This is a genomic window from Lentzea sp. NPDC004789, assembly GCF_053601075.1.
Genome location: NZ_JBSGBE010000007.1, coordinates 218,568 through 331,882, shown reverse-complemented (window position 1 = coordinate 331,882; position 113,315 = coordinate 218,568). Strand labels below are relative to the sequence as shown.

General features: G+C 69.3%; 106 protein-coding genes and 1 tRNA gene (2 of these 107 cut by a window edge). 48 read left to right on the top strand and 59 right to left on the bottom strand.

Annotated elements, in window-relative coordinates; genetic code table 11:
- On the top strand, positions 1-512 hold the end of the coding sequence (locus ACWEIJ_RS19135) for a YhgE/Pip family protein (RefSeq protein ID WP_449838497.1). It extends 1,414 nt beyond the left edge of the window; the window shows 512 of its 1,926 coding nt (coding positions 1,415-1,926); its start codon lies off the left edge, out of view; it ends in the stop codon at positions 510-512.
- Positions 509-1,084 carry a TetR/AcrR family transcriptional regulator gene (locus tag ACWEIJ_RS19130; RefSeq protein ID WP_449838496.1) on the top strand — a complete coding sequence of 192 codons (576 nt, stop codon included), beginning with the start codon at positions 509-511 and terminating at the stop codon, positions 1,082-1,084. The genes ACWEIJ_RS19135 and ACWEIJ_RS19130 overlap by 4 nt, the downstream gene beginning before the upstream one ends.
- Here ACWEIJ_RS19130 and ACWEIJ_RS19125 read toward each other — a convergent pair.
- The gene (locus ACWEIJ_RS19125; protein WP_449838495.1) at positions 1,047-1,646 is read right to left on the bottom strand and encodes a DUF4328 domain-containing protein; all 600 of its coding nucleotides are present in this window, start codon (positions 1,644-1,646) and stop codon (positions 1,047-1,049) included. The genes ACWEIJ_RS19130 and ACWEIJ_RS19125 overlap by 38 nt on opposite strands.
- 120 nt (positions 1,647-1,766) lie before the next feature.
- Here ACWEIJ_RS19125 and ACWEIJ_RS19120 point away from each other — a divergent pair, with 120 nt between their 5' ends.
- Positions 1,767-2,213, top strand: coding sequence for a hypothetical protein (locus ACWEIJ_RS19120; RefSeq protein WP_449838494.1), 447 nt, complete (start codon positions 1,767-1,769; stop codon positions 2,211-2,213).
- A 3-nt stretch (positions 2,214-2,216) separates the two neighbouring features.
- Here the strand turns inward: ACWEIJ_RS19120 and ACWEIJ_RS19115 are convergent, their stop codons facing one another.
- From ACWEIJ_RS19115 to ACWEIJ_RS19070, 10 genes are all read right to left on the bottom strand, one after another.
- Positions 2,217-2,729, bottom strand: coding sequence for a hypothetical protein (locus tag ACWEIJ_RS19115; RefSeq protein ID WP_449838493.1), 513 nt, complete (start codon positions 2,727-2,729; stop codon positions 2,217-2,219).
- Positions 2,726-3,298 carry an AAA family ATPase gene (locus ACWEIJ_RS19110; protein WP_449838492.1) on the bottom strand — a complete coding sequence of 191 codons (573 nt, stop codon included), beginning with the start codon at positions 3,296-3,298 and terminating at the stop codon, positions 2,726-2,728. Before ACWEIJ_RS19110 ends, ACWEIJ_RS19115 begins: the two co-directional genes overlap by 4 nt.
- Positions 3,299-3,373: 75 nt before the next feature.
- The gene (locus ACWEIJ_RS19105) at positions 3,374-3,577 is read right to left on the bottom strand and encodes a cold-shock protein (protein WP_086665400.1); all 204 of its coding nucleotides are present in this window, start codon (positions 3,575-3,577) and stop codon (positions 3,374-3,376) included.
- Between the two features lie 176 nt (positions 3,578-3,753).
- On the bottom strand, positions 3,754-4,269 hold the full coding sequence (locus ACWEIJ_RS19100) for a hypothetical protein (protein WP_449838491.1): 516 nt from the start codon (positions 4,267-4,269) through the stop codon (positions 3,754-3,756).
- Positions 4,270-4,303: 34 nt separating this feature from the next.
- Positions 4,304-5,350 (bottom strand): Gfo/Idh/MocA family protein, encoded by a 1,047-nt coding sequence (locus ACWEIJ_RS19095; protein WP_449838490.1) that lies wholly within the window; start codon positions 5,348-5,350, stop codon positions 4,304-4,306.
- 6 nt (positions 5,351-5,356) lie between these two features.
- Positions 5,357-5,833: a hypothetical protein gene (locus ACWEIJ_RS19090; protein WP_449838489.1), complete on the bottom strand. Its 477-nt coding sequence runs from the start codon at positions 5,831-5,833 to the stop codon at positions 5,357-5,359.
- The gene (locus ACWEIJ_RS19085; protein ID WP_449838488.1) at positions 5,830-6,657 is read right to left on the bottom strand and encodes a carbohydrate ABC transporter permease; all 828 of its coding nucleotides are present in this window, start codon (positions 6,655-6,657) and stop codon (positions 5,830-5,832) included. The genes ACWEIJ_RS19090 and ACWEIJ_RS19085 overlap by 4 nt, the downstream gene beginning before the upstream one ends.
- Positions 6,654-7,556 carry a carbohydrate ABC transporter permease gene (locus ACWEIJ_RS19080; protein WP_449838487.1) on the bottom strand — a complete coding sequence of 301 codons (903 nt, stop codon included), beginning with the start codon at positions 7,554-7,556 and terminating at the stop codon, positions 6,654-6,656. Before ACWEIJ_RS19080 ends, ACWEIJ_RS19085 begins: the two co-directional genes overlap by 4 nt.
- 4 nt (positions 7,557-7,560) lie before the next feature.
- Positions 7,561-8,808 carry an ABC transporter substrate-binding protein gene (locus tag ACWEIJ_RS19075; RefSeq protein ID WP_449838486.1) on the bottom strand — a complete coding sequence of 416 codons (1,248 nt, stop codon included), beginning with the start codon at positions 8,806-8,808 and terminating at the stop codon, positions 7,561-7,563.
- A gap of 70 nt (positions 8,809-8,878) precedes the next feature.
- Positions 8,879-10,144 carry a Gfo/Idh/MocA family protein gene (locus ACWEIJ_RS19070; protein ID WP_449838485.1) on the bottom strand — a complete coding sequence of 422 codons (1,266 nt, stop codon included), beginning with the start codon at positions 10,142-10,144 and terminating at the stop codon, positions 8,879-8,881.
- Positions 10,145-10,260: 116 nt separating this feature from the next.
- Here ACWEIJ_RS19070 and ACWEIJ_RS19065 point away from each other — a divergent pair, with 116 nt between their 5' ends.
- Both ACWEIJ_RS19065 and ACWEIJ_RS19060 read left to right on the top strand, forming a co-directional pair.
- Positions 10,261-11,166: a nucleoside hydrolase gene (locus ACWEIJ_RS19065; protein WP_449838484.1), complete on the top strand. Its 906-nt coding sequence runs from the start codon at positions 10,261-10,263 to the stop codon at positions 11,164-11,166.
- Positions 11,167-11,223: 57 nt separating this feature from the next.
- Positions 11,224-11,733 carry a hypothetical protein gene (locus ACWEIJ_RS19060; protein ID WP_449838483.1) on the top strand — a complete coding sequence of 170 codons (510 nt, stop codon included), beginning with the start codon at positions 11,224-11,226 and terminating at the stop codon, positions 11,731-11,733.
- A 56-nt stretch (positions 11,734-11,789) separates the two neighbouring features.
- On the opposite strand, the gene ACWEIJ_RS19055 is transcribed toward ACWEIJ_RS19060, so the two are convergent.
- Positions 11,790-13,262, bottom strand: coding sequence for a hypothetical protein (locus ACWEIJ_RS19055; protein ID WP_449838482.1), 1,473 nt, complete (start codon positions 13,260-13,262; stop codon positions 11,790-11,792).
- 61 nt (positions 13,263-13,323) lie between these two features.
- Complete coding sequence (locus tag ACWEIJ_RS19050) at positions 13,324-16,068, bottom strand: BTAD domain-containing putative transcriptional regulator (RefSeq protein WP_449838481.1); 2,745 nt, start codon at positions 16,066-16,068, stop codon at positions 13,324-13,326.
- A gap of 111 nt (positions 16,069-16,179) precedes the next feature.
- Here ACWEIJ_RS19050 and ACWEIJ_RS19045 point away from each other — a divergent pair, with 111 nt between their 5' ends.
- Both ACWEIJ_RS19045 and ACWEIJ_RS19040 read left to right on the top strand, forming a co-directional pair.
- Positions 16,180-17,130 carry an FAD-binding oxidoreductase gene (locus ACWEIJ_RS19045; protein WP_449838480.1) on the top strand — a complete coding sequence of 317 codons (951 nt, stop codon included), beginning with the start codon at positions 16,180-16,182 and terminating at the stop codon, positions 17,128-17,130.
- Entirely contained in the window at positions 17,127-17,822 is a 696-nt protein-coding gene (locus ACWEIJ_RS19040; RefSeq protein ID WP_449838479.1) for a hypothetical protein, read from the top strand. The genes ACWEIJ_RS19045 and ACWEIJ_RS19040 overlap by 4 nt, the downstream gene beginning before the upstream one ends.
- On the opposite strand, the gene ACWEIJ_RS19035 is transcribed toward ACWEIJ_RS19040, so the two are convergent.
- Together ACWEIJ_RS19035 and ACWEIJ_RS19030 are read right to left on the bottom strand one after the other, a co-directional pair.
- Positions 17,803-18,267, bottom strand: coding sequence for a hypothetical protein (locus ACWEIJ_RS19035; RefSeq protein WP_449838478.1), 465 nt, complete (start codon positions 18,265-18,267; stop codon positions 17,803-17,805). The genes ACWEIJ_RS19040 and ACWEIJ_RS19035 overlap by 20 nt on opposite strands.
- A 24-nt stretch (positions 18,268-18,291) precedes the next feature.
- Complete coding sequence (locus ACWEIJ_RS19030; RefSeq protein WP_449838477.1) at positions 18,292-18,804, bottom strand: N-acetyltransferase family protein; 513 nt, start codon at positions 18,802-18,804, stop codon at positions 18,292-18,294.
- Between the two features lie 76 nt (positions 18,805-18,880).
- On the opposite strand from ACWEIJ_RS19030, the gene ACWEIJ_RS19025 reads away from it, so the two are divergent.
- Positions 18,881-19,327 carry a winged helix-turn-helix transcriptional regulator gene (locus tag ACWEIJ_RS19025; RefSeq protein ID WP_449838476.1) on the top strand — a complete coding sequence of 149 codons (447 nt, stop codon included), beginning with the start codon at positions 18,881-18,883 and terminating at the stop codon, positions 19,325-19,327.
- A 7-nt stretch (positions 19,328-19,334) separates the two neighbouring features.
- Here ACWEIJ_RS19025 and ACWEIJ_RS19020 read toward each other — a convergent pair whose 3' ends face one another.
- On the bottom strand, positions 19,335-22,322 hold the full coding sequence (locus ACWEIJ_RS19020) for an AfsR/SARP family transcriptional regulator (protein WP_449838475.1): 2,988 nt from the start codon (positions 22,320-22,322) through the stop codon (positions 19,335-19,337).
- 28 nt (positions 22,323-22,350) lie between these two features.
- On the bottom strand, positions 22,351-23,298 hold the full coding sequence (locus ACWEIJ_RS19015) for an Lrp/AsnC family transcriptional regulator (protein WP_449838474.1): 948 nt from the start codon (positions 23,296-23,298) through the stop codon (positions 22,351-22,353).
- Positions 23,299-23,382: 84 nt separating this feature from the next.
- Here ACWEIJ_RS19015 and ACWEIJ_RS19010 point away from each other — a divergent pair, with 84 nt between their 5' ends.
- Positions 23,383-23,997, top strand: a complete 615-nt coding sequence (locus tag ACWEIJ_RS19010; protein WP_449838473.1) for a class I SAM-dependent methyltransferase — start codon at positions 23,383-23,385, stop codon at positions 23,995-23,997.
- Here the strand turns inward: ACWEIJ_RS19010 and ACWEIJ_RS19005 are convergent.
- Entirely contained in the window at positions 23,954-24,556 is a 603-nt protein-coding gene (locus tag ACWEIJ_RS19005) for a TetR/AcrR family transcriptional regulator (protein ID WP_449838472.1), read from the bottom strand. The two genes, ACWEIJ_RS19010 and ACWEIJ_RS19005, sit on opposite strands and share 44 nt — an antisense overlap.
- A gap of 63 nt (positions 24,557-24,619) precedes the next feature.
- Here ACWEIJ_RS19005 and ACWEIJ_RS19000 point away from each other — a divergent pair, with 63 nt between their 5' ends.
- Positions 24,620-25,048 (top strand): DUF1453 domain-containing protein, encoded by a 429-nt coding sequence (locus ACWEIJ_RS19000; protein ID WP_449838471.1) that lies wholly within the window; start codon positions 24,620-24,622, stop codon positions 25,046-25,048.
- Here the strand turns inward: ACWEIJ_RS19000 and ACWEIJ_RS18995 are convergent.
- From ACWEIJ_RS18995 to ACWEIJ_RS18975, 5 genes are all read right to left on the bottom strand, one after another.
- The gene (locus tag ACWEIJ_RS18995) at positions 25,045-26,076 is read right to left on the bottom strand and encodes an Hsp70 family protein (RefSeq protein WP_449838470.1); all 1,032 of its coding nucleotides are present in this window, start codon (positions 26,074-26,076) and stop codon (positions 25,045-25,047) included. The genes ACWEIJ_RS19000 and ACWEIJ_RS18995 overlap by 4 nt on opposite strands.
- Positions 26,077-26,120: 44 nt before the next feature.
- A complete protein-coding gene (locus ACWEIJ_RS18990) occupies positions 26,121-27,290 on the bottom strand; it encodes a glycosyltransferase (RefSeq protein ID WP_449838469.1) in 1,170 nt (389 codons plus the stop codon).
- Positions 27,291-27,385: 95 nt separating this feature from the next.
- On the bottom strand, positions 27,386-28,777 hold the full coding sequence (locus ACWEIJ_RS18985) for a helix-turn-helix domain-containing protein (RefSeq protein ID WP_449838468.1): 1,392 nt from the start codon (positions 28,775-28,777) through the stop codon (positions 27,386-27,388).
- Positions 28,774-29,208 carry a hypothetical protein gene (locus tag ACWEIJ_RS18980; protein WP_449838467.1) on the bottom strand — a complete coding sequence of 145 codons (435 nt, stop codon included), beginning with the start codon at positions 29,206-29,208 and terminating at the stop codon, positions 28,774-28,776. Before ACWEIJ_RS18980 ends, ACWEIJ_RS18985 begins: the two co-directional genes overlap by 4 nt.
- 62 nt (positions 29,209-29,270) lie before the next feature.
- Complete coding sequence (locus ACWEIJ_RS18975; RefSeq protein WP_449838466.1) at positions 29,271-30,614, bottom strand: Hsp70 family protein; 1,344 nt, start codon at positions 30,612-30,614, stop codon at positions 29,271-29,273.
- 366 nt (positions 30,615-30,980) lie between these two features.
- Between ACWEIJ_RS18975 and ACWEIJ_RS18970 the strand changes: the two genes are divergently transcribed.
- The 4 genes from ACWEIJ_RS18970 to ACWEIJ_RS18955 all read left to right on the top strand — a co-directional run bounded on the left by ACWEIJ_RS18970 (position 30,981) and on the right by ACWEIJ_RS18955 (position 35,421).
- Positions 30,981-31,547, top strand: a complete 567-nt coding sequence (locus ACWEIJ_RS18970) for a hypothetical protein (protein ID WP_449838465.1) — start codon at positions 30,981-30,983, stop codon at positions 31,545-31,547.
- A gap of 64 nt (positions 31,548-31,611) precedes the next feature.
- Positions 31,612-32,223, top strand: coding sequence for an IniB N-terminal domain-containing protein (locus tag ACWEIJ_RS18965; protein WP_449838464.1), 612 nt, complete (start codon positions 31,612-31,614; stop codon positions 32,221-32,223).
- 7 nt (positions 32,224-32,230) lie between these two features.
- Complete coding sequence (locus ACWEIJ_RS18960) at positions 32,231-33,994, top strand: dynamin family protein (RefSeq protein ID WP_449838463.1); 1,764 nt, start codon at positions 32,231-32,233, stop codon at positions 33,992-33,994.
- Positions 33,991-35,421, top strand: a complete 1,431-nt coding sequence (locus ACWEIJ_RS18955; RefSeq protein ID WP_449838462.1) for a dynamin family protein — start codon at positions 33,991-33,993, stop codon at positions 35,419-35,421. The genes ACWEIJ_RS18960 and ACWEIJ_RS18955 overlap by 4 nt, the downstream gene beginning before the upstream one ends.
- 172 nt (positions 35,422-35,593) lie before the next feature.
- On the opposite strand, the gene polA is transcribed toward ACWEIJ_RS18955, so the two are convergent.
- Complete coding sequence (gene polA, locus ACWEIJ_RS18950) at positions 35,594-38,218, bottom strand: DNA polymerase I (RefSeq protein ID WP_449838627.1); 2,625 nt, start codon at positions 38,216-38,218, stop codon at positions 35,594-35,596.
- 154 nt (positions 38,219-38,372) lie between these two features.
- Between polA and ACWEIJ_RS18945 the strand changes: the two genes are divergently transcribed.
- Positions 38,373-38,732 (top strand): hotdog fold thioesterase, encoded by a 360-nt coding sequence (locus tag ACWEIJ_RS18945; RefSeq protein WP_449838626.1) that lies wholly within the window; start codon positions 38,373-38,375, stop codon positions 38,730-38,732.
- A gap of 66 nt (positions 38,733-38,798) precedes the next feature.
- Here ACWEIJ_RS18945 and ACWEIJ_RS18940 read toward each other — a convergent pair whose 3' ends face one another.
- From ACWEIJ_RS18940 to ACWEIJ_RS18920, 5 genes are all read right to left on the bottom strand, one after another.
- Positions 38,799-39,515 carry an ABC transporter ATP-binding protein gene (locus ACWEIJ_RS18940; protein WP_449838461.1) on the bottom strand — a complete coding sequence of 239 codons (717 nt, stop codon included), beginning with the start codon at positions 39,513-39,515 and terminating at the stop codon, positions 38,799-38,801.
- A complete protein-coding gene (locus ACWEIJ_RS18935; protein WP_449838460.1) occupies positions 39,512-40,333 on the bottom strand; it encodes an ABC transporter ATP-binding protein in 822 nt (273 codons plus the stop codon). Before ACWEIJ_RS18935 ends, ACWEIJ_RS18940 begins: the two co-directional genes overlap by 4 nt.
- Complete coding sequence (locus ACWEIJ_RS18930; protein ID WP_449838459.1) at positions 40,330-42,030, bottom strand: branched-chain amino acid ABC transporter permease; 1,701 nt, start codon at positions 42,028-42,030, stop codon at positions 40,330-40,332. The genes ACWEIJ_RS18935 and ACWEIJ_RS18930 overlap by 4 nt, the downstream gene beginning before the upstream one ends.
- The gene (locus ACWEIJ_RS18925; RefSeq protein WP_449838458.1) at positions 42,027-42,941 is read right to left on the bottom strand and encodes a branched-chain amino acid ABC transporter permease; all 915 of its coding nucleotides are present in this window, start codon (positions 42,939-42,941) and stop codon (positions 42,027-42,029) included. Before ACWEIJ_RS18925 ends, ACWEIJ_RS18930 begins: the two co-directional genes overlap by 4 nt.
- A 77-nt stretch (positions 42,942-43,018) precedes the next feature.
- A complete protein-coding gene (locus ACWEIJ_RS18920) occupies positions 43,019-44,245 on the bottom strand; it encodes a branched-chain amino acid ABC transporter substrate-binding protein (protein WP_449838457.1) in 1,227 nt (408 codons plus the stop codon).
- 450 nt (positions 44,246-44,695) lie between these two features.
- Here ACWEIJ_RS18920 and ACWEIJ_RS18915 point away from each other — a divergent pair, with 450 nt between their 5' ends.
- Positions 44,696-46,108, top strand: a complete 1,413-nt coding sequence (locus ACWEIJ_RS18915) for a hypothetical protein (RefSeq protein ID WP_449838456.1) — start codon at positions 44,696-44,698, stop codon at positions 46,106-46,108.
- Here ACWEIJ_RS18915 and ACWEIJ_RS18910 read toward each other — a convergent pair.
- The 4 genes from ACWEIJ_RS18910 to ACWEIJ_RS18895 form a co-directional block, all read right to left on the bottom strand.
- Positions 46,089-46,700 (bottom strand): ANTAR domain-containing response regulator, encoded by a 612-nt coding sequence (locus tag ACWEIJ_RS18910; RefSeq protein WP_355436108.1) that lies wholly within the window; start codon positions 46,698-46,700, stop codon positions 46,089-46,091. The genes ACWEIJ_RS18915 and ACWEIJ_RS18910 overlap by 20 nt on opposite strands.
- Before the next feature lie 42 nt (positions 46,701-46,742).
- Positions 46,743-47,561, bottom strand: coding sequence for a hypothetical protein (locus ACWEIJ_RS18905; RefSeq protein WP_449838455.1), 819 nt, complete (start codon positions 47,559-47,561; stop codon positions 46,743-46,745).
- Between the two features lie 226 nt (positions 47,562-47,787).
- Positions 47,788-48,390, bottom strand: a complete 603-nt coding sequence (locus tag ACWEIJ_RS18900) for a hypothetical protein (protein WP_449838454.1) — start codon at positions 48,388-48,390, stop codon at positions 47,788-47,790.
- Positions 48,387-48,743, bottom strand: coding sequence for a PLDc N-terminal domain-containing protein (locus tag ACWEIJ_RS18895; RefSeq protein ID WP_449838453.1), 357 nt, complete (start codon positions 48,741-48,743; stop codon positions 48,387-48,389). The genes ACWEIJ_RS18900 and ACWEIJ_RS18895 overlap by 4 nt, the downstream gene beginning before the upstream one ends.
- Before the next feature lie 469 nt (positions 48,744-49,212).
- Here ACWEIJ_RS18895 and ACWEIJ_RS18890 point away from each other — a divergent pair, with 469 nt between their 5' ends.
- From ACWEIJ_RS18890 to ACWEIJ_RS18880, 3 genes are read left to right on the top strand one after another with little or no spacing between them, the layout of a single operon-like run.
- Positions 49,213-50,799, top strand: coding sequence for a thiamine pyrophosphate-binding protein (locus ACWEIJ_RS18890; protein WP_449838452.1), 1,587 nt, complete (start codon positions 49,213-49,215; stop codon positions 50,797-50,799).
- Between the two features lie 30 nt (positions 50,800-50,829).
- On the top strand, positions 50,830-52,209 hold the full coding sequence (locus ACWEIJ_RS18885) for an ArnT family glycosyltransferase (protein ID WP_449838451.1): 1,380 nt from the start codon (positions 50,830-50,832) through the stop codon (positions 52,207-52,209).
- A 22-nt stretch (positions 52,210-52,231) separates the two neighbouring features.
- On the top strand, positions 52,232-52,717 hold the full coding sequence (locus tag ACWEIJ_RS18880) for a DinB family protein (RefSeq protein ID WP_449838450.1): 486 nt from the start codon (positions 52,232-52,234) through the stop codon (positions 52,715-52,717).
- Positions 52,718-52,738: 21 nt separating this feature from the next.
- Here ACWEIJ_RS18880 and ACWEIJ_RS18875 read toward each other — a convergent pair whose 3' ends face one another.
- Together ACWEIJ_RS18875 and ACWEIJ_RS18870 are read right to left on the bottom strand one after the other, a co-directional pair.
- The gene (locus tag ACWEIJ_RS18875) at positions 52,739-53,467 is read right to left on the bottom strand and encodes a HEAT repeat domain-containing protein (protein ID WP_449838449.1); all 729 of its coding nucleotides are present in this window, start codon (positions 53,465-53,467) and stop codon (positions 52,739-52,741) included.
- A 7-nt stretch (positions 53,468-53,474) separates the two neighbouring features.
- Positions 53,475-54,392 carry a LysR family transcriptional regulator gene (locus ACWEIJ_RS18870; RefSeq protein ID WP_449838448.1) on the bottom strand — a complete coding sequence of 306 codons (918 nt, stop codon included), beginning with the start codon at positions 54,390-54,392 and terminating at the stop codon, positions 53,475-53,477.
- A gap of 82 nt (positions 54,393-54,474) precedes the next feature.
- Here ACWEIJ_RS18870 and ACWEIJ_RS18865 point away from each other — a divergent pair, with 82 nt between their 5' ends.
- From ACWEIJ_RS18865 to ACWEIJ_RS18845, 5 genes are all read left to right on the top strand, one after another.
- On the top strand, positions 54,475-55,959 hold the full coding sequence (locus ACWEIJ_RS18865; protein WP_449838447.1) for an aldehyde dehydrogenase family protein: 1,485 nt from the start codon (positions 54,475-54,477) through the stop codon (positions 55,957-55,959).
- Position 55,960: 1 nt separating this feature from the next.
- Positions 55,961-57,100 (top strand): NAD(P)/FAD-dependent oxidoreductase, encoded by a 1,140-nt coding sequence (locus tag ACWEIJ_RS18860; RefSeq protein ID WP_449838625.1) that lies wholly within the window; start codon positions 55,961-55,963, stop codon positions 57,098-57,100.
- 10 nt (positions 57,101-57,110) lie between these two features.
- On the top strand, positions 57,111-58,229 hold the full coding sequence (locus ACWEIJ_RS18855; RefSeq protein WP_449838446.1) for a Glu/Leu/Phe/Val family dehydrogenase: 1,119 nt from the start codon (positions 57,111-57,113) through the stop codon (positions 58,227-58,229).
- 124 nt (positions 58,230-58,353) lie between these two features.
- A complete protein-coding gene (locus ACWEIJ_RS18850) occupies positions 58,354-59,439 on the top strand; it encodes a CaiB/BaiF CoA transferase family protein (RefSeq protein WP_449838445.1) in 1,086 nt (361 codons plus the stop codon).
- Position 59,440: 1 nt separating this feature from the next.
- Positions 59,441-60,601, top strand: coding sequence for an acyl-CoA dehydrogenase family protein (locus tag ACWEIJ_RS18845; protein WP_449838444.1), 1,161 nt, complete (start codon positions 59,441-59,443; stop codon positions 60,599-60,601).
- A gap of 69 nt (positions 60,602-60,670) precedes the next feature.
- Here ACWEIJ_RS18845 and ACWEIJ_RS18840 read toward each other — a convergent pair whose 3' ends face one another.
- From ACWEIJ_RS18840 to ACWEIJ_RS18825, 4 genes are read right to left on the bottom strand one after another with little or no spacing between them, the layout of a single operon-like run.
- Complete coding sequence (locus ACWEIJ_RS18840; protein ID WP_449838443.1) at positions 60,671-61,372, bottom strand: peptidylprolyl isomerase; 702 nt, start codon at positions 61,370-61,372, stop codon at positions 60,671-60,673.
- A gap of 51 nt (positions 61,373-61,423) precedes the next feature.
- Positions 61,424-61,753 (bottom strand): hypothetical protein, encoded by a 330-nt coding sequence (locus tag ACWEIJ_RS18835; RefSeq protein ID WP_449838442.1) that lies wholly within the window; start codon positions 61,751-61,753, stop codon positions 61,424-61,426.
- A gap of 60 nt (positions 61,754-61,813) precedes the next feature.
- On the bottom strand, positions 61,814-62,440 hold the full coding sequence (locus ACWEIJ_RS18830) for a response regulator (protein WP_449838441.1): 627 nt from the start codon (positions 62,438-62,440) through the stop codon (positions 61,814-61,816).
- A complete protein-coding gene (locus tag ACWEIJ_RS18825; protein WP_449838440.1) occupies positions 62,437-63,510 on the bottom strand; it encodes a sensor histidine kinase in 1,074 nt (357 codons plus the stop codon). The genes ACWEIJ_RS18830 and ACWEIJ_RS18825 overlap by 4 nt, the downstream gene beginning before the upstream one ends.
- 108 nt (positions 63,511-63,618) lie before the next feature.
- Between ACWEIJ_RS18825 and ACWEIJ_RS18820 the strand changes: the two genes are divergently transcribed.
- The 4 genes from ACWEIJ_RS18820 (at position 63,619) to ACWEIJ_RS18805 (ending at position 69,096) form a co-directional block, all read left to right on the top strand.
- Entirely contained in the window at positions 63,619-64,302 is a 684-nt protein-coding gene (locus ACWEIJ_RS18820; protein ID WP_449838439.1) for an ABC transporter ATP-binding protein, read from the top strand.
- Positions 64,299-66,074 (top strand): FtsX-like permease family protein, encoded by a 1,776-nt coding sequence (locus ACWEIJ_RS18815; RefSeq protein WP_449838438.1) that lies wholly within the window; start codon positions 64,299-64,301, stop codon positions 66,072-66,074. The genes ACWEIJ_RS18820 and ACWEIJ_RS18815 overlap by 4 nt, the downstream gene beginning before the upstream one ends.
- Before the next feature lie 264 nt (positions 66,075-66,338).
- Entirely contained in the window at positions 66,339-68,354 is a 2,016-nt protein-coding gene (locus ACWEIJ_RS18810) for an NACHT domain-containing protein (protein ID WP_449838437.1), read from the top strand.
- A 52-nt stretch (positions 68,355-68,406) separates the two neighbouring features.
- Positions 68,407-69,096 carry a hypothetical protein gene (locus ACWEIJ_RS18805; RefSeq protein WP_449838436.1) on the top strand — a complete coding sequence of 230 codons (690 nt, stop codon included), beginning with the start codon at positions 68,407-68,409 and terminating at the stop codon, positions 69,094-69,096.
- A 49-nt stretch (positions 69,097-69,145) separates the two neighbouring features.
- On the opposite strand, the gene recQ is transcribed toward ACWEIJ_RS18805, so the two are convergent.
- Both recQ and ACWEIJ_RS18795 read right to left on the bottom strand, forming a co-directional pair.
- On the bottom strand, positions 69,146-71,140 hold the full coding sequence (gene recQ / locus ACWEIJ_RS18800) for a DNA helicase RecQ (protein ID WP_449838435.1): 1,995 nt from the start codon (positions 71,138-71,140) through the stop codon (positions 69,146-69,148).
- A 39-nt stretch (positions 71,141-71,179) separates the two neighbouring features.
- The gene (locus ACWEIJ_RS18795) at positions 71,180-73,030 is read right to left on the bottom strand and encodes a Xaa-Pro dipeptidyl-peptidase (protein WP_449838434.1); all 1,851 of its coding nucleotides are present in this window, start codon (positions 73,028-73,030) and stop codon (positions 71,180-71,182) included.
- 101 nt (positions 73,031-73,131) lie between these two features.
- Between ACWEIJ_RS18795 and ACWEIJ_RS18790 the strand changes: the two genes are divergently transcribed.
- The 4 genes from ACWEIJ_RS18790 (at position 73,132) to ACWEIJ_RS18775 (ending at position 80,005) form a co-directional block, all read left to right on the top strand.
- Positions 73,132-74,070 (top strand): maleylacetate reductase, encoded by a 939-nt coding sequence (locus ACWEIJ_RS18790; RefSeq protein ID WP_449838433.1) that lies wholly within the window; start codon positions 73,132-73,134, stop codon positions 74,068-74,070.
- Positions 74,071-74,160: 90 nt separating this feature from the next.
- A complete protein-coding gene (locus ACWEIJ_RS18785; RefSeq protein ID WP_449838432.1) occupies positions 74,161-75,456 on the top strand; it encodes an alpha/beta hydrolase in 1,296 nt (431 codons plus the stop codon).
- Positions 75,456-77,906: a phosphatidylglycerol lysyltransferase domain-containing protein gene (locus tag ACWEIJ_RS18780; protein ID WP_449838431.1), complete on the top strand. Its 2,451-nt coding sequence runs from the start codon at positions 75,456-75,458 to the stop codon at positions 77,904-77,906. The genes ACWEIJ_RS18785 and ACWEIJ_RS18780 overlap by 1 nt, the downstream gene beginning before the upstream one ends.
- A 71-nt stretch (positions 77,907-77,977) precedes the next feature.
- Positions 77,978-80,005, top strand: coding sequence for an ATP-binding protein (locus ACWEIJ_RS18775; protein ID WP_449838430.1), 2,028 nt, complete (start codon positions 77,978-77,980; stop codon positions 80,003-80,005).
- Here the strand turns inward: ACWEIJ_RS18775 and ACWEIJ_RS18770 are convergent.
- Both ACWEIJ_RS18770 and ACWEIJ_RS18765 read right to left on the bottom strand, forming a co-directional pair.
- Positions 79,927-80,535, bottom strand: a complete 609-nt coding sequence (locus ACWEIJ_RS18770) for a LysE family translocator (protein ID WP_449838429.1) — start codon at positions 80,533-80,535, stop codon at positions 79,927-79,929. The genes ACWEIJ_RS18775 and ACWEIJ_RS18770 overlap by 79 nt on opposite strands.
- Positions 80,536-80,604: 69 nt before the next feature.
- Positions 80,605-81,183, bottom strand: a complete 579-nt coding sequence (locus tag ACWEIJ_RS18765) for a DUF4232 domain-containing protein (protein WP_449838428.1) — start codon at positions 81,181-81,183, stop codon at positions 80,605-80,607.
- Between the two features lie 62 nt (positions 81,184-81,245).
- Between ACWEIJ_RS18765 and ACWEIJ_RS18760 the strand changes: the two genes are divergently transcribed.
- Positions 81,246-82,124, top strand: a complete 879-nt coding sequence (locus tag ACWEIJ_RS18760; RefSeq protein WP_449838427.1) for a hypothetical protein — start codon at positions 81,246-81,248, stop codon at positions 82,122-82,124.
- Here ACWEIJ_RS18760 and ACWEIJ_RS18755 read toward each other — a convergent pair.
- Positions 82,108-83,253, bottom strand: coding sequence for an acyl-CoA dehydrogenase family protein (locus ACWEIJ_RS18755; protein WP_449838426.1), 1,146 nt, complete (start codon positions 83,251-83,253; stop codon positions 82,108-82,110). The two genes, ACWEIJ_RS18760 and ACWEIJ_RS18755, sit on opposite strands and share 17 nt — an antisense overlap.
- Positions 83,254-83,336: 83 nt before the next feature.
- Positions 83,337-85,640 (bottom strand): chitinase C-terminal domain-containing protein, encoded by a 2,304-nt coding sequence (locus ACWEIJ_RS18750; RefSeq protein ID WP_449838624.1) that lies wholly within the window; start codon positions 85,638-85,640, stop codon positions 83,337-83,339.
- A 182-nt stretch (positions 85,641-85,822) separates the two neighbouring features.
- On the opposite strand from ACWEIJ_RS18750, the gene ACWEIJ_RS18745 reads away from it, so the two are divergent.
- From ACWEIJ_RS18745 to ACWEIJ_RS18735, 3 genes are all read left to right on the top strand, one after another.
- Positions 85,823-86,416: a PadR family transcriptional regulator gene (locus tag ACWEIJ_RS18745; RefSeq protein WP_449838425.1), complete on the top strand. Its 594-nt coding sequence runs from the start codon at positions 85,823-85,825 to the stop codon at positions 86,414-86,416.
- The gene (locus tag ACWEIJ_RS18740) at positions 86,413-87,534 is read left to right on the top strand and encodes an FAD-dependent oxidoreductase (RefSeq protein ID WP_449838424.1); all 1,122 of its coding nucleotides are present in this window, start codon (positions 86,413-86,415) and stop codon (positions 87,532-87,534) included. Before ACWEIJ_RS18745 ends, ACWEIJ_RS18740 begins: the two co-directional genes overlap by 4 nt.
- Before the next feature lie 63 nt (positions 87,535-87,597).
- Positions 87,598-87,936 carry a helix-turn-helix domain-containing protein gene (locus ACWEIJ_RS18735; RefSeq protein WP_355436006.1) on the top strand — a complete coding sequence of 113 codons (339 nt, stop codon included), beginning with the start codon at positions 87,598-87,600 and terminating at the stop codon, positions 87,934-87,936.
- Here ACWEIJ_RS18735 and ACWEIJ_RS18730 read toward each other — a convergent pair.
- The 3 genes from ACWEIJ_RS18730 to ACWEIJ_RS18720 form a co-directional block, all read right to left on the bottom strand.
- The gene (locus ACWEIJ_RS18730; RefSeq protein WP_449838423.1) at positions 87,933-88,520 is read right to left on the bottom strand and encodes a ClpP family protease; all 588 of its coding nucleotides are present in this window, start codon (positions 88,518-88,520) and stop codon (positions 87,933-87,935) included. The two genes, ACWEIJ_RS18735 and ACWEIJ_RS18730, sit on opposite strands and share 4 nt — an antisense overlap.
- Positions 88,517-89,131: a ClpP family protease gene (locus tag ACWEIJ_RS18725; protein ID WP_449838422.1), complete on the bottom strand. Its 615-nt coding sequence runs from the start codon at positions 89,129-89,131 to the stop codon at positions 88,517-88,519. Before ACWEIJ_RS18725 ends, ACWEIJ_RS18730 begins: the two co-directional genes overlap by 4 nt.
- A gap of 73 nt (positions 89,132-89,204) precedes the next feature.
- Positions 89,205-89,993, bottom strand: coding sequence for a cellulose binding domain-containing protein (locus ACWEIJ_RS18720; RefSeq protein ID WP_449838421.1), 789 nt, complete (start codon positions 89,991-89,993; stop codon positions 89,205-89,207).
- A 270-nt stretch (positions 89,994-90,263) separates the two neighbouring features.
- On the opposite strand from ACWEIJ_RS18720, the gene ACWEIJ_RS18715 reads away from it, so the two are divergent.
- From ACWEIJ_RS18715 to ACWEIJ_RS18705, 3 genes are read left to right on the top strand one after another with little or no spacing between them, the layout of a single operon-like run.
- Positions 90,264-90,467: a PLDc N-terminal domain-containing protein gene (locus ACWEIJ_RS18715; RefSeq protein ID WP_449838420.1), complete on the top strand. Its 204-nt coding sequence runs from the start codon at positions 90,264-90,266 to the stop codon at positions 90,465-90,467.
- On the top strand, positions 90,457-91,365 hold the full coding sequence (locus ACWEIJ_RS18710) for an ABC transporter ATP-binding protein (RefSeq protein WP_449838419.1): 909 nt from the start codon (positions 90,457-90,459) through the stop codon (positions 91,363-91,365). Before ACWEIJ_RS18715 ends, ACWEIJ_RS18710 begins: the two co-directional genes overlap by 11 nt.
- A complete protein-coding gene (locus ACWEIJ_RS18705; protein ID WP_449838418.1) occupies positions 91,362-92,135 on the top strand; it encodes a hypothetical protein in 774 nt (257 codons plus the stop codon). The genes ACWEIJ_RS18710 and ACWEIJ_RS18705 overlap by 4 nt, the downstream gene beginning before the upstream one ends.
- A gap of 718 nt (positions 92,136-92,853) precedes the next feature.
- Here ACWEIJ_RS18705 and ACWEIJ_RS18700 read toward each other — a convergent pair.
- Together ACWEIJ_RS18700 and ACWEIJ_RS18695 are read right to left on the bottom strand one after the other, a co-directional pair.
- Positions 92,854-92,927 (bottom strand) — tRNA-Leu (locus tag ACWEIJ_RS18700).
- A 50-nt stretch (positions 92,928-92,977) separates the two neighbouring features.
- On the bottom strand, positions 92,978-93,259 hold the full coding sequence (locus ACWEIJ_RS18695) for a metal-sensitive transcriptional regulator (protein WP_109633365.1): 282 nt from the start codon (positions 93,257-93,259) through the stop codon (positions 92,978-92,980).
- A gap of 322 nt (positions 93,260-93,581) precedes the next feature.
- Between ACWEIJ_RS18695 and ACWEIJ_RS18690 the strand changes: the two genes are divergently transcribed.
- Positions 93,582-93,923 carry a histone-like nucleoid-structuring protein Lsr2 gene (locus ACWEIJ_RS18690; protein WP_030466676.1) on the top strand — a complete coding sequence of 114 codons (342 nt, stop codon included), beginning with the start codon at positions 93,582-93,584 and terminating at the stop codon, positions 93,921-93,923.
- A 123-nt stretch (positions 93,924-94,046) separates the two neighbouring features.
- Here ACWEIJ_RS18690 and pabB read toward each other — a convergent pair whose 3' ends face one another.
- The 3 genes from pabB to ACWEIJ_RS18675 form a co-directional block, all read right to left on the bottom strand.
- Complete coding sequence (pabB, locus tag ACWEIJ_RS18685) at positions 94,047-96,032, bottom strand: aminodeoxychorismate synthase component I (protein ID WP_449838417.1); 1,986 nt, start codon at positions 96,030-96,032, stop codon at positions 94,047-94,049.
- Between the two features lie 94 nt (positions 96,033-96,126).
- Positions 96,127-96,960: a hypothetical protein gene (locus ACWEIJ_RS18680; RefSeq protein WP_449838416.1), complete on the bottom strand. Its 834-nt coding sequence runs from the start codon at positions 96,958-96,960 to the stop codon at positions 96,127-96,129.
- Positions 96,957-97,454 carry a SigE family RNA polymerase sigma factor gene (locus ACWEIJ_RS18675; RefSeq protein ID WP_449838415.1) on the bottom strand — a complete coding sequence of 166 codons (498 nt, stop codon included), beginning with the start codon at positions 97,452-97,454 and terminating at the stop codon, positions 96,957-96,959. Before ACWEIJ_RS18675 ends, ACWEIJ_RS18680 begins: the two co-directional genes overlap by 4 nt.
- Positions 97,455-97,540: 86 nt before the next feature.
- On the opposite strand from ACWEIJ_RS18675, the gene ACWEIJ_RS18670 reads away from it, so the two are divergent.
- From ACWEIJ_RS18670 to ACWEIJ_RS18655, 4 genes are all read left to right on the top strand, one after another.
- Positions 97,541-98,710: a metallophosphoesterase gene (locus tag ACWEIJ_RS18670; protein WP_449838414.1), complete on the top strand. Its 1,170-nt coding sequence runs from the start codon at positions 97,541-97,543 to the stop codon at positions 98,708-98,710.
- A gap of 108 nt (positions 98,711-98,818) precedes the next feature.
- Entirely contained in the window at positions 98,819-99,985 is a 1,167-nt protein-coding gene (locus ACWEIJ_RS18665) for a type III PLP-dependent enzyme (RefSeq protein WP_449838413.1), read from the top strand.
- 34 nt (positions 99,986-100,019) lie between these two features.
- Positions 100,020-100,415: an adenosylmethionine decarboxylase gene (gene speD / locus ACWEIJ_RS18660; RefSeq protein WP_449838412.1), complete on the top strand. Its 396-nt coding sequence runs from the start codon at positions 100,020-100,022 to the stop codon at positions 100,413-100,415.
- A gap of 29 nt (positions 100,416-100,444) precedes the next feature.
- A complete protein-coding gene (locus ACWEIJ_RS18655; protein ID WP_449838623.1) occupies positions 100,445-101,260 on the top strand; it encodes a spermidine synthase in 816 nt (271 codons plus the stop codon).
- Between the two features lie 50 nt (positions 101,261-101,310).
- Here the strand turns inward: ACWEIJ_RS18655 and ACWEIJ_RS18650 are convergent, their stop codons facing one another.
- The 4 genes from ACWEIJ_RS18650 to ACWEIJ_RS18635 all read right to left on the bottom strand — a co-directional run bounded on the left by ACWEIJ_RS18650 (position 101,311) and on the right by ACWEIJ_RS18635 (position 108,649).
- On the bottom strand, positions 101,311-104,022 hold the full coding sequence (locus ACWEIJ_RS18650; protein WP_449838411.1) for a BTAD domain-containing putative transcriptional regulator: 2,712 nt from the start codon (positions 104,020-104,022) through the stop codon (positions 101,311-101,313).
- Between the two features lie 24 nt (positions 104,023-104,046).
- Positions 104,047-106,095 (bottom strand): prolyl oligopeptidase family serine peptidase, encoded by a 2,049-nt coding sequence (locus ACWEIJ_RS18645; protein ID WP_449838410.1) that lies wholly within the window; start codon positions 106,093-106,095, stop codon positions 104,047-104,049.
- A gap of 560 nt (positions 106,096-106,655) precedes the next feature.
- Complete coding sequence (locus ACWEIJ_RS18640) at positions 106,656-107,426, bottom strand: DUF1295 domain-containing protein (RefSeq protein ID WP_449838409.1); 771 nt, start codon at positions 107,424-107,426, stop codon at positions 106,656-106,658.
- Positions 107,423-108,649 carry a class I SAM-dependent methyltransferase gene (locus ACWEIJ_RS18635; RefSeq protein WP_449838622.1) on the bottom strand — a complete coding sequence of 409 codons (1,227 nt, stop codon included), beginning with the start codon at positions 108,647-108,649 and terminating at the stop codon, positions 107,423-107,425. Before ACWEIJ_RS18635 ends, ACWEIJ_RS18640 begins: the two co-directional genes overlap by 4 nt.
- Positions 108,650-108,808: 159 nt before the next feature.
- Between ACWEIJ_RS18635 and ACWEIJ_RS18630 the strand changes: the two genes are divergently transcribed.
- From ACWEIJ_RS18630 to ACWEIJ_RS18615, 4 genes are all read left to right on the top strand, one after another.
- On the top strand, positions 108,809-109,495 hold the full coding sequence (locus ACWEIJ_RS18630; RefSeq protein ID WP_449838408.1) for a COG4315 family predicted lipoprotein: 687 nt from the start codon (positions 108,809-108,811) through the stop codon (positions 109,493-109,495).
- A gap of 199 nt (positions 109,496-109,694) precedes the next feature.
- Entirely contained in the window at positions 109,695-110,315 is a 621-nt protein-coding gene (locus ACWEIJ_RS18625; RefSeq protein ID WP_449838407.1) for a TetR/AcrR family transcriptional regulator, read from the top strand.
- On the top strand, positions 110,294-110,920 hold the full coding sequence (locus ACWEIJ_RS18620; protein ID WP_449838406.1) for a VC0807 family protein: 627 nt from the start codon (positions 110,294-110,296) through the stop codon (positions 110,918-110,920). Before ACWEIJ_RS18625 ends, ACWEIJ_RS18620 begins: the two co-directional genes overlap by 22 nt.
- Positions 110,917-111,618, top strand: coding sequence for an SDR family NAD(P)-dependent oxidoreductase (locus tag ACWEIJ_RS18615; RefSeq protein WP_449838405.1), 702 nt, complete (start codon positions 110,917-110,919; stop codon positions 111,616-111,618). Before ACWEIJ_RS18620 ends, ACWEIJ_RS18615 begins: the two co-directional genes overlap by 4 nt.
- A 57-nt stretch (positions 111,619-111,675) precedes the next feature.
- Here the strand turns inward: ACWEIJ_RS18615 and glyA are convergent, their stop codons facing one another.
- Both glyA and gcvT read right to left on the bottom strand, forming a co-directional pair.
- Positions 111,676-112,941: a serine hydroxymethyltransferase gene (glyA, locus tag ACWEIJ_RS18610; protein WP_449838404.1), complete on the bottom strand. Its 1,266-nt coding sequence runs from the start codon at positions 112,939-112,941 to the stop codon at positions 111,676-111,678.
- Positions 112,942-112,954: 13 nt separating this feature from the next.
- A protein-coding gene (gene gcvT, locus ACWEIJ_RS18605) for a glycine cleavage system aminomethyltransferase GcvT (protein WP_449838403.1) crosses the window boundary here: on the bottom strand, positions 112,955-113,315 show its final stretch. Its footprint extends 734 nt past the window's final position; only the last 361 of its 1,095 coding nucleotides appear in the window; its start codon lies off the right edge, out of view; the stop codon is at positions 112,955-112,957.

Below are 113,315 nucleotides of genomic sequence, written 5' to 3'. Positions count from 1 at the left end.
GTGCGCTCGCCGCCGGTCAGACCTCGCTGCGAGTCGCGTTGGGCGGATGGCTGCCGGGTGCGTTGCTGGGCATCGTGCAGGTGCTCGTGATGTTCACGGTGGTGCGCTTCGTGGTCGACATCGAACCGTCGAACCCCCTCGGCACGTTCGGTTTCCTCGTGCTGATGTCGCTGACGTTCGTCGCGATCCTGCACGCCCTGAACGCCGCATTCGGTGCCGTGGGCAAGTTCCTCGGCCTGATCCTGTTGATCCTGCAGCTGGTCAGCGCCGGCGGCACGTTCCCGTGGCAGACGATCCCGGTGCCGCTGTACCCGCTGCACTACGGCCTGCCGATGGGCTACGCGGTCGACGGTCTGCGTCACCTGATGTACGGCGGCGACCTCGGCAGCGTCGGGCACGACGCGCTGATCCTTCTCGCCTGGCTGGTGGGAGCCCTAGCCTTGTCTTCCGTGGCGGCCTACAAGCAGAGGGTGTGGACACCGTCGAAGCTGAAGCCGGAGCTCGTCCTGTGAGCGCGCGGACGACGGCGACCAAGCAGAAGCTCTTCGACGCGGCGTTGAAGCTGGTCGGCGAACGGGGTGCCGCCTCGGTGACGGTCGACGAGATCGCCGCGGAGGCGGGCGTCGCCAAGGGCACGATCTACTACAACTTCGCGTCGAAGGACGCGTTGGTCGAAGCCCTGCTGCGGCACGGTGTCGAGATCCTCGCGGGCCGGCTGCGGTCCGCGGAGACCGCCGACGACTCGCTGGAGGCGCTGGTCGACGAGATGCTCGGCTTCTGGGCCGAGTACCCGGCGTTCGGCCAGCTGCTGGTCTCCGAACTGTGGCGCACGCCGGGCCAGTGGCACGGCACTCTCTCGTTGCTGCGCGACGACATCGTGTCGATCGTGAAGAGTCAGATGAAGCGCCTGGCCGACGCGGGCCGGCTCCCCGACGGGGTCGAGGTCGGCACCGCGTCGGCGGCGTTGTTCGGCACCCTGCTCGTGATCGCTCTCGACTGGCAGGTGTTCCAGCCGGAGCGGTCACGGGCGGAGGTGCGCGAGTCGGTCATGCACCTGGTACGTGGACTTGGACCGGGCCGCTGAGCTCCTGCGGCCGGGTCCGGTCCTGCAGGTCGTTGAGCCGCCGGACGAGCACGATCGCGAACGCGGCGGCGACGACCGAGAGGATCGCCCACGCCCACACCACCATGACGGCCGCGGCCAGTCTCATCAGCAGGTACGCCACCCACCAGGCGACGAGGAAGCCGCTCTGGTCGCGGGCCTGCAGCGGACGGTCCTGCTGGGCCGGGTCGAAGGCGCGCCAGAGGTCCTGGACGATCTGCAACGGGTACCAGAAGCTCACGATGGGCACGACCCACGACCAGATCACCCACCCGCGCGCGTGCCGGTGTTCATCGCCGTAGGTCAACCGCTCGGCGTTGCGCCGTGACCGGTAGAGCCACACGATGAAGGTGACAGCCGCCGCAAGCGGTACGGCCACGGTGATCGTCAGCGTCAGTGCCCCGGGCAGGCCCGCCGTGGCGTCGCTGCCGGTGAAGAGTTGCACGGCGATCGCGAGCACGACGGTGAAGACGGCTTCGAGCCCCATGAGGACGGCCGCGGCCATGCCGATGCCGCGCACCGGTCTGAACGGTTCAGTGGTCAAGTCTTCCCCCAGGAAATGTGCACGTCCCCCGACGTCGGCGCGGAGCGTACAGCCTCAACGCCCGATCGAGCGATGTGTTTGGTCGTGCGGGGCTAAAAGGCCGCCGGTACGAACGAAGGCATGTCGAAACCGCTACGCATCCTCGCCGCGCTGCTCGCGTGCGCCGCGCTCACGACGTCCCCCGCGCTCGCCGCGGAACCCGCGAAGGCCAGTGCCGCCTTCGAGGAGAAGCTGTTCTCCCCCGTCGACGGCGTCCTCGACTTCGAGGAGACGACCGACGGCATCAAGGTCAGCGGCCAGTTCAGGAAGGGCTTCTCGTCCGACCGGCCGGACGACTACCAGCTGCAGGTCCTCGACAACGCGGCGGTGGTCGTGGACTTCACCAAGGAGTTCCGGGCGGTCGCGGAGATCAGCTCGCCGAAGGTCGAGAAGTTCGAGTTCACCACCAAGACCAAGCAGAAGATCGCCGACATCCGCAACGAGGACGTGGTGGTCCGTCAGCTCGTGGACGTGGCCGCGGGCATCAAGGTGCAGGCCGAGATCGGCCGCGCGAAGGTCGTCAAGTAGCGGTCAGCGGGCGTCCTCGTGGTGCAGCGAGGGCGCCCGCCCCTCCAACGCCCGTTCGACGGCCTCCAGCACCGCACGGCTCGTGCGCAGGGCGGCGTCGTGGGCGAAGTGGCCCAGCAGCACCTGCTGCGTGGGATGAGGCAGCACCGGGTCCGGCACCGGCGCGTGCGTGTGCACCTCCACCACCGGCGCGTTCTCGGCGAGAAGGTGCTGCACGGCCCGCAGCACACCCACGCGGTAGCTGTCGTGCACCCACGCGACCAGCAGGTTCACCGGTCGTCCGGCCAGCTCGTACTCGACCTCGGACGCCAGCTCGTGCGGCTTGGTCCAGTCGGCTCTGACCCACGTCGGACGGTGGCCGCGCGAGATCGACGCGCGCGCCGCACGTCCCGGGCCGTCGTCGGCCATCAGGGGCTGGGTCCGCGACGGCAGCACGACCTGCCAGCCGCGTTCCACCAGCCGTGCCGCACATCCGGCCAACATCCCGGTCCCGCCGAGCACCAGCGCCGTTCTCACCGAGCACGCTCCCGTCCGACCGAGGCCAGCGGCCCTGCCAGCCACCGCTCCACCTGCCCCTGCCCGCGCAACCGCACGACCACGACCTGGTCGACCAGGGCGAGCACCCTGGCCCGGTTGCGCCGGTAGGTCTTCGGGCCCCACCGCAGAATGTGCTCGGAGTCGGTGAACGCCGACCACAACGACGGTTCCTGGTTACCGTTCCACAACTCCACCCGGCGCGCGCGACGTCTGATCGTGCGACGGACGAGCCGTGCCATCACCATCGCGAACGGGTGATCGAGCCACACCAACGTGTCCGCACGGGCGAGCAGCTCGCGCCGCACCTCGTTGTACTGGAACTCGGTGATCCAGTGGGCGGTGTCCGCGAACGCCGCGACCTCGGCCCGGAACTCCGGGCGGGGCGTCCACTGTGGACCCCAGTAGAGGCTGTCGAGCTCGACCCGCCGCAGGCCGCGCTGCGCGGCGATGCGCAGGCAGAGCGTCGACTTGCCGGAACCGGTGTTGCCGGCGACGAGGATGCGCCGGGGCACGTGCGGCAGCGGATCAGCTGGTCCGAGCAACGGCATCGGGCCAGGGTAGTACCACGCGGACAGCAGAACAGGGCCCCCGGAAACCCGGAGGCCCTGCTCAGCGAAACAACGTCAGAGAGCGGTGACGTTCGTCGCCTGCGGGCCCTTCTGGCCCTGCGTGACGTCGAACGAGACCTTCTGGTTCTCCTCGAGGCTGCGGTAGCCGCCGCCGTTGAGGGCCGAGTAGTGGACGAAGACGTCAGCGCCGCCGTCCTCGGGGGCGATGAAGCCGAAGCCCTTTTCGGCGTTGAACCACTTGACGGTGCCGTTAGCCATGTACTGCTCCTTCAATGCTGAAGAGCGAGCCGCACTTTACGGCCGCTCCGTGGTTGGTCGAGAGCCGACCCGCCCCCACTGCGAAAGAAGGAGAAGCGCTCGCAACTGAAGTTTGGCGAGCGTGAAATGACACGAACACAAAACCACAACCAGGAGACAGTCTACCCCACGGAGGGCTATCGGCGCTTGCGGACAGGTACCGCGAAACGCTGCTGCATGAGCGACACACGCCACACCAGGAAGCACGCGAGAGCGGCCGCGGCGAGCGCGCACAGCGTCGACAGAGTGGAAAACACCACGTAAACCGGGGTGTCGAGCATCAGCGACTCGAGGATGTCGCACGACACCATCGCGAGGAACGCGTACTGCCACGGTTTGATCAACGGGCTGGCCACCCGCTGGTCGAACGGCACCTCGCGCTGCGCCGGGTCGGAGGCCCTCCACACGTCCGGCATCATCCGCACGCCGTGCAGGGCGATGGCCTCGGCGTTGTGGGTCGCGTTGCGGAACCACAGCACGAACGCCACACCCGCGGGGATGAGGAGCATGATGGCGAGGAAGCTCCACGAGGACGAGCCGCCCCGCCAGTCGTTGATCGTGCCCCACACGGAGGCGACGGCGACGAGCGCGATCAGGCCCTGGCTGACGTACCCCGTCAGCCGGACGTCCCTCAAGTCGATGTACGTGTCCAACGCAACTCCCCGGACGAGCGGACCCGGCCGGAGACTACCGCCCGAAACCGCAGCCCAGCTCGGTGAACGTCGCGACCTTCTCGGCGGCGCGCACGACGACCTCGTCGATGCCGTCCAGCACGTACCGGTCGACGACGCGGCGGGCGGGCACCAGCGGCACCTCCGCCTTGGCGCAGGCCTCGACGACCGACGTGAACGCCCGCGTGGCCGCCAGGGGCGCGACGAGCGGCTCGCCGGTCTGGCGGTGCCGGATGAGGTTCTCCAGGAGGTCGACCCGAGGCGACACGGCCATGCGGTGGTCGTTGACCGTCAGCCGGTCTTCGTCGTACCACCACACGGCCTGTCCCAACGAGCCGTGCACGAGCACGACCGGTGGCAACGATGTCGACGCACAGAGCGTCGTCGCCACCACGACCGGTGGCGCGCCATTGGCCGTGACGCGCACGCAGGCCGTGTCGTCGGCGGTGATCGTGTCGCGGCACCGGAACAGCTCCAGCTCGATGCCGATGTCCGTGCGTTCCTCGACGTCGGCCAGCAGCAGCGCGTTCTGCAGGGCGTGCGCGAACGGGTTCACCAGCGTGCCGTCCTCGCCCTGCCGTCCCGCCCACGCGGCTCGGTCGTAATAGGTGTCCGTGCGCACCCAACGGCCGGCGGCGCCAATGCCCGCGATGTCGCCCAACGCACCGGACCCGATCAACGAGCAGAGCCGCCGGTACGACCCGGTCCCCTGCGCCTGGAACCCGACCTGGCAGACCAGCCCGCGCTCGGCGGCGGCCGCGGAGATCTCGTCGAAGTCCGCCACCGTCAGCAGCGCCGGCTTCTCCACCAGCACGTCGCACCCCAGCGCGAACGCGCTCAGCACCAGGTCGCGGTGGGTCGCGGGAGGCGAGGAGATCACCACGACCTCGGGGTGCAGTTCGGCGGCCAGTGACGGCAGGTCGGGGTAGGACGGCACCGGCACGTCGACGTCCGCGACGTCGACGACGCCCACGAAGGTCGCGACCCCGTCGTGCCCGAGCCGGAGCAGGTTCTCCACGTGCCGCGCCCCATGCCCACGTGCACCGACCAGCGCAACGCGCATCGTCCCTCACCCTTCTCGGGTGGACTCCGCCGCCAGCGCGAGCGGTCCGGCGATCACCAGCGCCAGCGGAGGCAGGGCCCACACCAGCACACCGGCGACCACCAACGCGGCCATCAGCATCGGCCGCGGTGCCTCGAATTTCAATGCGCCGCGCCATCCGAGACGTGCTTGATCAAGCAGGAGTGCACCGAAGGCCGCCGAAGCGAGCAACACCCCGCCGCGAACGAACCACGGCGCCGGCAACACGGTGACCACGAGCAGCACGTCCACCACCAGCACCGCCCACAGCAGTGCGAACACCAGCCCCTGCACCCACCGCACCCGCAGCAGCGACCAGAACCGACCCGGCGGAAGACCGCCCCGCAGGACCGCGCATCCCGTCCCGAACGCCGAGTACGCGGTCACGAGCGGAAGCGAGGCCACGAACACGAACAGTCCGACCAGCAACGTGTCGGCGAGTGCTTCGAGACGTTCGCGAGTCATCCCTTCAGCCCCGTCGTGGCCACCCCGGCGACCAGGAACCGCTGGAACGCCAGGAAGAACAACCCGATCGGCACCAGCGACAGCACCGACATGGCGAACATCGGCCCGTACGAGGACGACGACGTCTGGTCGATGAACAACCGCAACCCCATCGGGATCGTGTAGTTCTCCGTCGACGACAGGTAGATCAGCTGTCCGAAGAAGTCGTTCCAGGTCCAGATGAACGTGAAGATCGCCGTGGTCACCATCGCCGGCCGCGACAACGGCAGCACCACGTACCGGTAGTTGCGGACCGGCCCGCAGCCGTCGATCTTCGCCGCCTCGTCCAGCTCGTGCGGGATGCCGCGCATGAACTGCACCATCAGGAACACGAAGAACGCGTCGGTCGCCAGCAGCTTCGGCAGGATCAGCGGCACGAACGTGTCGATCAGGCCGAGCCGCTGGAACACCACGTACTGCGGGATCAGCGTGACGTGCGCCGGCAGCATGATCGTGACCAGCGCGAACGCGAACAGCGGGCCGCTGAGCCGAAACCGCAGCCGGGCGAAGGCGTAGGCCGCGAGCGAGCACGACACCACGTTGCCGATCACCGCGCCGGAAGCGACGATCGTGGAGTTGCCGAGGAACGTCCAGAACGACTCCCCGCCCGCGCCCTCCAGGGCACCTCGGTACCCGTCCGCGGTGACGCGTCCGGGGAACAGCGAGCGCAGGTTGCCCACCAGGTCCTCGACCGGGGTCAGCGACGCCGAGATCAACCACACGATCGGGTACAGCACCAGCGCCAGTGCGGCCAGGCACAGCACCACGACTCCGGCGCGCCTCATCGCTCGTCTCCGTAGAACACCCAGTACCGCGAGGTCCGGAACAGCACCGCGGTGATCACCGCGATCGCCACCAGCAGCACCCACGCCATCGCCGACGCGTAACCCATTCGGAACTCCGTGAACCCGCGCTCGTACAGGTAGAGCGTGTAGAACAAGGTCGAGTCGGCGGGCCCGCCCCGCCCGCCGCTCACCACGAACGCCTGGGTGAACGCCTGGAACGCGTGGATCGTCTCCAGCACCAGGTTGAAGAACAGCACCGGCGACAGCATCGGCAGCGTGATCGACCACAGCCGCCGCCACCGACCGGCGCCGTCGACCGCGGCGGCGTCGAACAGGTCGCGCGGGATCTGCTGCAACCCGGCCAGGAAGATGACCATCGGCGCACCGAACTGCCACGCCGACAGCAGCACGATGGTGACCAACGCGTAGTCCGGCGTGTCGACCCAGGTGTCGAAGATCGCCCGCCACGCGAGCGCCAGCCCGACCGACGCGCCCAGCAGCGAGGGCGCGTAGAAGGCCGAGCGGAAGAACGCCTGTCCCTTGCCGCGCAACGAGTTCAGCAGCAACGCGACGGCCAGCGCGAGCACGAGCTTCACCGGCACCGACCACGCCACGTACCGCAGCGTCACGCCCACCGAGTGCAGGTAGCGCGGGTCGTCGCCGAAGAGCTTGGCGTAGTTGCCGAGGCCGACCCAGCGCGGTTCGTTGAACAGGTCGTAGTCGGTGAACGACAGGTACAGCGACACGACCATCGGTGCGACGGTGAGTCCGATCGCGCCGAGCAGCCACGGCCCGAGGAACAGGTACGCGACGCCCTGCGACCGACTCGGCCGCCGAGGGGGCGCGCCCTCGGCGGCCGGTTTCACCGGTGCGGGCGACACCCGCTCGGCGAGCACCACGGCGTCAGCTCAACGCCTGTTCGGCGTCTTTGAAGAACTCGTCTATCGCCTGGTCGATCGTCTTCTTGCCGAACACGATCTCCTCGTGCTTGCGCTGCATCAGCTTGTAGATCGCACCGTCGCCCTTCGGCGGGGCGGGTGGCGCGTCGCCGAGCTTCGCGTCCACCGCCTTCTCGTAGTCGAAGATCACCTTGTTGGCACCGCTGAGGTTCTGCGCCACGGCCTCGCGGATCTTGAGGTTCGCCGGCAGGCCGCGGTTGGCACCGAGGATCTTGCCCGCGTCCGGGTCGTTGAGCAGGAAGTCGATCAGCTTGACCGCCGCGTCCTTGTTCTTGGTGCGGGCGGAGGCGCTGATCAGCTGTGACGGCTTGCGGTACGAACCGAGCGTCTCCTTGCTGTCGCTCGGGTACGGGCCGAGCTTGAGCTCGTCCGGGCGCACGGTGTTGTAGCCGCCGTAGAGGCTGTCGTAGGTGTGCTCGGACGCGGACAGCCTCTTGCCCATCGGCGTCTGCTCGGCACCGGCGTTCAGCGTGGTCACGAGCTCCGGCGGCGTGGTGGCGTGGCCGTCGCGGAAGTCCTTGGAGAGCTGCCAGAACGCCTTCAGGTCGTCCTTCGAGTACCCGAGCCCGCCGTCCTCGGCGTAGAGCTTCCTGCCGTGCTGGCGCAACCAGGTCTCGAAGACGTCCTCGGTGCCGCCGAAGTCCGTCGAGCCCGCGATCTTGCCGCCGGTGCTCGCCTGGATCTTCGCCGCACGCTCCTCGTAGTCGGCCCAGGTCCAGCCGAGCTCGGGCGCCTCGGCCCCGGCCGCGTCGAAGAGCTTCGGGTCGTACACGATCGCGGTGGCGTTCTGCGCCAACGGCATCGCGACCTGCCTGCCGTTCAGCCTGCCGCTGCCGATGAAGCCGGAGTTCCAGTCCGCCGTTCGAATTTCCTTGCCCACGTACGGGGTGAGGTCGAGCAGCACGTTGCGGCCCGCGTACTCGTTGAGGTAGCGGTAGTCCATCTGGATCACGTCCGGCGCGTTGCCGCCCGCGATCTCGGTGGAGAGCTTCTCGAAGTAGTTCTGGAAGTTCTGGAACGAGGTCGAGACCTTGATGTTCGCGTTGCGGCTCTCGAACAGCCGCACCGCCTCGTTGGTCACCTTGGCGCGGTCGTCGTTGCCCCACCAGATGAAGCGGATCTCGGCCTGGCCGCTGCTGCTTCCCGAACCGCATGCGCTCGCCGCCAGCGCGGTGCACAACAACAAGCCCACGACCCGGTGGGGGCGGGAGACCCCCTTTTGGGGGTCGGAAATGGCACAGCGCGCTTTCACGGGTCTCCTCTCATCGGAGATCGATGACGTCGACGACGCGGACCGGTTCTCCGGTCTCGAAGCTGCGGTTGGCGGCGAAACCGGTCAGCAGCGAGAGGGTGCCGTCGTAGTGCGTTGCCTTGCGTCCCAACGGGTCTTCCTGCCCGGCCGGCCCGTACAGCGCGTCGACCATGCGCTGGTCGGCACCGCCGTGACCGTCCCGGTCGTACTCCACCGGGATCTCTTCCCGTTCCTCGAACAGGCGTTGCACGGAGAGCTTCGCCCACCCGTCTTCCGGGTTGGCGTCGACGCCGTGCACGGCCGGGTGCTGGCTCGACACCCAGGAGTTCTCGACGACTTCCAGTTCGAGACGCCCCTTGCTGCCGTTGACCATCAACCGGTAGCCCTCCCACGGCGAGTAGGCCGTGAGGTGGTAGGTCAGGTTCGCGCCGCCGGCGTAGCGCACGATCACCGACATGTCGTCCTCAATGGACACACCGGGCTCGAACGGGTTCTGGTCGCGGCGGTACCCGTCCTCGTGCTGCGCGTCGAGGTAGAGCTTCTTCAACCAGTCGTTCTGCTCCAGCTTCAACGCGAACCGCTCGTCGTCGGTGTAGCCGTGGCGCTTGCCGTTCTCGTCGCCGTAGAAGAACAACCGGCCGTGCGCGTAGACCGTCTCCGGGATCGCGCCGACCCACCAGTTGAGCAGGTCGAAGTGGTGCGTCGCCTTGTGCACCATGAGCCCGCCGGAGTTGGCCTTGTCGCGGTGCCAGCGGCGGAAGTAGTCGGCGCCGTGCCGGGTGTCGAGCAGCCACTCGAAGTGCACCGACCCGATCTCGCCGACCGCGCCTCCCGCGAGCAGCTCGCGCACCTTCTCGTGGATCGGGTTGTAGCGGTAGTTGAACGTGACGGTGACGTTGCCGTCGTTGCGGTGCACCGCGTCCAGGATCTTGCGCGCCGACGGCACGTCCGTCGTCATCGGCTTCTCCGTCACGACGTCACGACCGGCGTCGAGCGCTTCCACGACGTAGGTGACGTGGTGGCGGTCGACGGTCGTCACCACGACCGCGTCGACCTGCTGCTCGTCGAGCATCCTGAGGAAGTCACCCGCGTCGTACGTGGGGACCGGCTCGACCCCCTGCGCAACGAGCCGGTCGTTGTGGACGTCCATCCGGGTGCGGTTCACGTCGGCGAACGCGACCAGCTGACAGGTGGCCGCGTGCTCGACCGCGATGGCGTGGACGTGCCGCTCGGCCCGTGCTCCCGTGCCGACCACGGCGTAGCGCCTGCGGGCCATCGCAAACCTCCCCGGTAAACGGTTTCCACACGCTAGCCGCACCGGCCCTGACCTCGTCAAGGGTTCGCGAAAACGTTTTCGGGTGTTTCATGGACGTGAACCCCGATGATGGCCTCATGCCCATCCCAGTAGTGCTCGACTGCGACCCCGGCCACGACGACGCCATCGCGATTCTGCTGGCCGCCGGAGCGCCTGAGATCGATCTTCGCGCGATCACGACCGTGGCCGCGAACCAGACTTTGGACAAGGTCACGCTGAACGCTCGGCGGATCTGTTCGGCGGCCGGAATTCCGGTGCCGATCGCGCGCGGGTGCGCCCGCCCGTTGGTGCGGCCGCTGCACGTGGCGGAGGACATCCACGGCGAGTCCGGAATGGACGGACCGGCGTTCGGCTCGGTTTCCGCCGGCGTGGTTGAGGACCACGCGATCGACGTGATGCGCGCGGCGATGCCGGCAACTCTGGTCGCGACAGGTGCGTTGACGAACGTGGCTTTGTACTTGCAGCGCTACGGAACGGCCGCGGTGCGCGAGATCGTGCTCATGGGCGGGTCGACCGAGCGGGGCAACACGACGCCGTACGCGGAGTTCAACATCTACGTCGACCCCGAGGCCGCGGAGATCGTCTTCACCAGCGGTGTGCCGGTCACCATGATCGGGTTGAACGTGACGCACCAGGCGCTGGTCACGCCCGCGGTTGTGGCGCGGTTGAACGCTTTGGGACCGCTCGGGCGGATCTGCGGGGACCTGATGACGTTCTTCGCGGCCACCTACCGCGAGGTGTTCGGGTTCGCGGCACCACCGCTGCACGACCCGGTGGCGGTCGCACGGGTGATCGATCCGACGCTGGTGACGTGCGTCGAGGCGTTCGTGGGCATCGAGACCGCGGGGACGTTCACGCGCGGCGCGACCGTCGTCGACCTGCACGGGCGGCTCGGCCGGGAACCCAACGCGCGAGTCGCCGTCGGGCTCGACGTGGACCGGTTCTTCGACCTGGTCGTCGACGCTGTGGGACGCCTCACGTAACGGCGTTGACGGCGCGGCGATGATAGGCGCAAGGGGGCACTTTCTTTGGGGGAAATCATGACCGATCCTGTTCACGACGCGCAGCAGCCGGCGGTCGAGCCGGAGGCACCGGCCGCGCAGCCGCCGCTGGAGTTCGACGTCTACACGCCCGCGTTCCCACCGCAGCAGCCCACGCCAGAGCCTGTCGCACAGGTGGCGCCGCCGAAGCCGCGGAAGACCGGCGTCATCGTGCTGACGGTGCTCGTCGTGCTGCTGTTCGGCGCGGCCGGGATCTGCGGCGTGCTGCTCGTTCAGGAGAAGGACCACACCGCCGGCCTGTCCAAGCAGATCGAGGGCAAGGACCGCGAGATCTCAGACCTCACCAGGAAGGTCAAGGAGAGCAAGGAAGACGCGACGCGCGCCGCCGACCTGCAGAAGCTGGCGGAGGCCGCGCAGAAGAAGGCCGAGGCCGACGCGGCGTCGTCGCAGAAGTGCCGGGACGCGGCACGCGCGCTGCGGGCGGCGGCCATCGCGGGTGACCAGGCCAGCGGCCTTCCCGCGGCCAAGGACGTCTTCGCGAACTGCTGACCTGAACGAACAAGGCCGCGACTCCCTGCGGAGTCGCGGCCTTGTTCGCGGTCAGGTCAGCTGATCGCCCGGTCGCTCAGCAGCGCCCACTGGCTCCAGCCCGCCTTCTCCTTGTAGAAGCGGCGGATCAGCTTGCCGTCGTCCGTGCGCGCGAACACCTCGATGGTCTTGGTCTGCGCGTGGTACATCGCGGTCGGCGCCTCGGCGACCTTGGTGGTGCCGAGCTTGGCCCACGCGGTGAAGCCGCCCGCGGTCGCGCGGGAGTGCTCCACGATGCCGCCCTCGCCGAGCTGCACGACGTCAATGGAGCCGGTCGTCGTGTTGAACACCGCCGACGGCGCGCCGGTGCCCTTGCCGCCCAGCGACTTCCAGACGCCCGCCGCGTACTGCTCGACGCTGCCGGACGCGGTGCGCACGAAGACCTGGTCGACGGCGACGCTCGGGTCGCTCACGATCTTCGTGTCGCCCTGGTCCTGCCACTTCTCGCCGTCGAACTTGACCAGCCGGTCGTCGGCGGAACGCGCGTAGACGTCCTTGTCGGCGACGGCCGGGTTGCCCTGGATCTTGCGGTCGCCGACCGGCGCCCACTTGTCGGTGAAGCGCAGCAGGGCACCGTCCGTGCCGCGGGCCAGGACCTCGACGGCCTTGGTCTTCTCGTTCCACCACAGCACGGGCTCGCCCGCCACGGCCGTGTCGCCGAGCGCGGCCCACTTGCCGTCGACGCGGCGGTAGACCTTGCCGTCCGTGCCGCGCGCGAACACCTCGACGATCTTCGTCTCCGGGTTCATCAGCGCGACCGGGTCACCGGCGAAGACCTCGGGGCCGAGCTGCTGCCAGCCGTTCCAGCGGCTCGTCTTGTGGAAGTTGGTGATGATCGTGCCGTCCGCGGCGCGCGCGTAGATCTCCAGCTGCTGCTGCGCGGTGTTGGAGATCTGCGGGCCGGAGCTCACGACCGGCTTGTCCGTGACCGGGGTGTCGCTGGGCGTCTCGCTGCTGCCGCCGGCGTCGACCACGCCGTTGTAGCGCAGCGGCACGTACCGCTTGGCCGTGCTCGCGCTCCACACGCGCTGCACCGGGAGCGCACCGTCCGGACCGGCCTGCTCGCGCACGATCGGCCGCGTCTTGGCCGCGTCGGCCCAGCCGATGAACAGCGCGACGTGGTTCTCGCGGTCGTTGAGCGCGTCGCCGGGGCGGAGGTCCTCCCAGTCGATGCGGTGCGCGACCTGCTCGAGGATGTGGGTCGTGTAGGAGATGCGCAGGCCCCAGGCCATCGACACGTAGCCCGAGCAGTCGGTGCGGTAGGCGCCGTACCTGTTGCCGAAGCAGTCGCTCTGGCTGTAGGGCACGCGGGCGCTGATCCACGTGCGCGAACGCGCCAGGATCTCGCTCCGGGTGATCTTGGAGTTGGCCTCGTACGTACCGCAGACCACCCCACCCTCGGCAGCAGCGACCGCGACGTCCGGCATGGCCAGCGTCGAGCCGAACGTGATGGCCGCCGCGGCGACCGCCAACATCCCCCACGACTTCATGCGGGCCACCGTAGCAAGACGATGTGAAGTTTTGGTCCAGTCGAACGGCCCGAATTCCGACTCACCGCCCTGTCGGGTGACGATCTTGAACACCCGGTTGCGGACCGGTTGCCGGTGGTGAGAGGGCAACGAGCCGGTCAACGGTGAACGGCCAGCCGAACCCGCGGGCAGCGAACTCCGCCCGCGCGGCCGCCGTGATCTCGCCCGCGCGGGCGAGATCACCTTCCTGCGCGGCCAGTGCCGCGGCCACCGGTTGCACGGCGAGCCACGTGAGGTCCTGCTCGTCGCTCACCGACGCGGCCTGCGCCAGTTCGGCGGCGGCCTCGGCGACATCACCCCGAAGGACCAACGCGTGCGCGAGGTCCACCCGCAGCAGACCCGTGTCCGCCCCCGCCTCGGCGTCGCCCAGGACGGTGCGCAGCCGGTCGACCGCCTCGTCCACCCGGCCGGCGAGCAGGGCGGCCCTGGCCCTGATCATGCCCACGTGCGTGGCGCCGAGCACGTCGCCGAGACGGTCCGAGAGGGCCTCGGCCTCGTCGGCACGTGCCAGCGCACCCTCGATGTCGCCGCCGCTCAACAGCGTCATGGCCTCGTTCACCAGGCCGCGCGCGAGGCCGTGTTCGTCGCCCAGAGAACGGTCGATGGCGTTCGCGGCGAGGTGGTTGCGCAACGACGCGTCGAGGTCGCCCGCGTACATCTGCGCGATGGCGAGCACACAGCCCAACGCGGAGACGTAGGTGACGTGCTCGATGCGTTCGGCTGCGGCATGGCCGCGTTCGGCCCAGGAGATGGCCTGCGCCGGGTAGCCGCGCTGGATCTCGGTGATGGCGCGGTAGTAGAAGACGCGGATGGTCACGAGGTCGTCCGTGACGAGCGGCGCGGCGCGGTCGAGCAACGACGTGGCGAGCGTCAGCCGGCCGATCTGCGTGCAGAAGAAGCCGTAGTTGCACAGGGCGAGGGCGCGGACGTCGTCGGGCACGTCGGCGTCGATGAGGTCCTCGTAGACGCGGGCGGCCTGCACGACCAGTCCCCGGACCATCCACGCGTCCTGCATCGCGACGGCCAGCCGCAGGCCCTCACCCGCGCGCGGCGTTCCCGCGGCGGACTCCATCGCCGACAGCAGGTTCGGCCACTCCTCGTACAGCTCGCCCATGACGGCCGCCGCGTCGCCCCGCACGTCGCGCGCCGCCAGGAACCCGGCGCACCAGGCGAGGTGCCGGGCGCGCACGGCCTCGTCCTCGGCGCGCAGCTTGTCGAGGGCGTAGTGGCGGACGGTCTCCAGCATCCGGAACCGCGGCCCCTCGGACACCGCCACCAGGTTGCGGTCGGCCAGCTCGGTCAGCGTGGCGGCGACGTCGGCGACGTCCACCCCGTCGAACGCGAGGACCTCCTCGGCGGCTTCGAGCGTCCAGCCGCCCAGGAACACGGCCGCACGACGCAGCACGGCCTGCTGCACGTCGTCCAGCAGCTCGTGGCTCCAGTCCAGGGCCGCGCGCAGGCTGCTGTGCCGCTGACGGCTGTCCCGCAGGCCGCCGACGAGCAACCGCAGCCGGTCGTCGAGGCGCCTGGCCAGCTGCGGGACCGACAGCGTGCGGGTGAGACCGGCGGCCAGCTCGACGCCCAGCGGCAGGTGGTCGACGGCGGCGCAGATGGCGTCGACGTCGGCGGACGGTTCGGCGCCACTGCGGTCGCAGAAGAGCATCGCGGCGGCCGAGGCAGGCAACGCTCCGACGTGCCGGACCTCCTCGCCGGCCACGAGCAACGGCCGCTGCGAGGTGGCGAGCACCGACAGCTTCCCGGTGTGCGACAACAGGTCCGCGACCACCGAGGACGCCGCCGGCAGGACGTGCTCGGCGTTGTCGACGACGAGCACCGCGCCTTCGAGCTCCGCCAGGTAGTCGTCGCCGGCCGCGGCGACCAGCGCGGGCAGGATCTCGTCCTCGGCCCGCACCGCCGTGAGGTCGAGCCACACCACCGGCCGCTCGACCACGCGCGCCACTTCCAGTGCCAGCCGGGTCTTGCCGCTGCCCGCGACCCCGGTCAGCGTCACGAGCCGCGTCACCGACAACCGTTCGGCGACCGCGGCCCGGTCCGCGTCCCGGCCCAGGAACGTCGTCCCGGCCGCGGGCAACCGTCGTCTCGGTGTCCCACCAGGAGCTTCCTGGCGCAGGATCTGCAGTTCCATCGACACGGTCTCCGGCGCCGGATCCACGCCCAGCTCGTCGGAAAGACGGGTGCGCAACCGGGACAGCACCGCGAGCGCGTCGGCCTGCCGCCCGCCCCGGTACAGCGCGAGCGCGAGCATGCAGCTCAACCGCTCGTGCAACGGGTGCTCGGCGACCAGCTCCTCCAGCTCGGCCCGCAGCTCGCCGCCCGCGCCGGACTCCTGGTCGACGGCCAGCCGCGCGACCCGCAGATCGACGCGCAGAGCGTCGAGGCGCTCCCCCTCGGCGAACCCGAACGGCACCGCGCGCAAGTCGGCCAACGAGTCGCCGCGCCACAACGCCAGTGCCGCGACGATCGCCTCCCTGCTGCCGTCGGACAACGCCCGTTCGGCAGCGACCACATCGGACGGTTCGGCGTTGAGCAGGTAGCCGGCGCCGGTCCGCGACAACGCGCTCGCGGCGTCCCCGAGGTTCGCCCGCAGCCGTGACGCCAGCACCCGCAGACGTTCGCGCGGCCGGGCCAGGTCGACGTCGCCCCAGAGGTCGCGGGCGAGGCGCTCGTCCGGCACGGCGGCACCGCGCGCCAGCGAGAGCCGGGCGGCCAACGCCCGTTCCAGCGGCCGGTCCAGCGTGATCGTCACGTCGGAAAACCGCAGCTCAACGGGCCCGAGAAGCCGTACCGAGAGGAGAGGCACAAGGTCAGCATCTCACGTGAGACGTCCGTGAAACGCCGGGTCGCCAGGCTTTGCCGCATGGACATCACGACGTTGTGCACGGCGGTCAGGGGAACCGTGCGAACGCCGGACCGCGGGGGGAGCGCCGCGCTCGCCGAGGTGCGTGCGGCCACACCGCACGACGTCTCGGCGGCCGTGCGGTTCGCGGCGCGGCAACGGATCCGGGTCACGACGAGCCGGCGGCCGCGCCCGGACGAGCTGGCGCTGGACCTGACCGCGTTGAAGGGGATCACGATCTCCGGCGGCACGGCCGAGGTGCAGGCGGGGGCGACGTGGGCGGAGCTGGACGCGGCGACGCAGGCGCACGGGCTGGCCACGCCCGGCCCGCGGCTGTCGCGCGCCTCGGTGGTCGGCGCCGTGCTGGGGAGGGCACGGGGCTGGCTGACGCCGTTGCACGGGACGACCAGGGACAACCTGGTCCGCGCCGAGTGCATCGCGGCGGACGGCCGGCTGGTCACCACCGAGGAGCCGGAGGGCGTGGTCACCAGCGTCACGCTGCGGCTGCACCCGTTGGACCACAAGGTCTACGGCGGCGTGCTGCTGTACCGGCTGGCGGACGCGCCCACCGCGCTGGGGGTGCTCGGCGAGCTCGCGCGGAGGGGACGCGAGTTCGCCGGGCTGGCCGCCTACGTCACCGCCCCGCCGGAACGGTTCGTGCCGGGCGATCTGGTGGGACGGCGGGTGCTGGCGGTCGTGCCGGCGTTCCTGGGCGATCCGGTGATCGGGGCGTCCCTTGCCAGACCTCTGCGGGTCAAGGCAAGGCCTTTGGTCGATCAGGCCCGGCCACTGCCCTATGTGGAACAACAGTCGCTCTTCGACGACCACGTACCGCACGATCTGCGCTGCGCGACCAGCGAGGTCTCCGCGTTGCCGCCGGAGCTGCTGCGCCACTTCGAGGACACGAGCACCGCACTGAGGGTCCTGGTCCCGCACCAGTCGGGCTGGACCGTGCACGAGGGAGAACAGTGAGAACCACCATCATCGCCGGGCTCGTCGCAGTCCTCGCGGGATGCGGCACAGCGGCAACGTCCACCACGACGAAGACACCCGAACCGCAGGGCGTGCAGCAGAAGACCACGGGTGACGTCGAGGACGGCGACAGCCGCGCCGGTGACATCGCGAGCGCCGACGAGCAGGACACCTACGACATCGACCTCGGTGCCGCCACGGAGTTCGAGCTCGTCGACGTCCAGGGCGAGATCGACTTCAGGATCGCGACCGCGGAGGAGAGCGGTGCGAACCAGAAGGGCAACGGCCTGCCCGGCCCGAACCAGTTCGGCGTCACCGCGCCCGGCAGGCACAAGCTCGTCGTCTCCGGGCACGAGGGCACACCGGGCAGGTACGCCTTCCGGCTGGTGACGCTGAAGAAGCGCGCGTTCCGGACCGAGCTGGGCGAGGTCAAGGGCGAGCTCGACGTGCCGGGCCGGGTCGACGTCCACACGTTCGACGCGGCGAGCGTGGCGATCGAGGACGGCAAGCCCTGCGAGGACATCCAGCTGGGCTTCTCCTCCGAGACCGCGGACGACGAGGCGAAGACCTACACACCGCACTACGTCTGCTGGAACCCCAAGCACGAGGGCGAGAACGGCAGGACTCAGCTCCTGATCTGGTCGGAGAACGGCAGGACGGGCGACTACTCGTTCACGGTTCGCGGACGCTGAGGTAGCGGCGCGGCGCGTACAGCTCGGCCGCCGTCTCGTACGGGTAGATGACGCAACGCAGGCGGGTGCGGTGACCACCCGCCTGCTCGTACGCCCAGTACCGGCCGGGTTCCTCCGCCCACGCCGCGAAGATCACGACGTGTCTGGTCTGGCTGGTGCCGTCCGCGCGGATGATCACGTCACCGGCCTTCAGGTCCTCCGGTGCGATCAGGGCGCTCACCTCGACCAGGGCCGGCGTGTCGAGCCCGCCGTGCCGGTCCTCCGGCTTGCCGGGCAGCCCCCACGCCATCGACACGAACCCCGAGCAGTCGGCGCGGTAGATGCCGTGCTCGTTCTGGTGGAACTTCGCCTGGCCGTACGGGACCGAGTCGCGCAGCCACGAACAGGCGCGCTCCACGATCTCGGAGCGGCTGATCAGCGGGCCGGCGGCACGTGCGGTGGTCACGCGGCCATGGTCGAAGATCGACCTCTAAATCACCTGCAAGCTGTCTATAAGGTCGGCGTCGGTGATCTCCGCGGTCACCCACGCGAGCGGGTAGCGCAGCACGATCGTGTCGATCTCCCTGGTCAGCCGCACGCCGGGCAGGACCTTGCGCGCCAGGGCGAGCATGGCCTCGTTGTCCGGCAGCACGTCGCCGTGCAGTTCCGCGACCCCCATCCGCGCCGCCACCGCGGTGAGCTCCTCCAGCAGACGCCTGCCGACCCCTCGGCGTTGCCACAGGTCGACGACCGCCACCGCGATCTCCGCGGTGCGCTCACCGGTCCTGATCACCCTGGCGATGCCGACCGGGTCGCCGCCGATCCGGGCGCACACGGCGGCGTGCCGTTGCCCGTCCACGTCGACCAGCACCCGGCGGGCGGACGCGGTCATTCGGGGCGTCGGAGCGTGAAACCGCAGGTAACGGCTTCGCGCGGACAGTCCTGCGAACACGGCGTCGACAGCTTCCGGCGCGGTGTCGCGGTTGAGCTCGGTGACGCGCATGAGGATCGTCTCCCTGGGTTCGGAATCCGAACTGTAGCTGAGTTCGAAAAACGAACGCAAGGAGTATTCTGGGTTCATGCCGTACGCGAGTTTCGCCAGCATGCCCTGCGCACTGGGCCGTCCCGCCGCGCTGCTGGGCGAGCGCTGGACGTTGCTGCTGCTCCGCCAGATCTTCCTGGGCACCCGCCGCTTCGAGGACTTCCAGACGACGATGGAGATCTCCCGCAGCGTGCTGACGGACCGCCTGAACGCGCTGCTGCAGGAAGGTGTGCTGAAGCGCGTGCCGTATCAGGACGAGGGCCGCACACGGCACGAATACCGGCTCACCGAGAAGGGCCGGGACCTCTACCCGGTGATGATGGCGCTGCGGACGTGGGGCGAGAAGTGGATGGTCCCGGAGGAAGAGGAGTCGTTCCACCTGCACCACCGCGACTGCGGTGGCGGTGTGCGGGCGAAGGTCGAGTGCACCGACTGCGGCGCCGAGCTGACCGCGCGCGACGTCCAGGTGACGCCGCGCGCGTGAACGACCGCTAACGAGCTGAGCGCCACCCGGCGGCGCCCAGCCCTTCCAGTTCTGTGGCCTCCCGCGCACCGAGCTGCGCGAACAACTCCTTGGCCCGCAACCACATCTCGTCGTCCTCAGTGGCCGCGGCGAGATCGCGCATCGTGCGGGCCTGCCAGATCGGCAGTCCCAGCGCGGTCCACTGCCCCAGCGCGTCCTCCAGCAGCGCCGCCGCCTCGTCGACACGCCCCTGCGCCAACGCGACCTCACCGAGCGTCCGGGTCATCAACGCGACGCCGAACCGGTCGTGCTGACGCGTGCAGACCTCCAGGCACTCGGCCAGGAGGTCGTCGACGCCCTCCAGCTCGCCCGCCCGCAGCAACGCCTTCGCGAGCGACTGGGCCGCGTACGTGGCACCGAGCTCGTCGCCCGCCTCGCGCAGGATCTGCTCGGCCTCCCGGCTCAGCGCCACGGCGTCCGCGAACGCCCCGGCCGCGCGGTGGCACAGGCTCAGGCCGCGCAACGCCAGCCCTTCCCCGCGCTGGTCGTCCTGCATCCGGTACAGCTCCACGCACCGCTCGAACGCCCGCGTGGCCTCGGCCAGGTCGCCGTGGTCGCGGTGGATCGCGCCGACGCCGTAGCTGGCCGCCGCGACGACCCCGTTGTCCCCCAACGAGATCGCCCGGTCGAGCAGCTCGCGCGCCCGACCGAACTCGGCCAGGTCGCGGTAGACCGTGCCCATGCCGACGCACGCGACGGCGAGCGTCTCCGGTTCGTCGATCTCGGTCGCGATCTCCGCGGCCTGCTGGAAGCTCGTCAGCGCCGCCGCGAAGTCGTCCTGCTCGTAGCGCAACTGCCCGAGCCCGGCCAGCAGCACCGCCTCCGCCCGCCGGTTGCCGCGTTCCCGTGCCGACCGCAGCGCCACCTCGTGGGTGCGCTGCCAGTTGCCGAACTCGTTGCGCGCCGCGAAGGGCGACGACAGCAGCGACGTGATCACGGTCGTGGTCAGCTCGTCGACGCCGAGGTCGTGGGCGCGTTCGACGGCCCGCACCACCGCGTCGGTCTCGGAGTGCAGCCAGCCGGTCGGGTCCTCCTCGACGTCGTCGGCGAGCCGCGGATCCAGCTCGATCTCGGTGTGCAGCTGGGGACGCAGTCCCAGCGTCACCCGCGGCAGCTTCCTCACCCCGGTCTCGACGAGCGCGAGCCACGTCTCCAGCAGGCGCGTCACGGCCTGGGTCGCGGGCTCGTGAGCGGCCTGCTCGGCACCGAAGAGCTGCACCAGGTCGTGGAACCGGTAGCGCACCCGGCCGATCTGGTCGACCCCGGCGACGTCCACCAGCCGCAGGTCCACGAGGTGCTCGACGACGTCCTCCGCGTCGTACGGCGAGATGTCCAGCAACGGTGCCGCGACCCACGCGCCGAAGTCCGGCAGGTCGAGCAGCGACAGCAGGTGGAAGGCCTTGCGGTGCGGGGCGTCCAGCTCGGAGTAGTTGAGCTTCAGCGACGACCGGATGGCGAGGTCGCCCGTCTCCAGCTCGTCCAGGCGCCTGCGCTCGTCCGACAACCGCTTGGCGAGCGTCTTCAACGGCCAGTGCGGCCGCGCCAGCAGCTTCGCCCCCGCCGCCCGCAACGCGAGCGGCACCCCGCCGCACAGTTCCGCGATCCGGTGCGCCGCTTCGGGTTCCGCGCGAACCCGGTCGACCCCGACGATCCGGCTGAGCATCTCCTCGCTGACCGCGGAGTTGAAGAATCCGAGCTCGATCGGCTCGGCACCTTCCAGTCCGGTGAGCCTGCTGCGGCTCGTGATGATCACGAAGCAGTTCGCGTTGCCCGGCAGCAGCGGCCGGACCTGGGCCTCGCTGCGGGCGTTGTCGAGCACGATCACCAGCCGCCGGTCCGACAGCGTGCGCCGGTACAGCTCGACGCGCTCGTCCGGTGCGGCCGGCTGGTCCTGGCCCGCGATGCCGAGCAGCCCGAGGAACCGCCCGATCACCTCCTGCGGTTCCAGATCGCGTCCCGCGCCGCGCAGGTCCGCGAACAGCTGACCGTCCGGATAGGACCTGCGCAGCAGGTGGGCGGCGTGCACGGCGAGCGCGGACTTGCCGGCGCCACCGAACCCGGACACGACCACGGTGGGCGTCGCGGTGCGGTCCTCCCGGCCCTCGGTGAGGCCGAGGACCTGCTTCAGCGCCTCCTCGCGGCCGGTGAAGTCGCTGATGTCGGGCGGCAGGTGGTGCGGGACGACCTGCTGCGTCGTCACGACCGGCGCCGCCACCACGGCGGTCCTGGGCGGCGCGGCCTCCAGCGTGCCGTTGAGGATCGCCGTCTGCAGCTCGCGCAACCGCTCGCCCGGCTCGATGCCGAGCTCGTCGAGCAGGTACTCGCGGGCGTCCCGGTAGACGGTGAGCGCGTCCGCCTGCCGTCCGGCGCGGTGGAAGGCCCGCATGAGCAGCTCACGGGTCTCCTCGCGCGCCGGGTGCGCGTTGGCCAGCGCCGACAGCCGAGCGATGGCGTCCTCGACCCGGTTCTGCGCGAGCTCGCACCGGCCGAGGCCCTCCTCGGCACTCAGCCTGGACTCCTCCAGCGTCAACGCGTGCCCGCGGGCGAACGCCGACTCGACGCCGTGCAGGGCCGGACCGCGCCACAACGCGAGCCCGTGCTGGTAGTGCGTGATGGCGGTGGCCGGGTCGTCGGCCCGTTCCGCCTGCCGTGCCGTGGTCAGGTGCCGGTTGAACTGCTCGACGTCGCTGTCCAGGTCCAGCAGGTAGCCCGGTGCCCTGGTGACCAGGGCCTTGCCGACCGCGCGGCGCAGTGACGACACGTAGGTGTGCACCAGCGCGCCCGCCGTCTGCGGCGGCGACTCGTCCCAGATCAGGTCGATCAGCCGCTCCACCGGCACGACCTGGCGCGGTTGCAGCAGCAAGGCGGCCAGCAGCGTTCTCGGCTTCGGCCCGCCGAGACTCACCTGCCTGTCGCCGACCCATACCTCGACGGGTCCTAGTACGAGCGCTCGCACGCTCACACCTCCATCCCCCAGATGACCTTCAGGTGCGGTACGAGGATGCCTCATCCTCGCTCAGAGCGACACGTTTGAGCGTGCGGAGCACCGGCGCGGTCTCCGATTCGCGCACACCGTCGAGGCTCCCGATGCGCTCGGTCAGATACCGGTACAGGTCTCCACCGCTCCGGCACGTGACACTGGCCACCAGGTTCGCCGGTCCTGTCGTGGCGGCCGCGAAGTACACCTCCGAGTGGGTGGCGAGGGTTGCCCCGACTTCGGCCAGATTTCGCGGTTCCACCCGCATCCACAGCCTGGCCTGGGTCGCGAAACCGAATCGTGATGGATCGGCGTCGAGTTGCAACTCCAGCACCCCGGTTCTCCTGAGGTGCTCGACGCGCCTGCGGGCGGTCGACTCGGAGGTCCTCGTGGCCGTCGCGAGGTCCGCGTAGCTGACGCGTCCGTCCACTTCGAGCGTTCTGAGCAACGCCTCGTCCAGGGGTGTCAGCTCGGTGGGCGGTTCCGGCTCGAACTCCGGGCGCAGGGCCGCGACCTCGTCCGGTTCGAGACAGGCGAGACCGCGCCACGTGCCGGGCGACACGAAGCCCCGCAGGACGTTGTGCGCGCTCACGTCGACCAGGCGCCGCGGCAGCCGGTCGAGCAGCAGCTCGTCCGGGTCCCGCACCTGTTGCAGGCACGAGATCTCGGTGCCGCCGGACATCAGGTGCACCCAGAACGTGTCGTCGCGGCGCGCCAGCGCCTGGGCCAGCGCGGGACCCGCGTCCGGCGTGCAGCGCAGTCGCAACGTCCAGGCGTGGTGGCCCAGCCGGAACCGGTTGAGCGCGCCCCGCACCCTGATGCCGCGCTCCTTGAGCCGCTGGTGGCGACGAGCGGCGGTGTGCTCGGAGATGCCCAGCACGTCGGCGATCTTCGCGAACGGGGCGCGGCCGTCGATCTGGAGCGCGTGGACCAGTCTTCGGTCGATGGATTCCACCTTTTCAAGGCTAGTTTGTGGCGGATTCCGCCGCATCTGCGCTTACAGCCGACAGTTCGCTTCTCAGCTCGTCAAGCTGGTCGCATGGTTGATTTCGAGGGGTTCTACCGCGGCGGGGAGCTGGTCGAGGGCGTGCCGCACACCGGCGTGCCGTGGGACATCGGGGCGCCGCAGCCGGTCGTCGTGGCCTGGGAAGCGGCCGGGCGGTTCCGCGGGCACGTGCTGGACGCGGGCTGCGGCACCGGCGACAACGCCCTCTTCCTGGCTTCGCGCGGCCATCGGGTCACCGGGGTCGACATCGCACCGACCGCGATCGAGACGGCCCGGTCCCGCGGTGACGGCGTCGAGTGGGTCGTCGGCGACGCGGCGCGGTTCACCGGCCGGTTCGACACGGTGCTGGCGAGCGCGTTGTTCCACTGCCTGCCACCGGAGCAACGACCTGGGCTGATGATGGCGTTGCGCAACGCCGCTGTGGACGGAGCTTTGCTGAACCTGACGTCACTCACGTTCGAGGACGGTCCGTTCCAGGTGAGCGAGCCCGAGCTGCGCACCGCGGTGGAGCGGGCCGGGTGGGAGATCACCCGGTTCTCGCCGGGGGTGATTCCCGTGGCCGGCGTCGACGGCCTGCCGGAGCTCCCGGTGTGGGTCGTGGAGGCTACCGCAACGAGTCGAGGTGCCGGCGCAGCAACGACATCGTGAGCTCCGGCGTCATCCGGTCCGGCTGCAGCACGCCGTCCACGGTGAGTCCGTTCAACAGCGACGCCAGCCGTTCGGTCTCCAGCGCGAGGTCGAGGCCCGCCGCCACCGAGCCGGACGCGTGCATCGCGGTCAGGGCGCGGCGGCAGAGCTCCCGCAACCCGTCGTGGAGCCGTTCGGCGTGCGGCACCAGCGAAGGCCTGGTCCGCGCGGCGGTCGCGAAAGCCAGCCACAGCACGGCCTCGTCGCGCCGGCGGTCGTCGAGCGGCAGCACCTCGGCCAGCACCCGTTCACCGGGACGACGGACGTCCGAACGGTCACCGAGCGACCGCACGTGCGCCATCACGCGCTGGTCGATCGACTGGACCAGCGCCTCGACGGCGAAGATGATCATGTCGTCGTGGCTGTCGAAGTAGTGGCGGATCGAGCCGATCGCGAGCCCCGCCTCCAGCGCGACGTTGCGCAGCGACGCCTGTTCGACGCCGTCCCGCACCACCACGCGGAACACCGCCTCGGCGACAGCGCGGCGGCGGGCGACGGGATCGACGACTCTCGGTGACACCTCCCTTTTGTAGCATGACCCTGCTAGTTTAAGTAGCAGGGTCATGCTACTAAGGGGGACGCAATGACATATGTGCTGATAGCGGCCGGTGTGCTGTACGTGCTCGTGCGCCGGTTCACGGGGGAACCGCTCAACGCCAGGGACCTGCTGGCACCGCCCGCGTTCCTGTTGTTCTTCGGCATCCGCGCGGTGCACTACTTCCACCTGGCCTATCTGCTCCCGCTGGCCGCGGGGTTCGCGTTCGGCGCGTTGCGGGGCATGACGATCAGGTTGTTCGAACGCGACGGGCACCTGTGGCAGCGGTACACGCCGTGGACGTTGCTCGTGTGGGTGACGTCGATCGGCGCGTCGCTGGGGTTCGCGCTGCTGTTCGACCAGCACGCGCCCACGCAGCTGTCGATCGGCGTGAGCATGCTCGGTGAGCTGTGCACGGTCGGCGCCAAGGCGCTCAACACCGGGGTTCCGTTCGCGCCCGAGGCGCGAAAGCTCTAGATGTGCGGCAGTACAGCCGTTCCCGGTGGCGCCAGCTGAACGCTGGTCGTCTCCACCGCCGGCCGGTTCATGACCTCGTGGGCGGCCCACCCTCCCACGACGATCAGCGCCACGAGTGCGACCGCGATGAACGGCGTGGCCGGAATCCGTTGCGCGGCCTGCGTTTCCTCGCGCGGCACCGGCAGGTGGGCCACCGGTGCCGCGGAGGGTTCGGGTTCCAGCTGAGCGGCTTCGAGGAACGCTCCCATGGCGGCCGCACCGTCCGGTGCCCGCATCACCGGCAGGTGCAGACGCGCCGAGATCTCGTTGGCCACCAACGGAATCCGTGCCGACCCACCGACGAGCAGGACGACGTCGGGCTCGCACAGCGCGGCCGCCCGTTCGAGGGCGTCGACGGCCAGCTCGACGGACGGCCGGATGATCGCCTCGAACTCCAGCCTGCTGAGCCTGACCTCGCGGACCTCGTTGCCCGCCAGCACCGGAATCCGGACCTCCGGATAGCTGCCGAGCAGCTCCTTGGCCTCCACGCAGCTCCGCACCAGTTCCGGGCTGTGCGTCCGGATCTTCGCGACGACGTGCTCCACGACGAGGTCGTCGAGGTCGAACCCGCCGATGTCGACCCGCTCCGGTCGCCCGGTCACCAGGAACACGCCTTGCTTGCGCAGCAGGGTGATGTCGGCCGCGGTGGCCCCGAAGTCGAACACGGCGATCGTGCCGTGGTCCGGCATCGGCGCGTTGTCCTCGAACGCGATCGCGGCGGCGTGCGGCGCGGGCACGAACAACACGTCCGCACGTCCCGCGTCGATCAGGTCCTGCCGCAGCTGTTCGAGGTGCTCGTGCGGCCACGACAGCGGGTGCGTCAGGGCGACCCGGCTCGGCGCCTCCCCGTACCTCGCCGCGAGGTCGTCGAGGACCTGCGTGATCTCCCCGGCCGGGTCGCGCCACCTGCGGCCGGTGGTCGTGACGCCCCAGGCGGTGGCGACGGCGGTACCTGCGGATCCGAGATCGAGCCCAACCTGGTACGACATGTGCGGGTCACCCCTTACGCGCGGACACCCACAACACGTACGTCTCAGTTGGGCCGGTTCACCTTCATCAGCCGTTCCGCGGCGACCGTCGCGCCGTCCGTGCGGACCTGCGCGCCCACCTCGGCCGCCTTGCCCGCCAGTTCGAGCACACCGGCGAGGACCTCGGTGGTGACGGCCTTCGCGGACCGCCCGATGCCGAGCCGCTCGACCTGCTCACCCCAGTAGTACTGGTCGTACATGTGGGGCAGCACGATCTGCGGCCTGCCCGACGCCGCGGCCGTCGTGGTGGTGCCCGCGCCGCCGTGGTGGGCGATCGCGGCGACACGGCGGAACAACGCCTGCTGGTTCACCTCGCCGACGGCGATGCAGTCCCCGGCGTCGTCGGGGAGTTCCAATCCGGCCCACCCCTGTTGCAGCACAACGCGTTTGCCGAGTTCGCGGGCCGACGCGATCGCCTGGTGCGCCGTGTCCTGAGCCCCTCGCATGCTGCCCAGCCCGAAGTAGACGGGCGGTTCGCCGACGGCCAGGAACTCCTCCAGCTCGGGGCTGAGCGGGCGCTGGTCGTCGGTGAGCCAGGCACCGGTCGTGAAGAGCTCGCCGGGACCGGGCCACGGGCCGAGCACCGGGTCCGCCGCGAGCCACGGGTCGTCGCCGAAGACGTGGTCGCGGACGTCGTCGACCGGGTCCAGGCCGAGCTTCGCGCGTTCGGCGTTGAGGCTGGGCCGCGAGTTCGCGAAAAGGAGGCGGTGCTGCTCCCATTGCGCGAGATTTTCCTCGGCCGTTCCGCTCACCGGAACACGACCCAGCATCGCCGGTGGTGCGTGATGCGGTGAAGGCAGTGTGTTCGCGCAGAAGCTCGCGTACACGTAATGCGCTCCGATGCTTTCCGCCACCGAACGCGTGGCGTGCTGCAGCGCACCACCCGCCACCAGGACGTCCGCTTTCTCCGCCGCCCGGCCGACGACCCGGAACTGCTCCCGCACCGACTCCTCGGCCAGTCGTCCCAGGTCCTCGCGCTTCAGCTGCCCCGGCGAGAACGTGCGCAGGTGCGGGCCGACCGGTGTGAAGCCGATTCCGTTGCCGGTCACGAGCTCTTCGAAGTCGGGCGGCGCGACGACTTCCACGTCGTTGCCCAGTTCTTTCAGCCGCACGGCCAGCGCGGTGACCGGCTGCGCCTCTCCCCGCGACCCGATCGTGGACACCAGAAATCGCATTTCGGATTCCCCCTTCGCTCAGGAGCACGAATTGTGGGGGAATACCGGGGTCTTGCGGCAAGTCCCCCGGTCGGTTATAAGTTTCAGTGGGGGGATCAACCGGCGAGGCGCGACCGCAGCTCCGCGATCAGCTCGGCCCGGCTCGACACCGCGAGCTTCTGCCGGATCCGCGCCACGTGTTGCTCCACGGTCTTCGGCGAGATGTACAACCGTGCCCCGATCTCCTTCTGCGTCAAGCCGTCCAGCAGCAACTCGCCCACGGACCGCTCGCGCTTGGACAGCCCGTCAGCGGGTTCCTCGGTGGCGAACCTCGCCCGCAACGCCCGCCCGGTGCTCAGCAGCTCCCGCGCCTCGGCCGGATCACTCAGCTTCGCCGCAGCGGCACCGCACAACGCCATGGCCTCCCACGCGTCGTCCAACCCCGCCGCCACCGCCGCAACCTCACGTCCGTCCACGGCGCCACACACCACGGAGGCCCACGCGCGCGCGGCCGGCCCTCGTTCCGTGCCCTGCAACGCCGCAGCGGCCTGCGCAGCCGCCTCGGCGTCTCCGGCGGCAACGGCGCGATGCAGCTTCCACCAGTGGTTGACCCGCAACGCCCACTGCGGCACGCCGGCCTGGGCGATGGCACAGGTCATCGCCTCGACCACGGTCTCGCCCTCGAACCGCGACACCGCCGCCGCACCAACGGAAAGCTCACCCCACGCGTCGAGCAGCAGCACCTCGACATCCGCACCGGCCACCACCGGCGCGACGCGACGCCAGGTCGCCCGCAACGCCTCCGCGTCACCGGCACGCCGCGCGAGACCGATCGTCACGGCCGCCGCGAGCACCGCGTCCCGGCGCAGCACCGGCGCGTCACCGGCGGAGGCGATCGCGGCCCGTGCCTCGGCGAGCCGTCCCGCCCGCAGGTGCAGCCAGGCGGCGAGCAGCCGTCGCCGCGCGGTCGGTGGACGATCCTCGTGCGCCGCCAGGACTTCCCGGGCGGTCCGGTCGTCACCCCCGGCGATCAGCACGGTCACGGCCAGGTCGTCCCACTGCTCGGCCGCCAGCCCGTCGACCGGCACCGTGGCGACCGCCAGCCCGGCCAGCCTCCGTGCCGCGCGCCCGAACCCGCCCCGCACCGCCTCGATCGCGGCGTCCACACCGTCGAGGAACACGGTCAGCCCGCGCGGTGCCGCACCCGACAACCGCTCGCGCGCCCCGGCCAGGTCCCGATCGGCGGCCTCGACGTCACCGCCGAGGCAGGCCGCCAGCGCCGCCCGTCCCTGCGCGGCGACGGCGGGTGCGCCGGTCAGCACGGTCGCGATCACCCGCCACCGAGCCGCCGCGTCGAGCAGCGAACCGTCCGCCGCGGCGGCCGCGGCGGCCACCCCCGCGGCGAGGCAGTGCTCGTCCGCCCCCGCGGCGAGGATCCGGTCCGCGGCCTCGATCGCCGCGGCCGCGTCCCCCGCTCTCCACGCCTGGTCGACCTCAGGTGCCCTCATCGCTGCTCTCCCCCTCCGAACCACACCCGTGCCGCCGGCAGGAACGAGACGACCACCGCGACCACGGCGATCGCGCCCGCCACCACCAGGCCCACGAGGAACACCGACCGCAGTCCCCCGACCGCGATCACCGCGTGCACCACCACGGCACCGGCCAGCAGCACCAACACGACTCGCGCCCACCGCTGCCCCCGGTGCAGCGCGATCGCACATCCCAGCTCCAGCAACGCCAGCAGCACCCCGGCACCGATCAGCAGCGCCAGCACGGCGACGGCCACCCGTTCCCGCGTGACCGCGGCTTCGGCCGGAAACCCCTGCGCCACCTGGGCGGTCAGGTCGGCCACGAGCTCCCGTGCCTCGGTCAGCGCCAGCACCGAACTGGTCAGCTGGACCACGGCGACGGTGATCCACAACCACACGGCGGTTCTCACCACCCGCGGTCTGACCCGTTCGACGGGCCGGAAACGTGGCAGGGGAGGTCTCTCAGGTCTGGTCACGGGGCACCGGCTTTCGTCGTGCCGCTCGTGGTCGTGACCGTGGTCGTCGAAGTCGGCGGCGCAGTGGTCTTCGTCGTGGTGACGGTCGTCGACGGACGCGTGGTGGTGGTGGTGGGCTTGGGTTTCGGCGGCTGCGTCGTCGTCGGGCGCGGCACCGCGGCCGGGGCCTGCTGCTGGTTCGGCACGTAGTCGACGACCGCGGGCTGCTCAGTCGTCTGCGTCGTCGTGGTCGGAACCGTCGTGGTGATGGTCGTCGTCTTCGCGCCGGCCTTGTTGGTCAGCACGTTGTTCGTGAGCAACGCACTGGAGACGGCCACGGCGAGCACAGCGGCCGTCACGAACGGTGCCAGCCTCTTCCGCTTGCGCCGCAACGACTTCGGTGCTTCCGGCAGTGGCCGCCGGGTCCACGTCGCGGTGGCGACGGCGGCGGGTTCCGATTCGAGACCGCGTGCCTCCAGTGCGGCACCGATGGCGGCCAGGCCGTCCGGCGCCGGCGACACGGCCCGGCCGAGCTGCGCGGAGACCTCCTGCGTCACCAGGGGAATCCGCGACGAGCCACCGACCAGGAGCACCGCGGCGAGCTCACGCGGTGGCGTTCCGGCTGCCCGCAGCACACGGTCGAGCGTGGCCACGGTCTCCTCGACCGCGGGCCGGATCATCGACTCGAACTCGGGCCGTCCCAGCCGCACCTCGCGCGTCGCGATCCCTGGCACCGCAACGGGAACCAGCACCTCGGTGTCGGCGGACAGCCGCTCCTTGGCCGCGGTGCAGGCGCGCCGCAGCTCGGCGACCGCCCTCAGCACCGCGGGATCCGTCGAGTCCAGGGCGTCCCAATCCGGCCGCAGCGCCTCGACGACGTGCCCGAACACGACCTCGTCGAAGTCGAGCCCGCCGATCTCCAGCTCCTCCGGCGGCCCGGCCAGCACGAACCGGTCGGCGGCGAGTTTGCGCACCACGGCCGCGCCGAAAGTCTTGCCACCAAGGTCATAAACGGCGACGGCCGCGCCGTCCTCCAGGCGCGCGCGGGCGTCGTGCGCGCGGACCGCGGCCTGCGGTTCCGGCACGAACAGCACGTCGGCCAGACCGGTCGCGGCCAGGGCCGACCGCAACGACTCCAGCCGGTAGTGGCCCCACCCCGCCGGGTAGGTCACGGCCACCCGCGCCGGCTTCCCGCCGGGCAGGGAACCGAGCAACCGCACCAGAAACCGCGCGGTGACCACCTCCGCGGTCAACGCGGCGTCACCGACCCGCAACGGAGTGGGATCGCCGATGCGGCTCTTGAACTGCCGCGCAACGCGACCGGGATCGGTCGGCGCGCGCAGTTCGGCGTCCTCTCCCACGAGGAACGTCCCATCAGGACATTGGAAAACCACGGACGGCACAAGCACTTCAGGCCTCGCGGCCTGTTCCCGTCTCCAGGTCGACACGCATGTGAAGGTCGATCCCAGATCCAGCCCAACCTGGTACGACATCGGACTCTCCCCTTGGGCAGCTCGCGGCGGACGTACCTACACGTGCGTCTCAGTTGGCTGGTTCACCGCGGTTGACGAAACAGGGGCCAATCCCCTATTGGCGGCATCGCTCCCTGTGTTCGCGACGACGGCGAACCGGGTTCGGTCCCGATGGCAGCGGCCTCGCGGAAACCTAACTTCGTTGGTGTCAGCCGGTCGGAACCGCCGCCGGCGACCGACACCAAGGAGCAGGACATGAGCAAGCCCATCGACCTCAACGCGTTCCTCGCCGACCTGACCGCCGACCTGGACCTGGACGGCACCAACGCCGCCGAGCAGCAGCTGCAGACGGCCCAGGTCAACCCGCAGTCCGCGGAGCAGGCGGCCGAGCAGGCCCAGGACACCACCACGGTCACGAACACCGTGGGCGGCGACGGCGGCGACGGCGGGACTGCCGTCGGCGGCGACAGCGGCAGTGCCGACGGGGGCAACGGCCTCGGCATCGGCGGCGCCGGTGGCGACATCGACCAGGACGGCCTGGTCAACGTCAACTTCGGTTCCACGTCGGGTGGCAACGGGTTCGGCTTCGGCGGCAACGGCGGCGTGACCGGTGACGGTGGCGACGCGGACGCGTCCGGTGGCAACGGCGGCGCGGCGCAGTCCGACGTCGACGTGGACGCCGACCAGGACCTGGACCAGCACGTCGACCAGGTCTCCGACCAGGACACCGACCTGACCGCCGTGTCGGACCAGGCGAACGACTTCGACCTCGACACCCAGATCGACAACATCGTCGACGACCTGGACCTGACCGCTTTCTGATCCCGGGCCGGCCCCGTCCGCGAGGGGTGGGCGGGGCCGGTCCGTCCCACGTTAGGAGCCGGACATGCTGTCCTCTCTGATCGACTTCCTGATGCACCTGCTCAGGGACGACGACGCGAAGAAGGCGTTCGACGCCGACCCGCACGCCGAGCTGAAGAAGGCGGGTCTGAACGGCGTCACCGGACAGGACGTCCGGGACGCGCGGCTGATCATGGCCGACTCCGGCGGGCTGCGCGCCCGCGGTGCGGAGAGATCGTCCTCGCACGACGACCCGGTCCGGGAGATCCACCACACCACGCACGAGTACGTGGTGGAGAAGCCGGTGACGAACATCGAGCAGCACATCAGCATCGACGACCGGGACGTCACGATCATCGACGACTCGTTCAACTCCGACGACGACACCGACGTCCACTCCGTCGCCGTGCAGGACAACGACACGAACGTCGTGCAGGTGAAGGACTCCTTCAACGATCCGGTCCACCGGCACGAACCGGCCGCACCCGAACCCGTTGCGCACGAGGACCCGCCGGTCGAGCCGGAACCCGTGGAGGACCACCACGAGATCGTGCTGGACGACCCGGTGCTGCTGCCCGAGCCGGAGCCGCACCCGGTGGACCTGGAACCGGACCACGTCGCCGAACCACACCTCGACCACGACCCAGTGATTGCGTGAGCTCACCATGACGACCACACCGATCGAGGCCGTCGACCGCGCGCTCGCCGCCATCGCGCGCTACGACCGGCCTGACCTGGAAGCACGGCTGCGGCAGGCAAGGGCACGACTGCGGGACGACCGCGTCCGGCTGCTGGTCGTCGGCGAGTTCAAGCAGGGCAAGAGCATGCTGGTCAACAGCCTGCTCGGGGCACCGGTGTGCCCGGTGTTCGACGACATCGCGACGTCGGTCCCGACCGTCGTCCGGTACGCCGACCAGCCCGTCGTCACCTTGGTGCGCGGTGACTCGCGCATCGAGGTGCCGGTGGACCAGCTGCCGGCGCACGCGTCCGAGGCCGGCAACCCCGGCAACGCCGAACGCCTGGACCACATCGAGGTGGGCATCCCGCGCCCGATCCTCGGTGAGGGGCTGGAGCTCGTCGACACTCCCGGTGTCGGCGGGCTCGGCTCGGTCCACGGCGCGGCCACGACGTCCGCGCTGCCGACGGCCGACGCGGTGCTGCTGGTGTCCGACGCGTCCCAGGAGTACACGGCCCCGGAGCTGGAGTTCCTGCGCAACGCCGTATCCGTGTGCCCGAACGTGGCGTGCGTCGTGACGAAGACCGACCTCTACCCGGACTGGCGTTTCGTGACCTCGCAGAACCAGGCCCACCTGGAAGAGATCGGCCTGACGCCGCCGTTCTTCACGGTGTCGTCGACCCTGCGCTGGCACGCGCTGCAGACGGGCGACCAGGACGTCAACCGCGAGTCCGGTTACCCGCCCCTGGTCACCTATCTCCGCAAGAAGGTGCTGGGCGAGGCCGAGTCGCTGGCCCGCCGCTCGACCGCGCACGACGTGCACGCCGTCATCGACCAGATCACCTCCTCCCTGCGCGCCGAGGCCTCCGCCCAGTCCGATCCCGCGTCCGCGCAGGCGTTGATCGACAGGCTGTCCGCGGCCGAGCAACGCGCGGCAGGCCTGAAGGAACGCTCAGCGCGTTGGCAGCAAACGCTGTCCGACGGCGTGGCGGACCTCAACGCCGACGTGGACTACGACCTGCGCGACCGCATGCGCGAGATCGTCCGCGAGGCCGAGGAGTCCATCATGGACGGTGACCCGACGAAGATCTGGGACCAGTTCGCGAAATGGGTTCAGGACACCGCCGCGTCGGCCGTCTCCGCGAACTCGGTGTGGGCGACCCAGCGGGCCCGGTGGCTCGCCCGCCGCGTGGCCGAGCACTTCGACTCCGACCGCGAGCAGACGCTGCCGTCGTTGCAGACGCCGTCCGGCGACCCGCTGCGCTCGGTGCGCGCGATGGAGATCCGTCCGGACGAGAAGTTCGGTGTGGGCGGGCGTTTCCTGAGCGGTCTGCGCGGCGGCTACTCGGGCATGCTCATGTTCGGGATGATCGGCTCCGCGATCGGGCTGTCGCTCATCAACCCGCTGTCGATCGGCGCGGCGGTGCTGCTGGGCGGCAAGACCATCGGCGACGAACGCAAGCGCATCGTCCAGCGCCGCCAGAACGACGCGAAGGCCGCCCTGCGCCGCTACATCGACGACGTGACGTTCCACGCGGGCAAGGAGTCCCGCGACGTGCTCCGCGTGCTGCAACGCGACCTGCGCGACCACTTCACCGCGCTGGCCGACCAGCTCAAGCGCTCACTGCAGGAGTCGATCCTCTCGGCCCAGAAGTCGGTGAAGGCCTCGTCGGAGGACCGCTCGGCCCGGTTGAAGGAGATCGCCGCGGAGCTCGCGGCGCTGGAGAAGGTCCGTGCGGAGGTGACGCCATGATCACCGACGAGGTCCGCCGCGTGCTGTCCCTCGCCGTCGACGCCTGTCGCGACCAGCCGCGCGCCGCGGCGTTCCTGCGCGGCCAGCTGGACCGCCTGGACGCACCCCTGCGCGTCGCGATCGCCGGCCGGGTGAAGGCGGGGAAGTCCACCCTGCTGAACGCCCTGGTCGGCGACTCGCTGGCACCCACCGACGCGGGCGAGTGCACGCGGGTCGTCACCTGGTACCAGGACGGCCGTTCACCACGTGTCGTGCTGCACCCCGTGGCCGGCAGCCCGGTGTCGCTCCCGGTGGTGCGCCGCGACGGAGCCCTGTCGATGAACCTCGGCACAGCCGCCGTCTCCCGCCTGGTCGTGGACTGGCCGTCGCAGAGCCTGCGGCACACCACGCTGATCGACACGCCGGGCATCGCCTCCCTGACGACCCAGAACTCGGCGCGGGCGGTGCGGTTCCTGACCCCGGACGACGAGACGCCGACCGAGGCCGACGCCGTCGTGTACCTGATGAAGCACCTGCACTCGGCCGACGCGTCGTTCCTGGAGTCGTTCCGCGACCAGGGCGTCGCCCGCGCGGCCGCCGTCAACACCGTCGCCGTGATCTCCCGGGCCGACGAGATCGCCGGCGGCCGCGTCGACGCCATGATCTCCGCCCGCTCCATCGCGGCCCGCTACCGCGCCGCCCCGGAACTGCACGGCCTGGCGCAGAACGTGGTCGCCGTGGCCGGCCTGGTCGCCGTGGCAGGACGGACGCTCACCCAGGCCGAGTTCGTGGCCCTGTCCGCACTGGCCGCCGAACCGCGCGAGTCGCTGGAGTCAGCGCTGCTCTCCGCGGACCGCTTCGCCTCGGGTTCCGCGCAGAGAGCCGCTCTGTTGCGCCGGTTCGGCGTCTTCGGCATCCGGTTGTCCGTGACGCTGATCCGCCAGGGCGTTCGATCGCAGGCGGCGCTGGCGGACGAACTGGTGGCACGCAGCGGACTGCGGGACCTGCAGCGGGTGCTGCAGGTCCAGTTCAGCGAGCGCCGCGACCTGCTGAAGGCACGGTCCGCGCTGCTCGCGCTGGACCGGGTCGTGCGCGCCTCCGGCGGCGGCCGCCTGGCCGGCGAGGTGGAACGGATCTTCGCGGCCACCCACGAGTTCACCGAACTGCGCCTGCTGTCGGCCCTGCGATCCGGCGTCGTGTCCCTGCCCACGCCGATGGTGGCCGAGGCGGAACGCCTGCTGGGCGATTCCGGAATCGCCGCGGCCGTGCGGCTCGGCCTGCCTCCGGACGCGGCGGCGGGCGAGGTGCGGCAGAGCGCGTTCGCGGCTTTGCGGCGGTGGCAGGCGCACGCGGAGAACCCGATGCTGGGCCGCAAGTCGGCCGACGCCTGCCGCGTGCTGGTGCGGACGTGCGAGGGCCTGCTGGCCGGTCACGTGGCAAAGCGGTGATGCAGTGACGTCACCGAAGCCGAGCGCCTGCTGACCGATCACGCGCAAAGCCACCGAAACCGAAGGCCCGCCCGGCACGACCGCCGAACGCGCCCCCGGTACCTGCAACCCGGCAACTCCGACCTGGCGGCAGCCGGTCCCGTCCAGTTCGGACGGGACCGGCTCGGCCCGGTCAGTGCGCCGCGTCGTCCCAGGAGCGGCCCACGCCCACCGAGACCTCCAGCGGCACCCGCAGCGGGTAGGCGTTGCCCATCTGGTCGCGGACCAGGGCCTCCACGGCCTCGCGCTCGCCGTCCGCGATCTCCAGCACCAGTTCGTCGTGCACCTGCAGCAGCATGCGGGAGCGCAGGCCCGAGGACTCCAGCGCGCGGTAGACGCCCAGCATGGCGACCTTGATGATGTCGGCCGCGCTGCCCTGGATCGGGGCGTTGAGGGCCATGCGTTCGGCCATCTCGCGGCGCTGGCGGTTGTCCGACGTCAGGTCCGGCAGGTAGCGGCGGCGGCCCAGGACGGTTTCGGTGTAGCCGTCCTTGCGGGCCTTCTCGACGATCTCGTTGAGGTAGTCGCGGACGCCGCCGAAGCGGGAGAAGTAGGCCTCCATCTGCTCGCGGGCCTCTTCGGTCGGGATGCGCAGCTGCTGCGACAGACCGAAGACCGACAGGCCGTAGGCGAGGCCGTAGGACATGGCCTTGATGCGGCGGCGCATCTCGCCCGTCACCTCGGAGGTGGGGATCGAGAACGCCTGCGACGCCACGTAGGTGTGCAGGTCCTCGCCGCTGTTGAAGGCCGCGATCAGGCCCTCGTCGCCGGACAGCGTGGCCATGATGCGCATCTCGATCTGGCTGTAGTCCGCGGTCATCAGCTCCGCGTAGCCGTCGCCGACGACGAAGGCCTGGCGGATGCGGCGGCCCTCGTCGGTGCGGATCGGGATGTTCTGCAGGTTCGGGTCCGTCGAGGACAACCGGCCGGTGGCGGCGATGGTCTGGTGGAACGTCGTGTGGATGCGGCCGTCGTCGGCAACGGACTTGAGCAGGCCGTCCACAGTGGACTTCAGGCGCGTGACGTCGCGGTGCGCGAGCAGGTGCTGCAGGAACGGGTGCTCGGTCTGCTCGAACAGGTTCTGCAGCGCGTCGGCGTCGGTGGTGTAGCCGGTCTTGGTCTTCTTCGTCTTCGGCATCTTCAGCTCGTCGAAGAGGACCGTCTGCAGCTGCTTCGGGCTGCCGAGGTTGATCTCCTTGCCGATCACCGAGTACGCGTCCTGCGCCGCCTGCTTCACGCCCGCCGCGAAGTGCGCCTCCAGTTCGGACAGGTGCTCGACGTCGATCGCGATGCCGACGGCCTCCACCTCGTCGAGGACGTTCATCAGCGGCAGCTCGAGGTTGGCCAGCAGGTCCGCGCCGCCGATGGTGACGAGCTCGGAGTCGAGGCGGTCGGCGAGCTCCGCCACGGCACGTGCGCGCAGGATCGCGCCGGTCGCGACCTTCTGCGCCTCCTCGGACTCGTCGGTCAGCAGCGACAGCTGGCCGTCACCCGACTCCTCGGCGCGCAGCTCCCGCTTGAGGTAGCGCAGCGCCAGGTCGTCGAGGGCGAACGACCGCTGGCCGGGACGCACCAGGTACGCGGCCAGCGCCGTGTCCGAGGTGAGGCCGCGCAGCTTCCACCCGCGGGCGCGCACCTGCCGCAACGGCAGCTTCAGGTCGTGGCCCGCCTTCGCCACGCTCTCGTCGGCCAGCCACGCGGCCAGCGCGTTCTCGTCGGCCTGGGTCAGCTCCGCGACGTCGACGTAGCCACCCTCACCGGTGGCCGTGCACAACGCCACGCCCTCCAGCTCCTTGCCGATGCGCAACGCCACGCCGACCCGCGTCTTGCGCGCGTTCGCGTCGAGCCACTTGCCGAGCGTGCCCGCGGGGATCGCGCCGCCGGACACCTCGAAGCCCTCCTCGGCCTCGGGCTCCGCGGTGCTGAGCGTCTGGAACAGCCGGTCGCGCAGCACCCGGAACTCCAGCTCGTCGAACAGCCGGTGCACGGCGTCGCGGTCCCACGGCTGCGCTTCGAGACCGTCGATCGTGTACGGCAGCTCGACGTCCTTGATGAGCTCGGTGAGCTGGCGGTTCATGATGATGTTGGCCAGGTTGCCGCGCAGCGCCTCGCCGACCTTGCCCGGCACCTCGTCGATGCGGTCGACCAGCTCGTTCAGCCCGCCGAACTGGTTGAGCAGCTTGATGATCGTCTTCGGGCCGACGCCCGGCGTGTTCGGCAGGTTGTCCGACGAGTCGCCGCGCACCGCCGCGTAGTCCGCGTACTGGTCGGGCCGCACGCCGTGCTTCTCCTCGACGTACGCGGGGTTGAAGCGGCCCATCTCCGAGACGCCCTTGACCGGGTACAACACCGTGACCTGGTCGTTGACCAGCTGGAACGCGTCGCGGTCGCCGGTGACGATCTGCACCTGGAAGCCCTGGGCAACCGCCTGCGTGGTCAGGGTGGCGATGATGTCGTCCGCCTCGTAGTTCTCCTTCTCCATCGTGGGGATCCGGAGCGTGGCCAGCACGTCCTGGATCAGGGAGACCTGGCTGCGGAACTCGTCCGGCGTCTTGGAGCGACCGGCCTTGTACTCGGGGTACTGCTCGGAGCGGAACGTCTTGCGCGAGACGTCGAACGCCACCGCCACGTGCGTCGGCTTCTCGTCCCGGAGGATGTTGATCAACATGGACGTGAACCCGTACACGGCGTTCGTGACCTGGCCCGTCTTCGTCACGAAGTTCTCGGCGGGCAGGGCGTAGAACGCTCGGTAGGCCATCGAGTGACCGTCGATGAGCAGGAGCCGCTTCACGTCTGAGTGAGTCACGAGCCCGAGTCTAGGGTGGGGGTCTGACAGTTTCGCTTGAGCCCTTGGAGCCTGTGTGATCCCCGACCTGCCAGTGGAGTTCGCCGACGAGCAGTTGCACGTCCGCATGGGCATCGAAATCACCCAATGGGATGTCAACGAGATGATCGGGACGATGCCGGTCAAGGGCAACCGCCAGCCGTTCGGGCTGCTGCACGGCGGCGCGAACGCGGTGCTCGCCGAACAGCTGGGCTCCCTCGGCTCCGCGCTGCACGGGGCGCAGTACGGCTCCATCGCGGTAGGACTCGAACTCTCCTGCACCCACCACCGCGCCGCGCGCGAGGGCCTCGTCACCGGCGTGGCCCGCCCGATCCACCTGGGCCGCAGCACCACGACGTACGAGATCGTCGTGACCGACGAGGACGGCAAGCGCACCTGCACCGCCCGCCTCACGTGCCTCCTGCGCCCCAAGGCTCCCGGAGCCTGAAACGATGAAGGGCTCCTTCCTCCGCGCCAGGTGGAGGAAGGAGCCCTTCATCGGTCTAGCGGGAGGCTAGTGCGCCTCGCCCAGGTACGCGTCCCGCACCCGCTGGTCGGCGAGCAGCGCGTGCCCCGGACCGTCCAAAGTGGTGCGGCCGAGGTCGATCACGTAGCCGTGGTCGGACAACGCGAGCGCCGCCAGCGCGTTCTGCTCCACCAGGAGAATGGTGGTGCCCAGCGACTGCAGCTCCTTGATGGTGTCGAAGATCCGCTGCGTCATGATCGGCGAGAGACCCATCGAGGGCTCGTCGAGCATCAGCAGGCGGGGCTTGGACATCATCGCGCGGCCGATGGCGAGCATCTGCTGCTCACCACCGGAGAAGAGCCCGGCCTTGTTGTGCCGCCGCTCCCCCAGCACGGGGAAGAGGTCGTACACGCGCTGCATGTCGGCCGTGACCCCGTCGTCCTTGCGGACGTACGCGCCGAGCTGGAGGTTCTCCTCCACGGTCATCCGCGGGAAGAGCCGCCTGCCCTCGGGGCAGTGGGCGATGCCCTCACCGAGGATGGCGTGCGCCGGGTCGTTGTGGATCGGCTTGCCCTGGAACAGGATCTCGCCGGACGTCGGACGCAGCAGACCCGAGATGGTGCGCAGGGTGGTGGTCTTGCCCGCACCGTTCGAGCCGATCAGCGACACGATCTGGCCGGCCTCGACGGTGAACGAGATGTCGCGGACGGCCTCGATCGCACCGTAGGAGACCGAGAGGTTGCGAACTTCGAGCAGCGCGGTCATGCCTGCTCCTCCTCAGCAGAAGCAGCGGCGGCCTCGACCTCGTGCTGGACTTCCTCCGGCGGCTTGCCGAGGTAGGCCTCGACGACCCGCGGGTCCGCCCGCACGACCTCGGGGCTGCCTTCGACGAGCAGCTCGCCCTGCACGAGAACGGAAACCGAGTCGCACAGCCCGAAGATGAACTTGATGTCGTGCTCGATGACGACGACGGACACACCCGTCTCGCGGATGCGGAAGATCAGCTGCTGCGTAGCTTCCGTCTCCTGCGGGTTCATACCCGCCGTGGGCTCGTCCAGCAGCAGCACCGCCGGATCCGTCGCCAACGCGCGCGCGATCTCCAGACGGCGCTGGTCGCCGTACGGGAGGTTGCGCGAGAGCTCGTCGTCGAGGTTGTTCAGACCGACGAACGACAGCAGCTCCCGCGACCGCTCGCGCGCCGCCTTCTCACCCCGCTGGTAGGCGGGGCCGTGGAACAGCGAGGCCAGCGGGCCCTGCTTCATCCGGACGTGGCGGCCCACCATGACGTTCTCCAGCACGGTCATGCTGGGGAACAGGCGGATGTTCTGGAACGTGCGGGCGACGCCCGCGTCCGTCACCTGCGCCGGGTCGCCCGGCAGGACGTTGCCCTTGAGCAGCACCTGGCCGGTCGTCGGCGTGTACAGACCCGTCAGGCAGTTGAAGAACGTGGTCTTCCCCGCGCCGTTCGGGCCGATCAGGCCGACGATCTTGCCTTCGTCGAGCGTCAGCGAAACGCCCTTCAACGCCTTGAGGCCACCGAAGACCATCGAGACGTCACGCGCTTCCAAAACCGGCGTGCTCATGCCTTCTTCGCCTCCACGTGCGCCTCTTCGGCGTTCTCATCGGCGCGCTCGATCATCTCAGCGCGCCTGTGCGCATCGGGGATCAGGCCGACCGGCCGGAACCGCATGATCAGGATCAGCGCGAGGCCGAAGATCATGAGGCGGTAGTCCTCGAAGTCGCGCAGCTTCTCGGGCAGCACGAACAGCAGCGCCGCACCGAGCACGGCACCCGGGATGGAGCCCATGCCGCCGAGGATGACGGCCGCGAGGAGCGTGACCGACTCGAGGAACTTGAACGACTCGTAGGACACGGTGCCGTTCTTGTGCGCGAACACCGCACCCGCGAGACCCGCGAGCATGGCGCCGATGAGGAACGCGAGGATCTTCATCTTGCCGGTGCGGATGCCCATCGCGCGGGCGGCGTCCTCGTCCTCGCGGATCGCGATCCAGGCCCGGCCGATGCGGCTGAACTTGAGGTTCGCGAACACCGTCATGACCGCGGCCACGAGCAGCACGATCAGGACGTAGTAGAGGACACCGGCGGGCAGCTTCACCGCGCCGAGCGAGAACGACTTGTTGAACTCCGCGCCGAACAGCGACAGCGGCGGGATGCCGGGGATCGCGTTGGAGCCGTTGGTCAGGCCACCGATGTTGTTCTGCGCGGAACGGGTGAAGATCTCACCGAACGCCAGCGTCACGATCGCCAGGTAGTCACCGCGGACCCGCAGCGTCGGCGAACCGACCACCGCGCCGAAGAGGCCGGCGACTACCGCCGAGATCACCGCGGCGACCGGGAACGGCAGCGTGATGCCGAAGTTCGCGGCGGCCGCACCGGAGAAGTTCGCCGCCACGAGGGCGCCGATGCCCATGAACGCCACGTACCCGAGGTCGAGCAGACCCGCGAGACCGACGACGATGTTCAGGCCGATGGCGGTGGCGGCGTAGATGCCGATGTTCGCCGCGACCGTCATCCAGTACTCGTTGCCCGCGTCGGTGAACGGCAGGGCCAGCGCGCACACCAGCAGCACGATCACGCTGAACACGCGGTGCTGCTCGGACAGCGCCGAGATCCAGCGCACGTACCCGACACCGCTCAGCGCGCCGAGCAGACCGCCGGCGAACCCGAGGAACGACAGGAAGATCGCGCCCGCGTAGGGGTTCGAGGAACCGACACCGCCGGTCGTGAGCAGCGCCGCGACCGCGTAGAGCACAGCCGCGAACGACGCCAGCAGCACCACGTACGCGACCGGGGTCGAGACCTTGAACTTCCACACGCCGACCGGCTCGATGCCGATGCCGTAGCCCGCGAGGATCGCCAGTACACCGCCGACGAGACCGACGATGCTGCCGAACGCGATCTCGCCGTCGAGCGCGGTGATGGCGGCGAGGCCACCACCCTTGACCGTGATGTAGATGCCGTTGATGAGCGACACGGCGGTGAGACCCCAGCCGAGCGCGCGGACGACGCGTCCCTTGGACGGGGTCGGCGCGAACGCGGCGACGAGGATGAGGACGCCGAGCAGCAGCGCGTGCCAGCGGAAGCCGGTGACGGCGAACGGAGCGTCGAAGAACTGCAGCGTCGACTTGTCCGGCCAGTTGCCGTCGTTGAGCTTGAACGTGACCCACGGCAGCAGGGCCGCCACGATGCCGAGCACACCACCGAGAGCGGCGAACGGCCTGCCCAGGGGTGCGAGTGCGGAAGGCTTTCGGTCGCTCATGCGCGCACCCTTTCCGGCTCACCGAACAGACCCTGCGGGCGGAAGACGAGCACGAGGATCAGCACCACGAAGATCCACACGTAGTCGTACTGGGTACCGCCCGGCATGTACTGGCCGGCCAGGGTCTTGATCAGACCGATGATGAACGCGCCGATGACCGCACCGCGGATGCTGCCGACGCCGCCCAGCACGGCCGCCGTGAAGGCGAAGATGCCGGTCTGGAACCCCATGTCGATGTTGATGTTGTTCAGGTAGCCGCCGAACATGATGCCGGCGACACCGGCGAGCGCGGCACCGATGATGAACGTCAGCACGATCACGCGGTCGGGGTTGACGCCCATCAGCTTCGCGGTGTCGGGGTCCTGCGCGGTGGCGCGCATCGCCCGTCCCATCCGGGACTTGTTGATGTAGGTCTGCAGGATGATCGAAAGGCTGACCGACAGCACGACGAGCAGCACACCGGTCCACTGCACGCTGATCGGGCCGAGCGTGAAGTTGCCCTCCGGGAAGACCTTCGGGTACGGCAGGTTCGCGGTGGCGTTGGGGTACCACACGCGGACGGCCTCCTGCAGGAACACGGAGACGCCGAGCGCCGTGATCAGCGGTGCCAGCCGGGGCGCGTTGCGCAGCGGCCGGTAGGCGAACCGCTCCATGATCACGGCGACCACGATCGCCACCAGAATGCCGCCCAGGAACATCAGCGGCAGGGCCACGGCAGGCGTCTTCTTGATGTCGTCAGGAAGAAGCGTGAACGTGGCGAGGCCCCCGTACGAGGACACCATGAAAACCTCGCCGTGGGCGAAGTTGATCAGCTGGATGATGCCGTACACCATCGTGTACCCCAGGGCGATCAGGGCGATCAGGGCGCCCTGCACAAGCCCGTTGGCCAGCTGTTGAAGCAGGACTGACACGACTACCTCCGTAAACAGCGGGGGCGAGCAAACAACGCCCGCCCCCGCCGTGGCTTCAATCAGTAATTAGGTAGTCGTCAGCCGGTGAACGTGCCGGTCTGAACGTCCTTCCACTTGCCAGAGGTCACCGAGTAGACGGTCAGGACCTTGTTGGTGCTGTCGCCGTACTGGTCGAACTTGACCTCACCGGTGGCGCCGGAACCGCTGTACGAGCCGACGTTGGTCAGCATCGCGTCACGCTTCGACTCGTCCCAGGCAGCGCCGTCGACGGTCTTGGCCAGCGCGCCGATCAGGGCGTTCGTGGCGTCGTAGGAGAACGCACCGTAGGCGGCGTAGTCCTCCTTGCCGTACTTCGCCTTGTACGCGTCGACGAAGGCCTTGGCCGTGGCCAGCGACTCGACCGGCGCGCCGACGGAGGTGGCGAGGTCGCCTTCCTTGCCGCCCAGGTCGATGAACTTCTGGTCGAAGATGCCGTCGCCGCCCATCAGCGGAACGTTGAGACCGGCGGACGCCATCTGCTTCGACAGCGGACCCGCGGCCGGGAACTCACCGCCGTAGTAGACGGCGTCGGGCGAGAGGGCCTTGATCTTGGAGACGACGCCGGAGAAGTCGGTGTCCTTCTCGCCGACCTTCTCGGAGCCGACGATCTTGCCGCCCTTCTTGGCGACCTGCTTCGCCAGCTCGGCGGCGAGGCCCTCACCGTAGGTCTTGCCGTCGGTGATGATCGCGATGTTCTTCTTGCCGGCCTTCTCGACGAGGTAGTTGGCCGCGTACGGGCCCTGCAGGTCGTCGGTGGCGCAGACGCGGAAGTAGTTCTCGTACTGGCGCTTCGGAGCGGTCAGGAAGTCGTTGCCCCTGGTCAGCGTCGGGTTCGTGTTGGCGGGCGACACCTGAGGGATCTTCTTCTCCTTCAGGATCGGCTGCACCGTCTGGGCGACCGACGAGTTCAGCGTGCCGACGACACCGATGACGGTCGGGTCGGTCGACAGCTTCGTGGCGGCCTGGCCACCCTTGGCGGGGTTGGCCTCGTCGTCCTGCGGGGACAGGGCCAGCTTGTAGCCCTTGACCGTGCACTTCTTGTTGGCCTCTTCCACCGCGAGATCGGCGGACTGCTTGATGCCGATACCGAGAGCGGACAGGTTCCCGGACAGCGGGGCGACAACACCGATGGTCAGAGTGCCCTTCGACGTGTCGCAGCTGCCCCCGTTGTTACCGCCTGCCTCGTTCTTGTTCGAGCTGCAGGCCGCAAGAACAAGCAGCGCTGCGCCGACAATCGCTGCGGACTTCACAGAGTGCTTACGCACGTGATGTCCCTCCTCTATCCCTGCTCCCGGCGACGCGAGTTCTCCGCGCACCGCTCCATCACCCTCTCCTGAGGGATGCCGGGAACCTAGGCGATGACTGTGACCCCAGTCATCAACGCCAATGGGCTCGTGACCATAACGCAACGCGGCGTTATGTTTGACTTGAGCAACGTCACATAACGTAACCTTCGTTCACTCTTTGGACGGCTGCCATAACGTGAACGTATGACTCCGCGTCGTCGGGTGATCGCCGGTGTCGGTGCCGCCGCCGTCCTGGTCGCGGCGGTTCTCGTCCTGCGCGAAACCGACGACCGTGGTAATGGCTCCAGCTCAGAGCCTGTTCGGCTGACACGGTACGCGGCGGATTTCGTCACCTTGCCGTCTCAACCGGCGGCGCTGCCACCGCCATCCTCCGCATGGAGCAGTGGCGGCCGGATCCAATGGGCGCCCGTGCCCGGTGCGGCCGGGTACGAGGTGTTCGGCAGGCTCGTGGCGTCGCCCGAGATCGCGGGCTCCGGACGTCCCGACGTGCGGACCGTGGACGCGTTCGGCCAGCGCTCGATCCCGGTTCGCGCCGAGGAACGCCCTGGAGACGACACGTGGCGCCGGGCGTACCCCGGATCGCTGGACGACTTCGACGACACGTTCCTGGAGCGCCGCTACCACCTGAGCGGCCGGACTGGCTGCGTGAACCCCAGCTCCGGGTCCAACGGCCGGTTGGTGATCGACATGCCGTGCGGGAACGACACGGCGGTGTTGCGCGCACGGTCGCCGCTGCGGCTGGACGAGGCGGACGAGCTGGGCCGGGTGGTCGTCGTGACGGACGCGGCCGGGCCGCACGGGAAGCTGGAGCTCGACCTCGTGCCCGGAACCCCGGACCACGTCGGGCCCGTCCCACCCGCCGACGCGATCCGAGTGGTGGTGGACGACTCCGTCGCGCCCGGCACGCGTGGTGCGGGCATTCCGCATCGATTCGAAGTAGTACTGACACGCGCTGGTGTGCGCGTTCTGCAGGATGGCGCGCAGATCGCGGCGTCGTCCGTCGTGCCGCAATGGCGTGAGGCGAGCGTGCTGATCGGGCTGACGCCGCCGCCCGCCTATCCCGGACGCGTGGTGGTCGACGCGCTCGGCCTGAGCGGGTCGAAACCGCAGGTGGACGAGGTGATCGAGACACGGCTCGTGGCAGGGACGCTGCGCGTGCTGGAGCCGGATGAGGAGGCGCCAGGCATCGGCGTGGCGCGCACACCGTTGCGTGAAGCCCCATCCGCGCGGTTACGGGCAACGATCCGGATCGGCACCGGCGGCGACGTGAACGGCCTGGTCGCGCAGCTCGGTTCGGCACTGGTGCCGTTGCGGCCGGTGGTGAGCGGCTGGTCCGGCGCTCGGGACAGCGAGCTGACCGTGGCCGGGGACGTGCCGGCGGCGTTGCTCGGGCCGGCGGGACCGGACGCGTTGACGCCGTTCGTGCTGCGGATGCCCGGCGCGTCGCAGGCCCAGGTGCTGGAGAGCTACCTGGAGGTGCCGGGCCGGTCGCCGGTGCAGCTGGAGAACGCCCCGGACGAGCAGGCTCCCGTGCTGCCGGTGATGACGGCTGAGTTCACCGCTGTGACCACGAACGAGGCGACGCTGGTGGTCACACTCGACGGCGCCGCGGCGCGATCAGTGGCGCGGACAGCGGGCTTCGAGGTGTACATCGACAGCGGTCACGTGGCGACGATGCCGATACCGGGTGGTGTCGGCGGCCGGCACGAGCTGCGGATCTCGCTGAAGGGCAGCCACAACGTCGAAGTCCGCCTGCGCCCGGAGGATCCCCTGGCGCAGACGGACTCTCGCTGGCTCGACCTCAGCCGAAGTTCTCGATGACGGCCTCGGCGACGGCCTTCATCGTCGTGCGGCGGTCCATGGCGGTGCGCTGCACCCACCGGAACGCCTCCGGCTCGCTCAGACCCTGCTTGGTCATGAGGATGCCCTTGGCCCGCTCCACGACCTTGCGCGTCTCCAGTCGCTCGGTGAGCCCGGCGACCTCCTGCTCCAGCGCCGCCAGCTCGTTGAACCGGCTGATCGCCAGCTCGATCGCGGGCACGAGGTCCCGCTTGGCGAACGGCTTGACCAGGTAGGCCATCGCACCGGCGTCGCGGGCGCGTTCGACCAGGTCGCGCTGGCTGAACGCGGTGAGGATCACGACCGGCGCGATCCGGTTGCCCGCGATGTGCTGCGCCGCCTCGATCCCGTCGACCTTGGGCATCTTCACGTCCAGGATCACCAGGTCGGGGTTGAGCTCGGTCGCGAGCTTGATGGCCTCTTCACCATCTGCGGCCTCACCCGCCACGTCGTAGCCCTCTTCGCGCAGCATCTCGACGAGGTCGAGACGGATCAGCGCCTCGTCCTCGGCGACCAGTACGCGTGGGGCCTTGCGCGTGGCTTCGGACTGGGCCTCGGCAGCCTGCTGGGTCACCGGGGTCCTCCTGACGATCGTTCCTGCGGGCGAAAGCGCAGTCTACCGGCGGGGAGGCCGCTGATCAGGCTCACCAGCCGTGACGGCAGACACGAACTCCTCGGGCCACGGATAGGTCCGCACGCCCTCCTCGACGTCCTGGGCGGGCACTTCGAGGCGGCGAAGCGCGATCTCGCGGCCGGTCCCGAAGTCCGGGTGGGCGAGTTTCTCCCTGATCTCGTTCTCCTGCGGGCCACCTGGCCACTCGACGAACCACCCGGTGCCCATCGGAAGTGCTCGCAGCCAGCTCGCGTCATGCCACAGGTGTACCCGGCGCAGTAGAGCGCTCCCAGTGGCCGCTTCGGCGATTTCCTCATCTGTACCGCCGCCATCGGTGTACTCGATGCCGCGGAACTCGTGCATCCAGCGCACGTACCGCATGCCCAGGTCCCAGGCGTGCTCGTCGACGCCGAGGAGGACCACCCCGGCGGCACCGGTGGTCAGCTCGGCCGACCGCCGGTACTGCCGGTGCTCCAGGCCCGCGACGCCCAGGCCGTAGCCGCCCTCGGTGCGCGGCAGCAGCTCGAACAGCAACGGGCCGAGTGCCCGTTCGGTCAGGTGCAGCTTGAGGGTCTCCCCCGGTTCCACCGCCCGGAACGCGTGCGCGGGCCTGACGATGCTCGCCGGCGGCATCAGCTGGAGCATGCTCGCGGCGGTGCACCCCGCGAGCAGCACCCTGGCTTCCAGTTGCCGCTGAGCCGCGGTGGCCGCGTCGGGCAGCAATCGCCCGTCGCGCACGGCGGGCACCGCCTGGGAGAGGTTCTCGCCCGTGTAGGCGCGCCGCAGATCCGCCAGCTGGTCCGTGATGGACAGACGTGCCATGACAGCAGTCCTCGTTTCCGCCGCCCGGCTCGGCACGACAAGGACGCATGTGTCACGCGTCTACGTGGTCGGTTCGCTTCGGTGAGCAGGAGTTCCTGAACACTGCGGCGGAGTGTGCCGCTCACTGCCGGGGAGCGGCTCCAGCCTCACGTCTGCTCGGACGCCGTCGACCACGTTACCGGACCAGCACAGTGTTTTTCCCGAGGCGTTTCTCGGGCGGCTGGGTCTAGTCGGCGCCCACGATCAGCTTGTATTTGACGTCGACCTCTTTGCCTCCGGCCGAACCGCGGATCACCAGCTCGTGCTCACCGGCCGCGGGCGGGCCGATCCACGCGTACAGGCCGCAGCCGACCGAGTTGATCCGGCCGACCTGGGAGCCGAAGGGGTTGCCCGCGCGTGCTTCGTAGGTGAACGGCGTGGCGGACACCCTCGTCAACGCCTGCGTCGAACCGTCCAGCAGCACCTCGCCCTGGGCACCCTTCATGAACCTCTCGCAGTCGGAGACCTCGCCCGCGAGGTTCACGACGGGGGCCAGCAGCGGCTTGGCGGCCGGGACCCGGCACTGCCGTTCCACCGGACCGTCGCCGAGCGACCCGGCGAGCAGCCAGACCTCGACGGGCTGGTCGCGCATGCAGAACCGCCCGGAGGTGTCGGACACCGGATTGCTGTTGGAGGGCTGCGACGCCCAGGTCCACCAGCGCGACTGGAACTCACCCGGCGTCAGCTTGTCCGAAGTGGACGTCTGGGGAGCTGTGGGTGGGGCCGCCAGCTGCGCGTTACCTCCGCAACCGGCTAGCAGAACAACTAAGAACAGCAGGACTTTCCTCACTGGTTCTCGCGTCCCTTGCGTCGTTGTTCCTCCGCGCGCTCACGGCAGCGGCGCAGGAACTCCTCGTCGTCGTCAGGATTGGTGGCCGCGAACCGCCCCGGCCGGTTGTACTCGGGAAAAGCAGAGGCATCGCGCTCGTACGCACCGAGGCGCGCGCGTCCGGTCCCCACCACCGGACGGCCCGCGACGAGCCACGCGATCGAGCCCACCAACGGGAACAGCAGGACCAGGAGAAGCCAGACCATCTTCGGCAGATTGCGGACCGATCCGTCGTCGGTCGTGATCACGTCCACGACGGCGAAGATCGTGAGGCACAGCGTCACCACTCCGAACAGCCCACCGAAGTACAGCATCTCCTACCCCCCAGGTCGTGCGGTCGCGCACATGGTGACACAACCGTCACGCTCTGAACATGGTTTACCCTTCAATCACCCGGCCCAATTCGCGAAGTCGTGACGCTTTCGTGAACAAATCCCTCCCTTCTTCTTCACCAGAGGGGCAGCCGGCGATGTCACAGCAGGTCGGAGCGGGAGGCGGCACCGGTTCCGACTCGGCCGACAGGTCCATCGCGGTGGTCCGAACCGGGCAACCGATTCACTCTCGCGGGTGAAGCGGTTGAGCGCGGAGCCTGAATTCCGCACACGCCGCGACGTTCCCGTCGATTGCATTTCCCGCGAATCCACATGAGATTTCACCGAGCGCTCCGCGACTTCGTCAACGCACAATGCACGCCGCTCGGACGCATGAAGGCTTCTGACGCTGAGCACCAGACCTGCTGCGCACCCGTTGCCTCGTCCGTAAGCGGGCCTTAGCGTCGGCCGCATGCCCAACGGTGCCGAGAGCTTGCTGGAAGTGCTGGCCGCCCACGACGTCGAGGTCGTGTTCGGCCTGCCAGGTGTGCACAACCTCGCCATCTGGGAGGCGCTTGAGAAGCACAAGGGCATCCGCATGATCGGCGTGCGGCACGAGCAGACAGCGGTGTACGCGGCCGACGGCTACGCACGCGCCACGGGCAGGCTTGGCGTAGCGGTCGTGACGACCGGGCCCGGCGCGGCCAACACGCTCGGTGCCACGGGCGAGGCGTGGGCGTCGGGCAGTCCGGTGCTCGTGATCGCCACGGACATCCCGAGCACGCTGCGGCAGCCCGGCGTGTACCGGGGTGTGCTGCACGAGACGCGTGACCAGAAGGCCATGTTCGGTCCGGTGACCAAGGCGTCGTTCGACGTACCCGCCCCGCACGAGCTCGGCGCGTTCGCCGACAAGGCGGTGCAGACGGCGATGCAGAGCCCGCACGGGCCCGTTTATCTGGGTGTACCAACGGACTTCCTGTCCGCTGAGGCACCCCGCCACACGCCCGCGAAGGTCGTGCCCGACCACCTGGTCCCGGACCTCACCGAGGCCGAACGGCTGATCGCGCAGGCGCGGCGGCCGCTGATCTGGGCGGGTGGCGGAGCGGCGCGGTCGGGCGCGGGTGCGGCGGTAGGGGCGTTGGCGGAGAAGCTCAACGCACCGATCGTCACCACCTACGGGGCGCGAGGGCTCACGGACAGCCCGTACGTCGTCAGGGGCCCGGTGCACGCGCCGCCGGTCGGGAAGTTGTGGGACGAGGCCGATCTGGTGATCGCCGTCGGCACCGACTTCGACGGCATGATGACGCAGAACTGGTCGCAGCCGAAGCCACCGAGGTTGCTCGCGATCAACATCGACAAGGCCGAGGCCGACAAGAACTACCCCGCGGACGTCACGCTCGAAGGTGACGCGGCGGCCGTCACCGAGGCGCTCGCGGCCCGGGTGAGTGCCAAGGACGGCACCGTCGACGTCGACGCGGTCAACGCGGAGGTCCAGGCCCTGGTCGAGGCGGACTCGCCGGAAGCCGCGAAGTTGTTGCGAGCGCTCGAAGGCGAGACCGCCACGATCGTCGCGGACATGTGCATCCCCGGCTACTGGATCGGCGGTTTCCACCACGTCACCAAGCCGCGCGGGCTGGCCTATCCGGTCGGCTGGGGAACGCTCGGGTTCGGGTTCCCGGCGGCGATCGGCGCGGCACTCGACGGCCGGACGATCGCGGTCGTCGGCGACGGCGGGTTCCTGTTCGCGTGCGGAGACCTGGCGACGCTCAAGCAGGAAGGCCTGCCGCTGACGATCGTCCTCGTCGACGACGGCGGGTACGGCATGCTCCGGTACGACCAGCAGGTCGCCGGCCACGCCATCAGCGGGGTGGACCTCACGAGGCCCGACTTCGCGAAGCTCGCGGAGAGCTTCGGCATTCCCGCGGTCACGCTCGACGGGTTCGACGGGCTGAAGGAGGCGCTGGGCAACGCCGACGGGCCCACCATGATCGTGGTCAGCGCGAGCCTCAAGCCGCCGGTCAACACCTCGCCCCGCTGGTACCGCAAAAACGCCACCTGATCATTCACCTGCTGGGTACCGTCCGAGCCCATGAGACGTGGGCTGGGGATCGTGCTCGCCGTGCAGGCGGTGGTGCTGACCGCGTTGTCGGGACGGTACGGGTTCCACCGCGACGAGCTGTACTTCATCGCGGCGGGAAAACGGCCCGACTGGGGGTACGTCGACCAGCCGCCGATCACGCCGATCCTCGCGCGTCTCGCCACGGCGGCGTTCGGCGAGACCCCGGTCGGTCTCCGGGTGATCGCCACGCTGCTCGCGCTCGCCACCACGGTCGTGGTGGCGCTGATCGCGAAGGAACTGGGCGGTGGCGCGGTCTTCGCGGCCGCCGCTTCGGCCACGTCGACGTTCGTGCTCGCGGTGAGCCACATGCTGTCCACCGCCACGGTGGACCTGTTGGTCTGGGTGCTCATCGGGTACTTCTCGGTCAGGCTGCTGAAGACGCGCGACGGACGCTGGTGGCTCGCGCTCGGCGCGGCCGCCGGGATCGGGCTCGCCAACAAGTGGTTGCTGCTCCTGCTGCTCGCCGCGCTGGCGGTCGCGTTGCTCGTGACCGGGCCGCGGGACGTGTTGCGCACGTGGTGGCTGCCGGCCGGCCTGGCGGTGTGCGCGGTGATCGCCGCGCCGGTCGTGGCGTGGCAGGCGATGCACGGCTTCCCGTTGCTCACGGTCGCGCGCGGCATCAGCGAGGACGACGGCGCCGAGAACCGGATCATGTTCGTGCCCATGCAGATCCTGATGCTGTCGCCGTTCCTGGTGCCGGTGTGGGTGATCGGTTTCCGGAACCTGTGGCGCGACAGGACGTTCCGCTCGCTCGCCCTCGCGTACCCGATCCTGTGCGTGCTGTGCCTTGTGACGGGCGGCAAGCCGTACTACGCCGTGCCGTTGCTCCTCGTGCTCGTGGCCGCGGGTGCGCGCCAGAGCCAGGAGTGGTTGGTGCGCCGCAAGGTTCTCGGCGGCGTGCTGGTGGCGCTGAGCGTTGTGCCCGCCCTCGTCGGCTCGTTGCCGATCCTGCCGGCGAGCGCCCTGGCACCGGTCATCGCGATCAACCCGGAACAGGGCGAGCAGGTCGGCTGGCCCGAGTTCGCCGGCACCGTCCAGAAGGCGTGGCAGGCGAACGGCCGTCCCATCGTGATCACCCGCAACTACGGCCAGGCCGGCGCGATCGAGGCCTACACGAAGATCCCCGTCTATTCCGGACACATGTCGTTCTACGACTGGGGACCACCCCAGACGTTGGACAAGAAGGTGCTGCTCGTCGGCTTCGACAAGCTGCCGTTCAACGGGTGCAAGCGCGTTGGGCAGCACCACAACGTCATCGAGAACGAAGAGGACGGCACGCAACTGTGGACGTGCACCGCGCCCTCCGGGACATGGGAAGAGATCTGGCCGGCGCTACGACACTTCTACTGACCGCGCTGGCAGACTCCTCCAGGTGACCAGAACCTGGCCGACCAACCACGCCACCGACGAAGGCGTCCTCGCCTGGCAGTTCCTGGACTTCCTGCGCAGGACCGCCGTGCTGAAGGTCGGCGGGCTGACCCGCGACCAGGCAGCGGCCGCCCCGATCGCCACCTCGCCGAAGCTGACCGCGCTCGGCGTGCTCAAGCACCTCGTCGCCGTCGAACGGTACTGGCTGGGCATCGCGGGCGCGGGCCTCGACCTGCCGTCGTTGTGGGAGGGCAGCCCAGACCCGTCGTGGGACCTCACCGACGACGACACACCCGAGTCGCTCATCGAGGCGTACCAAGCGGAATGGGCCAATGCCGAGGCTCTGAAGAAGTACCGCCCTGACGACAACGCGGCGAACGACAAGTTCACCGTGCGGTGGATCCTGGCCCACGTGGCCCAGGAGACGGCGCGCCACGTCGGCCATCTGGATCTGCTCCGCGAGCTCGCGGACGGGCAGACCGGCGAGTGACCGGCGACCGGCCGAGCTGGCTCAGTGCTCGCCTGGCCACAGAGGCGCCAGCGGTGCCACCACGCCGTCCAGCGCGTTGTCGACGATCGCACCGCCGAGCGGCATCAGCGTCGCCCGCGATCGCACCAGACGATCACGCAGCGCCGGCAGTGCCAACGCGGCGGCCGCCTGCTCGACGACCTCCTGGCGGTCGTGCTGCAGGCACCCGGCCAGCGCCTCGGCCGCGGCCTCCACCTGGACCCCGGACCTCGCGAGGCGCCGGACCGCCGCGGCCGCCTCGCTGCGAACCCGCCACTTCGCGTCGCGCAGGCGCCCGATGACCGGCGGAAGGGCAGCCGGGTCGGCGGTATCGCCCAGGGCGGTGACCGCGATCAGACGGCGGGTGGCGAGCCAGTGCGTCGCGTCCGACGTGATGCGCCCGACCGGGTCGGCGTTGCGCAGCCTGGTGATGCCGTAGAGCCACACCCACGGACTGCGGTAGACCTCCCGGCCGAGCCGGCGGCGAACCGGGCCGTCGGTCATCTCGTAGAAGTACCGGAGCGCGTACTGCGGATCGCGGTACGGATCGCGTTCCGCGAGCACCCGGCACAGCAGCGGGCGTGCCGGGCCCGCGTCGTCCAGGCTGTCGAGGATGATTTCCTCGACCAGCGGTTCGGTGCTGTCCATCAGAATTCTGATGTGGGCGCGCAGATCCGGCGATCCCCAGTCCCGGATCCCAGCCAGCGCCCCGTCGCTGCTGAGTTCCCCCATTTCTCCATCATGGCGGATTTATGTAGCCGCCCACAGCCGTTTGGCAAACTTCCTGCAGAGCATTTACCGCGTCACGAAGCAACGGGTTCGTATTCGCGGTGCGGTGGACGACGTGCACGTGCCGGCGCAAGGGCTTGTGCCGCAACGGCATTGCGTGCGTGCCCGGTAGCGCTTTGTAACCGAGAGCAGGCACGAGCGCGACGCCGACACCGGCTGCGACAAGGGACTGCACAACCTCGTAGTCGTTGCTTCGGAAAGCAATTTTCGGGGCGAAACCCGACGCCGCGCACAACCGCGTCAGGCAGGTGGCACCGGAAGTGCCATCGCGCGAGGCGATCCAGCGTTCGTCTTTCAGATCTTCGAGTTTGACGTTGTTCTTGGCGGCCGGATGATCGACCGGCACCATGACCAGGAGCGATTCGTTCAGCAACGGCAGCACGGTCAGCTCTTCCGGCCAGGTCTGCGGTACGAGGTCGTAGGCGTAGACCAGCGCCAGGTCGAGCTCACCGGTCAGCACGAGCGGCAGCACGTCCTCCGGCTCGGCCTCGTCCAGGCGGATCTCGGCGTCCGGCAGGTCCGCCGAGAGCTTCGCCAGCGCCCTCGGCACCACCCGTGCGCTCGCCGTGGGGAACGTGCCGATGCGCAGGCGGCCGCGCAGACCCTGCACCATCGCCTTGACCTCGTGCTCGAAGCCGTCGAACGCGGCGAGCAGCTCGCCACCGCGGTCGGCGATCAGCACGGCCGCGCTGGCCGGCCTGATCGAGTGCGCCTCACGTTCGAAGAGCGACACACCGACAGCGCGTTCGAACGCCGAGATCTGCTGCGAGACGGCCGACGACGTGTAGCCGAGCCGGCGAGCCGCCTCGGCGAACGACCCCGTCTTCACGACCTCGACGAGCGTGCGGAGATGGACCGGGTTGAGCACCAGGACAGCTTATGCTCGACGTCGCGAGGTTTCATTCTGCGACCCCTGGCGGAACCACCGGGTAACCGCCAGGGTGGGGTGCATGCCCTATGTCTCCACGAACCCGTCGAACACCTCCGACGTGGTCACCGAGATCGAGCTCGGGACCAGCCGCACCTTCGTCGACGCAGCACAGCGGGCGAAAGCGGCACAGCGCGCGTGGGCCCGCGTGCCCGCGCCCGTGCGTGGACAGGTCATCGGCAACATCGGCCGCCTCGTCGAGGCGAACTTCGAGCCGCTCGCCCAGCTGGTGACCCGCGAGATCGGCAAGCCGATCGCGGAGGCCCGCGGCGAGGTGCAGGAGATCGTGGACACCTGCAACTTCTTCGTCGGCGAGGGCAGGCGCCTCTACGGGCACACCGTGCCGTCGGAGATGACCGACAAGCAGCTCTTCACCTTCCGCAACCCGGTCGGCGTCGCGGCGATCATCACCGCCGGCAACTTCCCGGTCGCCGTGCCGTCCTGGTACATCGTGCCCGCGCTGCTGTGCGGCAACTCCGTCGTCTGGAAGCCCGCCGAGTACTCCGCCGCGTCGGCCCAGGCCTTCTACGACGTGTTCCAGGCAGCCGGCCTCCCGGACGGCGTGTTCGAGATCGTCTTCGCCGAGGGGTCCGAGACGTTCAACGGCCTGGAGCAGGCACTGCAGGACGGTCTGGTCGACAAGGTCGGCTTCACCGGGTCCAGCGAGGTCGGTGTGCGCATCGGCGAACTCTGCGGACGCCACCTCCAGACGCCGTGCCTGGAGCTCGGCGGCAAGAACCCGATGGTCGTCACCGAGGACGCGGACCTCGACCTGGCCGTGCAGGGCGCGCTGTTCGCCGGTTTCGGCTCCGCGGGCCAGCGGTGCACCTCGCTCGGCACAGCGATCGTGCACGAGTCCGTGTACGACGAGTTCCTGTCCCGCTTCGTCGAGGCCGTCACGGCCGCCGCGGTGGGCGACCCGACCGGCGATGTCCTCTACGGACCGCTGCTGGACGAGAAGTTCGCGCTGGCGTACGAGAAGTACCTCGGCTGGGTCGGCGAACACCACACGGTGCACGGTCCGACCGGCCGCATCACGGCTGCCAACCCGCGCAACGGTTTCACTGGTGACAACGGCTTCTTCTACCACCCCGCAATCGTTTCCGGTGTGCGTGCCGATGACGAGCTGTTCCTGCAGGAGACCTTCGGGCCGATCGTCGGCGTCATGAAGTACTCGGACCTGGACGAGGCGATCGAACTGGGCAACAAGCCGGGCTACGGCCTGTCGTGCTCGATCTACACCACGGATCCGAACAAGGCCTTCCGGTTCCGCGCCGGCATCTCCGCCGGCATGGTGAGCGTCAACAACTCGACGTCCGGGGCCGAAGCGCACCTGCCGTTCGGCGGGAACGGCAAGAGCGGCAACGGCTCCCGGCAGTCGGGCGTGTGGGTGCTCGATCAGTTCACCCGCTGGCAGTCCATGAACTGGGACTACTCGGGGAAGCTGCAGAAGGCGCAGATGGACACGCTCGAGATCGGGGCGAACCTTGACTTCCGCCTCCCCTGAGCTGCCTTCTCAGGCCGAGGTGGTCGTCATCGGCGGTGGGGTGATCGGCACATCCATTGCCTTTCACCTCGCCGAGGCAGGCGTCCGGGATGTCGTTGTCGTGGAGCGGGATGAGCTGGGGTCCGGCTCCACCTGCAAGGCAGCGGGTGGAGTGCGCGCCCAGTTCTCCGACGAACTGAACATCAGGCTCGGCGCCCGATCACTCGAAGCGTTCCAGCGCTTTCCGCAGCGTCCCGGGCAGGAGATCGATCTCCACCAGGTCGGCTACCTGTTCCTCCTCTCTTCTCGGGAACACGTCACGGCGTTCGAGCGCAACGTCGACCTCCAGAACTCCCTCGGCGTGCGCAGTCGAATGCTGACTGTCGAGGAAGCGCAACGGATGTCACCGCTGATCGAAACGGACGGCCTGCTCGCGGCGACCTTCTCGCCGGACGACGGACACTGCACGCCTGAGTCCGTGGTCCTCGGTTATGCCACCGCGGCCCGCCGGTTCGGTGTCCGTTTCCACACCAGAACCACCGTGAGATCGATCGTAGGGACGGGGTCTGACACTTTTCGCGTCCAGACCGACCGCGGCGAGGTCTCGACGGGGAATCTGGTCTGCGCGGCGGGCGCGTGGTCGAGGTCGATCGGCGAGATGGTGGGCGTTGACCTGCCGGTTTCTCCCCTGCGGCGGCAGGTCATGTTCACCGAGCCCATGCCCGAGCTACACGAACGGGTGACTCCGTTCACCATCGACTTCGGCAGCACCTTCTACTTCCACCGCGAGGGCCGCGGGCTGCTGTTCGGCATGTCCGACCCTGAAGAGACGCCGGGGTTCAAGCTCGACATGTCCGACGCGTGGCTGCCCAGGCTGACGGCCGCGATCGAACGGCGGGCGCCGCGGCTGCTGGACGTGGGTGTGCGCAACGGGTGGGCCGGGCTGTACGAGGTGACGCCCGACCACAACGCGCTGATCGGCTCGGCCGGCCGCTTCTTCTACGCCACGGGCTTCTCCGGGCACGGCTTCCTGCAGGGCCCCGCGGTCGGCGAGGTCGTGCGCGACCTCGTGCTGGGGCGCGAGCCCTTCGTCGACGTGTCCAGTCTGGACGCCTCCCGGTTCGCCGCCGACCAGGCGCGGCCGGAACTCAACTGCGTGTGAGGGACTGCTGATGGACGTTCTCCAGCTCATGGACGAGTGGGGGCCTGAGAAGGTCGTCTGCGTGTCCGACCGGCGCACCGGCATGAGAGGTGTGCTCGTCATCGACAACACCGCGCGCGGCATGGGCAAGGGCGGCACGCGGATGAGCCCGTCCGTCACCGTCGCGGAGATCGCCCGGCTCGCGCGCGTGATGACGTGGAAGTGGGCGGGCGTCGACCTGTTCTTCGGCGGGGCGAAGGCGGGCATCGTGTTCGATCCTTCCTCTCCCGGCAAGGAAGCGGCGCTGCGGGCCTTCGCGCGCAAGCTCTCGAACGAGGTGCCGCGCGAGTACGTGCTCGGGCTCGACATGGGCCTCACCGAACGGGACGCCGCGATCGTCCAGGACGAACTGTCGGACCGCGGCGCTATGATGGGCGCACCGGCTCAACTCGGCGGTCTTCCGTACGACGAGCTGGGCGTCACCGGGTTCGGCGTGGCCGAGGTGGCGGACGAACTAATGGTGTTGCGCGGCAAGCGCATCGCCGTTCAGGGTTTCGGTGCGGTCGGTGCCGCAGCGGTTCGGCGCTTCGCCGAACTCGGCGCGGTCGTCGTGGCGGTGTCGTCGGTGCACGGCGCGTTGGTCGATCCCAACGGCCTGGACGTGGCGCGGCTGCTGGACTTGCGGGCGTCGTTCGGTGATCTCGCGGTCAAGGAGTACGGGCCGGTTCAGGCGCTGGGTGCGGAGCTTCGCGCGTCGTGCGACGTGCTGGTGCCGGCCGCGATGCAGGACGTGATCGACGCGGATCTCGCGGGCGAGCTCGACGCCACCCTGGTGGTGGAGGGCGCGAACCTGCCGACTTCCGTTGCGGCGCAGGAGGTGCTGGCCGCTCGCGGCATCACGGTCGTGCCGGACTTCATCGCGAACGCGGGCGGCGTGGTCGCGGCGGCGTTCGGGATGGACGCGCGGTACTCGCCGTTCCCGGTGAAGCCGGAGACGGTGCTGGACGTGGTGTCGTCGAAGCTGAGGGCGAACGCGGCGCACATCGTCGTGGAAGCCCGGAACCGGTGCACCACCACGCACGTGGCCGCGCGCGAGCTGGCACAGGAACGCGTGCTGGCCGCGATGAAGCTGCGGGGACGGGTCGCATGAGCCCGCTCGACGCGGCGCGTGCGCAACAACGACGACCGAATCCGTCGCAGTCGCCCGAAAACACCCTGAACACAACAGAACACGGTGCACACCCGGCACCCTCCACAACAAGGAGGCCGGTCGCATGAGCGCCCTCGACGGCGTTGTGATCGCGGACTTCAGCCGAGTGCTGGCCGCTCCGTACGCCACGATGGTGCTGGGCGACCTCGGCGCCGAGGTGATCAAGGTCGAGCAGCCCGGTCGTGGCGACGAGACCCGCACGTGGGGTCCGCCGCACTTCGAGGGCGAGGCGACGTACTTCCTGTCCGTCAACAGGAACAAGACGTCCGTGCAGATCGACCTGTCCACCCAGGCGGGCCGGGAACGGGCGCGCGAGCTGATCGCGCGTGCGGACGTGGTGGTCGAGAACTTCAAACCGGGAACCATGAAGAAGTTCGGGCTGGACTACGAGTCGTTGGGGCGTGACGACCTCGTGTACTGCTCGATCTCGGGGTTCGGTTCGGGCAAGGGTGCGGATCTGCCCGGCTACGACCTGCTCGCGCAGGCCGTGGGCGGGTTGATGAGCGTGACCGGGCCTGGTCCGGGCACGCCGGTGAAGACCGGGGTGGCGCTGGTCGACGTGCTGACCGGGTTGCACGCGTGCGTCGGCATCCTGGCGGCGTTGCGGCACCGGGAGGCGACCGGGCAGGGACAGCTCGTCGAGCTGGACCTGTTGTCGGTGCTGCTGTCGAGCATGGTGAACCAGAGCGCGGGCTTCACGCTGGCGGGTTCCGTCCCGGAGCCGATGGGCAACCGTCATCCGTCGATCGCGCCGTACGAGGTGTTCCCGACGGCTGATCAGCCGATCGTGCTCGCGGTGGGCAACGACCGGCAGTTCCGCCGGCTGTGCTCGGTGCTGGACGTGCCGGAGCTCGCCACGGACGATCGGTTCGTGACGAACTCCGGGAGGGTCGAGCACGTCGACGAGCTGTTCGAGGTGCTGTCGGCACGGCTGCGGACGCATCCGGCGCAGCACTGGTTCGAGACCCTGACACCGCTCGGGGTTCCGTGCGGTCCGGTGAACGACATCGCGCACGCGTTCGCGCTGGCGGAGTCGCTGGACCTCAACCCGACCGCGACGATCGGCGACATGACGCTCGTCGCGAACCCCATCCGCCTGTCGCGCACGCCGGTCACCTACCGGCTGCGCCCGCCGAAGCTGGAGCCGTGAAGTGCAGGACCCGTTGCAGTTGCTGGACATCCCGTCGCTGCTGAGCGACGAGGAGCGCGACATCCAGGCCACCGTCGCGACGTACCTGTCCGACCACGTGCGGCCGCACATCGCCTCCTGGTTCGAGGAGGGGATGCTGCCGCGCGAGCTCGCGCGGGAGCTGGGCAAGCTCGGTGTGCTCGGGATGCACCTCGAAGGGTACGGGTGCGCGGGGACGTCGGCGCTGGCGTACGGGCTCGCGTGCCTGGAGCTGGAGGCCGTGGACAGCGGGATCCGGAGCTTCGTGTCGGTGCAGGGCTCGCTGTCGATGTACTCGATCTGGAAGTACGGGTCGGAGGAGCAGAAGCAGGAGTGGCTGCCGCGGCTGGCCGCCGGTGAGGCGATCGGGTGCTTCGGGCTGACCGAGCCGGACTTCGGCTCCAACCCGTCAGGGATGCGCACGCGGGCCGTCCGGAACGGGGCCGACTGGGTGCTCAACGGCACCAAGATGTGGATCACCAACGGCGGGCTGGCCGACGTGGCGACCGTGTGGGCCCAGACCGAGGAGGGAGTCCGCGGATTCCTGGTCCCGCGCGGCACGCCAGGATTCTCGACGCAGGACATCAAGCACAAGCTGTCGATGCGGGCGTCCGTCACCTCCGAACTGGTTCTGACCGACGTGCGGCTCCCGGAAAGCGCGCGACTGCCGCTCGCGACCTCCCTGCGCGCTCCTCTCTCGTGCCTGAACGAGGCGCGGTTCGGGATCGTGTTCGGCGCGGTCGGCGCCGCGCGGGACTCGTTGCAGGCGGCGCTCGGCTACTCCGGCACGCGCATCCAGTTCGACAAGCCGATCGCCGCGTTCCAGCTGACGCAGCGGAAGCTGGCGACGATGTCCGTGCAGGTCAGCAACGCGATGCTGCTCGCGTTGCACCTCGCGAGGCTCAAGGAGGCCGGTACGCTGAAGCCCGAGCAGATCAGCATGGGCAAGTACAACAACGTGGAGGCGGCCATCGCGATCGCGCGGGAGAGCCGGACGATCCTCGGCGCGAACGGCATCTCGTCGGAGTACTCCCCGCTGCGGCACGCCAACAACCTGGAATCCGTCCTCACCTACGAGGGCACGTCGGACATCCACCTGCTGTCCATCGGTCAGGCGTTGACCGGGATCTCCGCGTTCCGCTGAGGACGAGAACCGCCGGACCACCTGACGACCAGGTGATCCGGCGGTTCTCGATGCGCTCTGCAGAACGGGCTAGCACACCGTGACGCGCTTGAGCTCCGCCTTGAGGTTGGGGCGGCCGTCCTGCGGGTTGTCCCCCGCGATGCCGCCGGCCGCGATCTTGTCGAGGGTCTTCAGGCCCTCCGGCAGGATCGTGCCGAACACCGTGTAGTTCGGGCGCAGGATCGAGTCGGTCTGCACGAGGAAGAACTGGCTGCCGTTCGTGTCCGGACCGGCGTTGGCCATCGCGAGCGTGCCGCGCGGGTAGATGCGGCGCAGGCCGGTCGGGTCGTTCGGCGCGGGCTTCAGGTCCGTCGGCAGCTCGTCCTTGTACTTGTAGCCGGGGCCGCCCTCACCGGTGCCGGTCGGGTCGCCGCACTGCAGCACCTTCAGCGTCGAGTACGCGGTGAGGCGGTGGCACTCGGTCTTGTCGTAGAAGCGGTGCTCCGCCAGGTGAACGAAGCTGTGCACCGTGCACGGGGCCTTGTCGCGGTCCAGGATCATGGGGATGTCGCCCTGGTTCGTCCTGATGTGGACGAACACCTTTCCCTTGGTGCGCCTGGGGTCCTTCGGCACGGGCACCGGACGGGCGGCAGGATCATCCGGCGTCGGCGTGATGCCGCAGTCGATCCGGGCCTGCGCGTCCTGGGCTTCGACGTCCGCCGATGCGGTTCCGGTGGTGATGAATCCAACGGCCAGTGCCGCCACTGCCAGACCAGCTGCGATTCGCCTCATGCGCGATTCCTAGTGGAACCGCCGGTGTCCCGGCAAGGGTTAACGGATCACTCAGTTGTCGGTGTCCTCGGTGATCTCGTACTCGCACGTCGCGTTTTGCCCCGAGTTCGAGATCTCCTTCTCCTTCTCGACGCGCAGCCTGCAGGTGACCTGGTTGTCCGACTTGACCTTCAGTGTGATCTTGCCGAGCGCGTTGGCGAGCATCGCGCGGTTCTTCACCGGCAGGTCAACGGTTTCGGACTGCGACGCACCGCCGGGAACGGTGAGGGCGAGCTCGGCCTTGCCGCTGCCCTCGATGTCGTAGAACGCCTCGTAGGTGTAGCTCTTCTGGCCGCAGGCCGCGAGGGCCAGCACGGGAATCAGCAGGAGGAGTTTCTTCATGGCTCGAATTCTGGTGATGGGTTCGCGCCGGCACTTCTGTCCGCGGAGGGGTTGCGGGTCCTACTTTTGGCCGACCAACCGGGATTCCCAGGCCCAGGCGGCGATCTCGACGCGGTTGCGGGCGTCCAGTTTGGCCTGAACGCTGGCCAGGTGGGTTTTCACCGTGCCGATGGAGATGAACAACTCTTGCGCGATCTCCGCGTTCGTCTTGCCGATGGCGGCGAGCTTCACGACGTCGAGCTCGCGCGCGGAGAGGTTGTGCGGCTGTTGCTGTGACGGCGTGTTCATGTGCTGCAACAGCCTGACCGTGACTGACGGGCTGATGAGCGCATCGCCCGTGACGGCCGCACGGATCGCTTCGATGAGCAGGTTGGGGCCGGCGTCCTTCAGGAGGAAACCGCACGCGCCGTTCTTGAGCGCTGTGTGCACGTACTCGTCGTGATCGAACGTCGTGCACACAACTACGTTGACGTCGTTCGCGATCTGTTTGAGCGCTTCGAGACCGTCCATGCGCGGCATGCGGATGTCCATCAACGCGACATCCGGTTTGGTGCGGCGTGCCTCGGCCACTGCCTCAACACCGTCCTGAGCCTCCGCCACGACCTCGATGTCGGGCTCGGCGGCCAGAATCATGCCGAAGCCCGTACGCACCATCGCCTGGTCGTCCGCGACGAGAACCCTGATCACGCGGTCACCTTTCCGGTCGGGAGTGCGGCGTCGACGACCCAGCCGCCGTCGATGCCCGGCCCCGCCTTGATCCTCCCGCCGAGCGCCTGCACGCGTTCGGTGAGTCCGATGAGGCCGAAGCCGTTGCCCTGCCGCGCGGGCCTGCCGTCGTTGACGACCCGGACGGTCACCCAGTCCGGTGACGTCTGGATCTGGACGTCCACTTTGGTCGCTTCCCGCGCGTGTTTCCTGATGTTGGTCAACGACTCCATCACCACTCGGTGGACGGAACCGGCGATCTCCACCGGCATGGTCCGGGTGTCGCCGTGGATTTCGAGGGTGGCCCGCGGCTCGGCCTCGATGAGCGGCTCGATGTCGACGATGCCCGCGACCGGTGCGACGGGAACGTCGTCGCGGAGCATGCCGACCATGCGGCGCATGGCGGTCATGGCTTCACCACCCGCTTCCTCGATGCGTTCGAGGGCCTGCCTGGCCTGCTCGGGGTTGCGTTCGACGATCCGGCCCGCACCCTGGGCGAGCACGACCATGCCGGTGATGTGGTGGCCCACGAAGTCGTGCAGGTCCCTGGCGAACTCGGCGCGCTGCTCGGCCTGCACGGCGGCGACCTGCTTCTCGCGGGCGTTGTTCAGCAGGCGCAGGTAGCCGACGAGCGCGAGCACTCCGATGGCGACGACGAGCAGGCCCATCGCCAACGTCAGCTCGGTGGGCCCGAGCGGGAACCGCAAGGGCTGGGTGACCAGCGCGATCACGATCCCGGCGAGCAGCGGCGCGTCCCAGCGCGACCTCGCCCGGTGGGCCGTGATCGCCAGCACGCCGGTCAGCGCCAGGGTCTCGGCCAGGCCGAACTCCTTGTCCAACGGGTTGACCAGCGTGAACGTGACGGACGCGAGGACGGACGACGCGGCCAGCGCCCGGTTGGGCCGCAGCCAGGCGAACGCGGCCAGCACGATGCACCCGAACGCGGCCCAGCCGGTCCACGGGTAGAGGCCCGGCGACTTGAACAGGCCGTAGTAGGCGTCCACGAACGCGGCGGCGACCAGTGCGGCGATCGCGCCGTACTTCCAGAGCATGGCCATGACCTTATGCACTCGGGCGCGGTCCGCAGATCGGCCGAAAGACAGAGGCGAGCCCTGCCCGGGACGGAGGTTTCCGCCTCCGTGCTGCACTTTGCTGGCCATGTGAACAACTACGCTTCCGCCGCGGTCGACCTCGTGAAGGTGTACGGCTCCGGCGACACCGCGGTTCGAGCACTCGACGGGGTGACGGTCGGGTTCCGGCCCGCCGCCTTCAGCGCGATCATGGGGCCGTCCGGGTCCGGCAAGTCCACGCTGATGCACTGCCTGGCCGGGCTCGACACGGCCACGTCCGGTGCGGCGCTGCTGGGCGGCAAGGACCTGACCCGGCTCTCCGACAACGCGCTGACGAAGGTGCGGCGGGACCGGATCGGGTTCGTGTTCCAGGCGTTCAACCTGCTGCCGACGCTGACCGCGGAGCAGAACGTCCTGCTGCCGTTGAACCTGGCCGGGCGGCGCCCCGACCGTGCCTGGTTCAGGCAGCTCGTGGAGGTGCTGGGGCTGGCGTCACGGTTGGCGCACCGGCCATCGGAGATGTCCGGCGGGCAGCAGCAGCGCGTGGCGTTGGCGCGTGCGCTCGTCACGCGGCCTGACGTCATCTTCGCCGACGAGCCCACCGGGAACCTCGACTCCACGTCGTCCGCGGACGTGCTGAACCTGCTGCGGCAGGCCGTGCGCGAGTTCGGTCAGACGATCGTGATGGTCACGCACGACGACCGTGCCGCCTCGTACGCCGACACCGTCGTGCACATGGCCGACGGCCGCGTTGTGCGGGCGGTCGCGGCATGAGGAGGTTCCTGCCCGTTCTGTCGATCCTGATCGCCGCGTTCTTCGCCTACTCGACGGTGCTCGCCAAGGACATCGCCGAACGCTCGCTCGCGGTGAGGGCCGCCCGGCTGGTCGAGGTGTTCGCGCTGCTCGGCGCGTTCGTCACGGTCGCCATGATCGTGGCCGCGCTGGTCTCCACCTCGACGTTCCGGATCGTCTTCGCGCAACGGATGCGCGAACTGGCGTTGCTGCGAGCCGTCGGTGCCACCCGCGGCCGGTTGGCGCGACGACTGGTGACCGAGGGGGCCGTGGTCGGACTGCTCGCATCGATCGCGGGGGTGGCGCTGGCGGTGGGCGCGGGGCAGCTCGTGCCGCTCGCGGGCTTGGCGGCGCCTGGGCTTCCGCTGACGCCGGCGCTGGTCGTGGTCGCGGGATCGTTCGTCCTGACGACGCTGGCCGTGCTGGCGCCCGCGTGGTCCGCGGCGAAGGTCTCGCCGCTGGAGGCGCTGCGCACGTCGGCCGTCCAGGACGGCAGAAGCCGGATCGGCCGGCCGCGCTGGGTGCTCGGCGTCCTGATGGCCGCGAGTGCGGGCGTGCTCCTGGTCGACGTCGCGGTCGACGGTCTGGCCACCAAGCAACGGCCGACCGGGATGACCGATGACCTGCTGCTGCGCACCACCATCAGCGGTGCGCTGGCGTTCGGTGCGTTGATCACACTCGGTCCCGCGTTGATCTCACCGGTGCTGCGGCTGATCAGCATTCCGTTGCGGCGCAGCACGATCGGGACGCTGGCGATCAGCGGCGTGGGTGGTGCGCCACGCCGAGCCGCCTCGGTCACCGCGGTGGTGGCGCTGGGGGTCAGCCTGATCATCGCGACGCTGACGGGCGCGAACACGTTGCGGGGACTCGGAAAGGCCGAGATGGCCGGCGCCTACCCCGCCGACCTCGAGATCACCGGACCGGTGGACGCCCAGGCGCTCACCGCCGCCGGGCTCACCGACGTGCGGCCCTACCGGCGTACCGAGATCACCGTCAACGGACGGCTCACCATGCGCGGCACCGATCTCGACCTGACCAAGCTCCGCGACCTCGCGGACTTCGAGATCGACACCGGTTCGCTCGCCGGCATGGGACCGCACAAGATCATTCTCTCGACCTACACCGCCGGCAGGCTCGGGGTAGTCGCGGGATCGGAGGTCGACGTCAACGGTGTGCGGATGACCGTGGCGGCAACGGTGTTCGGCGGTGTGCCGCTCGGCAGCGCACTGCTGCATCCGTCCGATGTGGATGGAGAGCCGGTCGGTGCGCTCGCCAACGGTGCCGCGGAACGAGTCCCAGCCGGGTACTCGGTCGAGTCGCTCACCGAGCACCGGCTCGCCCAGGAGAACTGGTTCACCACATTGGTGGCAATCGCAATCGGACTGCTGTTCCTGACCATGTTGATCGCCGTGGTGGGAGTAGGATCGACCACGGCGTTGTCGGTGCTCGAACGGACCCGCGAGTCCGGACTCCTGCGTGCGATCGGCTTGACCCGCAAGGAACTCGGCCGTCTCATCACGACCGAGGCAGGCCTCTACGGAATGGTCGGCGCGCTGATCGGGCTCGCCATCGGGATCCCCTACGCGTGGCTCGCGATCATCTCGCTGGGCGTCGAATGGCCGTTGCAGGTACCGGTCGCCGCCGTCGGCGTGGTGGTGCTCGCCCTGGCCGCACTCACCGCAGGTGCGGGGCTGCTGCCTGCCCGCCGTGCGGCACGGGTGAGCCCGGTGGCGGCACTTCACTCCATCCAGTGAGCCTGCGGAACCACCACAACGACGGAACCTCCTGGGGACAGGACATACCGAGCGTGGGCATCTGAGGCTGCTTGTGCCGATGGTTCGCGTGTGAGTTATGCCGGATTGGACCAACAGTGCCTACCGGCGCACACGTCGACCGTGACCCCGCAGCCGCCGAACGCGGCATCCGTCCGGCCGGGCCTCCGAGTCACTTCCGCGATCCCGGCGACCCGGTTACCGTCGTTCGCCGGGATCGCGGAGGTGAAGGTGGATCCGAGCGGGGTGACGAGAGCTGCACGGCTGACCGCATTGGCCGCGTTGTGCCTGGTCACCGTCGTCTTGTTGCTCCCGGCGGCGATCAGCGTGAGCACTGGCGGGGCCGTTCCGGCGTTCCTGGGTGAGTTCGGCCGCTGGTTGTGGCCCGCCGTCGGGCTCATGGTGCTCGTCGCGATCGGTCTCGCGATCTGGGAACGTGTGCGCGGTCACGAGACGAGCAACCGCACCGCGGCGCTCGGCCGGGTCGAATCGCGGGTGAAGGCGTTGCTGGCCTCCTCCCTGGCCGCGCAGACCCAGATCAAACTCGGCGTGCTGCGGCAGCCCCGGCTCTCGGTCCGCACCGAGGGCGAGGAGGTCGCCTCTTCCGACCTCGAAGCCGTCTACGACCGCCTGGGCCACACCATGGTGCTCGTCGGACCGGTCGGCAGCGGACGGTCGACGCTGTTGCGCGAACTTTGCCTGGTGCTGGTCGAACGTGCGCGCAACGACCCGGAGGCGCCGATTCCCGTTGTCGTGGACCTGGCTACGTGGCGGGCGTACGGCACCCGCAAGCCGACCGAGTTCACCGCGTGGCTGTTGCGCGAGGTGAACCGCCGCTACGGCATCAGCCGCTCGGCCGGCACGATCTGGCTGCGCCGCGAGCGGCTGGCGGTGCTCATCGACGGCCTGGACGAGGTGCCGCAGATCGACCGTGCGCATTGCGAGTCCGAGCTCGCGCCGTTCGCGTCGGTGGTGTGCTCGACCACGCCGATCGAAAACCTGCCGTCCGTGTACGTCGAACCGTTGTCGCGTGGACAGGTGCTGGAGTACATCGCCTCGGTCAGCCCTCGTCTCGACAGCCTGGAATCAGCTCTCACGCCGGAGATCTGGGAGCGGCTGGACTCGCCGCTGGCGCTGAACCTGCTGGCGCTGACACATCTCGATCGCCAGGTCGACACCATCGGCACCGATTTCGTGGGCTCCTTCGTCGTGGAACGGCTTTCCGCCCAACGCGCTGCGGGCCCGACCATCCGCGCGTTGAAGTTCTTGGCGCGGTTGGGACGGCCGGACCTCGGTGCGCCCGTGCACATGCCTCACCGTCGTGCGTGGCTCCCGCTGCTGCCGACGCGCCCGTTGTGGTTGTTGTTCGTGCGCGCGGTGCCTGCTGCATATGCCGGTGGTGTTTGTGCCGTGGCATTTCTGACGGGCCTGCAGCTCGGGTTGTGGTCGGCATTGGTGTTCGTCGTCGCGGCTTCTTCGTTGCTCGCACTGGTGAACAGGGTGCCGCGCGTCTTCCACCCGCCCGGACGTGCGCACGGAATCATCACCGCCGCCTTGGGATTCCTGGCGGGCGTGTTCGCCGGATTGCTGGTCGGTCTCGCCGGATTGTGGCTCGGCGGCATTGGTGCGCCGTGGCCGTACGCGGTCGCGTATGTGTTCGTTGTGGTGGCGGCCTTCTTCCTGGCGTTGGGTTTCGTACCGGGCGACGCGCCCGTGCCGTGGTCCGTGCTGACCGCGGCCGCGCCGGGCGTGTCGATGATCTGGACCGGCCCGTACGTGGTGTTGGCCGGCATGGGAATGGGCTTCTCCGCGGGTGTGGCAGGCGGGGTGTTCGCCGCTGCCGTGGGACGTGTGTGGCGCACGGTGCGCCCGGGACAACAACAACGCATGCGATTCGGCCGGCCGTGGTGGGTGCAGCCGGCCGTCCCCGCACTCGGATTGGTCGGTGCACTGGGCGGCCTCGGGGCGTTCGGATCCTGGGGCACCGCGCTTGGCGTGGCGCTGGGGTTGCTCGTGACACCCACCGCGGCCCGCGACTACCTCTGGCCGTTCGACGCACTTGCCGAGGTGGCCGCGGAAGGCCTCACCCGTCCACTGTCGCTGGGCGAGTTGTCGTTCCGCCGCAAGGCCTTGCTGCACCTCGCCCAAGACCGGCTGCTGCTCACCCGCGTTGACGGCGAGTACCGCTTCGCGCACGTGGCCCTGCGAGATCACCTGGCGGCATGTGACCCAACCGCAATGCTCCGCGCGACGCGTCGTTGAACCTTCCCGATGTGTGGGACGTACGGCCTGAAAGAAAGGTCGGGTGTTGCACATGCGCTGGTCGAAGGGCTGGATCGCGGGCGCCGGGGTGTTCTCGGTCATCGCGGCCATCGGGGGCACGGCCTTCGCCCTCGCCGGATCTGAGACTCCCGCAGCGCAGTCGGGTGTGGCGGGCAAGGAGGTGTGCGCCGGACAACCGGTCACCCTCGTCGACAACGCCGGTACGGCCGGGGTGTTCTCGGATCAGCTTCCAGTGGGAACTTCTCTGCGGATCACGAACACCGCCAACGGGCGAGCGGCGACCGTTGCAGTTGCCGGGGTTTCCACCGGATGTGCCGCGGTCAACACCGCGGCTTTCGATTTGTTGCGGTCGCCGGATTCGGGGCAGAGCGGGAAGGAAAGCGTTCTCCGGCGGGTTCGGGTGGAGATCGTGGGGAATGCTCCCGCACCGGTCCGGACGGCCGCGCCGCGGATTCGGGCCACCGGCGTGGTGGAGCAGGTTGTTTGTGACGGGGCGACCGTCGGGATGTCGGCGGTGGGTGGAGCCCCAGGGGCTTTTTCTTCCACTTTGCCGGTGGGGACTTCGGTTCGGGTCACCAATCTGGACAACGGGAAGCAGGCCACAGTTCGGATTGTCGGGGTCGGGTCGGCATGTGTGGTGTTGAACAGTGCTGCTTTTGATTTGGTCGGGGAGTCTGGAAAGAATGTGATCAAGCGGGCTCAGATCGAGAAGGTGGTCTGAGGGCCGTCGTGCTGCCACCTTGCCCTGTGACGAGCTGGCGAGCGGCTGGTTACCAGTCCATTGGCTCGTCTGGTTCCTCTGGGGTCGGCCACTCGTCGTCGGCGGTGCCGGCGCCCCAGGCCGCGCCGCCCTGAGGTGTGGTTTTCGGCTTGGGCTTGGGCTTCGCGGTGTCCGGGGCGGCGGAAGGCGAGGCTGTGGTGGGGGCGGCGCCCGCCACCACTTCGAGGATCTGGTCGCCGTACTTGGTCAGCTTGGCCTGGCCCACGCCGCTCACCGCGCCCAAGGCCGTCAGGGTGGTGGGGCGGGTGGCTGCGATGGACTTCAGGGTGGCGTCGTGGAAGATCACGTAGGCCGGCACGCCCTGTTCGCGGGCTTGGGCGGCTCGCCATTCGCGCAGGGACTCGAAGAGGCCGGTTGCTTCGGCGGGGAGGTCCACCTTCTGCTTCGCGGCGGTGGCGGCGGTGGCGGCTCGGGTGGTCGAGCGGGCCGGGGCCGGGTCCTTGCGGAGGTGGACCTCGCGTTTGCGGGCCAGGACGTCGGCGCTCGCCTGGGTCAGGACGAGCGTCGAGTACTCGCCTTCCACGGCCAGGAGGCCCTGGGCCAGGAGCTGGCGGACCACGCCTCGCCACTCGCTTTCGTTCAGGTCCTCGCCGATGCCGAAGGTGCTGAGCTGGTCGTGGTCGAACTGGATGACCTTGGCGGTCTTGCGGCCCAGGAGGATGTCGATGGCTTGGCCCGCGCCGAACTTCTGGTTCCGCTCCTTGCGGAGGCGCCAGACGGTGGAGAGCAGTTTCTGGGCCGCCACGGTGCCGTCCCAGGACTCCGGCGGGGTCAGGCAGGTGTCGCAGTTGTTGCACGGGACGCCGGACTGGCCGAAGTAGTCCAGGAGCATGGTGCGGCGGCACGTGATGGTCTCGCAGAGGGCGAGCATCGCGTCGAGGTGGGCTTGGGAGCGGCGGCGGAAGGCCAGGTCGCCTTCTGACGACTCGATCATCTTGCGCTGCTGGACCACGTCGCTGAGACCGTAGGCCAGCCAGGCGGTGGAGGGGAGGCCGTCTCGGCCCGCTCGGCCCGTCTCCTGGTAGTAGCCCTCGACCGACTTGGGGAGGTCGAGGTGAGCCACGAAGCGGACGTCCGGCTTGTCGATGCCCATGCCGAACGCGATCGTGGCGACCATGACCAGGCCCTCCTCGCGCAGGAAGCGGGCCTGGTTGCGCTGGCGGGTCTGGGCGTCGAGGCCCGCGTGGTACGGGAGGGCCGGGATGCCGTTGGCCACCAGGAACTCGGCGGTCTTCTCGACGGAGGCGCGGGACAGGCAGTAGACGATGCCCGCGTCGCCCTGGTGTTCGCCGCGCAGCAGGTCGAGGAGCTGCTTCTTCGGTTCCTTCTTGGCGACGATGCGGTACTGGATGTTCGGGCGGTCGAAGCTGGAGACGAACTGGCGGCCTTCGGAGAGGTCGAGGCGCGTGAGGATCTCCTCGCGCGTGGCCTCGGTCGCGGTGGCGGTGAGGGCGATGCGCGGGACCTTGGGCCAGCGTTCGTGCAGCTGGGCCAGGGAGAGGTAGTCGGGGCGGAAGTCGTGGCCCCACTGGGAGACGCAGTGCGCCTCGTCGATCGCGAACAGGGCGATGTCGCCCTGGTCGAGCAGGCGCAGGGTGGCCTCGGACGTCAGGCGTTCCGGGGCCAGGTAGAGCAGGTCCAGCTCGCCCTGGACGAACTCGGCCTCGACGACGCGGCGCTCGTCCCAGGAGAGCGAGGAGTTCAGGAAGCCCGCGCGGACACCGAGGGCGCGCAGGGCGTCGACCTGGTCCTGCATCAGGGCGATCAACGGCGAGATCACCACGCCGGTGCCGGGGCGGACCAGGGCGGGGACCTGGTAGCACAACGACTTGCCGCCACCGGTCGGCATCAGCACGAGCGCGTCGCCGCCGGCGATCACGTGCTCGACGATGTCGGCCTGGTCGCCGCGGAACTCGGGGTACCCGAAGACGCGCTGCAGCACCTGCAGCGCGTCTTCGAGAACGACACCGTCGGTTGAACCCATGCCGCCGATGCTAGCGAGCTGCACCGACAGTCCTGGCCGCTAGCCCAGTTTGCTTTGCGTACCTGCGGAAACGCTGGTGGCGATGATCGGATCGGCGGACGCCGACGGCACCGAGCCGCGCAACGGGATCCGCACCGAGGTGTCCGCCAGGTCGACCGTCAGGCGGGGCAGCTGGCTCGGCCGCACGATCACGCTCGAGTCGGTGCCGCCGATCAGCAGGCCCAGCCGGTGCCCGGCGGGGATGACGTGGTCCGTTGTGGACAGTCGGAACGTCATGCGGTACTTGGTTCCCGGCGTGATCGTGCGCGGAGTGGTGAGCGACGCGTAGTTCGCGAGGTCCGCCCATCCGCGTGCGATGATCTGCGCGTCGACGTTGCCCGTCGTTGCTTCCGTGTCGCGATAACAGGCGTCATCGCCCGTACGGCTCTCGCCCCAGCACGACTCCGTGGTCAGGGTTCGGATGCCCTCACCGGTCCGCACCAGAGCCGGGCCGTAGTCGATGAGGTACGCCGTCAGGTGCGCGGTCGGCGTCGATGACGACACGCCCACCGTGATCGACGACGTGCCCGCTACGCGCAGCTCGGAGGTCAACGGTGCCGTCGAGTAGGTCACCCGGCCGGTGTTCGAGCCGGAGAGCCAGGTGGACGGCGTGGCGTTGCCGTTGTCGGTGAACGCGGCCGTGCCGGTGCCAGGCGTTGTGCCGAAGCCCGAAGAAGAAGGCCGCAACACGGTGCTGACGGTGCCGGCGGGCGGCCACGTCTGGTCGTCCGCCCACTGGTCCGGCGCGCGCTCCGCGGACACCTGGGGCTCGTTCTCGATGCCGTTCGGGACGTTCAGCAGCCAGCGGTCGAACCACCGGTGCAGCGTCGCGACCCACTCGCCGCGCCGGAAGTCGAACGGGTCGACGTGCGCGGTCTGCGAGAACCAGAGCTTCTTCGGCACCGATGCGGGCACCGCGTCCCAGAACTGGCCGAACTGCAACGTCTTCACGTTGAGGTCGTTCTGCCCGTGGACCGCGAAGATCGACGCCTTCACGCGCGAGGCGTTGCGCACGAAGTCACGTGCCTGCCACATCGCCGTGTAGTCGCCGTTGGCCGGAGAACCGTTGTTCATCTGCGTGCGCACGGCACCGCACCGCGAGCGCGCGTTGGAGTTCTCGAACTGCGATCCCAGGCCGGTCGGCGAGCTGTAGCTGGTGTACGCGACACCGTCCGAGCGGAACCAGTCGTACCACGAGCTGATGCCCGCGATCGGCACGATGGTCTTCAACCCGTCGATACCGGTGGCCGCCACGCCGTTGGCGATCGAGCCGTCCCACGACTTGCCGATCATGCCGACGGCACCGGTCGACCAGGAGGCGCTCTTGGTCGCCGTGCCCGTCATGGTGGTGTAGCCGGTGCGACGGCCGTTCAGCCAGTCGATCACGGCGGTGGCGGACGTGATCTCCGACTGACCGCCGACGTCGACGCAGCCGCGCGACCGGTTCGTGCCGAGGAAGTCGACCAGCACGACGGCGTAGCCGCGCGGCACGAAGTAGTTGTCGTAGAAGAGCGGGAACTTCACCGGCACGCCGGCGGAGTCGTAGGTCTTGACCTCGCTCTCGTTCCCGCGGCCCGCGCTCTGGTAGTACGGGCTGGCCTCCATGATCACCGGCACGCGTCCGGCCGTGGAGGGTCTGATGATGTCCGCGGTCACCCGGTCGGGACTGCCGTCACCGTCCGCGTCGAGGCCGGTGTCGACGTAGACGGTCTCGCGGACCGCGTCGGCCATCGAGTGGATCGGTGCGGACACGCCGCCGGACAGGGAGAACGCCGGTGTCGCCGCTGTGGCAGGGATTGGCGTCAGGGTCAGGGCCCCTGCTAACGCCACTACAACACGAACACGCTTCATGAAGGTTCACGCTAAGGAGTGACGATGTCACTCGTCAGAGCCGAAAGGATTGATCCTCAGCGGTTGCGGCCACTACGGCGAGTGCCGAATATTCGTCCTCCGTGGGCTTCACCTTCGAACCGGCACGCACGCGCGTCCTCTTCGGGCGCGGCACCGCCGCGTCGGTGCGCGCCGAGGCCGAGCGTCTTGGCGCGTCACGGGTTCTGCTGCTCGCCCGGCACGGCGGCGACAAGGTGGCGGCGGAGCTCGGGCCTCTGCTCGCGGCCCGGTTCACCGGCGCGACGATGCACACGCCGGTCGAGGTCACGGAGCGCGCGCTCGGGCTGTTGCGCGAGCACGGCGCGGACTGCGTGGTGTCGGTCGGCGGCGGATCGAGCACGGGACTGTCGAAGGCGCTCTCGGTGCGCGCGGGGGTGCCGCAGATCGTCCTTCCGACGACCTATGCGGGTTCCGAGGTCACTCCGGTGCTCGGCGAGACGAAGTCGGGGCGGAAGAAGACCCGGCGCGACGCCGCGATCCAGCCGGACACGGTGATCTACGACGTCGACCTGACGCTGGACCTGCCGTTGGACGTCACGGTGACAAGCGCGCTCAACGCTCTCGCGCACGCCGTCACCGCCCGAGGCAACGAGAACCCGCTGATCGACGCCATCGCGACCAAGGCGATCGACGGCATTTTGCACGCTTTGAGCGGTAATCCCTCCACCGTGGACGCACGGACCGAGCTCCTGCACTCCGCCTGGCTCGCGGGGACGTGCCTCGCCGCCGTCCCCATGGGACTGCACCACAACCTCGCGCACGTTCTGGGCGGTACGTTCGGTTTGCCCCACGCGGCCACGCACACGGCGTTGCTCTCTCACACGGCGCCCGCCGACCTGGCCAAACGGATACACGACACGGCCACCCGGTTCGGCGCGGCCACCTCACTGCGCGAACTGGGCATGACGGAGTCCGATTTGTCCCGAGCTGCCGAGATTTCAGAGCACCCCGACGCACTGCGAGTGCTGACGAACGCGTGGCGCGACGTACCAACCGGCTGATGGGTTGTCATTCCAAAGGCTGATGTTCACAGCTATGAATCACAACCAACCTCCGATGTGATCCTGAAGATCTGCTGATGAAATGGAGGCATGCTCAGCCCCCTGGATCTGTCCCTGGTACACGGACCGATCCCCACCGCCGCGACCGTCGCTGCCGCCGTCGCGCTGACTTATCTGGCGATCAGGAAGAACCGGATCTGGTGGACCAGGGTGCTGCCGATCGTGGTGCCGTCGTGCGCGGTGGTCGTGTTCGGGCTGAGCTACGTCGTCGACCACGTGTGGAAACCCTGGCCAGAGCCGTTGCCGGTGGTTCTGACGATCTGGGCGGGCGCCGCCCTCACCGCGCTGGCGCTCGCTGCCGCGCGGCTGGGCACCGGACGATGGTACGGCCGTGTGTTCGGCGTGTTGTTGGCGCTGGGTGTCACCGCGAGCGCGATGGTCGCCACGAACGCGCACTTCAGCCAGTACCCGACCATGCGCGCGGTGCTGGACGTCTTCCGGAACAACCGGGTCGACCTCAACGAGGCCGCCCCTCCCCCCGCCCGCGTGGTCGACGTCCCCGCCGGCAAGAAGCTCGCCGACGTGTGGACGAAGCCCGACGACATGCCGGACAAGGGCACGGTCTCCGAGTCGGCGATCCCCGGCGCGTTCCCCGCCCGGCCCGCGTGGATCTACCTGCCGCCCGCCTATCACACGACGCCACGGCCGAAGCTGCCGGTCATCGTGCTGCTGGCCGGTCAGCCGGGCAACCCGCGCGACTGGTTCGACGGCGGCCGGATCACCGACAACCTGGACGCGTACGCGGCCAAGCACGAAGGGCTCGCGCCGATCGTGGTGGTGGCCGACCAGCTCGGCACGCCGACGGCGAACCCGCTGTGCCTCGACTCCGCGCTGGGCAAGTCGGAGACGTACCTGGCGCGTGACCTGCCCACGTGGGTCAAGCAACGGCTGACCGTCGACGAGCGCCGCGAGGCGTGGACCATCGCGGGCTTCTCCCAAGGCGCCACGTGCGCGGTGCAGCTCGCCGTGCGCGCGCCGGATGTCTACGGCAACTTCGTCGCCCTCGCTCCTCAGCGCGAGCCCACGCTCGGCACGCGGCGCGAGACGGTCAAGGCGGCGTTCGGCGGCGACGAGGCCGCGTTCGTCCGGGTCAACCCAATGGACATCCTCGCGCGCCAGACCTTCCCGCGAACCGCGGGCACCATCGTCGCGGGCCGCGACGACGCCACGTACCGCAAAGCGGACGCAGAGGTGTTCGAGGCCTGCCGCAAGGCTGGAATGGACGTGTTGTGGAAAGAACTGCCGAACGGCCACGACTGGAACATGGCACGGGAGGGCTTCTTCGGTTCGCTGCCGTGGCTCGCGGGGCGGACAGGACTGGCCTGATGCTCATCCGGTTCTTCCGGACCGCACCGCTCACCTGCACGTTCCTGATCGCCTTCTGGACGGTCGGGGCGTTGACCGGCGCCATCGGCGACCAGAACGACCAGCTGCTCGCCCGGATCGGGTTCGGCACCGACAGCGCGCTGTGGACCGCGTTCAGCTCGGCCCTGTGGTCGATGGACCTGCTGGGTTATGTCGCGACCACGGTGCTGCTGCTGGTCGTCGGACCGCTGGCGGAGCGGTCGTTCGGTGCACTGCGCACGGCGGCGATCTTCCTGTCGGCGCAGGTGGCCGGCTCGTTCCTGGGCCTCGGGCTGGTGCTGATCGGGCGGGACGTGCACTGGTCGTGGCTCGACTCGCTGGTGGGCGAGGTCGCCGCCGGGCCGTCGATCGGCGGGGTGGGGCTCCTGCTCGCGCTGACGTACCGGATGCCGCCGCTGTGGAGGCGCCGCGTCCGGCTGCTGACGATCTTGTCGGTGCTGGTGCTTACGCTGTACTCAGGTTGGCTCGAAGATCTGCTCCGGCTGTCCGGTGGCGTGTCCGGACTCGTGATCGGGGCGTTGTTCCTGAAGAGCGGCGCGGTGCACAAGCCGCGCACGTTCCAGGACACGCGGGTGCTGGTGGCGCTGCTGCTCGCCGCATCGGCGTTGGGACCGGTGGTGGCGATGATGTCGCCGTATCCCAACGGTCCGCTGCTGTGGTTCGCGGACGCCGTGGCGGTCGCGCAGCCGTCGCAGGAGTACTTCGACGCGGTGTGCAGCTCCGACGCGGTCGACCTGTGCCGGACGATGACGATCCAGTTGTCGTACGGCCGGTTCCCCGCGCTGGTGATGTCGCTGCTGCCGGCGTTGCTGCTGCTCGTGCTTGCGGAAGGGCTGCGCCGCGGCCGGCGGTTCGCGTGGTGGTCCGCGCTGGTGTGCAACGTGGCGTACGCCGCGTTCATCGGGTGGTACGTCGTGGAGGCCGCGCGGATTCCGGACGCCGGTGCGGGAGAGATGGCGTTCTCCTTCGGCGTCCCGATGCTGGCACCGCTCGCGATCACCATCGTGCTGTTGTTGACGCGCAAGCACTTCGCCGTGCGTCTGCCTCGGCACGCCGTCAGGAAGTTCTGGCGGTTCACGGTCGGCAGCGTGGCGTTGCTGTCGGCGCTGTACGTCTTCGGCGGGTACCTGGTCCGCGACCAGTTCACGCCGGAGCCGGGGTTCGCGCAGCTGCTCGCGGACCTGCCGACGCGGTTCCTGCCGCCGGGGTACCTCGACCTGGTGCCGCTGCAGTTCTCGGCGGAGGGGTTCGCCGGCACGCTGCTGTTCGAGTACACGGGCGTGGTGTTCTGGCTGATCGCGCTGGCCGGTCTGCTGATGGCGTCGTGGCGCTCGTGGCCGTCGTCGTGCGAGAAGGAGGCGGCGCACGCTCGGGAGCTGATGCAGCGCTACGGCGGTTCGTCGTTGTCGTACATGACGACGTGGCGCGGCAACCAGTACTGGTTCACACCCGACGGTGAGAACGCCATCGCCTACCGGGTGGTGGCCACGATCGCGCTGACGGTCGGCGACCCGATCGGCCCGGCGCGGGTCGAGGCCGTGCGCGGGTTCACCGAGTTCTGCGCGAGCAACGGGTGGACGCCGTGTCTGTACAGCGTCGGAACGGAGACGAGGGAGGCGGTCGCCGGTCTCGGGTGGTCCGCGGTGCAGGTCGCCGAGGACACCGTGATCGAACTGGACAAGCTGAGCTTCACCGGCAAGAAGTGGCAGGACGTGCGCACGGCCCTGAACAAGGCCGCCAAGGCCGGCATCACGGCCGAGTGGTGCACGTTCGGCGACGCGCCGTTCGCGATCACCGACCAGATCCGGTCGATCTCGGCGGAGTGGGTCGCCGACAAGGGCCTGCCGGAGATGGGCTTCACGCTGGGCGGCCTGGAAGAGCTGACCGGCGACGGTGTCCGCTGCCTGCTGGCGGTCGACGGTGACCGCACGGTGCACGGCGTCACGAGCTGGCTTCCGGTGTATCAGGACGGCGAGATCATCGGCTACACGCTCGACTTCATGCGCCGCCGTGCCAACGGTTTCCGCGGGTCGATGGAGTTCCTGATCGCTTCTGCCGCACAACAACTTCAGACCGAGGGCGCCCGGTTCCTGAGCCTGTCCGGTGCGCCGCTGGCCCGCCTGGACCGCGGTGAGCGGCCCAGGGCGCTGCAGCGCGTCCTCGACTTCACCGGGCAGGTGCTGGAGCCGGTGTACGGGTTCCGCTCGCTGTTCGCGTTCAAGGCCAAGTTCCAGCCGACGTACCGGCCGATGTTCATGGCCTACCCGGACTCCGCCGCCCTGCCGCGCATCGCGAACGCGGTGAGCCGCGCGTACCTGCCGCACCTCAACGCGCGTCAGGGACTTCGCCTCGCGACCAAGATGATCATCCGCACTCGTGGGCGCGCGCCCCTGCACGGTCGAGCCGACTAGGCCCTAGACCGAAAGGGTGGTGAGGCCATCCTCCTCATCACCGTCGGCCGTCGCTGAGCGAAGATGCGCCGATGACCGTGCGGGGCAATCTGCCTGCCCAGACCACGACGTTCATCGGCCACCGGGCGGTGCTCGCCGGAACCGGGGCACTCCTCGGCACGGCCCGGCTGGTCACGCTGGTGGGCACCGGCGGGGTCGGCAAGACGCGCATCGCCGTGGAGGTCGGGCGGGCCGCGGCGCGGGCGGCGGTGTTCCAGCACGGGGTCTGGGTGGTGCCGCTCGCGGGTCTCAAGGATCCGGCACTGCTGGCGCGCACGGTCGCGGCCGAGCTCCGGATCGTCGACAACTCACCGGACGCGTGCCTCTGGCGGCTCGTGGAGTCGTTGTACGACAAGCACTTGATGCTCGTGCTGGACGGCTGCGAGCACCTGCTGGAGTCGGTGCGGCACCTCGTGCACCACCTCATGCGGGACTGCGAAGGGCTGACGATCCTCACGACGTCTCGCGAGAAGCTCGGCGTCTACGGCGAGCGTCTGGTCCGGGTACCGCCGTTGGACGAGGACGCGGTCTCGTTGTTGCGGGAACGGGCGGGCGCGACCGGCGACGCCGTGCCGGAGGCCGCGGCGCTGTGCCGGGCGCTGAACGGGCTGCCGCTCGCGATCGAGCTGGTGGCGGCGCGGCTGCCCGAGCTGTCACCGGCTGACGTGCTCGATCAGCTCGGCCGCCCGGCCGCGCTGGAGCGGGTGTTCGAGTGGGCGGCGGGGCAGTGCACGGACGAAGAGCGGCGGCTGTGGGCGGCCATGTCGGTGTTCCCGGCGGACTTCGACCTCGCCGCGGCCGAGTCGGTCGCGGGCGCGGACGTGCTGGAGCCGTTGGCCGCGCTGGTCCGCAAGGCGGTCGTGGTGGCGACGACGAGCCCGGTCACGCGGCGGACGCGCTACCGGTTGCCGGACGCCGTGTCGCAGTTCGGTGCTCGCATGCTCACGAGCACGGAAGAGCCGTTACGTCGGCATGTGCTGCACTACAGCGCATTCGTGGACGAGGCGGCGCGCTCGTGGTTCTCGCCGGACGAGACGTCGTGGCTGGGCCGGCTGCGGGAGGAGTGGCCGAACATCCGCGCCGCGGTCGGGTACGCGCTGGAGACTCCGGACCTGGCCGAGATCGGCACCGTCATGGCGATGAACCTGCAGCGCAGCCGGTTCACGTCGGCCGCGGGCCTGCTCGGCCAGGCGCGCGACCTGCTCGCGGCGGCGCGCAAGGTGGTCACCGAGCCTCCGTTGCTCACGTCGTTGCTGGCGCACTGCGCCTACCTCGCGCAGGCGCAGGGGGACATGGCAGCGGCCATTCCGTTGCTGAACGAGGCCCGTGCGCTGCCGCGGATGCCGGAGGCGGACAGGCATCTGGTGCTGGCCGAGGCGACGCACCTCTTCTTCGTGGTGGGCTCACCGGACTGCGTGCCGCTGTACGCGCACGTCGTCGAGTTGTGCCGTGAGCACGCGTCGCCGGGCGACACGTACAACGCCGAGCTGATGCACGCGATGGCCGTGTGCTTCCTGATGGACGCAGAGGCCGCCGACAAGGCCACCACCGGTCTGACCAGGCTGGCGGAGCACCACGGCGGGAACGCGTGGGGGCTCTGGCTCCGGGCGCTGTGCGAGCTGCTGCACGGCGACCCGGCGCAGGCGCACCAGCCGGCGTTGGAGGCGTTGCGGATCCAGCTGACACTCGGCGACACCTGGGGCCCCGTGTTCAGCCTGTGGTTGCTGGCCTGCACGTGCGCGGAACTGGGCGCCCACGACCGCGCGGCGCGGCTGCTGGGCGCGTTGCGGTCGCGGGAACGGGTCACGCGGATCTCGTTCGCGCACCTCAGCCCGTTCCACCGGCTGCTGGAACGAGCGGACCGGACCGTCCGCCGCGTGCTCGGCGACGACTACCAGGTGATCACGACGCTGGGCCAGGACCTGCGGCAGGAACAGGCGATGGAGTTCGCGCTCGAACCGGTGCCCGACTCCGAGCGGCGTCAGCGGGCGTCCGCGGCGGTCTTGAGACCGAACGCGATGAGCGCCGAGGCGGACAGGCGGTCGAGCACGGTTCGTTGACGGAGCAGGAAGGCGCGGGCCCGGCCGGCCGCGGTGATCAGGATCGGGAACCACAGCAGGCCGATGCCGAGATGGATGGCCACCAGCACCACGCCCCACGCCGGCTCGCCCACAGGGAGGAACTGCGGCAGCAGGGAGAGGTAGAAGACGCCCGGCTTGGGGTTGAGGAGGTTCGTGAGGAGCCCGACCCGGACGGCCGCGCGTGCGGACGGCACAGGTGCGGGCTCGTCCGGCGCGGCCGGACGGCGGGAGTTCCACAACGCCTTGACGCCCAGGTAGATCAGGTAGGCGGCACCGAGCCAGCGGACGATGTCGTAGGCCAGCTCCGACGCCTGCAGCAGGGCGGTCAGGCCCACCAGGCCCGCGGTCGCCCACACCAGGCAGCCCAGGGTGCTCCCGACCACGACCCCCAGTGCGGTCCGGCGGCCCACCAGCACGGCGGTGCGCAGCACCAGCAGGGTCTCCAGGCCCGGCGTGATGACGGTGAGCAGCGCGACGAGCGTGAAGCTCAGCAGTGCGGTGGTCGACATGTCGTCATGAGAACACGGAAAAGGCAGGCCGCCGGAAGAGTTAACACGGCGGACACGCGTTCAGGGCCACTACCGGTACCAGGCCCGCACGCCCAGGCGGCCGGTGCTGCCCAGGTCGATGTGGAGGTCCTTGCCCGGCGACGCGGGCAGCAGCGTCTGGAACGTGCCGCCCGGCGCGGCCGCCAGGTCGACGTGGCTGCCGACCAGCGGCGGGTCGGTCGAGGTGTTGGTGTTCCGCCACATGAACGCGCTCTTCGCGCGCTCCCCCGGCGGCACGACGATCGGCTGCGGGGCCTCGTCGAAACCGTCCACGAGCGCGATGCCGCCGGAGCCGTCGAGGATCTGCACGTCCAGCTGCTGCCAGCGCTCTCCGAGCAGCTTCACCTGCGGGTATCCGTTGAGCTGCAACGGTTGCGTGCCGCAGTTGACCGCCTCCACGGCCATCACGCGCAGGCCCGTCGCCGCGTCCGTGTAGCCGGCGGTGAACCGCAGACCGGTGTCGCACGACGGCTCGCCGGACGTGGGCGTGGGCAGGGAGATCGGCCGCGCGACGTTCGGTTGCGGCAGCGGCGCCTGCGGACGCGCTCCGCACGCCACCAGGCCGATCAGCGCGGCCAGAGCGACGAGAATCCCGCCCCCAGTTCTCATGCGATCGATCATGTCACGAGCGTCGCCCGCGGGTTCTCGCAAGCGGTAGGTTCGGAGCTGCGATGACCGGACCGTTCCACCTCGTGCTGCGCAACGCGATCCGTGAGCGCGGGCTGCCTCTGGACCGCCTGCGGTCGCGCCTCGCCGAGCGCGGGATCGACGTCGGGCTCGCGAGTCTGAGCGACTGGCAGCACGGCCGGGCCTGGCCGCGGCGGCCGAAGTCGTTGCAGGCCATCGCCGCACTGGAGGAGATCCTCGACCTGCCGGAGCGGACGCTGACGGGCCTGCTCCGCTCGCACCGGCCGCCACCGTTCCGGCCGCGTCAGGGCGTGGACGAGTACAGCGGGCCGATGGCGGAGCTCCTCGACGCGCTGCCCGGCGCACGGGCGTGGCGGCTGGAAGTCCTGACGTCCGAACAGGTCGTGCACGTGGGGCCGGACCGCGTCCCCGCCCGCCTTTGCGGCCGTTCGGTCGCGCGGGCCCGTCGTGACGACGTGGACCGCACGGTGGTCCGCTACTACGGCGGACCGGGATGCGAGATCGACCGGGTCGAGGTCGTGCCACGGCGCAACTGCACGCTCGGCCGGGTGCTGCGGCACCGCGGCGGACGGGTGCTCGCCGCGGAACTCCTCTTCGGCCAACCACTTCAGGCCGGTGACACGTGGGTGTGGGAGACCGAGCTGCACGACCCGGCCGCAGCACGCACCGACTGCGCTCACGCCTTCCGGCGGCCGGAGGGCAGTTACCTGATGGAAGTGCGGTTTCACCCGGAAGCCCTGCCCCAGCGCGTGTTCGAGTACTTCCGCGCTGATCTCCACGTGGAACAGCACGTGCTGACCGAGCTGCCGTTGAACGTCCACAACGCGGTGCACGTGACCACGACCGGCATGACCTCCGGCGTGGTCGGCATCAACTGGGAATGGCCTACAGGATCGGGGTGATGTTGGGCTCGACGCCCAGCAACGCGCGGCCGCACGCCTCCAGGTTCCACGACGGGTTGACCATCGCGTGCCGCAACGCGGTCTGCATGTCGCGCAGCAGGACGTTGAGAGGACTGGACTCCGCCACCGCGGCCGCGCCGTGTGCGCCGACCAGCGCGTCCAGCGCCTCACCGCACTGCCGGACCGCATGGGTCACGTGCAGGCGGTGCCGTGCCCGCGTCCGGTAGTCGGGAAAGGTGCCGGCCACCGCGTGGCCGTCGATCACCTCGGCGCTCGACCGGACCAGCAGCCGCGCGACGTCGATCTTGGCGGTCGCCTCGGCGACGGCGATCTGGAACGCCGGGGAGTCGCTTTGCCGTTGGTAGGTGGTGAACGCGACGGGACGACCGGCAGCCTTGGCCATCACGTGGTCCAGCGCGGCCGAGGCCATCCCCAGGTACGTGCCGGCCATGTAGGTGAGCACGGTCGAGATCAACGCCGACCGGAACCGCGGCGAGGACCCGGTCGCGGTGGTGACCGCGTCGTTGAGCCGCAGCACGCGGTGGTCCGGCACGAACACGTCCTGCCCGGACACCAGGTTGCTGCCGGTGGCGCGCATGCCGACGGTGTGCCAGGTGTCCTTGATCCGCAGCTCGCTCATCGGAATGGCCGCGACGCCGACCTGGTCCGGCGCGATCGGGAACCCGAACAGGCCCCACGACGAGTGCAGGCACCCGGAGGCCGGGACCCACTCGCCGGACATCCGCCAGCCGCCGTCGGCCCGTTCGGCCGTCGCGTGCGGGGTGAGCACGATGCAGACGTGCGTGTCCGGGCCGTCCGCGTAGATCTCCCGCTGCGCCTGGGACGACAGCTGGGCCACCACCAGATCGGCCGCGCCGAGGATCATCACCACCCAGCTGGCCGACGGATCGCCGTGCGCCAGCTCGGCCAGCGCGTCCACGGAGGACCGCAGCCCCAGTTCGAGACCACCGAACTCGGCGGGCACGAACATGCGGAACATCCCGGCGTCCCGCATCGCCGTCATCGTCTCGTCGGGCAGCCGGCGGTCCCGGTCCCCCGCCGCCTGGTTACCTGCCAGCACCGGCCTCAGCGCGGCCGCCGCCGCCACCAACTCCGCTGATTCACGCATGACACCCCCTTGTCGGCCGAGGCTAACAAGGGGGCTCTCCCTGCGACGGGCCGCTCGGCCCGATGGACCCGAAGAGCGGAACGTCAGACCCGTTCCCACAGCGCCGGCACGTTCGGTGGCTCCCAGCCCGTCAGCGAGGTGTGCGCCTGACGGCAGCGGTAGGTCATGCCGCCGTAAGTCACCAGCGCACCCGTCGCGTAGTAGGTGTTGGGAGCCCACGCACTGCCGCCTGGGTTCGTCGTGGTCGTCGTAGTTGTGGTGCTTGTCGTGGTGGTGGTTGTGGTGGTTGACGTAGGCGGTGTGCCACCACCACGCGGCAGGTCACCCGAAATGACGTAACTGTTGCCACCGAACGTGAACGTGAAGTTCGACGGCGACGAGATAGGCATGTAGTAGTTCAGCCGGACGTCCACCGACGCGTTCGGCGCGATGGTCTGCCACGAAGGCAGCGTCACGACGACGTGCTGGAAGTCGCCGCGCAGACCGCCGATGTTGTTGCCGCTGTGGCCCTTCGTCGCCACGGACAGCCCGAACCCGGACTGGTCGGTCATGCTGCCCGGCGCGCTCGTGCCGTAGTCGAACTCGATGCGCGTGCCACCGGGGATGGTCGTGGTCGAGCTGTTGGTGATCCGCATGGTCGGGTTGATCGGGTAGTTGTTGTCGCCCAACGCGAACCCGCTCAGGGTGACGCCGGCGTTCAGCACGTTGGCCGGCATGGTGCGGCCGGCCTTGGTGTTGCCGTACGGTGCCGCGCCGCGCAACCCGTCGTTGATCTTCGTGAGCAGCGTGTCACCGATGTAGTACTGCGACTTGGCGCTGTCGTAGGCGTAGTCGCCGGCCAGCTCCCAGATCATGACGCCGCCGAGGCCCTTGCTGTTGACGTAGCCGGTCTTGGCCGCGATCGACACGTCGTCCTCAGTGGACAGGAAGACGCCCTTCGAGCTGTTCCACAGCCACGGGGTGACCATCGTGCTGTTGTAGTTGCGGGTGTAGGTGCCGGTGATCCGGTCGTTCGGGTCGTTCACCGGGTCGAGGCCGTACTTGGCGAGGTAGTCGGGCGTGATGCCGTTCTGCAGGTTCATGGCGTGCCACACGGGGTTCACGCCGGCCGGCACCTCGGCGCCGTTGAGCACGTCGTGCCACAGGTTGTCGATGCCGATGGCACCGTTGCCACAGGGGACGGTCGACCCCACGGTGCCACCCGTTCCCGGCGGGCACTTCGTCTGGTCGGGCAGGGCCGCGGTGCCCCACAACCCGTTCGTGCCACCGGTGACGCCGCGCCAGCCACGTGTGTAGAAGCCGACACCGAGGTTGATCCGGCCGGCCTGCATCGCGCCGCGGAAGTAGTGGTAGGCCCAGTCGGTGTTGAGGTAGCCCTGCCCGTCGTACTGCGGGGTCGTGTACACCTGCCAGTGCGCCAGCTCCGCGTCCTGACCGTTGTCGTACAACGCCGCGTTGGGGCCGACGAAGTGATTCCACGCGCCGTGCAGGTCGTAGCTCATCACGTTGGCGTAGTCGAGGTACCGGGTGACGCCGTAGACCTCCTGGCCGCGCAGCAACCAGCCGGACGCGGGCACCGCCGCGGTCAGCAGGTAGTGCCTGCCGTCGGCGGCGCCGGCCCGGTCGAGCCTGTCGCGCAACGTCCTCATCAGGTTCTCGTAGCCGGTCCACAACGTGCCGCGGTTGGCGTTGGAGATCCAGAAGTCGTCCGGGTTGCCGGCGTAGTTGTTCGACGTGGCGTACTCGTAGTCGATGTCCGCGCCGTTGAACCCGTACTGCCTGAGGAAAGCCACGACCGAGTCGGCGAACGTGTCGATCGACGCCTGCGACTGGGCGAGTTTGTAGAAGCCGCCCGTGGCGCTGCGCGAGCCGTCGGCGTTGAGAATGCCACCGGTCTCCGCCCAGCCGCCGATCGAGATCAGCGTCTTCACGTTCGGGTTCTGCTTCTTGTACTTGGTCAGCAGGTTGAAGTTGCCCTTGTAGGACAACGCCGGGTCCATCTCCGCGCCGGGCACACCCGGCCACTCCATGCCGATCGACGAGTTGTTCGCGTTGTTGTCGCCGACCGAGATCCTGTTGTCCGCGCCGATGTGCGCGAACGCGTAGTTGATGTGGGTGACCTTGCTCCACGGGATGTTGCTCGGCAGGTACGCGGGCGAGCCGTCCTTGCCGGTGCGCCAGCTGGTGAAGTAGCCGATCACCCGCCGGGTCTTGTCACCCATCTTCTCGCGGCCGCTGGTGTCGTAGACCGTGCAGTACGGGGTGTCGACGCCGGGCGTGCGGTAGAGGCCGTCCGGGCGGCAGTCCTCGTTGCCCGCGGCCTGCGACGGCGCCGGGCCGACCGTCGCGACGAGGACGAGACCTGCGACCGTGGCGAGCGCCGCCATCAGGGGGAGGACCTTGCTGGAGAGGGTTCTGGACACGCCGAACCTCCTGTGCAGGGAGGCGGCCTGTGTCTCAAGTCTGGAACCGGGAAAGTTCCCGGTCAATACGAGGTATAGACCAATTCACGGTATAGTTGACATCAACTAGTTAGAGTCGGATAGTTGAGATCGACCAAGGAGGACCGATGTCTCGGCGCAAGGTGTCGAACCCGCTGGCGCTGGCGGTGCTGGCGTTTCTCGTGATGCGGCCGATGCACCCGTACGAGCTGGGCAAACAGCTCAAGGACATGGGCAAGGACCGGGACATCAAGTTCAACCGCGGTTCGCTTTACATGGTCGTCGAGCAGCTGCGGAAGGCCGGGTTCGTCGCCGAGCAGGAGACCGTCAAGGACACCCAGCGGCCCGAACGCACGATCTACGAGCTGACCGATGCCGGGCGCGACGAGCTGCACGACTGGATGCGCGAGCTCGTCCGCGACCCGGTGCACGAGTACCCGCAGTTCGGCGTGGCGCTGTCGTTGATCTCGGTACTGGACCCGGTGGAGGCCGTGGAACTGCTCAGCACCAGGGCCGGCGCGCTCACGACGAAGATCGGCGCTTCCCGCACGATGATCGACAAGGCGTCCGCCGACGGAGTCGAGTGGATCTTCCTCGTCGAGGAGGAGTACCGGATCGCCTTGCTGGAGGCCGAACTGCGGCTGGTCGAGAAGCTCACGGGGGAAATGGCGAAGGCCGAGTACCAGGACGCCTGGCGGCAACACTTCGGAGGGGAACAGTGAAAGCACTGATCATCGGCGGCGGGATCGCGGGTCCTGTCACCGCGCTCGCCCTGCAGAAGGCGGGCATCGACTCGGTCGTGTTCGAGGCGTACGACACGACCGCGGACGGTGTCGGGGGCATGCTCTCCGTGGCACCGAACGGACTCGCCGCACTGAAGATCGTCGGACTCGAACCGGACTTCGGCGAACCGTTGCGCCACATGGTGATGGCCGACGCCCAGGGCCGAACGCTGGGCCGCATCAGCGGCGAGATGAGCCGAGTGGCGCCGCGATCCGAGCTGTACCAACGGCTGCGCGAGCTGAGCGTCGCGCAACGGATCAAAGTGGAGCACGGCAAGCGCCTGGTCGGCGTGCGCAGCGAGAACGGCGTCACCGCAACGTTCTCCGACGGCAGCACCGAGCACGGTGACGTGCTGATCGGCGCCGACGGCATCCGGTCGACGGTGCGGACGATCATCGATCCCGAAGCACCGCAACCGGAGTACGTGGGTCTGCTGGGCATGGGCTCGTACGCCGAGAACAGCGGTGTGCACGGCGATCCGGAGACGATGTACTTCGTGTTCGGCAGCTCGTTCCTCGGCTACTGGGAACAGCCCGACGGCACCATCGCCTGGTTCAACAACCTCGCGGTGGACGATCCGGACGAGCAGACCACCGTACCGTGGCTCGAACGCCTCCGCGAGGCGTACGGCGACGACATACCCGCGAAACAACTGCTGGCGCACAGCGAGGAGGTCGTGGCCGCCGGTCCGCTGGAGATCATGCCGAGCGTGCCGCGCTGGTACCGCGACCGCATGGTCCTGGTCGGCGACTCCGCCCACGCTCCCAGCGCCAGCTCCGGTCAGGGCGCCTCACTGGCCGCGGAGTCGGCCGTGCAACTGGCCAGGTGCCTGCGCGACATCCCGGACATCCCCACGGCCTTCGCCACCTACGAGCGGCTGCGCAGGCCGAGGGTCGAACGGATCGCGGCACGCGCGGCCCGCACCAACAGCAACAAACGCGGAATCGGCCCGATCACCCGGCTGCTGATGCCGTTGGTGATGAAGACCTTCGGGGCCAAGGCGTTCACCAAGGAGCAGAACTACCGCATCGACTGGGACGCTCGGGTCACCGGGTAGCGGTCTTTCTGCTGACAGCAGAACCGTGGTTTGCGGTGGTCCCGGTGCTGTCACCATGACGACATGGCGGAGATCCTGGACTTCAAGCGCGCACCCGAACCGCTGTGGCGTGAGGCCCTGGGCCGCAAGCTGCGCGAGACCAGGGAGGCGCGCGGCGACCGACTGGTCGACGTGGCCGAACGCGCGGGCATCTCGGTGCAGTACCTGTCCGAGATCGAACGCGGCCGCAAGGAACCGTCCAGCGAGATGATCGCGGCGGTCACCGGCGCGCTGGGCATCGACCTGGCCGACCTGCTGATCGGTGTCGCCGGCCAGGTCCGTCTCTTCCAGAGCACTCAGCACTTCCACACCTCGCGGCCCATCGGCCGCCCGTCCGGCCCGGTGCTCATGGCGGTCGCCTAACGCTGCTCCAGCATCTGGTCCGCGAGCCCGTACGCGACGGCGCCCGCCGCGTCGAACACGCGGTCCCGGTCGGTGTCGTGGCGCAGTTCGGCCACGCTCCGGCCGGTGTGCCGGGACAGGATCTCCTCCAGCTGCGTGCGCACCCTGACCACCTCGTCCGCCGCGAGGATCAGGTCGGGGATCGCGCCACGCCCCTGCGCCGCGGGCTGGTGCAGCACGACCCTGCTGTGCGGCAACACGGCCCGCCGTCCCTCCGCCCCCGCGGCCAGCAGCACCGCCCCGGCCGCGACGGCCTGGCCCACGCACGTCGTCGCCACCGGCGCCTTGATGTACCGCATGGTGTCGTAGAGCGCGAGCATCGCCGAGGGATCACCGCCCTCGCAGTTGATGTAGAGGTTGATCTCCAGGTCCGGGTTGTCGGACTCCAGGTGCAGCAACTGCGCGATCAACGCGTTGGCGACCCCGGAGTCGATCCCGGTGCCCAGGTAGACGATCCGCGAGCTCAGCAGGTGCGAGTAGACGTCCATGATCCGCTCGCCGCGCGCGTCCCGCGTGATGACGTTGGGAATCGTGTAGGTGCTCATGCGACAGCTCCCGCGTGCAGTCCCAGCTGATGCGTGCGCACGGGCACGACCTGCCCGAGGTCGCTGACGACGTGGTCGATGAACCCGTACTCCAGCGCCTGCGCGGTGGTGAACCACCTGTCGTGCAACGAGTCCGTGAAGATCCGGTCGAACGGCTGACCGGTGTCGTCGGCGATCAGCCCGAGCACGGTGTCCCTGGTGTGCCGCAGGTCGTCCGCCTGCACCTCGACCTCCACCGCGGAGCCACCGATGCCCGCGCTCCCCTGGTGCATGAGGATTCGCGCGTGCGGCAACGCGAACCGCTTCCCCTTGCTGCCGGCGGAAAGCAGGAACTGCCCGGCGCTGCACGCCAGTCCCAGCGCCAGCGTCGCGACGTCGCACGGCACCAGCCGCATCACGTCCCGGATCGCGAGCATCGCGGGCACCGAACCACCCGGCGAGTGGATCCACAGCGCGATGTCCTGCCGCGGGTCCTCGCTCGCCAGCGACAGCATCTGGGTCGCCAGCACCGTCCCGTTGTCGTCGTCGAGCGCGCCGTCGAGAATCAGCACCCGCTGAGCGAAGAACCGTTCCCGCAGCCCTGGGCTGAAGAGCCTCTCGTTGTTCGTCATGGCACCGACGATGCCGGTCTGTCCGGCAGGTCCGCCGTTTTCTCTGCTGTGGGCAGATCAGCCCACAGCAGGGTCACTGCGTCGCACAGGCCGTCCCGTTGAGCGTGAACGACGACGGAGCGGTGTTCCGGCCGCGCATGCTCCCGAGGAACCCGACGGTCACCTCATCACCCGGCTCGATCGTCGTCGTGTAGTCGACATTGGTCGCACGGACGGCCGCACCCCGCTGCGACGAGGACGCGTTCCACATGTGTTCCACCCTCTGCCCGTCGCTGAACGACCACTCCAGCGTCCAGCCGTCGATCGCGTCGTCGCCGGTGTTCCTGATGACGACGTCCGCCTGGAACCCGCCCGGCCACTGCCCGCCGATCCGGTAGGTGACGGTGCAGGGAGGCGGAGGAGGTGGCGGAGGCGTTGTTGTTGTAGTCGTGACCGGCGGCTGGACAGGAGTCGGCGGCGTGGTTGTCGTCGTCGTGCTGTCCAAGCCGTTGCAGGGCAACCCCCACAGGCCGCGGTCCTCCCGTGCCGCGAGGGCTTCCGCTTCGGCGATCGCACCGGCAGCACCCTGCGCGCGCAGCACGCCCTCGCTCACGGCGAGAAGCGCGTAGTCGGTGCCGTCGGCGAGTTCCAGGTTCACCTCGTCGGGAACCAGGGACGTCACGTACACCGGCCGTTCCAGCAAGGTCTTCCTCGCGAACTCGCTCGCGGCAGCGGCCCAGCACTCCGCGGGCTGCGCCAGCAGCGAGATCTGGACGCGCCGGCCGCCATCCAGTTCGACCGTCCTCCCGTCAATCACCTTCCGCACGTACGACGGCACGTCGTCCCGCGCGGCGGTGATCAACGTCGGCGGCCTCGACGGCACAGGGGTTACCGGTGCAGGACTCCCGGTCGTGCACGCGCAGGCGAGCAGAACCATGAGAAACGACAAGGACTTCCGCACCACCAGGAGCTCCCGCTGCAGTCGTTGAAACTTTGACGACCGTAGCGCTCCGCGAGCGGCCTCCACTCCGCTGTTCGGCGTTGATCAACTACGCGAAAGGGCCCTGTGCGGCCGTCCTCGGTGAACCAGATCGGGGCAACCAGGACGGCACTCGGCCCCGCGGACGCCCGTCAGCTGACAGGATGGAGAATCGTGGATCACAACTCGCTGATCGCGGCACTGGTGCCGGTGGTCATCATCTTCGTCGGCTTCGCGGCCTACTGCGTGGTCGACGTGCTCAAAGCCGACCGGACGAAGCACCTGCCGAAGTGGGCGTGGCTGCTGATCTGCCTGGCCTCGATCCCCATGGGCGGCATCCTCTACCTGGTGCTGGGCAGGGTGCCCCGTGACCGCTGACGCCTACACCGCGACGGGCCTGCGCAAGGACTTCGGCGGTGTCGGCGTGCTCGGCGTCGACCTGGAGATCCCCACCGGCTCGGTGTTCGGGCTGGTCGGCCCCAACGGTGCCGGCAAGACGACGTTGCTGTCGATGCTGGCCGGGTTGTCCACACCGGACTCGGGCGAGATCGGCTTCGGTTCGGCCGAGGTCGCGTTGTGCACCGACGTGCCGGACTTCGAACCGTGGCTCACCGCCGAGGAGGTGCTCGACCTGGGCATCCACCTCACCCGCCCGGAACTGCCACCCGCGGCCGCGCGTTCGTTGCGCGACGAGGTCCTCGCGAAGGTCGGCCTGACCAACTCCGCCCGCCGCAGGGTCGGCGGCTTCTCACGGGGCATGCGCCAGCGCCTCGGCGTCGGTGCCGCCCTGACCGCGGGCCGCCCACTCGTGCTGCTGGACGAACCGACGTCCGGTCTAGACCCGGACGGCCGCGCGATGATGCTGGACCTGGTGCAGAGCCTGCGCGGCGAGATGACCACCGTGTTCTCCAGCCACGTCCTCGCCGACGTGGAACGCGTGTGCGACCGAATAGCGGTGCTGCGCAACGGTGTCGTGGTGGCACAAGGCGCGACCGCCGACATCCTCAACGCCTCAGCGGAACGTACGTGGGACATCGACGTCGTCGACGATGCCCCGCGATTGGCCGGCGAGCTGACCGCGCTGCCGTGGGTGGAACGCGCCGCGGCGACCGGGCAGACCAGGGTGAGTGTCACGGCGGTGACCCCCTCAGCGGGCCACACGGGTCTCGCGCGAGTGCTCACCGATTTCCGCCTGGTGTCCCTGAAACCGCGCGACCGCGGCCTGGAAGACGTCTTCGACTCACTGCTGTCCGAAGTGGATGGTTCACCCCGATGAGCCTGTGGCGCCTGGAATGGCTGCGCCTGTCCCGCACCCGGCGGCTGCTCGCACTGGCCGCGGTGTTCGTGGTGTTCGGCTTGGGATCCCCGCTGCTGACCCGTTACCTGGCCGACGTGCTGGCGTCCAGCGCACCGGGTGGCATCAAGATCGTGGCACCCACCCCGACCCCGGCCGACGGCATCGCCTCGTACCAGAAGAACGTCCAGCAACTGGGCGTCGTCCTGCTGGCCTTCATCGCCGCAGCGGCGTTCCGCGGCAAGGCGGAGGTGTTCCTGCGCACCAGGATCACCCGCCGCCGCGACCACGTCCTGCCCGGCCTGGTCGTGACCGCACTGGCGGCCTGGGCCTGCTACCTCGCGGGCCTCCTGGGCGCCTGGTACGAGACCGCGGTGCTGCTCGGCGCGCCCGGCGTCCTCGCGATGCTCGCCACCGCAACGTTCACGATGCTGTACCTGGCTTTCGCCGTAGCGCTGACCCTGGCGATCGCCTCGTTCACCCGAACCGCCGTCCCCGCCGGCTTCGCCTCCACCGCACTGCTGCTCCTCGTGCTACCGCTGCTTTCCAGCGTGCGCACTCTCGGCGACCACCTGCCACCAGACCTGCCCGGATCAGCGTTGTCCTTGGTGGCAGGCACTTCCACGCCAACCGACCACTGGCGCGCAGCCGCGGTGACCCTCGCCGCCACCGCCGCCTTCGTGGCCGTGGGCCTCAGCCGCGCACCCCGTGCGCGGCCAGCACCGCGAGCACCTGGTCAACGCGAGCGATGAGCAGAAGCGCATCACGACCCTGCCGGCCTGCACTCCTAGCCGGGAAAGAGCATCATGCGCGAGGAACGAGCTTGCACCGAGATCTCACCGAAGTCTCCCCTGATGCAGTACGACCCATCATCCAGTTCGAACGAGTCGACGCCTCCGCGGTCAAGTTCTCCCGACGCGTCTCGCGCGGGTGGCAGCCCCTGCCCGGTCCAATGAAGGGCCGACACCCCTTCGAACCTGAGCTCGCCACGGCGGTAACAAGAGCGTCAGGCCGCAGCACGACCTCAATGGAGATCGCGAGCACTCCCGGCCGGGCCATGACGTCCAGCACCCAACTGTCCTCCAGGTGGAAGAGGCGCAGCTCGTCAATTCGGCCGTAGTCGGTCATGACGTTCCTCCGCCTCATTTCGCCTCCACACCGCGCTTGATCGCAATCCTCACGGACGAGAAGCCGTTGTGGGCACGTCGATATCGTCACGATCGTCGATCCGCAAGCCGCCGAGCCAGGCGTCACGATGTCCGTCGGCGATGGTCCCCTCGGCGCCAAGGGCCAGGAGCAGAGCCGCACGACAGCGTAAGCCCGACCGTGGTACCCCGAGGTCGAGCGAAGCGAGACTCACGGGGGTCCGGGGCGCAGCCCCGGCTGGGAGTCTGAGGGCTCGGCCCCCAGAAAACACCACGGGCGAGGTAAGGTCTGCGCTTTCCGCAGACATACCTCGCCCGAAGTCCGTGCCCCCGGTGCGACTCGAACGCACACTGGACGGATTTTGAGTCCGCTGCCTCTGCCGATTGGGCTACGGGGGCGTAGCAGGGTGAACTGTAGCGGATCACGCCAAGCGGTTTGGCACCGGGCCTCAGGACTTCACGAGCCGTCCGATGGCCGCTGAGGCCTCGGCGAGCTTCTCCTCGGCGACCGGGCCGCCTTCTGCGGCCGCTTGGGCCACACAATGCTTCAGGTGCTCGTCGAGCAAGCCCAGTGACACGGCCTGGAGTGCCTTCGTGGCGGCGGCGATCTGGGTGAGGACGTCGATGCAGTATTCGTCGTTCTCGACCATGCGCTGCAGGCCGCGGATCTGTCCCTCGATGCGGCGCAGTCGCTTGAGGTATGCGTCCTTGTCCGCGGTGTACCCGTGCATCGCTCCTGACCTTCCCTACCCCTGGCGGGTATGTCGAGGATACCTGCACCGGATGGGGGTGCGTTATGTGCAACGCTGCTCCGTCAGCGGGAATGGCGAAGCGTCCGGCAAGCCCAGCAACAGGCCGAAGTGAGACGACTAGCACCACATTTTGGACCCGTAACACCCGTGTGGTTTACCCGGTAAATGCCCCGACCGGGCGGTTGGGTCACATTTTAGCGGCGAAAGGTTCGCCGTTTTTCCTCGTGTGGACTATGGTGTTGTCGGAGCACGTGGTTACGTCGAGGATCCGCGTGCTATGTGAGTACCCAACGGAGGAACAGTGGCACAGCAGACCGTCGTCCAACTCATCGACGACCTCGACGGCGGAGAAGCCGACGAGACCGTGACCTTCGCACTTGACGGTGTCGAGTACGCCATCGACCTGTCGAAGGGAAATGCGGAGCGGCTTCGCGAGTCGCTGGCGGACTTCGTCGCCAAGGCTCGCCGTGCGGGTGGCCGCAAGCAGCGCAAGGGCACCGGCAAGTCCACGGTGAAGGCCAGCGACAAGGCTGAGGCGCAGCGCATTCGTGACTGGGCTCGCGCGCAGGGGCACCAGATCTCGGACCGCGGTCGCATTCCGCAGAACCTGGTTGTGCAGTTCCAGGAAGCGCACGCCTCCTGACCTGCGCCGACACGCGAGGTTTCCACACGTCGGCCGGGTCGCCGGCCGACGTGTTAACCCGAGGTCAAACCCATCAGGATCAAACACAGTCCGGTTCGTTCACACCATGCCCGGAACGTGGGATCAACGACCGGGAAAGTGCGCTCCGAACAGGCGTGACACCGCAGTCGCCTTGACCGCCGTCTCCTCGAATTCCTCGTCGGGGTCCGACAGCGAGATGACAGCTCCGCCGACCCCGAAACTGACCTGGTCACCGTTCGCGACGAGCGTTCGGATGACGATGCTGAAGTCGGCGGCTCCGTTGAGCGAGAAGTAACCGAGCGCTCCGGAGTACACCCCGCGTGGACCGGCTTCCAACCCATCAAGGATCTGCATGGTCCGGATCTTCGGGGCTCCGGTCATCGAACCACCGGGAAACGCTGCTCGAACACATCGGACGGCAGAACTGTCCGGCCGAAGGCGTGCCCGCACGGTGCTCACCAATTGGTGTACGGTCGCGTAGGTCTCGACGTCGAACAAGCGCGTCACCTCGACCGAACCCACTTCCGCGCACGTGCCGAGATCGTTGCGGACGAGGTCCACGATCATCAGGTTCTCCGCCCGGTCCTTGACCGAACGGGCCAACGTTGTGCGCAACATCTCGTCGTCCGACGCATCAACGCCTCGCGGGCGTGTGCCCTTGATCGGCGATGACTCGACGACACCATGTCGGTTGACTTGGATAAATCGTTCGGGTGACGTGCTGAGCACGGACAGCTCACCGAAACGCAGCAACGCGCCGAACGGAACGGGATTTGCGGCACGAAGCAGCCGATAGGTGTCCCACGGGTCGAGCGCGGCGCGCCACGACATCATGTTGGTCAGACAGGCCTCGTACGTCTCCCCCGCGGTGATCGCTTCCTGGCACGCGCCGATCAGCTTGAGGTAGTGCGCGCGCGGATGCCGCAAGGTCACGTCCGATACGACCGGCCGGGAAGGCTCCCCCAACGGCCCCAGATCCGCCAGAACGGCCGAAACCTCGCCGAACCACCCGTCATCGCTCAACGACAGCAAATAGACGCACTCATCAACATGATCGATGACCACGGCACGGTCCGCGAACACGAACGACGCGTCAGGCTGTTCCGCGCGATGGGCGAAGTCGCCGCCGCACTCCGCCTTCAGCTCGTAGCCGAGGTATCCGACCCATCCGAGTGCGAAGTCGAATGGCACATCGGGCTGTTCGACAGTCCACGCCGCGATGTCGTCGTCCAGCCAGGCGAAGAACGACGGGCAGGGCAGAGGCACGCCGTCAACCGTGAGCACCTGATCGGGCACGGAGTACTGGGCGACACGCGCGAGCGGCCCGGACGCGTCCCCCATGAACGAGAACCGCGCGCCGGAGCCGCTGTCCAGCCAGAACGCGGCCTCAGACGTCCCGTGAAGGGCCGCGAACGCTTCCTCCGCGTCCACGGCCAGGTCGAGGCGCCGGACGTGCACACGGCGCTTCTGAGGCGTTGGGCGAACCAGCACCGGTTCGGGCACGGCGGCCGTGCGGGTCGGGGTGAGCGCGCCGAAGTTCGCGAGCAGCTCGCGGCCGAACTCGGTGCAGATCGACTCCGGGTGGAACTGCACGCCCCACGCCGGCCGGTCGAGAGCGCGCACACCCATCAGCACGGAGTCGTCGCTCCACGCGATGGCCTCCAAAGAAGAAGGCAGCTCCGTGACCGCCAACGAGTGGTAGCGCACGACGTCCAATGGCGACGGCAGCCCCGCGAACACGTCAACGCCCGTGTGTGTAACCGGGGAAACGATCCCATGGCGCGGTACAGGCGCAGGACCGACCACAGCGCCGTACGAGAGACATAAGCCCTGATGGCCCAGGCACACACCGAGCAACGGGAGGTCGGCGTGGTCGATCACCGCGCGGCAGATGCCGAAGTCGGCGGGGTTGCCCGGCCGGCCGGGTCCCGGCGAGATCACCACGTTGTCGAACGAACGCAGCGAGGCCAGCCGGAAGCGCGGGTCGTCGTTGTGGACGACCACGGGCTCGACGCCGTTCACCTCGGCGAGGTGCTGAAAGAGGTTGAACGTGAACGAGTCGTAGTTGTCGATGAGGAGTGTCCGCATGCCAGGACAGCACTTTACCTGGCAAAACACCCGATCGGACCAATGACGAGAGGGCGGCCACAAAACGTGACCGCCCTCCGCGCTGCGGCCTGGCTCAGCCGCCGACCCGGAACCGCGGGTCCGTCGCCAGCTCGGCCAGCTGCTGTTCGGTGAACACCGGCACGTCGAGCTCCGGATAGCCACCGCCCAGGTACTTGTCGTCCTGCGCGATCGTCACGATCTGACCGTCCTGGGCCCGGTAGGTGGCCCACTTGTCGAACTGGTCACGACCGCTCGTGTTGCGCTGCACGACACCGACCCTGAGCCCCTTGATCGCGAACACCTGGCACTGACCACCCATGCCCCAGAACGTCCTGGCCAGCTCGCACGGCTCCGCCGGCAGCCTGGGGTTGGGCGTGGACGACTCGACGAGCAGCCAGCCCACCTTGCCGTCCTTGCGCACCGGTGTCTCGGCCGTGTACTCCCAGACCTCGGGGGTCTCACCGCGGTCGGACGCCACCTGCCCCTGGGCCCGCTGCATGTCACCCCCGCTGTACCGGGGGTCCTGGTACTTGAGCCGCGGAGCGTCGTACCCGGCCGGCACCACGCCCTTGAGCTCCTCGAGCAGCTTGTTCGCCCGATCCGCCTGCGGCCCGTTCCCGGCGGTGCGGTCGGTCTGCCCGTCCGGCCACTGACCCGGCCACGAACTGCTGCTGCTCGGCCCGGCGCCCGTCATGTAGTCCTTCGCGGCCTTCGGGTTCAGCGCGAACGCCGACCCGAGGCCGACCCCGACCACGAGCACCGCGACCAGAGCGCCGACGATCGACGACCGCCGCCTCGACCTGGCCCTGCGCGCCACGTCGAGCGCCCGGCCGGGATCCATCGACGGCGGCGGGCTGCTCGCCACCACCACGTCCTCGAAAGCCCTTTTGAGGTCCTGTTCGTTCATCGAACCCTCTCCTGACCGATGAGCAGACCGCGCAGCGTCTGCAGCCCCCGCGCGGCCTGGCTCTTCACCGTTCCTTCCGAACACCCGAGGACGGCTGCCGTCTGTTCGACCGACAGGTCCTCCCAGTACCGCAGGACGAGGCACGCACGCTGCTTCGGAGGCACCTTCGCCAGCGCCTCCAGCAACACCATCCGTTCCTCCGGGTAGGTGCCGGGAGGAGCCGCCGCGTCCGTGAGCTCGTCGCTCACCGACTCGAACCGGAACCACCCGCGCCGCCGCTCGGACAGGTACGTCCGCACCAGGGTCTGCCTGGTGTAGGCGTCCATGGCCTCGTGCCGCTGTATCCGACGCCACGCGAGATAGATCTTCGTGAACGTCTGTTGCACGAGGTCTTCCGCGCGATGCCAGTCGCCGCACAGCAGATATGCCGTGCCGCGCATGGCGTCGGAACGGGCCGCGAAGTACTCCTGGAACGCGGCGTCCCGTTCACTCATCCGATCCTCCCCACCTGCGGTACCGGGCTAGTCACGCCACGTGGGGCCCGCCGGGTTGCATCGGGAGCGAAAAGCATACTGATGTCGTGATCTTCCTGTTGATCCTCGGAGTCCCGGTCGCTCTGGGTCACCTGTACCTGTGGCGCCGTCTGGTCGTGGACACGACACGTCCGCGCACGCTCGGCCGTCGCATCGGCACGGTGGCCGTCATCGGCGCGTTCGCGCTGCTGATGAGCACCTTGGTGGTGACTCGACGGGTGCCGCCGGAGGTCGGGAAGTTCCTCGCCTGGCCGGGGTTCGTGTGGCTCGCGCTGCTGTTCTACCTGGCCATCGTGCTCGGCATCGCGGAGGTGCCGCGCCGGGTCCTGCTGAAGCGAGCGACCCTCACACCTGTCGCCGCGGGTGCCGAGCCGGTCGAGGTCGTGCCCGACCCGTCCCGACGGCTGTTCATCTCGCGCTCGGTCGCCATCGGCTCGGGCATCGCGGCGGGAAGCGTGGTCGGCTACGGCATGACGCAGGCGTTGGGCGCGCCGCAGCTGCTGACCGTGCCGGTGACGCTGGACAAGCTCCAGAAGTCCCTGTCGGGCTTCCGGATCGCGGTCGTGAGCGACATCCACCTCGGGCCGCTGCTCGGGCGTTCGCACACCGAGCGGATCGTGCGGATGATCAACGAGCAGGAGGCCGACCTCGTCGCGATCGTCGGCGACCTGGTGGACGGCACGGTGGCCGAGCTCGGTGAGGCCGCCGCGCCGTTGCGGGACCTGGTGTCCAGGCACGGCAGCTTCTTCGTGACCGGCAACCACGAGTACTTCTCCGGCCACGAGCAGTGGATCTCCGAGCTCGATCGGCTCGGCGTGAACCCCTTGCGCAACGAGGGTTTGACCGTTGCCGGTGGCATCGAGCTCGTGGGCGTCAACGACGTGACCGGGAAGTCCTACGGTGACGGACCGGACCTGGAACGCGCTCTCGCGGGCCGCGACCGGAAGAACCCGCTCGTCCTGCTGGCGCACCAGCCGGTGCAGGTGGGCGACGCGTCTTCACACGGCGTCGACCTCCAGTTGTCCGGTCATACACACGGTGGACAGATGGTGCCGTTCAACTTCGTTGTGCCGGTGCAGCAACCCAGTGTCGCGGGGCTGTCGAAGGTGGACGACACGTGGCTCTACGTCAGTCGTGGCGCGGGTTTCTGGGGTCCGCCGGTGCGCGTGGGCGCACCTCCCGACATCACGATGATCGAGCTCCGCACTGCTGGCTAAGTCACACTCGGCCGGACTGGATTGCGCATTTGCGGTGTGCAGGCCGTAGAGTGGACGGCCGTGCCCGCGTACGGACCGCGAGGCGGATGAAGGGGGAACCCTGGGGAAATGACCGAGAGCTTCGCCGTTGACCGGCGTTACGAGGCAGAGGCTCGTATTCGGCGTTTCCTGGACCAGGAGAACCCGTCGACACCGTGTCTGGTGATCGACCTCGAGACGATCCGCGCGCGCTACCAGGCGATTCACGCGGCACTGCCGTCCGTCGACATCTTCTACGCCGTCAAGTCCAACCCCGAACCGGACGTGGTCGGCACGCTCGTCGAACAGGGTTCGCAGTTCGACGTGGCGTCGCCCGCGGAGATCGACCTGTGCCTGGCGCGCGGCGCCGCACCGTCGTCGATCTCGTACAGCAACCCCATCAAGAAGGCCGCTGACATCGCGTACGCGCACTCGCGCGGCGTGCGGCTGTTCGTGTCGGACAGCGAGCAGGACGTGCGGTTCATCGCCGAGCACGCGCCCGGTTCGTCCGTGCTGGTGCGGATTCTTGTCCACAGCAAGGGTTCCACCTACCCGTTCGGCAACAAGTTCGGTTGCGATCCCGAGATGGCGACGGATCTCTTGCGGCTGGCGCACGAGCTGGGCCTCGTTCCTCTCGGCGTCGCGTTCCACGCCGGTTCGCAGCAGCTGTCCGTGGCCGGCTGGGACTCCGGCATCGCCGACGCCGCCCTGATCGCGTCGAAGCTGCGCGCCGAGGGCATCGAGACCACCACGGTGAACCTGGGCGGCGGCCTTCCCGCGGTGTACCAGCAGGACACGCCGTCACTTGAGTCCTTCGCCTCTGCCATCGAGGCTTCCGTGGCACGACACTTCGGTGATGTGCGGCCGCGGGTGATGATCGAGCCCGGCCGAGCGATCTCCGCGGAGGCCGGGATGATCCGCTCGTCCGTCGTGCTGGTGTCGCGGAAGTCCTATTCGGACGAACGCCGCTGGGTGTACCTCGACATCGGCCGTTATCAGGGGCTCGCCGAGACCGAGGGCGAAGCGATCGCCTACGCGTTGCGGACCTCGCGTGACGGCGGCCCGGTCGGCCCCGTCGTGCTGGCCGGTCCGACGTGCGACGCGGACGACGTGATCTACCAGCACACCCGCTACGACCTGCCGCTGGAGCTCGCGGCCGGTGACCACGTGGACATCCTCCACGCGGGCGCCTACACCTCCTCCTATTCGTCCGTGTGCTTCAACGGCTTCCCGCCGCTGGCCACGTACTGCGTCTGAGTCCGTTTGCAATTCACATAGTTTGGAGTGATTGATGTCCGAAGCGCCCTGTCAGACCGAGGAGACCGTCGGTTTGTTCGCGGGACAGCACGTACTTGCAGAGCTCTCGGGTGTGAGTGCCGATCTGCTCGACGACGAGCAGTTCCTGAAGCACGCCCTTGGTGAGGTTCTCACGCAGGCCGACGCAACGGTGCTGGAGGTGATCTCCAAGAAGTTCGAACCTCAGGGGGTCACCGTGCTGGCTTTGCTGTCGGAATCCCATGCCTCGATCCACACCTACCCCGAAGTGGGCTCGGTGTTCGTCGACGTCTTCACCTGCGGTACTCGTGCGAAACCCGCGCTCGCCGTCCAGCTACTCGCTGACGCACTGGGCGCTGCTCACGTGAGCACGGACGTCGTCACTCGTGGCATCAAGGAGCACGCCGCGTGAACACCATCAACGAGCCGCTCGCCGAGGGCATGACCCGCCACTGGCGCGTGGACGAGGTGCTGGTCGACACCAAGACCGACTTCCAGCACCTGGTGATCGCCCGCACGGCCCAGGGCGTGTCGCTGTTCTGCGACAACGACCGCCAGTCGACGGAGTTCAGCCAGCTGACCTACCACGAGGCCCTGATGGTGCCGGCGCTGCTGCTGGCCGACCAGGTCGAGCGGGTGCTGGTCATCGGCTCCTCCGAGGGTGTCGTGTGCCAGATGGCCGTTGAGCACGGTGCGTCGGTCGTCGACCACATCGACATCGACGAGCAGGCGGTCAAGCTGTGCGCCGAGCACCTGCCGTACGGGTACACGCTGGAGGAGCTCGCTCTCGCCGAGAAGGGTGAGGGCGCGATCCGCGTGCAGTACATCGACGGGTTCGAGTACATCCGCACGACGTCGGAGAAGTACGACATCGTGCTGGTGGACCTGCCCGACGAGCGTGAGGAGGAGGCGCAGCACAACCGCTTGTACGGCGCCGACTTCCTGCGCATGTGCAAGGCGCTGCTGCGTCCGGGCGGCGTCGTCGTCAACCAGTCCGGCTGCCAGACGATGTGGCGCAACACCACGCTGATCCGCTCCTGGCAGCGGTTCAACGAGGTGTTCGACACGGTGGCGTACTACGGCTCCGACGAGCACGAGTGGGCCTACCTGTTCGGCCGCGCGGACGTCGTCGAGGACCCGACCGCGCTGATGGTCGAGCGGTTGAAGACGGCCGGCTACCAGCCGGAGTCGATCGACGACCTGGCGCTCGTGGGCAACAGCATCCCGCCCTACCGGGTGCGGCACTCGCTGGCCTGAGTTCGGCTTCGAGAAGGGCGCTTCCCGTTCGCGGAGGCGCCCTTTTCCGTTCAGCCGAGCGCCGCGATCTTCGCCCGGATGTCGTCCGCCCGCGGGTTCTGGTGGTACTCGAAGGCCGCGAGGGTCTTCGACCACCAGCGGCGCGCCTCCTCCTGGTCGCCGAGGCCGTGGTGGGCGTCCCCGAGCAGCAGGTGCGAGTGGGCGAGGTCGCCCGCCGATCCGATCGGCGCCAACAGGCCGAGCGACCGGTGCGCGGCCTCCGCCGCCTCGTCGTACCGGCCCAGTTTCACCAGCACGTTCGCCGTCGCCTGAGCCTGCAGCCCCGCGAAATACGGGGTGGCGCCGCCGGAGTTCGCGGCTTCCCACTCGAGACAGCGCTCGTACGCCTGCTCGAACTTCCCCAACACGACCAGTGCTTCCACGATCTGGTGGATCACGAGGCCGATCGCAGGGCCCGTCACGCCGGGACAACCGCGCTGCAACTCCAGCGTGGCTTCGGCGGCCTGCAATGCCTCGTGTGCCTGCCCCATCATCATGAATGACCACGCGCGATTGGTCTGGGCTCGCACCCGGCCGGGCACGTCACCGATCTCCGCGTAGGCGTGATCGCTGCGCTCCAGCAGTTCCCGGCAGTCCCCAAATCTGCCGATCCTGCCCAGCGCCATCCCCTCGAGGTACAGCAACCTCGCCACGTGCCGCCGCTCGCCGAGCCTGCCCGCAGCGCCGCGTCCCTTGTCGAAGATCCACAACCATTCCTGCCACGGACTGGTCCAGTCGATCACGTCGAAGACGAACCACACGAACTGCCAGGTGTGGCGTTCCCACCCGAGCTCATCGCTCTGCGCGATCACCGCGCGCAGCACGGCACTTTCCGCGCGAAACCACGCCTCGATCGCATCGCGGCCCTCGAGGATCTCCGGAACTGTGCCGGACGCCACCACCGGCACGTCCTCGAGCAGGCGGAACCTCTCGTGATGCATCGCATCGACAGCGATCAGCGTGTGGAGGTAGTGGTCGAACGCCCGCTCCGTCGCCGCCGCACGAGCCTCGGCCGTCTCCTCCGCTGACGCCCGGTCCGCCGCGTAGACCCGTAACAGGTCGTGACACGTGAACCGCCCGGCCACGTGCTCGGCCAGCAAGCTCGCCCGCACCAGCTCGCGCACGCACTCCCGCGCCTCGCCGAGGGAGAGGCCGGCGAGGCTCGCCGCGGCGGGCACCGTGATGTCGGGTCCGGGATGGACGCCGATCAACCGGAACATCCGCGCGGCCGCGGGACTGAGCTGCTGGTACGACCACTGGAAAACCGCCCGCACGCTGGTGGCCTCGTCACCGGTGTTCAGCGTGTCGAGCCGGGTTCGCTCATCCGCCAGTTCCGCGACCAACGCCGGCAACGACAGACCGGGCTCCTGCACGATGCGGGCGGCAACGATCGCGAGCGCCAGCGGCAGGCCGCCGCACCACCTGATGAGTTCGTCGGCACCAGCAGCCCGTGCCGCGCCGATCCTGCTGACCAGCAGCGCTTGGGCCTCGTCGGGCAGGAGCACGTCCAACGCCAGATGCTGCGCACCCTCGTTCACGATCAGGCCGGTGAGGCGCGAGCGGCTCGTGACCAGCACCAGCGACGGGCCCGGTCCCGGCAGCAACGGCCGGACCTGCTCGACGTCTCGGGCGTTGTCCAGCAGCACCAGCATGCGGCGGTCCGCGACGAGACTGCGATACAGCGCGGACCGGGCTTCGAGATCGGCGGGGATGCTCTCCGCCGCGACGCCGAGCGCGTCGAGGAACCGGGTGAGCACGTCGCCCGGCGCCGCGGGTTCGCGGTGGTGGTCGAATCCGCGTAGGTTCACGTGGAGCTGACCGCCCGGGAAGCGGTCGGCGGCGCCGCGAGCCCAGTGCACGGCCAGGGTCGTCTTGCCGACGCCTGCCGTGCCGGTGATCGCGGCGATCGTCACCGCGTCGGACCCGATCAGTTCGGTGATGTCCCGCAGCTCCGCTGACCGCCCGACGAACCGCGGCGTCGCGGCCGGCAGCTGACGCGGTATCGGGCCAGGCACCGTCGCGAAACCGGAAAGCACCTGCTGGTGCACGGCTTTGAGCTCATCACCGGGGTCGACCCCAAGCTCGTCCGCGAGCTGCACCCGGTACCGCTCGTAGGCGAACAAAGCCTGCGCCTGCTGCCCGGACCGGGTGAGCGCCAGCATCAGCTGACCCCAGAACCTCTCCCGGAACGGATGCTGCCCCGTGAGGGAGCGCAGTTCGGCCACCAGCTCGCCCGCCCGGCCGGACGCGAGATCGGCGTCGATGCGCTGTTCCAGCGCGAGCAACCATTCCTCGGTCACCGGCGGTACGTCGTGCTGATGCAGCGCATCGGACGCGACGTCGGAGAGCATCGGACCACGCCACAAGCCGACCGCCGCGGCCACGTCGCCCGCACTCGCCAACTCCCGGAACGTCAGCAGATCCAGCTGACACGGCTCGAGCTCAGCCAGATAGCCGCCGCCGCGCACGTTGCGCACGCAGTTCGCCTCGCCCAGAGCCTGCCGCAGCCTCATCACAACCATCTGCAGCGTCTTGCGGGCACGGTCGAGCGACGGCGGCTCGCTGTCCCACAGTCGGTCGACCAGCTCGTCCACCGAGACGTTGCGGTTGGGGCGCAACAACAACGTGGCCAGCAGCACCCGGCACCGTCCTGCGGGCACCGGGACCACGGTGCCGTCGGCCACCACCTCCAGCGGGCCGAGGACCCGGTACTCGACGATCACGCCTGAACCGCCACTTCCGGCCTCTCAGGCCAGGGACTGCTTGAGGAAGTCGACCTGCAGGAGCAGCAGGTTCTCGGCGACCTGTTCCTGCGGGGTCATGTGCGTGACGCCCGAGAGCGGCAGCACGGTGTGCGGCCGGCCCGCCGCCAGCAGGGCACTGGAGAGCCGCAGGGTGTGCGCGGCCACCACGTTGTCGTCGGCCAGGCCGTGGATGATCATCAACGGGCGGGAGAGCTTGTCCGCGTCGGCGATGAGGGAGTTCGAGTCGTAGACCTCGGGCCTGTCGTCCGGGTGGCCGAGGTAGCGCTCGGTGTAGTGGGTGTCGTAGAGGCGCCAGTCGGTGACCGGGGCGCCGGCGATGCCCGCGTGGAAGACGTCCGGACGGCGCAGGACGGCCAACGCACTCAGGTAGCCACCGTACGACCAGCCGCGGATCGCCACACGGGTGAGGTCGAGGTCGGGCTCGACGGCCGCCGCGGCGTGCAGGGCGTCGACCTGGTCCTCGAGGGTGGCACCGGCGAAGTCGAAGGCGATCGCGCGCTCCCAGGCCAGACCACGTCCCGGCGTGCCGCGACCGTCCGCGACGATCACCGCGAACCCCTGGTCCGCCAGCCACTGGGAGGCCAGGAAGGCGTTCTGGGACGAGACGACCCGCTGCGCGTGCGGGCCGCCGTACGGGTCCATGAGGACCGGCAGCTTGGTGCCCGGCTGGTGGTCCCGCGGGAGCAGGAGGGCGGCGCGGAGGCCGCGTTCGCCCAGGGTCAGCATGCGCGGAGCCGCCCTGAGGACCGGTGTGTCGGCCCACGACTCGATCTCGTGGTCGCCGACGGTCACCTTGGTGCCGAAGCGGTCCAAAGTGGCCGAAGCGAGCACAACCGTTCCACCGCCCCGAATCGCGGTGTGCACACCGTCCTCAGTGGACAATTTGTGGACGGTGTCGCCGACTTCGTAGACGTGCGTCTGGGTCGGGTCGTCCGCCGAGGCGGCGACCAGGATCGAGTCGTCGGCGATGTCGAGGACCCGACGCACCTGCAGGCCCTCGGTGAGGATGTCGTCGCCGACCTGCAGCGCGTACTCGTCGTTGTGGCCGACGATGCGCACGAGCCGGCCGTCCGGCGTCCACGCGGGGGCGCCGCCGGTGACCTCGATCCACACCGGGTCCGTCTCGGTGACGAGCTCGGAGACGGCTCCGGTCTCCGGCGCCAGCGAGTAGATCCTGCGGGTGCGCTGGTCGCGGGTCTGCGTGGTGATCAGCGGAGCGCCACCGGACGACCAGTGCACGTCGTTGAGGTAGTCGAACTCCAGCAGCACGGGGACGAACGTGCCGTCCAGCGACACCACGTGCAGCGACACGGTCGCGTTCTCCGTGCCCGCGGCCGGGTAGGCGATCTCGGTGGCGGCCGTGCCGGGATTCGCCGGGTCGGCGATGTACCAGCGCTGGACCGGGGCGTTGTTCACGCGCGCGGCGATGAGGCGGGTGCCGTTCGGCTCCCACCAGTACCCGCGGAAGCGGGACATCTCCTCGGCCGCGATGAACTCGGCCAGCCCGAACGTCACGTCCTCGCCGTCGGGCACCGCGACCGCGTAGTCGTCGCCGCTGTCCAGCTCGACCACCCTCAGCGTGCCGCGCGTGACGTACGCCACACGACTGCCCGTCGGGTCGACGCGCGGGTCGATGACGCCGCCCTCGGTCGGCAGCTCACGCACGGCACCGTTGACCAGGTCGGCCACGAACAGCCGCCCGGACAGCGCGAACGACGCGACCGTCGCGTCCTTCGACAGCGCGTACCCGACGATGCCCGCCCCTGACTCCCGCGTGCGCTCGCGGCGGGCCTTCTCCTCGGCCGGCAGGTCCTCCGGATCAGTCAGCAGCTGTGCCGGGTCGGCCAGCAGCCGTTCGACGCCGGTGGCCGTGTCCAGCTCCCAGAGCCCGTTCGCGCGGCCCGTGGCCGTGGCCGGACGCAGGAAGAAGACACGTGCCCCGTCTGACGACACCGCGAAGGTCCTGGGTGCGCCTACGGTGAACCGCTGGGTGCGCGCCTGTTGGCGCGGGAAGGAGATGTCGTTGCCCACCCGCCCACACTAACCCGCGCGCGGGAGCGGCACGGGTGCTGTGACGTGCGCTCGGGTGACGCGGCGCCGGTGCTGTGACGCGCTCGGACGATGGGAGGCGGGGGGCCGCGACGCGCACCGTAATCGCACGGCTGCCGCGACCACCCGGACGACGGAACTGGGTGCCGTGGCACGCGGGCGGTGCGGCTGCACGCCACCCACGCGGACCGACGCCGGTGCGGCTCCGCGAGCCCGGACTCGCCTCCGCTCGCGGTCCCGCGGCAACAGCGACACGAACCCGAACCCGCCATGTCGCCCGGTCCCCGCGGCGGCAGCGGCACAAACCCGAACCCGCCACCCCACGCAGCTCTGCGGCGGCAGCGGCACAAACCCGAACCCGCCACCCCACGCAGCTCTGCGGCGGCAGCGGCACAAACCCAAACCCGCCACCTCGCCCGGCTTCGCGGCAACAACGCCACAAACCCAAACCCGCCACCGCACGCGGCTCCGCGGCGGCAGCGACACAAACCCGAACCCGCCACCCCCACCACGCGGCAACAGCGACACAACCCGAATCCGCGCTACCCCACCCGACCGCGCGGCGGCAGCGGCACGAACCCGCTCGTCCGCCGCACGTACTCGGCGTACCCAGGCCGCCGCGACACGATGTCCTTCTCCAGCAACGGTTTGCCCGTGCCCTTCGCGAGCAGCAGCGTCATGATCACCGGGCCGACCACGGTGAGCGCGGCAAGCCACGAGTGCGGCGCGAACAGGTACAGGCCCCACCACACGACGGCGTCACCGAAGTAGTTCGGATGCCTCGTGTAGCGCCAGAGTCCGCGTTCCATCACGGCGCCCTTGTTCGCCGGGTCCGCCCGGAACCGGGAGAGCTGCCAGTCACCAACGGCCTCGAAGAGGAAGCCGACCGTCCACACGCCAGTGCCCACCCAATCTAGCACTCCGAACGGGGCCGAAAGATGCTCGGCGGCCTGCACCGGCAGCGAGACGATCCACATCAGCGCGGCCTGGATCAGGTACACGCGGTACATCCGCAGGCGCGGATTTCCCTTGGCACGCCTCAGGATGTCCTGGTAGCGCGGGTCTTCGTCCTTGCCCGAGTTGCGCACGAAGATGTGCACTCCCAGGCGTACGCCCCAGATCGTCGTGAGCGCGGCGACCAGCCACGCGCGAGTTGGTTCGCCCTGCGCGAACAGCAGGGTGGTCAGCGCGATCACGGCGAAGCCCGGGCCCCAGGCGGAGTCGATCAAGTCGTAGCGGCTGCGGGCGTCCGCGAGCACGAACAGGCCGCTGAGCAGCAGGAAGACGGCGAGCAGGGTGATCAGGTAGCTCATCGCGCCACCAGCTCACGACGCACGCGCGGCATGCCGCTGCGGCCGTTCTCGCTTCGGCGCACCGCGAGGATCTGGTCCACGCCCATCCGTCCTTCCTCGAACGTCAGCGCGCCGCCCGCGAGGTACAGCCGCCACACGCGCGCCTGACCCTCGCCGACGAGTGCGACGACCTCGTCCCACCGGTCTTCCAGTGTCTGCGCCCACGCCCGCACGGTCCAGACGTAGTGCTCGCGCAACGCCTGCACGTCGCGGATCTCCAGGCCCGCGCCTTCGAGGAAGCCGATGGTCTGGCCGACGGGACGCATGTGCATGTCCGGTGCGACGTACGACTCGATGAACGCGCCGCCGCCCGGTGCGTTCGAGCCGCGTGACATCTGTTGCAGCAGAAGGCGTCCCTCGGGTTTCAGCAACCGGTGCAGGGTCGCGGCGTAGGTGGGGTAGTTGCGTTCGCCGACGTGTTCGCCCATCTCGATGGTGGAGATCGCGTCGAACGGTTCGTCGTGCACCTCGCGGTAGTCCTGCAGCCGCACCTCGACGCGGTCCTGCAGGCCCTCGGCGGCGGCCCGCTTGAGGACGTGCTCGCGCTGCTGCGCGGAGATCGTGACGCCGACGGCGTGCACGCCGTAGTCGCGGGCGGCGTGGATGATCATCGAGCCCCAGCCGCAGCCGACGTCCAGCAGTCGCCGGCCCGGTCGCAGGTCGAGCTTGCGGCACACCAGGTCGAGCTTGTTGTGCTGGGCCTGCGCCAACGAGTCCGATGAGGACGTGAAGTACCCGCACGAGTAGGCCATGCTCGGGTCGAGCACGAGTTGGTAGAAGGCGTTGCTCAGATCGTAGTGGTGCGAAATGGCGTCCCGGTCGCGCGCCTTGGTGTGCAGCGCGCCGCGCAACCGCGCCTCCTCACGCGGCGCATCGGGGTTGCGGCCCAACACTTTCAGTTGCAATGCAAGTTTCACGACCTCCGCCACCCGCGGGCGCCGGGTGACGCCGCGCCGCACGAGTCCCCAGATCTGGGCGAGGCCGAGCGCGAGATCACCCTCGACGTCGAGCTCGCCGCTCACGTACGCACGCGCGAGACCGAGCTCGTTCGGGCTCCAGACGAGCCGGCGGAGGGCGTCGCGGTCGCGGATCACGAGCACGGTGCCGTCCTGCGGCCCCGCCACGCTCCCGTCCCACGCCCGAATTCCGATCGGCAACGGCGCGCCCAGCACCCGCTCGGCCATTCCTGCCAGCTGACCAGCGACGACCACCCTGCACCTCCTGCGCAACCTGGCTCCGCCAGACGTTCGAGACGGCAAGAGGTTCGGTTCGTTTCTGAACCGAGACGCGACCACGCCCGTATGGCCTCGATAGAGCGAACGACGGACAAGGAGGACATGAGTGTGATCCGACGTAACCGCATTGCCATCGGGCTCGCCGCGGGACTGGCAGTTGTGCTGGGTCTGGGTGTCTGGAGCGCCACGGGAAGTGGCACGAACTCGAAGCCGGTGGCACAGACCGAAACCGACCTGGGCGTCCTCGGTGACTACGGCGACGTTGGCGCGCCCCCGGTACTCCAGGAGCCTGCTCAGGCCCCGGCCACGGAAACCCAGCAGCAGGCGGCTCCGGAGACTCCGGCCGCCCAGCCTGCAGCGCAACCGCCCGCAGCGCAGCCGCCAGCGGCCGCCCCGGTCAGCTCGTTGAAGCTGGTCGGCAAGTCGGTCGACAAGATGGGCATGGTCGTCCAGGACGGCGACGGCCGCACGATCTACCGCTTCGACAAGGACACCCCGACGCCGGACACGAAGTCGAACTGCAACAACCAGTGCGCCGTCACGTGGCCGCCGTTCCTGTCCGACACCGTCCCGCAGCTCGAGGGCATCGACCCCTCCCTGGTGAAGCTGATCACCCGTGCGGACGGCAAGAAGCAGGTCGCGCTGGGCAACTGGCCGCTCTACACGTACTCGCAGGACCCGGGCCCGGGCAAGTGGAAGGGCCAGGGCGTTGGTGGCACCTGGTTCGTGATCCAGCCCAACGGCAAGCGCAACGTGGAATGCCTGCCTCCTGGTGTGACGGCTCCCGCCGCGTAACCCCCCGAATCATCCCGTTAGGACGGTCCATCTGAGACACATCACACCCTGAACGGTCAGACCCCCGGCCCTGGGGAAGGGGCCGGGGGTTGCCGTCGTTTCCGCTCTCGGCGAGGGCCCGCCCGTGGTGGCGGGCCCTCGCCGTTTTCGCGAGGTCGTGGTACGTTTTTATTCAGCTGGATAAATCTGAGGGGGTTCGGTGGGGTACACGGCCAAGACGGCCGCGCGACGGGCGCAGATCGTGCGGGCGACGATCGAGACGATCGCCGAGCTGGGCTACGACGCGGCGACGTTCGCCCGGATCACCGAACGTGCCGGGCTGAGCAGCCCGCGGCTGATCTCCTACCACTTCGCGGACAAGAACGACCTGCTCAAACAGGTGGTGATCGACGTCTTCACGGCGGCGGCACAGGTCATGGCACCGGCGATGGCCGCGCAGGAGACGTGGAGCGGGAAGCTCCGCGCGTACCTGGAGTCGAACCTGCGGTACCTGCGCGAGCACCCGAAGGAGATCGCGGCGCTCACCGCGATCGGCCCGCACCTGCGCACGGACGAGGGCGCCCCGCACACGAGCACCACCAGTCAGGATTTCAGCGTCACCGACCTCGCCGGGCTGCTCGCGGCCGGCCAGGACGCCGGGGAGTTCCGCGAGTTCGACACCCGCTCGATGGCGGTGCTGATCCGCGCCGCCGTCGACGCGGCCGCGCAACGCGTGCGCGACGGGTCCGATGTGGACCTGGACACCTACACCAGCGAGGTGGTCACCGCGATCGACCTCGCAGTACGGCAGGGGGAACCGTGCTCAAGAAAATCGCCGTAGATCTGCTCGTACCGACCGGTGTCTACTACGGCGCCCGTGCACTCGGCGTCGACCAGACGACGGCCCTCGTGCTGAGCGGCGTCGTACCCGCGTTGCGCGTGGTGCAGTCCGTGATCACCGAACGGCGGATCAACGGCATGAACGCGTTCGTGCTCGCCGCAGTGGCACTGGGCTTCGCGATGTCGTTCGTCACCGGTGAGCCGCGCGTGCTGCTGGTGCGCGCCGCTTGGGGCACCGCGGCGTTCGGGCTGCTGCTGCTCGGCAGCCTGTGGCTCACCAAGAAGCCGCTGGTCTACTCGCTCGCGAACCAGGTGCTGTCACCGGACAGGCAACGGACGCTGGCGGAGAACTGGGAGAGGTACCCGGCGCTGCAACGTGTTCTGCGCGGCATCACGGCGATCTGGGGCGTGATGTTCCTGGCGGACACGGCGGTCCGGGTCGTCATGGCGCTGACGTTGCCGATCGACCTCGTACCCGTGCTCGACGACGCGTTGCTCGTCGTCCTGCTCGTGCTTCTGGTTGTGGTGCAACGGCTCTACGCCCGGTTCGTGATGCGCCGGGCCGGTCTGCGCATCAACGGCCTGCACGTCACACCGGCGACATGATCGCGCTCGTCACCGGTGGCGCGCACGGCATCGGCGCGGCGATCGTGCGACGGTTGATCGCCAGGGGTGACGAGGTGGTGGTCGCCGACGTCGATCCTGATGGTGAACGCGGCAGCCACTTCGTGCTCACGGACGTGCGTTCCTTCGAGGCCAACGAGAACGCCGTCGCGACCGCGGTCGACCGGTTCGGAGGGCTCGGTCTCGCGGTGTTCAACGCGGGCGTGGCCGGGCCGCGCGCCTTCAGCGTCTCGGGTTATCGCGACACCATGCGGGTCAACCTCGACGCCACCGTCTACGGCGTGGCCGCGTGCGCGAAGGTGATGAGCGGCGGCTCGGTGCTGGTGATGGCGAGCATCGCCGGGCTGACCGGCTCACCCGACGTGTACTACGGGACGGCGAAGCACGCCCAGATCGGGTTGGTGCGGTCCGTGGCGCAGACCGGGCCCGGCTTCCGGATCAACGCGCTGTGTCCCGGCTTGGTCGACACGAGGGCGGTGGCGGCGTACCGCTCGGAACTCGTGGCCGCGGGACTGGCGCTGGCGTCACCGGACGAGGTCGCCGTGGCGGCGCAGACAGTGCTCGATGATCACCGCACCGGTCAGGTGTGGACGGTGGAAGCGGGCCGCCCGGCCGCGCTCGCGCAGGGGGTCCCCCTTGCCGGGAAACCCCTCGCAACTCACCTTACTCAGCAGGTCTGACAGTGCCCTGAGCAGCGAAAAAGGGGGCCCGCAGGCCCCCTTTTCACGTCAACCGGGTCAGAGCGTCGAGTAGAGCGGGTGCTTCGCCGCCAGCACCTCGACGCGGGCGCGCAGCTCGTCGATCGCCGCACCCGGCTTCAACGCCTCCGCGATCACGTCGGCGACCTCGGTGAAGTCCACCTCGCCGAAGCCGCGCGTGGCCAGCGCGGGCGTGCCAATGCGCAGGCCCGAGGTGACCATCGGCGGGCGCGGGTCGTTCGGGACGGCGTTGCGGTTGACCGTGATGCCGATCCGGTGCAGGACGTCCTCCGCCTGCTTGCCGTCGAGCTCCGAGTTCACCAGGTCGACGAGGACCAGGTGGACGTCGGTGCCGCCGGTCAGGACCTTCACGCCCGCGGCCGCCACGTCCGGCTGGGACAGGCGGTCGGCGAGGATCTTCGAGCCCTCCAGCGTGCGGCGCTGGCGGTCGGCGAACTCCGGCGACGCGGCGTGCTTGAACGCCACGGCCTTGGCGGCGATCACGTGCTCCAGCGGACCGCCCTGCTGACCGGGGAACACCGCCGAGTTGATCTTCTTGGCGATGTCGGCGTCGTTCGACAGGATCACGCCGCCGCGCGGACCGCCGAGGGTCTTGTGCGTCGTGGTCGTCGTGACGTGCGCGTGCGGGACGGGCGACGGGTGCAGGCCCGCGGCCACCAGGCCGGCGAAGTGGGCCATGTCGACCATCAGGTAGGCCTCGACCGAGTCGGCGATGCGGCGGAACTCGGCGAAGTCCAGCTGGCGCGGGTACGCGGACCAGCCGGCGACGATCAGCTTCGGGCGGTACTCCTGGGCGAGGCGCTCGACCTCGGCCATGTCGACGCGGCCGTCCGAGTCGGACACGTGGTACGGCACGACGTTGTAGAGCTTGCCGGAGAAGTTGATGCGCATGCCGTGGGTCAGGTGACCGCCGTGCGCGAGGTCCAGGCCCAGGATCGTGTCACCCGGCTGGAGCAGGGCGAACATCGCGGCGGCGTTGGCCTGGGCGCCCGAGTGCGGCTGCACGTTGGCGAAACCCGCGCCGAACAACGACTTGATGCGCTCGATGGCGAGGCGCTCCACGACGTCGACGTGCTCGCAACCGCCGTAGTAGCGGCGGCCGGGGTAGCCCTCGGCGTACTTGTTGGTCAGCACCGAGCCCTGGGCCTGCAGCACCGAGACCGGGGTGAAGTTCTCCGAGGCGATCATCTCGAGGGTGCCCTGCTGGCGCGCCAGCTCGGCCGCAACGGCCTCGGCGACCTCGGGGTCGTACTCCGCGAGGGAGGCGTTGAACTGGTCGGACATCTGGAAGAACTCCCTACTTGGCGCGCTTGTAGAACGGAAGTGCGACGACCTCGACCGGCTGCTTCTTGCCGCGGACGTCCACCAGCAGTTGGGTGCCGGGCTCGGCACTGTCCTTCGTCACGTAGGCCATGGCGACCGAGTAGCCGAGCGTCGGGGACAGGGCACCCGAGGTGACCTCGCCGACCACCTCGTCGCCGTTCAGCACCGCGTAACCGTGCCGCGGGGCGCGGCGCTCCGGCGTCTTCAGCCCGACCAGGACCGAGTCCACACCGGACTCCGCGACCTTGGTCAGCGCGTCGCGGCCCACGAAGTCGCCCGGCTTGTCGAGCTTCACGACGCGGCCGAGGTTCGCGTGGTACGGGGTCAGCGACGTG

Bases quoted from the DNA above. Each gene is read 5' to 3' on its own strand.
- ACWEIJ_RS19060 (WP_449838483.1), top strand. From the start codon at position 11,224: ATGACCGATCCTGTTCACGACGCGCAGCAGCCGGCGGTCGAGCCGGAG.
- ACWEIJ_RS18905 (WP_449838455.1), bottom strand. From the start codon at position 47,561: ATGGCACGTCTGTCCATCACGGACCAGCTGGCGGATCTGCGGCGCGCC.
- ACWEIJ_RS18775 (WP_449838430.1), top strand. From the start codon at position 77,978: ATGACCGTGCGGGGCAATCTGCCTGCCCAGACCACGACGTTCATCGGC.
- ACWEIJ_RS18730 (WP_449838423.1), bottom strand. From the start codon at position 88,520: ATGAGCACCTACACGATTCCCAACGTCATCACGCGGGACGCGCGCGGC.
- ACWEIJ_RS18985 (WP_449838468.1), bottom strand. From the start codon at position 28,777: ATGAGGGCACCTGAGGTCGACCAGGCGTGGAGAGCGGGGGACGCGGCC.
- glyA (WP_449838404.1), bottom strand. From the start codon at position 112,941: ATGTCCGACCAGTTCAACGCCTCCCTCGCGGAGTACGACCCCGAGGTC.
- ACWEIJ_RS18960 (WP_449838463.1), top strand. From the start codon at position 32,231: ATGACGACCACACCGATCGAGGCCGTCGACCGCGCGCTCGCCGCCATC.
- ACWEIJ_RS18855 (WP_449838446.1), top strand. From the start codon at position 57,111: ATGGACGTTCTCCAGCTCATGGACGAGTGGGGGCCTGAGAAGGTCGTC.
- ACWEIJ_RS18695 (WP_109633365.1), bottom strand. From the start codon at position 93,259: ATGCACGGGTACACCGCGGACAAGGACGCATACCTCAAGCGACTGCGC.
- ACWEIJ_RS18725 (WP_449838422.1), bottom strand. From the start codon at position 89,131: ATGACGAACAACGAGAGGCTCTTCAGCCCAGGGCTGCGGGAACGGTTC.
- ACWEIJ_RS18815 (WP_449838438.1), top strand. From the start codon at position 64,299: ATGAGGAGGTTCCTGCCCGTTCTGTCGATCCTGATCGCCGCGTTCTTC.
- ACWEIJ_RS18875 (WP_449838449.1), bottom strand. From the start codon at position 53,467: ATGGGGGAACTCAGCAGCGACGGGGCGCTGGCTGGGATCCGGGACTGG.
- ACWEIJ_RS18970 (WP_449838465.1), top strand. From the start codon at position 30,981: ATGAGCAAGCCCATCGACCTCAACGCGTTCCTCGCCGACCTGACCGCC.
- ACWEIJ_RS18945 (WP_449838626.1), top strand. From the start codon at position 38,373: ATGGGCATCGAAATCACCCAATGGGATGTCAACGAGATGATCGGGACG.
- recQ (WP_449838435.1), bottom strand. From the start codon at position 71,140: ATGGGTTCAACCGACGGTGTCGTTCTCGAAGACGCGCTGCAGGTGCTG.
- ACWEIJ_RS18755 (WP_449838426.1), bottom strand. From the start codon at position 83,253: ATGCGTGAATCAGCGGAGTTGGTGGCGGCGGCGGCCGCGCTGAGGCCG.
- ACWEIJ_RS18680 (WP_449838416.1), bottom strand. From the start codon at position 96,960: ATGAACGAACAGGACCTCAAAAGGGCTTTCGAGGACGTGGTGGTGGCG.
- ACWEIJ_RS18635 (WP_449838622.1), bottom strand. From the start codon at position 108,649: ATGGCCGAGCGGGTGCTGGGCGCGCCGTTGCCGATCGGAATTCGGGCG.
- ACWEIJ_RS18930 (WP_449838459.1), bottom strand. From the start codon at position 42,030: ATGAGCGACCGAAAGCCTTCCGCACTCGCACCCCTGGGCAGGCCGTTC.
- ACWEIJ_RS18735 (WP_355436006.1), top strand. From the start codon at position 87,598: ATGGCGGAGATCCTGGACTTCAAGCGCGCACCCGAACCGCTGTGGCGT.
- ACWEIJ_RS18795 (WP_449838434.1), bottom strand. From the start codon at position 73,030: ATGAAGCGTGTTCGTGTTGTAGTGGCGTTAGCAGGGGCCCTGACCCTG.
- ACWEIJ_RS18850 (WP_449838445.1), top strand. From the start codon at position 58,354: ATGAGCGCCCTCGACGGCGTTGTGATCGCGGACTTCAGCCGAGTGCTG.
- ACWEIJ_RS18615 (WP_449838405.1), top strand. From the start codon at position 110,917: ATGATCGCGCTCGTCACCGGTGGCGCGCACGGCATCGGCGCGGCGATC.
- ACWEIJ_RS19025 (WP_449838476.1), top strand. From the start codon at position 18,881: ATGCCGTACGCGAGTTTCGCCAGCATGCCCTGCGCACTGGGCCGTCCC.
- ACWEIJ_RS19045 (WP_449838480.1), top strand. From the start codon at position 16,180: ATGGACATCACGACGTTGTGCACGGCGGTCAGGGGAACCGTGCGAACG.
- ACWEIJ_RS18965 (WP_449838464.1), top strand. From the start codon at position 31,612: ATGCTGTCCTCTCTGATCGACTTCCTGATGCACCTGCTCAGGGACGAC.
- ACWEIJ_RS18805 (WP_449838436.1), top strand. From the start codon at position 68,407: ATGCGCTGGTCGAAGGGCTGGATCGCGGGCGCCGGGGTGTTCTCGGTC.
- ACWEIJ_RS18840 (WP_449838443.1), bottom strand. From the start codon at position 61,372: ATGAGGCGAATCGCAGCTGGTCTGGCAGTGGCGGCACTGGCCGTTGGA.
- ACWEIJ_RS18885 (WP_449838451.1), top strand. From the start codon at position 50,830: ATGAGACGTGGGCTGGGGATCGTGCTCGCCGTGCAGGCGGTGGTGCTG.
- ACWEIJ_RS18760 (WP_449838427.1), top strand. From the start codon at position 81,246: ATGACCGGACCGTTCCACCTCGTGCTGCGCAACGCGATCCGTGAGCGC.
- ACWEIJ_RS18765 (WP_449838428.1), bottom strand. From the start codon at position 81,183: ATGAGAACTGGGGGCGGGATTCTCGTCGCTCTGGCCGCGCTGATCGGC.
- ACWEIJ_RS18705 (WP_449838418.1), top strand. From the start codon at position 91,362: ATGAGCCTGTGGCGCCTGGAATGGCTGCGCCTGTCCCGCACCCGGCGG.
- ACWEIJ_RS19095 (WP_449838490.1), bottom strand. From the start codon at position 5,350: ATGCGCGTTGCGCTGGTCGGTGCACGTGGGCATGGGGCGCGGCACGTG.
- ACWEIJ_RS19085 (WP_449838488.1), bottom strand. From the start codon at position 6,657: ATGAGGCGCGCCGGAGTCGTGGTGCTGTGCCTGGCCGCACTGGCGCTG.
- ACWEIJ_RS18835 (WP_449838442.1), bottom strand. From the start codon at position 61,753: ATGAAGAAACTCCTCCTGCTGATTCCCGTGCTGGCCCTCGCGGCCTGC.
- speD (WP_449838412.1), top strand. From the start codon at position 100,020: ATGTCCGAAGCGCCCTGTCAGACCGAGGAGACCGTCGGTTTGTTCGCG.
- ACWEIJ_RS18995 (WP_449838470.1), bottom strand. From the start codon at position 26,076: ATGTCGTACCAGGTTGGGCTCGATCTCGGATCCGCAGGTACCGCCGTC.
- ACWEIJ_RS18655 (WP_449838623.1), top strand. From the start codon at position 100,445: ATGACCCGCCACTGGCGCGTGGACGAGGTGCTGGTCGACACCAAGACC.
- ACWEIJ_RS19055 (WP_449838482.1), bottom strand. From the start codon at position 13,262: ATGAAGTCGTGGGGGATGTTGGCGGTCGCCGCGGCGGCCATCACGTTC.
- ACWEIJ_RS19010 (WP_449838473.1), top strand. From the start codon at position 23,383: ATGGTTGATTTCGAGGGGTTCTACCGCGGCGGGGAGCTGGTCGAGGGC.
- ACWEIJ_RS18955 (WP_449838462.1), top strand. From the start codon at position 33,991: ATGATCACCGACGAGGTCCGCCGCGTGCTGTCCCTCGCCGTCGACGCC.
- ACWEIJ_RS18895 (WP_449838453.1), bottom strand. From the start codon at position 48,743: ATGCTGTACTTCGGTGGGCTGTTCGGAGTGGTGACGCTGTGCCTCACG.
- ACWEIJ_RS19070 (WP_449838485.1), bottom strand. From the start codon at position 10,144: ATGGCCCGCAGGCGCTACGCCGTGGTCGGCACGGGAGCACGGGCCGAG.
- ACWEIJ_RS18785 (WP_449838432.1), top strand. From the start codon at position 74,161: ATGCTCAGCCCCCTGGATCTGTCCCTGGTACACGGACCGATCCCCACC.
- ACWEIJ_RS18770 (WP_449838429.1), bottom strand. From the start codon at position 80,535: ATGTCGACCACCGCACTGCTGAGCTTCACGCTCGTCGCGCTGCTCACC.
- ACWEIJ_RS18750 (WP_449838624.1), bottom strand. From the start codon at position 85,640: ATGGCGGCGCTCGCCACGGTCGCAGGTCTCGTCCTCGTCGCGACGGTC.
- ACWEIJ_RS18640 (WP_449838409.1), bottom strand. From the start codon at position 107,426: ATGAGCTACCTGATCACCCTGCTCGCCGTCTTCCTGCTGCTCAGCGGC.
- ACWEIJ_RS18990 (WP_449838469.1), bottom strand. From the start codon at position 27,290: ATGCGATTTCTGGTGTCCACGATCGGGTCGCGGGGAGAGGCGCAGCCG.
- ACWEIJ_RS19105 (WP_086665400.1), bottom strand. From the start codon at position 3,577: ATGGCTAACGGCACCGTCAAGTGGTTCAACGCCGAAAAGGGCTTCGGC.
- ACWEIJ_RS18675 (WP_449838415.1), bottom strand. From the start codon at position 97,454: ATGAGTGAACGGGACGCCGCGTTCCAGGAGTACTTCGCGGCCCGTTCC.
- ACWEIJ_RS18865 (WP_449838447.1), top strand. From the start codon at position 54,475: ATGCCCTATGTCTCCACGAACCCGTCGAACACCTCCGACGTGGTCACC.
- ACWEIJ_RS19030 (WP_449838477.1), bottom strand. From the start codon at position 18,804: ATGCGCGTCACCGAGCTCAACCGCGACACCGCGCCGGAAGCTGTCGAC.
- ACWEIJ_RS18780 (WP_449838431.1), top strand. From the start codon at position 75,456: ATGCTCATCCGGTTCTTCCGGACCGCACCGCTCACCTGCACGTTCCTG.
- ACWEIJ_RS19065 (WP_449838484.1), top strand. From the start codon at position 10,261: ATGCCCATCCCAGTAGTGCTCGACTGCGACCCCGGCCACGACGACGCC.
- ACWEIJ_RS19110 (WP_449838492.1), bottom strand. From the start codon at position 3,298: ATGCCGTTGCTCGGACCAGCTGATCCGCTGCCGCACGTGCCCCGGCGC.
- ACWEIJ_RS18745 (WP_449838425.1), top strand. From the start codon at position 85,823: ATGTCTCGGCGCAAGGTGTCGAACCCGCTGGCGCTGGCGGTGCTGGCG.
- ACWEIJ_RS18890 (WP_449838452.1), top strand. From the start codon at position 49,213: ATGCCCAACGGTGCCGAGAGCTTGCTGGAAGTGCTGGCCGCCCACGAC.
- pabB (WP_449838417.1), bottom strand. From the start codon at position 96,032: ATGCGGACACTCCTCATCGACAACTACGACTCGTTCACGTTCAACCTC.
- polA (WP_449838627.1), bottom strand. From the start codon at position 38,218: ATGGCCTACCGAGCGTTCTACGCCCTGCCCGCCGAGAACTTCGTGACG.
- ACWEIJ_RS19120 (WP_449838494.1), top strand. From the start codon at position 1,767: ATGTCGAAACCGCTACGCATCCTCGCCGCGCTGCTCGCGTGCGCCGCG.
- ACWEIJ_RS18825 (WP_449838440.1), bottom strand. From the start codon at position 63,510: ATGCTCTGGAAGTACGGCGCGATCGCCGCACTGGTCGCCGCCGCGTTC.
- ACWEIJ_RS18935 (WP_449838460.1), bottom strand. From the start codon at position 40,333: ATGAGCACGCCGGTTTTGGAAGCGCGTGACGTCTCGATGGTCTTCGGT.
- ACWEIJ_RS19090 (WP_449838489.1), bottom strand. From the start codon at position 5,833: ATGACTCGCGAACGTCTCGAAGCACTCGCCGACACGTTGCTGGTCGGA.
- ACWEIJ_RS18665 (WP_449838413.1), top strand. From the start codon at position 98,819: ATGACCGAGAGCTTCGCCGTTGACCGGCGTTACGAGGCAGAGGCTCGT.
- ACWEIJ_RS19000 (WP_449838471.1), top strand. From the start codon at position 24,620: ATGACATATGTGCTGATAGCGGCCGGTGTGCTGTACGTGCTCGTGCGC.
- ACWEIJ_RS18940 (WP_449838461.1), bottom strand. From the start codon at position 39,515: ATGACCGCGCTGCTCGAAGTTCGCAACCTCTCGGTCTCCTACGGTGCG.